Source organism: Actinomadura sp. NPDC023710 (assembly GCF_040639875.1).
Taxonomy (GTDB): Bacteria; Actinomycetota; Actinomycetes; order Streptosporangiales; family Streptosporangiaceae; genus Spirillospora; species Spirillospora citrea.
The window spans coordinates 1-111,499 of record NZ_JBFAGB010000028.1 but is presented as its reverse complement, the minus strand read 5'-3'; the positions used below and the strand labels follow the sequence as shown (position 1 = coordinate 111,499).

The following is a 111,499-nucleotide window of genomic DNA, read 5'->3' as shown; positions in this document are numbered from 1 at the left end:
CCGTCCGAACCGGTGCCGCCGGACCCGCCGGACGCCTTGCCGCTGCAGCCCGAAGCCATGCCCAGCGGCAGCGCCACGGCCAGCACGGCCGCCATGAGGCGTGCCGCGCGGGGCCTGTTGGCCGGTGCGACAGGGGTGCGCTTCATATTGGTTGCTCCTCTTGCTCGAATCGGGTGAGGGGACGGGAGGCCCGGCGCCGGGACGCGGCGGTGCGCAGCCGCGTCCACGTCCCGGTCAGGCCGCCGGGAAGGAACAGCACGACGGCGACGACGGCGGCGCCGTACAGGATCCGGGCGGCCTCGGCGGGGGAGACGCCGCCCGAGCCCGGTGCGGCGACGAGCGGCAGGTCGTCGCCGAACCGGGTGAGGAGCTGGGGCAGGACGGAGACGAACACCGCGCCCGCGACGGCCCCGGCCGCGGTGCCGAGCCCGCCGATGACGATCATGGCGAGGTAGTCCAGGGACAGGAACATGCCGAAGTAGTCGGGGACGGTCCGCCGGAACGCCAGCGCGAGCAGCGCCCCGGCGGCTCCCGCGTACATCGACGACAGCACGAACACGCCCGCCCGGTAGCGCGCCACCGGGACGCCCATCACCGCCGCCGCGACCTCGTGGTCGCGGATGGTGTTGAGGGCCCGTCCGGGCCGTCCGCGCAGGATGCCGCGCGCGATCCACACGGCCGGGATCAGCAGCACGACGGCGAGGAACCACAGCCGTTCCAGCGCGCCGAGCGGGACGGCGAACACCACCAGTTCGGGGGCGTCGTCGAAGCGGAACCCGGCGATCTCCAGCGGCGGGACGTCCCGCCCGTTGAACCCGCCGGTGACGCTCTCGGCGTTGAACAGCAGGTGCTGCCCGATGAAGATCAGCGCGAGGGACGCGATGCCGAGGTAGGTGCCGCGCAGCCGTCCGGCGATGGGACTGAACAGCCCGCCCGCGACGCCCGCGAGCAGGATCGCGCCGAGGAAAGCCAGCGGGGTCGGCAGCCCGAGCCCCGAGAGCCGCGGCCCGGAGTCGGACGCCAGGTAGACGTACCCGTACGCGCCGACCGCGAGGAAGAAGGCGTGCCCCATCGACAGCTGCCCGGTGGCGCCGGTGAGCAGGTTCAGGCCGATGGCGCCGATCGCCGCCGACATCGCGAACAGGCCCGTCTGCAGCCAGAACGCGTCCAGGTAGAACGGCATGGCCAGCAGGACGAAGGTGCCCGCGGCGGCGGCCGCGAGCCGGATCCGGAGGTCAGACACGCGACAGCTCCCTCGTCCCGAACAGCCCGGCGGGACGGACGAGCAGCACCGCGAGCATCACCAGGAACGGCGCCACGTCGCCGATGCCGCGTCCGAGGAACGCGAGCTCGCCCTGGTACCCGGTCACCAGCGACTCGGTGAGCCCGACGGCGAGACCGCCGACGAGCGCCCCCGTCGTGGAGTCCAGGCCGCCGAGGATCGCGGCCGGGAACGCCTTCATCGCGGCGAACGAGGTGGCGCGGTCCAGGCCCGGGGTGGGGAACACGGTCAGGAACAGTGCCGCCACCGCCGCGAGCGCGCCCGCGATCGCCCACGCGGCGAGCGACACGCGGCTGAGCCGGACGCCCATGAGCGCGGCCGTCTCGCCGTCCTCGGCCGCCGCCCGCATCGCCACGCCCCACGGCGTGAGGCGGAACGCCAGCAGGAACGCGGTGATCAGGACGGTCGCGGTCACGAACGCGGCGATCCGCGTCTGCGCGACGCCGATGCCCGCCACCTCGACGAACTCGTCACCCCACGGGTCGCCGAGCGACAGGACCTGCGTGCCGATCTCCCGGGTCAGCGCCGTGGTCAGCACGATGTCGACGCCGATCGTGACGATCGCCAGGACGGAGCGGTCCTCCGCCCGGGCGCGCCGCAGCACCAGCAGCTCCACCAGCGCGCCCGCGGCGGCCGCCGCGGCGATGCCCGCGCCGAGCGCCGGCAGGAACCCGATGTCGTCGTGCAGCACGGCCGTCACGTAGCCGCCCGCCAGCAGCAGGGAGGCGTGCGCGAAGTTGACCACCTCGGTGGCCTTGAAGATGATCACGAAGCCGAGGGCGATCAGCGCGTACACCGACCCCGCCGAGACCCCGTTGACCACCAGCTCGATGAACGTGCTCAAGGATTTCCCTCCGAATCGGGGGCGTCCGCGGGCGCGTGCGCGGCGCCGAGGTAGGCGCGGATCACGGCCGGGTCGCGCTGCACCGCCGCGGGCGCGCCGCCCGCGATGCGCCTGCCGAAGTCCAGGACGGTGACCTCGTCGGCCAGCCGCATGACCATCCCCATGTCGTGCTCGACCAGCAGGACCGACAGGCCGAGGTCGGCGCGTGCGCGGCGGATGACCTCCGCCATCCGCCGCCGCTCCGCGCCGTTCATCCCGGCCACCGGCTCGTCCAGGAGCAGCAGCCGGGGCTCCATCGCGAGCGCCCGGGCCAGCTCGACCCGCTTGCGCACGCCGTAGGACAGCGGCCCGACGGGCGCGGCCAGGTGCTCGCCGACGCCGACGAACGCGGCGATGTCGCGGACCCGGGCCCGGTGCCGCGCGTCCTCCCCGCGCGCCCACGGCATCCGCAGTCCCGCCGAGGCGAACCCGGCCCGGGTGAGGCGGTGCCGCCCGAGCATGAGGTTGTCCTCGACGGACAGGTGCCGCGACAGCGCGATGTTCTGGAACGTCCGGGCGACGCCGAGGGCCGCGATCCGGTGCGGCGGCAGGGCGGTGAGCTCCGCCCCGCCGAACCGCACGCTTCCCTCGCTCGCCCGGTAGACGCCCGACAGGACGTTGAAGCACGTCGACTTGCCCGCGCCGTTCGGTCCGATGATCGCGTGGACGCTGCCGGGCGCGACGGTGAAGCCCACCCCGTCCAGCGCGGTCAGCCCCGCGAACCGCACCGTGAGCCCGCTGACGCGCAGCTCGCCGGCCTCCGTCCCGTCCCCGCTCATCCGGCGGACCACCGCTCCAGCGAGGGCCCGTCCCCGGTCTGCGGGGCCTCGGCGTCCTCGCCGCCGACGCCGAGGTAGCGGCGCCTGACCTCGTCGCTCGCCGCCAGCTCGGCCGACGGGCCGTGCAGCGTCACCGCGCCGACCTCCAGCACGTGCGCGGACGACGACAGCTCCAGCGCCAGCGCCGCGTTCTGCTCGATCAGCAGGATCGCCGTGCCCTGCAGGTTGATCTCCCGGACGGTCTCGGCGATGCGCTCGGCCATCAGCGGCGCGAGTCCGAGCGTCGGCTCGTCCAGCAGCAGGACGGCCGGGCATGCCATCAGCGCCCGCCCGATCGCGAGCATCTGCTGCTCGCCGCCCGACAGCAGTCCGGCGCGCTGGCGCGCCCGCTCCGCCAGCAGCGGGAACAGCGTGAGCACCCGCGCGCGGGCCTTCGCGGCGTCGGACCGGCTCGGCGCGCCGAGCGCGCCCGCCCGCAGGTTCTCCTCGACGCTGAGCCGGCCGAACACCCGGCGGCCCTCGGGGACCTGCACCACCCCGGCCGCCACGACGGTGGCCGGGTGCAGGCCGACCAGGGGCCGCGCGCCGAGCTTCACCGTGCCCGCGTCGACCGCGCCGCGGTGGAACGGCAGCGTGCCCGAGATCGCGCGGAGCAGGGTCGTCTTGCCGGCCCCGTTCGCGCCGAGGACGGCCGTGACCGATCCCGCCGGGACGTCCAGCGAGACCTCGCGCAGGGCCCGCACCGCCCGCCCGTAGCTCACCGACAGCCCACGGACCGCGAGGGTCCCGTTCGCCATGCGCCCCTCCAGAAGTTCGTGTGACCGGCACCCCAGCACGGGGCCCCGACCTGCGTCCACGGGCCGGGGGCAAGACGGGGCGGGGGTCCAATCGAACGTCGTTCGGGTTGTGCGGGGAGCACAGTGCGGGCCGATTCGGGTCGACGTTCGACCTTCTGGGGGTTCGAGTGCGTATGACCGGTCATGAGGCTGACGGCATGGAACCGTTCGCGGCGGCCCGCCGCCCTCGCCGGCGCGCTCGCGCTGGCCGCCGCGCTCACGGGTGCCTGCGAGTTCGACCCCGCCGCGGCGGGTTCCGGCGCCCGCCCCGCGGCGCAGGGCACCCGTATCGCGTCCCGCGCGCCCGCCCCGCGGCAGAGCGCCCCGGCCAGGTTCGACGAGCGCGAGTTCCGGGAGGACGTCCGGACCGCCGAGGCGCTCACCGACGACTTCTGGCGGCGGCACTGGGACCGCCTGTTCACGGGGGAGTACAGCTCACCGCGGGTCGTCGGCCTCTACGACGGCCGCGACCCGGCCTCGGCGCCGGTGTGCGGCCGCGAGCGGTTCGAACCCGACAACGCGGCCTACTGCCCGTCAGGGGACTTCGTCGCCTGGGACGCCCACCTGATGCGCTCGGGGTACGCGCGCGGCGACGCGTGGGTCTACCTGGTGATCTCGCACGAGTGGGGCCACGCGGTCCAGAACCGGCTCCGGCGCGGCCTGGTGTCGCCCGCCGCGGAGCTGCAGGCCGACTGCCTCGCGGGAGCCGCCCTCTACGGCTCGTCCGACGACGGCACGCTGCGGTTCGAGGACGGCGACGAGCAGGAGCTGGTGGACGCCTTCAAGGTCATCGGCGACCGGGCGCCCTGGACCAGGCCCGGCGACCACGGCTCGGCCGTCCAGCGGCTGCGCAGCTTCTCGCGCGGCGGCGAGAACGGCGTGCGGGCCTGCTTCACCTGAGGTGGCGCTCCACCGACTCGACCTTGGCGTCGAGGGCGCCGGTCACGCCGGGCCGGATGTCGGCCTTGACGACGAGGCTCACCCGCGGCGCCCGTGCCGCGACCGCGTCGGTGGCGGCCTTCACCACGGCCATCACCTCGTCCCACTCGCCCTCGATCGTGGTGAACATGGCGTCGGTCCGGTTGGGCAGGCCGCTCGCCCGCACCACCCGGACCGCCTCGGCGACGATCTCGCCGACCTCCTCGCCCGCGCCGAGCGGGGTGACCGAGAACGCGACGAGCATCGCGCACCTCCGAACCTAGGGTTGGACGACCTGCCGTACCACGATCTCATCCAGCCGCCGCTCGACGACCACCCCCACCGGCCAGTCGCGCACGAGGCAGCGCAGCAGGGCCGCCTCGTGCTCGGCGAAGGAGGGGTCGCAGCCCTGCTGTTCGAGGCTGGAGCGGATGGCCAGGACGTAGTCGGCGTCGGTGAAGCCCGGGACGTCGCGGACCATCGCCGTGGTCGTGGCGCGATGGGAGTTGAGCCCGGCGAAGGAGCGGCCGCATCCGCAGCCGCCGTCCGGGTCGTCGCGGTCGCGGGCGCACACCGTCCCGATGTGGACCAGTTCGCCTTCGACGCACCAGTCGAAGTCGTTGCCGCGGAATCCCTGGCTGGAGTTGGTGGCGGTGAGAAGTTTCAAGGCCATGCCCCCTCGGCTCGTGGACGCCGGACCACCGTACGACGAGGGTCTGACGTAACGTCGGGAACATGAGCGAAGACGACGACGTCCTGCTGCACCGCGACGGCCCGTTCACCACGATCACCATGAACCGGCCGCGCCGCCGCAACGCGCTCTCCCGCGACTTCCTCCTCCGGCTCACCGAGGCGTTCCGGGAGGTGGGGAAGAGCGACGCCCGCGGGGTGGTCCTCGCCGCCGGCGGACCGGTCTTCTCCGCCGGGCACGACTTCGCCGACATGGCCGGCGCGTCCCACGCCGACGTCCGCGACCTGCTGCGGGTCTGCACGGACCTGATGGGGAAGATCCAGTCGATCCCGCAGGTGGTGGTGGCCCGCGTGCACGGCCTCGCGACCGCCGCCGGCTGCCAGCTCGTGGCGAGCTGCGACCTGGCAGTCGCCGCGGAGAGCGCGGGCTTCGCCGCGCCCGGCGGCAGGGGCGGCTGGTTCTGCCACACGCCCCTGGTGGCCATATCCCACAACGTCGGCCGCAAGCGCGCCGCCGAGATGGCCCTCACCGGCGAGGTCGTCGACGCGGCCACGGCCGCCGAGTGGGGGCTGATCAACTACGCGGTCCCCGACGACGAGCTCGACAAGGCCGTCCTCGACCTCCTGCAGCGCGCCACCCAGGGCAGCCCGCGCAGCAAGGCGCTCGGCAAGCAGGCCATGTACGCCCAGTTCGACCGCCCCGAGCAGGACGCCTACGCCTATGCGATCGAGGTGATGGCCGCCTCCAGCCAGACTCCGGAGGCGCAGGAGGGCATGGCGGCGTTCCTGGAGAAGCGCCGCCCGGAGTGGCCCGCCTAGGGCCCGCTGAAAGGGGCCTGGCCCGCTCCGGGAACGGTGCGTCGCTGTGCGTAGGGCGGGCGGGACTCGAACCCGCGACCGGGAGATTATGAGTCTCCTGCTCTGACCAGCTGAGCTACCGCCCCGAGGCGTCTCCCCGCACCGGCCGGGGCGTCGCCGGGTGCAATCCTAGCGGCGGGCGTTTCCCGAGGGCCACCGCGAACACCGATGTCCTGGTCGCGATGTCCTACCTGAGGGGGTGGGATGTCATACCTGGTACCGAGTGACGGGCCCTGGTACCCGTCGGTAGGGTCCCGCGTATGTCCAGACGCATCCTCGCTCTCGTGCCCGTCCTGCTCGCGCTGGTCTTCGCCGGCGCCTGCGACGGCGGGTCCGGCGGGCCCGCGAAGAAGGCCGACTTCGACGCCGCGCAGACCCTCCGGCAGGCCGCGCAGGCCATGGGGGGCCTGAAGAGCGTCGCGTTCACCCTGGAGTCGGAGGGCAGGACCCCGGTCATGGTGAAGGGCGGCGACATGAAGCTGCTCCGCAGCGGCGACGCCGAGGGGACGCTGGCGGTGGAGCAGCAGGGTCAGAAGGTCGAGATGAAGGTCGTCGCGGTCGGGGACAGCATCTACCTGGACGCCGGGACGGGCGGCTGGCGCAAGCTGCCGAAGGGCCTGGCGGCGAGCGTGTACGACCCGTCGGCGGTCCTGGACCCGCAGCGGGGGATCGCGAAGCTCCTGACGTCGGCGGGGGAGCCGTCGCCCGAGGCGGTGGAGAAGGTGGACGGCAAGGAGGCCTACCGTGTGGCCGCGAAGCTGCCCAAGGACCAGGTCGCCGGTCTGATCCCCGGCATCGACGAGGACATGGACGGCCAGATCTGGGTGAGCAGGGCCGACCACCGGCTGCTGAAGGTGCGGGGGGCGTTCCCGAAGAAGCAGGGCGCGGTGACGATCGAGTTCACCGAGTTCGACGCCCCGTACAAGATCAGCGCGCCGCGGTGAGCGGCCGTCGCCGGGTCGCGATCGGCACCGGCGGTGCGGTGGTGCTGCTGGCCGCGTTGGACGCCTACGTCGTGACGACGATCCTGGTGCCGGTGGTCAAGGACCTCGGGATCCCGGTGAACCGGCTGGAGCGGGTGACGCCCGTCCTGACGGGGTTCCTGCTGGGGTACGTGGCGGCGATGCCGCTGCTCGGGCAGCTGTCGGACCGGTTCGGGCGGCGGCCGGTGCTGCAGGCGTGCCTGGTGTTCTTCGCGGCCGGGTCGGTGGTGACGGCACTGGCGCACGACGTCCCGGTGCTGACGGGGGGCCGGGTCGTGCAGGGCGTCGCGGGCGGCGCGCTGCTGCCGGTGACGATGGCGCTGGCCGGCGACCTCTGGGAGGAGCGGCAGCGCCCGGTCGTGCTCGGCGCGGTGGGGGCGGCGCAGGAGCTGGGAAGCGTGCTGGGCCCGCTGTACGGGGCGGGGATCGCGGCGGCGCTCGACTGGCGGGCGATCTTCTGGATCAACCTGCCGCTGGTGGCGGTGGCGATGGCGGCCGTGCAGGTCGCGGTGCCGGGCGGGCGCCCGTCCGGGCCGCGGCCGGGCGTGGACGTCGTGGGCGGCCTGCTGCTGGCCCTCGGGCTCGGCCTGCTGGTCGCCGCCGTCTACAACCCCGAGCCGCAGGAGGCGGCCCTGCCGCCGTGGGGCCTGCCGGCGCTGGGCGCGGGCGCCGCCGTCCTGGCGGTGTTCGTGCTGTGGGAGATCAGGTCCAGGACGCGGTTGCTCGACCTGTCGGGCGTGCGGCGGGGGCCGCTGCTGGCGACCCTCGGCGTGAGCCTGCTGTCGGGCGCGGCGCTGATGGTGACGCTCGTGGACGTCGTGCTGGTCGCGCAGACCGTCCTGCACAAGGACGTGACCGACGGCGCGCTGCTGCTGACGCGGTTCCTCGTGGCCCTGCCCGTCGCGGCGGTGGCCGGCGGCCTGGTGGCGCGGCGGGTGGGGGAGCGCTGGCCGATGGCCGTGGGGATGGCCGTCTCCGCCGGTGGCTACCTGCTCATCGCCGGCTGGCCGGCCGACCTGGCGGGCGCGTCGTACGGCCCGCTGCCGAGGATGGACGTCGACCTCGTCGTGACGGGCCTCGGCCTCGGCCTGGTGATCGCACCGGTGTCGTCGGCGGTGCTCTCGTTCGTCCCGGCCGCGCGGCACGGCGTCGCGTCCGCGGCCGTGGTCGTCGCGCGGATGATGGGGATGCTGCTCGGCATCTCCGCGCTCACCGCGTGGGGTTTCCACCGGTTCCACGCCCTCACGGCCGATCTGAAGCCGCCCCTGCCGTTCCTGATGTCCAAGCAGGAGTTCGCGGCCCAGATGAAGATCTACAACGCGGCCCTCCAGGACGCGTTGCGGACCGAATACCGCGAGATTTTCTGGATCACCGCGGGGATGTGCCTGCTCGGGGCGCTGCTCGCCCTGGCCGCCGGGACGCGGCGGGACGCCCCTCCCGGCGCCCCGGCCGACGGCCGGATTCGGGCGTCGGCCCGGCATATCGGCCCGGAAACCGGAGATGATTCGGCCACCGGGGATGTGCCGATCAACGAGCTCGGGAATATCCTGGGAAAAGATGGCTAAAGGCCTCTTGCCGGGAGGGCACTCCCCGGGGAGGTGAACGCAGATGCGCAGGTCCGGCATCGGCCGAGGAGGCACGCCGCTCACCAGGCTGCGCCGACGCCTCGGCTTGGAGCGCAGCGAGCTGCGCCGCCGGGTGGACCGCGTCCAGCGGCGGATCGCCCTGGGGCTCCTCCTGCTGCTGCTCGGCGCCGCCGCGCCGCTCGCCGCCTGGACCGCGTCCTGGTCCTACTCCGCGGGGACGCGTGCGGAGAACGCGGAGCGGGCGGACCGCCGCCAGGTCGTCGCCACGGTCACCTCGACCGGCGGCCTGGGCTCCTCCGGCGACCGCTACATCCACGAGACGGTCCAGGCCACCTGGCCGGGCGCGGACGGCAGGCCCCACGCCGGATCGCTGCCGGCCTGGAAGAACGCCAAGGTCGGCGCGCACCGGACGATCTGGGTGGACCGGCGGAGCGAACCGTCCGTCCGGCCCCGCCCGCACAGCCGCACCGTCACCGACGCCGCGTACGCGGCCGGCGCCACCGTGCTCGGCTGCGCCCTGCCCGTCCTGATGGCCTACGCCGTCGTCCGGCGCCGCTGCGACCGGTACCGCGACGAGATGTGGGAGGCCGACTGGGCGCGCCTGGACGCCGCCGGCCACAACCCCCGCTCCTGAGCCCTTCTACGGCACCCCTCACACGGCCTACGGCACCCCTCACACGACCTACGGCACCGCTCACACGGCCTACGGCACGAGGAGGGCGCGGGCCGTCTGGACGAGGGCCGCGTTGTCGGCCGCGGGGGCGCCGTCGGGGAGTTCGAGGGTGTCCTCCAGCCCGATGCGGACGTCGAGGTTCAGCCTGACGGCGAGCCGCAGCACCGGCCACGCGCCGCCGTCCTCGCCGTGCAGCAGGATCGGGCGCGACAGGCGCGTGCCGAGGTCGTGCAGCAGCTCCTTGGCCGTGTCGGTCGCGGTCTCCGCGTCGGTGTCGGTGACCTCCGCGAGGATCCGCAGCACATGGTGGGCGTGCGGCCAGCCGAGGAACCGCGCCGCCGCGTCGCTGCCGGAGAAGATCCCCGCCTCGATCGCGACGCCGCGTTCGAACAGCGCCTCGGCGACCAGTTCGGCGCCCTCCTCGTGGAAGTTCACCGAGGCGTGGTCGGGCAGGACGGTCCAGGAGCGCACCAGCGCGGCACGCTCGACCGGGTCGGGCGCGGCCCAGGCGCCGGTGGTCACCCCGACGGGGACCGACGGGGTGGCGGCGCGGACGGCGGCGACGGTCTCGGCGACGCGGGACGCCTCCAGGGTGTCGGCGCCCGCGTCGTCCTTGGGATGCAGATGGACGTCCTGCGCGCCCACGTCGGCCGCGGCGCGGACCGCCGCGGCGATCTCCTCCGGGGACGTCGGAACGCCCTCGGTCCGGCTTCCGTTGGGGCAGACCTGGAGCATGATCCCGATCATCTCAGGTCCGGATCAGGGCGTGATGACGCAGGGTCCCCCGCCGCACACGTCCACGACGGCCCCGGTGGTGAGGAAGGCCGCCTTCTGCCTGCGCGCGTCGGCGTTGTTGCGGGGGTCCGAGTGCGGATCGCGCCCCTCGGTGGGAGGCGTGTTGGTGAGCGGCGGGACGGGCGAGCCGCTGTCCCAGACGACCATGGCTGAGCCCTCGTAGGACGAGCCGAACGTCGGAATGCCCCAATAGGGCGCCTTGTCCGGGCTGCGGCCCGGGGTGACGGTCGGCGCGTGGACGCGGGCGCCGATCGTGCGCGCCTGGACCTCGGCGGCGACCGGGGCGACCTGGTGGTCGCCGAACGCCACGTGCATCAGCACGCGGTGCTTCGGCGTGTTCGGCAGCGGGTCGTCGGTCATGTGCCAGGCGTAGCCGTCGGCCTCGCCCCGGTCCCACAGCATCTGGAGCAGAGCGAGGCCGATCTGCTGGTCGAGCCTGTCCGGGTAGAACAGGTCGAGGACCTTCGCGTACTGCGGGAAGTCGGCGCTGCGGTTGAGCAGCGTGCTGTAGTTCATCGCCGGGACGCCGAGGACGGCGCGGCGGACGTCGGGGGAGACCGCGGTGAGCGCGCCGCCCATGATGCCGCCCTGACTGTTGCCGTCGTAGGTGAGCTCCGCCCCGGCGTCGATCAGGGGCGCGCCCGCGTCGTTCTGGAACGCCTTGTTCCCCGCGAACCCGCGGGTCATCGCGCGGCCGAGGAAGGTGAAGTTCACGAGGCTCTGCTGGAGGCGGTCGGCGACCGTCCGGAAGCGGGTGAGGTCGGCGAGCGCGGAGACGACGTTCGGGACGTCCTCGTCCGCCATCCCGATCCACTTGGTCGCGCAGAACACGAAGCCGTGCTCGGCGGCCATCGCCTTGACGTTGCCCGCGTCGACCTCTCCCTCGCTGCCGAGCAGGCCGTGCCCGTAGAGGGCGGGGCGCGCGGGCCGGGTGAGCGCCGAGCGCGGGATCTCGCACTGGAACGGGACGGCCTGGGAGTTGCCCGGCAGTTGCGAGGGCATGCCGTCCGCGCCGCGGTGCAGGGCCGATCCGGGCAGCCCGCCGTACTGGTCGAGGTAGCTCGGCGCCCAGACGACCCCCTTCACCTCGCGGGCGATCTTGTCGTCCACGTCGTCGGCCACCTGCGTGACCAGGAAGGAGGGGGATCGGTCGCCGAGACCGCGCAGCGCGTCGTCGCGCATGCGGAGCACGGGCCCGGTGAGGCTCTGCCGGCTCGCGACGGTGAAGTCCCAGGCGAGGTACAGCCCGTTCCGGCCCACGCCGCCGGCCTGGAGCGCGGCGAGGACCCGCCTGCCGTCCCGCTGCCGCGCCGCGAGCGGGTCGCCCGCCGGCAGGTCCGGACCGAGGATCTTGGTGAACGCGGCGTTCGGCCCGATCGGGTCGCCGGACGCGTCGCGCAGGTCGCGCAGCGCGACGGCGTAGCGGTGGCCCTCGCGGAAGTTGCGGGCCGGGCGGATGATCAGCGCCCGGCGGTCGGCGGGGGCGTTCGCGTCCAGTTCCGCCCAGTACGGCCAGCGCTCGCCGGTCGCGGTGTCGACGATGACGATCGGGGCGTCGTCGCGCAGCGACGCGCCGACGTCGGTGACGGGCGCGATGCCGGTGCGGGCCAGGTCGAGGCCGGGGACGCGGCTGAGCAGCATCGATCCGGGGGAGAAGCCGTCGGCGCGGTTCCACTCGCCCGGCGACACGGGCACGCCGAGCGAGTTCTTCAGCGTCGTCCGCAGGTGGACGCGGCGGCCGGTGGGCGTGCCGCCGTCGGCGACCGTGTACCAGTCGTTCGGGAACGGCAGCAGGCACGCGGCGGGGTCGATCGGGTCGCAGCCGTCGCCGGCCTGCGCCGCCGCCGGCGGCACGGCGGCCGGGCCGCTCAGCAGCGCGAGGGACGCGGCGAGCGCCGCGCATGCCGACAGGGTGCGCTGGGGGAGACGCAACGTCCACCTCCGGAAGAGCCGCGGCGTTAGCGGGATCTTGGTCTCAGCGCACGCTCAGGTCAATGGGTGTCCAGAAGTGGTCAGACCGCTTATCGGTCGAGGCGGGGCCGTGGGAGCGCAGGACGACGGGCGCGCCCAGCGCGGCCTCGATCGTCTCCACCGGGCGGCCGAGCGGGGCGTACACGGGGCGCGCCGTCAGGAGGCGGCGGGTGAGGGCGGCCTGGCGGTCCAGGTCGGGCGGCCCCGTCTCCAGGCGCCCGACCCGTTCGCCGTCCATCTCGTAGGAGTGGCAGACACGCAGGTCTGGACGTGCCCCTGCTACGTCCAGGTGCGTGACCGCCAGGCCGTCCACGCCGCCCGTCACCTCCAGCGCGTACCGGAGCGCCACGGCGTCGAGGTGGCCGACGCGGAACGCGCCCTGCCAGCGTCCCGTGCCGTTGTGCCGGTCCGGGAGGTCCGCGGTCAGCGCCGGGTCCTCGGTGACGAACGGGCCGGGGCCGTGCCGCGTCGCGTACGCGCGCAGCACCCCGAGTCGCGTCGCGGACGCGCCCGCCTCGGCCAGCAGCGTCTCGGCGTTGGCGAACGTCGTCGTCGACCACGTCGTGTACGGGTGGAAGCCGTGCCACTCGTCCAGCAGGACCCCCTGGGCGCCCTCGAACACCACGTTCCCGGTGCGGAGCAGAGCGGGCAGGTGGCCGGGGCCGACGATCCGCACCCGCTCGGCGAACGCGGTGAAGGCCTCGGCGCACGCGCCGGCGTCCGGGACGTCCTCGCCGCCGGGGAACGCCGCCCGGTACCAGTCGCGGACGGCGGCGAGGCGGCGCCGCAGCCGGGCGGGCGACAGGCAGTCGCCCGCCCGCGGCGCGTCGTCGTGCGCCATGGCGTAGGACGCGGTCTCGCCGATGCCCATGCCGCACGACCCGTGCCGGGCCGCGCCGCGCGCCGACTCCCGCGCGCGGTTGGCGGCCCGGTGGTAGGGCGTCGTGAGCAGGGCCTCCCCGTCGACGGTGAGCCGGCCGAGCGGGTCGGGGACTCCGAGCGCCCTCAGGTGCTCGGCCTCGGCCGCGAGCGCCAGCGGGTCGACGAGCATGAAGCGCGACAGGTGCGTCCGGACTCCCGGCGTGAACGTGCCCGAGCCGAACTGGGCGAACGTGTGGTGCCGCCCGTCCGGCGCGACGACGTTGTGCGCGGCCTGCGCGCCGCCGTTGAACCGCACGACCGCCGTGACCTTGTTACCCGTGGGGGGCCGGCTCCCCGCGCGGAGCGCGGCGGTGCGGCAGAGGTGGTCGACGACCGTGCCCTTGCCCGCGTCCCCGAAGCCGAGGTCGACGACGATCACGTGGCCCATGGCTCAGAGCCGGGTCGTCGCGGTCGGGCCGGAGGCGTCCAGGCCGGGCGGCGTCGAGGAGACCGCGACGGGCGCGCGGGCCGCGTCCAGCCGGGCGAGCGCGCGCGACACCGAGGCACCGGCGTCCGAGCCCGCCTCCGCCAGGTGCTCCAGCCCTTCGCCGAGGTCGATGGCGTCCTCGGCGAGCCCGACCGTCAGCGCGATCGTCTCGCAGACCGCGTCCAGGTCGTCCAGGTAGAGCACGTTCTGGCCGAGCAGCCCCTGCCAGAAGTCCTTCAGCTCGCGGTTGCCGGCGTGGTAGGCGCCCTCCGGGATGATGAAGTACACGTCGTACCGGCGCTGCAGTTCGCGGACGAGCTCCGCGATCGGGACGTCCTCGTCCGGCTCGCCGCCGATCACCGCGGCGATCTCGCGGCGCTTCGCCTTCGGGTAGGCCAGTTCGTCCCCGATCATGAACAGGTAGCCGCGCTTGCCCCGCTTGTCGAAGCAGTCGATCGAGGTGTGCCGCGCCATGAAGTACATGGCCAGCTCGTAGGACTCGCGCATCTGGCCGCCGCCCCCGCCTTCGAGAAGGATCTTGCCGAGGTCGTCGTCCATCCGGTTGTCGGCCTCGAACTGCCCGACCTGCAGCGGCGCCCGGTCGCAGGTCGCGTCGCCGACCGCGCCGAACAGGATGTGCGGGTGCTCGACGTACCCCTTGCGCAGCAGCAGCCCGAGCAGGTCGGGGAGCTTCGCCTGCAGCGTCCGCGGCACGGTCCCCATCGAGCCGGTCACGTCGAACAGCACGCCGATCGCGAGCGACTCGGGGTGGTCGGCGGAGTCCCGGCTCTCCCGGGCGGTCACGCCGCGCGGGTCCAGGTCGGAGTGGACGGCGGTGGCGCCGCCGTCGGAGTAGGCGAACGCGCTGGCGCCGGTGGACGCGCGGTAGCTCGCGTGCGCGGCGTAGACGTCGGTGGACCAGTTTCCGCTTCCCATGATCTCTCTCCTTCAGCGGGTGGCGGGCATGTGGAAGGGGCGGAAGCGGCGCGGGCCGTAGAGCCGCTCCAGCAGCTCGTCGAACTCGGCCAGCAGCCGCCAGGCGTCGGCGGGGCGCCGGTTCTGCGCCGGCAGCGTGCAGCCGCGCGCGAACGAGCGCATCGCCTTCGGGGCCTTGTCGCCCATCAGGTCGGTGATGCACCGGGTGGCCATGAAGATGTCGGTCGCCGGGCTCGCCGGCCGCCGTCCCGGCACCTCGGGCGGGTACCAGCCGGCGTACCGGTCGACCATCGCCGGGACGCGCCCTGAGGGGTCGGTGTGCGCGTAGCAGCCGGGGACGGAGTAGCACCAGTCGACTAGGACCAGGCCGTGCTCCTCCGGGTGGATCATCACGTGGTCGGGGAGCACCGCGCCGTGCAGGACGCCCGCGCGGTGCGCGAAGCCGAGGCCGGCCAGCAGCCGACGCCACATCCAGGCCGCGTCGCGCGGGTCGACCCCGTCCGGATGGGCGCGCTTGACCGCCGCGAGGCTGTGGAAGCCGTCGAGCGCGGCGACCACGTTGACCTGCCGCTGCGTCCCGGTCGCTGCGTCCCGGTGCCGGAACGACTCGACGAGCCGCGGCACGTACGGCAGGAACCGGGCGTCGCCGTCCTTCGGAAGCTGGCGGAGCGCCACCGCCTCTCGTTCGAGCAGGTCGCCGTCCGCCGGGTCGCGCGGCATCTTCAGCAGCACCTCGCGGCCCGGCTCCGGGCGCGCCGCGTACAGCACCGCGAGGTCGCCGCCGATCGGGTCGCCCTCCAGCCGGTACGCATGGCGGCGCGTGGTGATCATCGTTTCGTCGCCGCGGTGGCGGGCGCGCCAGAGCGAGGTCAGCTTGACGAACGCCTCCCGGGTCCGGCCGCCGCCCGCGTCGGGGTGGACGAGCCGGGCCAGCCGCCGGTAGCGCCGCACCGCCTCCGCCTCGTCGTCGCCGAACAGGTCGGCGGGAACGCGGGCCCGGTCGAGCTGAGCCAGCGCCTCGTCCAGTTCCGCCGTGGTCATCTGATCTCCTCCTCCCGGCTCGGCCGCAGCAAGGCCGGATGCAGGAGCCTGGCGTCGCCGGCGCGGTAGAGCCGGGGGCGCGGGCCGCCGCGCCGTCCGCCGCGGTCGGACGTCGCGCCGGTGCTCTCCACGAACCCCGGGACGGACAAGACCTTGCGGTGGAAGTTGCCGGCGTGCAGTTCCTCGCCCCACACCGCCTCGTACACCGAGCGGAGCTCGGGGATGGTGAACTCGCCGCCGCAGAACGCCGCGGCGAGCGGGGTGTACTCCAGCTTCCCGCGGGCCCGCTCCAGCCCGTCCGACAGGATCCGCGCGTGGTCGAACGCCAGCCGGCGGGTGGTGCCGGGCCGCTGGTCCCCGGACTCCGCCAGGCCCAGCGCGTCCACCGGCGCCCACGCGGCGTCGGCCGCGTCGCCGCCCGCCTCCGGGTCCGGCAGCTCGGGCGCGAACGCCAGGTAGGCGACGGAGATGACGCGCATCCGCGGGTCGCGGCCGGGGGAGCCGTAGGTGCCGAGCTGCTCCAGGTGGACGCGGCCGAGCGCGCCGCCCTTGGCGCTGAGCCCGGTCTCCTCGGCCAGTTCCCGGACGGCCGCGTCGGGCAGGTCCTCGGCGTCGGTGCCCTGGAGCGGGCCGCCCGCCTGGACGAACCCGCCGGGCAGTGCCCACATCCCCTCGTAGGGGGCGTTCCCCCGCCGCACCAGCAGGACGTGGAGGGCGCCGTCGCGGATGGTGAGCGCGACCACGTCCACCGTCACGGCGACAGGGTCGTAGTCGCGCGGGTCGTAGTTCGCGAGGAACTCGCTCTCGTCGCGCCTCGGCTCCGGGGTCATCCGCCCGCCTCCCGTCGATCTCCGTCTGAGTAAATCTCAAGGTGAGTTCATCTCGATATGAGAAGAACATAACCGAGACCCGGGGGCGCTGTCCAGTGCGTACCTCCGGAGACGAGCGAGGGCGCCGCCCCGTGAGGGGGGCGACGCCCTGGGTCGTTCAGCGGGCCCGGGTTCGGCAGGCCCGGCGTTCGGCGGAACTTTACAAAACGGAAGTTCTGCGGTGCGGCCTCAGCGGCGGTGCCGGCCGCCGTGCGGGGGTTCCTGGTGCTCCCCGCTCTGGCCGCGTCCGCCCCGCGGGCCGTACGGGTCCGGGACGCCCGGGTCGAGCGCGTACGGATCGTCGGCCTGGCCGGAGGGGTACCGCTCCGGGGCGCGCTCTCCGGAACGGGGATCGCGGGCGAACTGGCCGCCCGGCTGCCGTCCGGTCGAGTACCGGCCGGTCGGGTAGGAGCTCTCGGGCGCGCCGGAGTGCCGCTCGGCCGGCCGGCTCCCCGTCCCGTACGGCCCGGGGGAGGAGTAGGCGTCCCGCGGGCCGGGCGGCGGGGCCATGCCGGGCGGCGGGGCCATGCCGGGCGGCGGGGCCATGCCGGGCGGGGGAGCGGGGGCGAGCCGCGCGGTGACGGGGCGTTCGGGCGGCGCGTCCAGCAGGAGCTTCATCTGGCTCTTGCGGCGCCCGTAGACCAGGTACAGGACGAGCCCGACCGCCATCCAGACGGCGAAGTACCCCCAGGTCTGGACGTTCAGGTTCAGCATCAGCCAGCCCACCGCGACGATCGTCAGCAGGACGACCAGCGGTGCCGCGGGCATCCGGAAGGGCCGGTGCAGGTCGGGCCGGGAGCGGCGCAGTGCCAGCACCGCCGCCGCGACGAACAGGAACGCGAACAGGCTGCCGATCACGACGAGCTGCTCCAGCGTGAGCACGTCGACCGTCTGCGACATGACCACCGCCGCGCCGCCGGCGACGAGCGTGGCGCGGGACGGCACCTTGTAGCGGCTCATCGCGGCCAGGGGGCGCGGGAGCAGGCCGTCGCGCGAGATGGAGAACACCACCCGGGTCAGGCTGATCATCAGCACCAGGATCACGGTGGTCAGCGCGAGCATCGCGCCCACGTCGACGATCTTGCCCATCGCGCCGGCGCCGACCGAGTCGAAGGCCGCGGCGAGCAGGAGCTTGTCGGGGTTCAGCGTGGCGATGCCGTCCATCCCCATCATGCCGACCAGCGCGAACGCCACGGCCGCGTACAGCACGATCGCGATGACCAGGGCGGTGAGGATTCCGCGCGGGACCTTGCGGGGCGCGTCGTCGGTCTCCTCCGAGGCCGTCGCGATCAGGTCGAACCCGATGTAGGCGAAGGCGATCGCGGGCGCCGCCGCGAGCATGCCCCAGGTCCCGAACACGTGCGGGGTGCCGCCGCCGACCGCGCCGAGCACGGCGTCCAGCACCGTCTTCTCGCCCGCGGGCGCGGGCTGGGAGGGCGGCAGGAAGGGAGTGAGGTTGCCGGGGTGGAAGAACTTCAGCGCGGTCGCGATCACGAGCCCGATCACGATGACCTTGGCCAGCACCATGAACCACAGCGACTTCAGGCTCATCCGGCTGCCGCCGGCGAGCATCAGGACGACCAGCAGCAGGATGCCGAGCGCGAACACGTCCGGTCCCTTCTGCTGGCCGATCAGGTCGCCGAGCCCGCTCGGGATCGGCACCCCGAAGTCGTGCAGCGCCTGCGTCGCGTAGAGGGACCAGACCCGGGCGAGCACCGACGCGGCCAGCAGCAGTTCCATGATCAGGGCCCAGCCGACGACCCACGCCCAGACCTCGCCGAACGCGACGTAGGCGAAGGAGTAGGCGCTGCCCGCGACCGGGATGATCGAGGAGAGCTCGGCGAAGGCGAGCGCCGCCAGCACGCACACGCCGCCCGCGATGAGGAACGACACGAGCACGCCGGGCCCCGCCGTGGAGGACGCCTGCTCGCCGGCGATCTTGAAGATGCCGGATCCGATCATGACGCCGAGTCCGAGCACGACGAGATCGCGGGTCCGGTAGACCACGCGGAGCCGATGCCGGCCGCCATAGAGCCTGCCGGTCGCCTGCTCGACCGGCAGCCGGCGGAACATGTTGTTGCGCATGCGCATGTCCAAGGTCATAGGTGGTCCCCCAGGCCTGAACCCGCGCCGCTGATCGCGAGGTGACGGCTTGCTGAAGTCCCTAAGAATTCACCAGGTATGAGCAAAATAGCAACGTTTTGTGGGTGATTAGTGCGGTCAGGCGGTTGTCGGATCCTGCCAAGCGCCGCAGGTCGGCGACGTGTCGCAGCGGCTCACTCACGCTCGGCACAGGGAGGCCGAATCCCTTTCCGGTGGAGCGTTCCGAGCGAATACGCCTCATTTCCAATGAAGAAAGCGCTTAATGATCTTTGTGTCGTTCGGGCCCGCCGGGACCGGGCGCGACCGGGGTCGGCCGGTGCGGACGCTGGCGCGGGTTGAAGATCGGTGACAACGTAGGGGCGCCGCGTTCGTCTGGAGGTCCGGTGTTGCGCTCCTCGTCGCCCTCGCAAGCGTCCCCGTCCCGCCCGCCGGCGCCGCCGGGGCGATCGCGCAACCGGCGCCGCACGGCCGCCGTGGCCGCGCTGACGGTCGCCGCGTCCCTCACCGTCCCCGCCGCCGCGGGCGCCGCGCCCGTCACGGGGCCCGCGCCGGGGCACCCGGCCCCGCCGGCCAAGCAGGCGGTCGCGACCGGATTCGGCGGCGCGGTCTCCACCGTCGACCCGGACGCCAGCCGGACGGCCCTGGAGGTCCTCAGGCGCGGTGGCAACGCGATGGACGCGGCGGTCGCGTCGGCCGCGACGCTCGGGGTCACCGAGCCGTACGTGTCGGCCATCGGCGGCGGCGGCTACATCACCTACTACAACGCCAGGACGCGCCGCGTCTACGCGCTCGACGGCCGCGAGTTCGCGCCGGAGCGGATGCGCCAGGACTCCTTCGTCGACCCGGCGACGGGCAGGCCGCTGCCGTTCGACCAGGCCGTCACAAGCGGCCTGGGCGTCGGCGTGCCCGGCACCCTCGCCCAGTGGGACCTCGCGCTACGCCGCTTCGGCAGCCGCGACCTCGGCACCCTGCTGCGCCCGGCGATCGGCGTCGCGGACCGGGGCTTCGTCGTCGACCAGGAGTTCCACGACCAGACCGCGGTGAACGAGGCGCGCTTCCGCGACATCGTCCCGACCCGCGAGCTGTTCCTGCCCGGCGGGAAGGTGCCCGAGGTCGGCTCGGTGTTCCGCAACCCCGACCTCGCCGGCACCTACCGGGAGCTGGCGAGGCGCGGCACGGACTGGTTCTACGAGGGCGGGCTCGGCAAGGAGATCGTCAAGACGGTCGCCAGGCCGCCGGTGGACCCGAAGGCGACCCGCGTCGTCCGCCCCGGCCTCATGGAGCGCTCCGACCTCGACGCCTACCGGGCGGTGCCGCGCAAGCCCACCCACGTCCCCTACCGGGGGACGGACGTGTACGGCATGCCGCCGTCGTCGTCCGGCGGCTCCACGGTCGGGGAGGCGCTCAACATCCTCGGCAACTTCCGGCTCGACCCGCGCGACCCGGTCACGGCCCTGCACTACTACCTGGAGGCGTCCAAGCTCGCCTACGCCGACCGCGGCCGCTACGTCGGCGACGCCGACAAGGTGGACGTGCCGCTGGAGGAGCTGCTGTCCTCCGGGTTCGCCCGCGAGCGCGCCTGCCAGATCAGGCCGGACCAGGCCGCCCCCGCGCCGGTCGCCCCCGGCTCGCCCGACGGCCGCTACGAGCCGTGCGTCCCACCGGGCACCCAGACCAGGGCGCTGGCGTTCGAGGGCCCGCAGACCACCCACCTCGTCGTCGCCGACAAGTGGGGCGACGTCGTGTCCTACACGCTGTCGATCGAGCAGTTCGGCGGCAGCGGCATCACCGTGCCGGGGCGCGGGTTCCTGCTGAACAACGAGCTGACCGACTTCTCCTTCCAGCCCCCGGCGCCCGGCCAGGCGCCCGACCCGAACCTGCCCGGCCCGCACAAGCGGCCGCGCAGCAGCATGGCCCCGACCCTGGTGCTCAAGGACGGGCGCCCGCGGCTCGCGGTCGGCACGCCCGGCGGCTCGACGATCATCACCACCGTGCTGCAGATCCTGCTGAACCGCATCGACCTCGGCATGGACCTGCCCGCCGCGCTCGCCGCGCCGCGCGCCACCCAGCGCAACACCCCGCAGGTCTTCGCCGAGCAGGCGTTCATCGACCGGTACGGTCGCGACCTCGCCGCCCGCGGCCACCGGCTGGAGCCGTTCCCCGGCCCGCCGCAGGGCGTGATCGGCGCCGCGACCGGGCTGGAGTTCCTGAGGCCCGGGCTCGTCCAGGCCGTCGCCGAACCGACCCGGCGGGGCGGCGGCAGCGCGCTCGTCGTCCGTCCGGCCCGTTGACACTTGCCTACCCCGGGGCGTGCCCGGACGGCGAGCGGGAAGGAGTCGTGCCATGGCGCACTCATACGTGCAGGTGACGACCGCGACCGACTCACGCGCCGAGGCCGCCGAGCTGGCCCGCTCGGCGGTCGCCGAGCGGCTCGTGGCCTGCGCGCAGCTGGTGGGCCCGATCGCCAGCACCTACTGGTGGGAGGGCGAGATCGAGTCGGCGGAGGAGTGGATGGTGCTGTTCAAGACCTCCGCCGACCGGTTCGACGAGCTGGCCTCCCTGATCACCGAGGGGCACTCCTACGACACCCCGGAGATCATCGCGACCCCCGTGGTGGCGGGCAGCATGGACTACCTCGCCTGGATCACCGAGCAGACCGAGCCCGAGGAGCAGGACGAGGCGATCGCGGAGGACGACCGGGATTGATCGTGTGACGGCCGTCATGGCAGGGTAAGCCTTCGATTACGCGGCGCGGGCGGCGCGCCCGGCCGCGGCGGCGGAAGGCGGTCGAGGTGCACGAGGCGAGCGAGGAGAGGGTGGACCACGGGCTGTTCGGACCCGGCTCGGTGACCTGGCACGTCATGGGCGAGCCCGTGCTGGTCGTCGGCGGGATCCGGGCGCTGCTGCTCCAGGCGCTGCACCCGCGCACGATGTGGGGGACCGCGCAGAACTCCGAGCTCATGGACCCCTCCGCGGCCTGGTCGCGGCTCGTCCGGACGGTCGAGTTCGTCCGCGTCCGCACCTACGGCACTCACGAGGAGGTCGAGCGGGTGGGCCGCCGCGTCCGCCGGCTGCACTCCAAGCTGACCGGCCTCGACATGCGCACCGGCGAGACGTTCCCCGTCGACGACCCCGGGAACCTGCTGTGGGTCCACATGGGCGAGGTCGACTCCTACCTGGACGTGGCCCGCCGCGCCGGGGTGCCGCTGACCGCCCGCGACGCCGACGCGTTCGTGGACGAGCAGCGCCGCGCCGCCGCGGTCGTCGGCCTCGACCCGGCGGACGTGCCGGCCACCGTCGCGGAGATGCGGGACTACTACGCCGGCATGCGGCGGCAGATCTGGGCGTGCCGGGAGGCGCGCGAAGGGCTGCGCCGCATGTTCAGCCCGGCCGTGCCGCGGCCGCTGCTGCCACTCAAGATCGCTGCGCCCGGCATCGGGGTGCTGGTCGTGTCGACGCTGCCGCGCTGGGCCCGCCGCATGTACGGGCTGCCGGGGCTGCCGACCTCGGACCTGGCCGCCACGGTGACGCTGAAGGGCCTCTACCGCACCACGCAGGTCGTCCCGGAGCGGTTCCGGTACTCGCCGGACGCCCGGCGGGCCAGGCGCCTCACGCGCGAGCACGAGACGGGCCTGTCCACCTGGTCGATAGCCTCCTGAGCCTCACCCCATCGGGGGAGCGTCCGGCACGGTGTCGCGTTCGTGGGCGCCGTGCCGCGGGAGCAGCAGCGCGGGCAGGATCAGCACGGCGGTGAGGACGAGCGCGATCCAGAACGTGTGCGCGAACGCGTCGGCCAGCTTGGGCGCGAGCTGCTCGCGGACCCGTTCGGGGATCTGCCCCACGCCGCCCCCGGCGCCGCCCCCGCCGCCCGCCGCCCGCGGGAGGCGGTCACTGATCTGGCGGGACAGGACCACGGCGAGCAGCGCCGTGCCGACCGACCCGCCGAGCTGGACGATGATGTTCAGCGTGCTGCTGGCGCGCGACACCACCGCCCGGCTCAGCGTCGTCAGCGCCGCCGACATGGTGGGCATCATGGTGCAGCCGAGCCCGAGGCCCCGCACGTAGAGGGCGCCGCCGAGCAGCCAGTAGGAGGTGTCCGCCCCGACCGTCGCGAACGGGATGGTGCCGAGCACCAGGACGACGATGCCGACCGGGACGATCCGCCCGGCGCCGAGCTTGTCGGTGACCACCCCGGCGAGCGGCATCGCGGTCGCGGCGCCGAGGCCCTGCGGGGCGAGCAGCAGCCCGGCCGCGAACGCCCCCTCGCCGCGGGCGGTCTGGTAGTACAGCGGGATCAGCAGCATCGAGCCCATCAGCGCGATGCCGACGAAGAACACGGCGACGGCGGCGGTCGCGAACGTCCGGTCGGCGAACAGCCGCACGTCGATCAGCGCCCGTCCGCGGCGCCGCAGGCTGTGCAGCGCGAACAGCGCGATCAGGACCACCCCGCCGACCAGCCAGGCGATCGTGGCCGGGCGGCCGAAGCCGCCGTTGCTGCTCGCCGTGGACAGGCCGTAGATGAGCAGGACGAACCCGGGCGGCAGCAGGAGCAGCCCGCGCAGGTCGATCCGGGGGGCCGTGTGCTCCCCCTGGGCGTGCGGCACCTTCCACCACGCGAGCGCGAAGGCGAGCGCGCCGACGGGCAGGTTCACGAAGAAGATCCAGCGCCAGTCGACGTCCTGGACCAGCCAGCCCCCGAGGACGGGGCCGAGCACCGGCCCGAGCAGCATCGGGACGCCGACGATGCTCATGATCCGGCCCATCCGGCGCGGCCCGGCCGCCATCGTCAGGATGGCCATGCCGGTCGGCATCAGCATGCCGCCGCCGAGCCCCTGCACCACCCGGAAGACGATCAGCGACTCGATGTTCCAGGCCGCGCCCGACAGGGCCGACCCGAGGACGAAGAGCACGATCGAGGTCATCCACACCCGGCGCCCGCCGAACCGGTCGACGGCCCAGCCGGTGAGCGGGATGACGGTGCCCATCGCCAGCATGTAGCCGGTGATGACCCACTGGATCGTCGACAGGCCGGTGTCGAAGTCGCGGCCGAGCGTCTCCAGCGCGACGTTGACGATCGTGGTGTCGAGGATCGCCATGAGGGTGCCCGACACGATGACCAGGCCGAGGACGATCGTCTGCCGGTCGAGCCGTTCGCCGCCCCCCGCGCCCGCGGGCGGCGCCACTCTCGTGGCCGGGCTTTCGCTCATGGTCGGCCCCCTCGCGTCGAGTCCCGGTCGTGCCGCGTCCCGGCGGCCAAGGCGGGAAACGCCTTGAAGTTCAACGTTTTGCAGTGCATCACGAAATGTGTTGAACTTCAAGATATGTCCGAGGAAGGGATCGGTGCCGCCGCGTCGGTCGACGCCGACCTGGAGACGATGATCCAGCTCCTGGGCCGGTTGGTCCGCGGTCTGAAGGGCGGGCGAGAGGACGCCGAGGAGCTCATCGGCGAGGTGCGGGCCGCGGGGCTCGGCCCCCGGCACGTCCCGGCGCTGATGCAGCTCGTCCTGCACGGCCCGGTGCCGGTCGGCGTGCTCGCCGGGCACATGTCGCTGAGCCCGGCCACGGTGAGCCAGCTGGTCGGGGAGCTGGAGCGGGGCGGCTTCGTCGAGCGGCGCCCGGACGAGCGGGACCGCCGGCGGATGATCATCAGCCTGAGCGAGCGGCACCGCGAGGTGACCGAGCGGTTCGCCTGGCGGCGGCTGCGGCCGCTGCGGGTCACGCTGGAGACGCTCACCCCCGAGGAGCGGGCGCGGTTCCTGCACGGGTGGCGCGTCCTCGTCGAGACCATGGAGCGCGCGGAGCCGGAGGCCTCGCGGGAGCGCGGCCCCGAGAGCGGCTGCCCGGGCGGGTGACTCAGCCGCGGCGCATGAGCCGCCCGACGGCCGCCATCAGCTCGGTCGACATCGCCTCGCCCTTGCCCTCCTCGGCGCCCTCGGCCACGCAGTGCCGGACGTGGCCGTCCAGCAGGCCGAGCGCCACCTTGTCCAGCGCCGCCTGGATCGCGCTGATCTGCGTGAGGATGTCGATGCAGTAGCGGTCCTCCTCGACCATCCGGTCGATGCCGCGCACCTGGCCCTCGATGCGGGCGAGCCGCGTCTGCAGCTGGTCCTTCGTGGCCGTGTATCCGCGGGTGGGGGTCTCGCTGGTCGCCATCTCCGTCCTCGCAATCCGTCGGGGGCGCTCGCCCGGGTACCCCTGGGGGACATCCCCCAACAGGTACCTTATGCGGTGGACGGCCTCAGGGTGCGGGCACGTTCCACGCGCTGACGACCGGCCGGTCGTGCTCGGAGCCCAGCGCCGACACGGTCCCGGTGTCCAGCGCGAACAGCCGCCCCCGCGCGGGCTCCAGGCCCAGCCACCGCGCCGTCAGCACCCGCAGGACGTGGCCGTGCGCGACCAGCGCGACGTCGCCGCCGGCGAGCAGCGGCCGCGCCCGCGCGAGGACCGCGTCCGCCCGCTCGCCGACCTGCTCGACGGTCTCGCCCGGATGGGCGGCGTCGCCCGGGACGACCCCGTCGTCCCACAGGAACCAGCCCGGCCGCTCCTCGCGGATCGCCCGGGTGCTGACGCCCTCGTAGCCGCCGTAGTCCCACTCCCACAGGTCGGGGTCGATCTCGTCCGTCCGCAGCCCGGCGAGTTCGGCCGTCCGCCGCGCCCGCTCCGCGGGGCTGACCAGCGTCCGCGCGAAGGTCCGCCCGTCCAGCGCGCCGCGCAGCGCGCGGGCCTGCTCCTCGCCCCTCGGGGTCAGCGGCAGGTCCGTCCGCCCGGTGTGCCGCCGCGCCCGGCTCCACTCGGTCTCCCCGTGCCGCACCAGGATCAGTTCACCCATGCCCCGCTGTCTACCCGGCGGACCGCCCTCGAAGAACCCCGGAACGGGTGACAGGACGGGGGAGGCCGTCAGCCGAGGATCGAGGTGAGGGGCGTGCGGGGGAGGCCGTGGGCCTCGGCGACGTGGTCGTAGACGAGCGCGCCGGCGTGGGCGTTGAGGCCGCGGGCGAGGGCGGCGTCGGCGTGCAGGGCCTGCCGCCAGCCCTTGTCGGCGATCTGGACGGCGTAGGGGAGCGTCACGCCGGTCAGGGCGTAGGTGGAGGTGTTGGGAACCGAGCCGGGCATGTTCGCGACGCAGTAGAACGTCGAGCCGTGCACCCGGTAGGTGGGGTCGGCGTGCGTGGTGGGCCGGGAGTCCTCGAAGCAGCCGCCCTGGTCGATGGCGATGTCCACCAGCACCGAACCGGTCTTCATCCGGGCCACCAGCTCGTTGGAGATCAGCTTGGGCGCCCGCGCGCCGGGGATGAGCACGGCGCCGATGACGAGGTCGGCGGCGAGGGCCTCCTGCTCGACCGTGTACGCGCTGGACACCAGCGTCCGCAGGCGGCCCTGGTAGACGGCGTCGATCTCGCGCAGCCGGTCCACGTCGACGTCCAGCACGGTGACGTCCGCGCCCATGCCGACGGCGATCTGCGCGGCGTTGAGGCCGGACACGCCGCCGCCGATGACGACGACCTTGGCGGGCGCGACGCCGGGCACGCCTCCGGGCAGGACGCCGCGGCCCCCGTTGAACGACATCAGGTTGTAGGCGCCGACCTGCGGCGCGAGCCGTCCGGCGACCTCGGACATGGGGGCGAGCAGCGGCAGGGAGCGGTCCGGGAGCTGGACGGTCTCGTAGGCGATCGCGGTGACGCCGGCCGCCAGGAGTGCGTCGGTGCACTCGCGGGACGCGGCCAGGTGCAGGTAGGTGAACAGGATCTGGCCCTGGCGCATCCGGTGGTACTCGGGCGCGACCGGCTCCTTCACCTTGAGGATCAGCTCGCCCTCGGCCCAGACCTCGTCCGGGCCGTCGAGGAGCTTGGCGCCCGCGGCGGCGAAGTCGTCGTCGGGGATCGCCGAGCCGGTCCCGGCGCCGCGCTCGACGAACACCTCGTGGCCGTGCCGGGTGAGCTCGTGCGCCCCCGCCGGGGTGATCGCCACCCGGTATTCGTGGTTCTTGACCTCGCGTGGGACACCGATCTTCACCGGGAGCTCCTCCGTCAACGCTGACCAGGACGTACGCCTCCAGCGTGCGGGGCGGGGACGAGGCCCGGCTATGCGCACTGTGCCAAGGCATCGGCCCTTTCGATGACACAGTGTAAAGAGCGCCTCAAGGCCGCCCGGGGAGCGCGGCCGTTGGAGCGGTCCGGGCTACGGGGGGCCCGGGGGGAGCCATTCGTCGGCGATCGCGACCGTCAACTGCTCCAGCAGCGGGCCCGCGCGGCGGACGCGGCGCTCGTCGTCCGGCTCGATGTCGGCCAGCGCGTACGCCGCCTGGATCCGGGCCTTGCGCAGCTGCTCGCCGGTGAGGCTCCGGCGGCCGGCCACCGCGACGACCGGCGCGCCCGCGCGCGCGGCGGCGCGGGCGACGTGCACCGGCGCGCTGCCGCGCAGCGACCGGGTGTCCAGGACGCCCTCCCCGGTGACGACCAGGCGCGCCCCGCGCGCCTTCGCGGCGAAGCCCAGCAGGTCGAGCATCAGGGCCGGGCCGGGCTCGATCGTCGCGCCGAGGAAGGTGAACGCGGCGAACCCGACGCCGCCCGCCGTCCCGGCGCCGGGCAGGTCGCGGGCCGCCTTGCGGGCCGCCGCCTCGGCCAGGTCGGCCCAGCGGCGCAGGCCCGCGTCCAGCAGCCGCACCTCGTCGCGGTTCGCGCCGCGGCGCGGTCCGTCCACCGCGGCGGCGCCGGTGCGGCCGAGCAGCGGCCCGGCCGAGTCGCCCGCCACCACCACCTCGATGCCCGACATGTCGGGCAGGCCGCGCAGGTCGAGGGCGTGCAGCGAGCGCAGCGCCGCGCCGCCGGGCGGCAGGTCCTTGCCGAGCGCGTCCAGCAGCCGCCCGCCGAGCCCCTGGACGAGGCCCGCGCCGCCGTCGGTGCACGCGCCGCCGCCGAGGCCGAGGACGATCCGCCGCGCGCCGAGCCGGACGGCGTGCGCGAGCAGCTGCCCCGTCCCGACGCTGGAGGCGGTGAGCGGGCGCGGCCTGCCGCCGGGCAGCCGCCGCAGCCCGGACGCCTCCGCCAGCTCGACCACCGCGCTGTCGCCGTTCAGCGCCAGCCGCGCCGTCACCGGACGGCCGGTCGGCCCGCACACCTCGACCTCGACGCGCCGCCACCCGGCCGCCACGGCGGCCTCGACGGTGCCGTCGCCGCCGTCGGCCACGGGCAGCTCCACCAGCGCGACGCCGGGGCGTGCGCGGCGCAGCCCGGCGGCGAGATGCCGCGCGGCCCGCGCCGCGGTCAGCGCTCCCGGGAACCTGTCAGGCGCCAGCAGGACGTGACCTGGCGGGGACGGGTGGGAGGGAGAGTCCGGGGACGCCACAGCCACGCCTTTCACGCCGGGGGGTAAGGCCCTACCTTCTGCTTACGTCATGCCGGCACTATTTGACACCCGCAACCGCCTCCGAGACCTACAAACGGGCGAGTTCTGTCGCGGAGTGGTCACCGTGCGTCCGTGTTTCCCCGGGGTCGCCCGCGCGCGGGCGGTCGTGCGGGCTCAGGCGACGCCGAGCCACTCCTCGATGGGGTGGATGGCGAAGAAGGCCACGAACAGGGCCGCCACGATCCAGAGGGCGGGGGAGATCTCGCGCAGCTTCCCGCGGCTGGCCTTGATGACCACGTAGCCGACGATGCCCATGCCCAGGCCGGTGGTGATCGAGAAGGTGAACGGCATCAGCACGATGGTGAGGAACGCCGGGATCGTGATCTCCAGGTCGGTCCAGTCGATCTTGGCGACCTGGGTCATCATCAGCGCGCCGACCACGACCAGCGCGGGCGCCGCGGCCTGTGCGGGGACGGTCGCCGCCAGCGGGGTGAGGAACAGCGTCACCGCGAACAGCGCGCCCGTGGCGATGTTGGCCAGGCCCGTGCGGGCGCCCTCGCCGACGCCCGCCGCCGACTCGACGAACACCGTGTTCGCCGAGGAGCTGGTGAGGCCGCCGAACGCGGCGGACAGCCCGTCCACCGACAGGATCCGGCCGAGCCGCGGAACCTCGCCCTTCTCGCTCACCAGGCCCGCCTCGTCGCTGATCCCGAGGATCGTGCCCATCGCGTCGAAGAACCCCGACAGCACCAGCGTGAACAGGACGACCAGCGCGGTGATGACCCCGGCCCGGCCGAACCCGCCGAACAGGGAGATCTCCCCGAACAGCCCGAAGTCCGGGGCGGCGAACAGCTTGTCGGGCATGTCCGGGGTGACCACCCCCCAGCCGCCCTGCTTGACGGAGGCGTTCTCCTGGATGACCACGGCCCCGACCGTCCCGGCGACGATGCTGATCAGGATCGCGCCGGGCACCCGCCGCACGTAAAGGACGATCATCAGCAGCAGGGTCGCCGCGAACACCAGCGTGGGCCACGTCTCCAGCCGCCCGCCGGTGCCGAGGGACAGCGGCGGGCTGGTGGCGCTGGAGGTGACGAACCCGGAGTCGTAGAGGCCGACCAGCGCGATGAACGCGCCGATCCCGACCGCGATCGCGTGCTTGAGCGCCAGCGGGATCGAGTTCATGATCCGCTCGCGGACGCCGGTGACCGCCAGCAGCACGATGACCGCGCCCTCGATCACCACGAGGCCCATCGCCTGCGGCCAGGTCATCACCGGTGCGGCCTGGAAGGCCACGACCGCGTTGATGCCGAGGCCCGCGGCGAGCGCCAGCGGCGCGTTCCCGACCAGGCCCATGATCACGGTGGTGACCGCGGCGGACAGCGCCGTCATCGTGGTGAGCTGAGGGATCGACAGGGTCGCCCCGGTGACGTCCTTCGCCCCGCCGAGGATGAGCGGGTTCAGCAGGATGATGTAGGCCATCGCGAAGAACGTGGTCACGCCGCCGCGCAGCTCGCGCGGGACGGTGGTGCCGCGTGCGGTGAGTTCGAACAGCCGCTCCAGCGGCCCGCGCCCGCTCGCCGGTGGTGAATCGTCGGCCGGTCCGGCCGTGGTCTTGGACATGACGGGCGCTCCGCTTTCAGCAGCATGGTGTTCGGAAACGGCGTGCACAGGGTAACCGTCCGGGACCCCGGAGAGGTCCGCGGGATCCGCGGAGGGGAGTTGCCGGGACGTGATTCCCGGCCTTCGCAGCGTGACGGGGGCGATGCGTCACCTATAGCCTGCCCTGGTGCGAATGCGAGACTCCGCCGGGGTGACGGCCCTGGACTCCTACGCGTGGCTGCTGGCGTCCGTCCCGGAGCGGACGCGGTCGTCGTTCCGCGCGCGGATGCTCGGCCCCCTGGAGGAGTACGACACCACCAGGCAGGCCGATCTCGTGCACACGCTGGAGGTCTTCCTGTCCTGCTCGGGTTCCTGGAACCGCACCGCGACGCGGCTGCACGTCCATGTGAACACGCTTCGGTACCGAATCCGGCGAATCGAGGACCTCACCGGCCGGGATCTCGGCAGACTTGAAGACCGAGTCGATTTCTTCCTCGCCCTGCGCGCGGCGAGCACCTTGTAGGCGGTGGTCACACGATGGATCGCGAGACACTGGGGCAGCGGATTCGCGCTCTGCGGATCCGGCAGGGCGTGAGCCAGGCGCAGCTCGCCTTCCCCGAGCTGTCCGACAGCTACATCTCGCTGATCGAGAGCGACAAGCGGGTGCCGGCCCCGAGCGTCGTCGACCTGCTGGCGGCGAAGCTGAACTGCTCGGCGACCTACCTCGTCAGCGGCGTCAGCGAGGACGTCGTGGACGAGCTGCGCGTCACCCTCGACTACGCCGAGATCGCGCTCAGCAACGGCGCGGCGGCCGAGGCGCGGGCCCGGTTCGCCGAGGTGCTCGCGAGCGCCGACGCGGTCGCGCTGCCCGAGATGCTGCACCAGGCCCGCTGGGGCCACGCGCTCGCGCTGGAGGCCGCGGGCGAGCTGGAGGAGGCGATCGCCGAGCTGACGGCGCTGACCGAGCAGGCGTCCGCCGAGGCCGACCTCGACCACTGGGCCAAGGTGCACGTCGCGCTGAGCCGCTGCCTTCGCGAGCGCGGCGACATCAGCGCGGGCGTGGAGGCCGCCGAGACCGCGCTGCGGCACCTCGTCGCCACCGGCGCCGACTCCACCGACGCCGCCGTGGACCTCGGCGCGGCGCTGCTGTCGGCGTTCATCGAGCGCGGCGACCTCGTCCGGGCCCGCCAGCTGGCCGCCCAGCTCGTCGAGCGGGCCGAGCGGATCGGCAGCCCCCGCGCCCGCATGGTCGCCTACTGGGAGGCCGCCTACGTCGCGGAGATCCGCGGCGAGTACGACGACGGCGTCGCGCTCGCCGAGCGGGCCCTGATGCTGGCCGGCGACGGCGAGGACCCCCGCAACCTCAACCGGCTCCGCGTCATCTACGCCGGCCTGCTGCTGCGGGCCAAGCCCGACCAGGCCGCCCGCGCCCGCGAGCTGCTCGCCCGGGTGCGCGGCGAGATCAGCGCCAGCTCCTCCGGCGAGATCGACGTGGCCTGGTGCCTGACGGAGCTGGCCCGCGCCGAGACCGCGCTCGGCCGTCCCGCCGAGGCGGTGGCGCTCGCCGAGGAGGCTCTGGACCTGCTCGGGGACGCCCCTCGCCGCGCCACCGCCGGTGCCCTGACCGTGCTCGGCGAGGCGTCGGTGCGGCTCGGCCGGCACGACCACGCGGTCGAGGTGCTGACCCGGGCCGCGACCTGCCTGGAGGAGATGGAGTCCTCCCGGGAGGCCGCCCAGGCGTGGTTCGACCTCGCCGAGGTGCTGGCCGGGACGGGGACCTCCGACGGGCCCCGCATGGCCGCCTACCGCCGCGCCCTGACCTGCGTGGGGGTCTGATCGGACCGTTCCGGCCGAACCGTTCCGCGCTCCGCCGCGTCCATGAATAATGCTGCGATCGGCGTGAGATGGGGGAGTTGTTCGTGTTCGGTGTTGTTCGACCCTGCCGCCATGTTCTGTGCGGGTCCCTGTTCAAGGACTGGATGGCCCACCTGTGCGGGCTGTGCCTGACGCTGCGGGCCGAGCACGGCCAGGCCGCGCGGCTCGTCACCAACTACGACGGCCTGCTGGTGTCGGTGCTGGTGGAGGCGCAGGCGCCGGAGCTGTCGCCGCGCCGCAAGGCCGGGCCGTGCGCCCTGCGCGGGATGAAGACCGCCGAGGTCGTCACCGCGCGGGCGCAGGGCGCGCAGCTCGCCGCGGCCGCGTCCCTGCTGCTCGCCGCCGGCAAGACCCGCGACCACGTGGCCGACGGCGACGGGCCGTACGCACGGCGGCTCGTCGCCGCCGCGGCCGGGCGGATGGCCGACCGGTGGGACGCCGCGGGCGGCCGCACGGGCGCCGCCGTCGGGTTCGACCCGGCGGCGCTGCGCGACGCGGTCGCCCGGCAGCCGCTCCTGGAAGCGGCCCCCGGCCTCGGGCTCCTCGACCTGACCGAGCCCACCGAGACCGCCGTCGCCGCGGTGTTCGCGCACACGGCCGTCCTCGCGGGCAGGGAGGGCAACGCCGAGACGCTCGCCGAGGCGGGCCGCTTCTTCGGGCGCCTCGCCCACCTCATCGACGCCGTCGAGGACCTCGCCGAGGACGAGGCGGCGGGCGCGTACAACCCGCTCCTCGCCACCGGGACCACCCTCGACGAGGCGCGCCGGCACGCCGACGGCGCGCTCCACGGGCTGCGGCTCGCGCTCGCCGAACTGGAGATGGAGAGGCCGCGCCTCGTCCGGGCCCTGCTGGAACGCGAGGCGGGCCGCTCGGTCGAGAGCGCCTTCGCCGCCCCCGCGAACCTGGCCAGGCGGGGGCCCAGGCCCCCGCGCCCCGGCTGGCCGATCCCGTGCTTCACCGGGACGCTGGTCTGCGTCAGCTGCGGGATCTTCCAGCCCGAGTGGAGCGATCACCACGGGGACTCGTGCGGCGACCGCTGCTGGTGCACCCGGCACGCCGACGGCTGCGACGGCTGCGACGGAGGCTGCGGCGACTGCTCCGGCTGCTGCGACTGCTGTGATTGCTGCGACTCGTGCGACTGCTGCGACTGCGACTGCGGGTGCAACTGACCGGCGGCGTTTCTCCCGGTTCGCGCCCTCGCGCGACCCGGGACGTGTCATGGTGGCGGGCTCAGTAGGGTAGACGGAGCCCTTCGACTCACCTAGAGAACCCGGCCCTCCATGAACATGCTCAAGTCCCGCCGGCCCCTGCGCCGCCTCGCTCTGATCGCCGCAGCCGCGCTCGCCTTCGGCGCCGCCACCGCGCCGCCCGCGATGGCGCACACGAAGCTGGTCGGCAGCACGCCCGAGAAGGGCAAGGCGGCGGACGCGGTCACCGAGGTCACGCTGGTCTTCAGCGACAAGATCAGCGTGGCGAAGGTCGTCGTCAGCGACGGGAAGAAGAAGGAGTTCCAGGCGGGCGCGGCCGAGCGCGCCGGGACCAAGGTCACGCAGAAGCTGTCCGGCCCGCTGCCCGCCGGCTCCTACACGGTCGCCTACCGGGTCGTCGGCGAGGACGGGCACCCGATCGAGGGCGACGACCTGGCGTTCAGCGTGACCGGGAACGGCGCCCCGCCGGCCGCCTCGTCCGCCCCCTCCGCCGGCGGGGTCGGCGCCGAGGAGCAGACGGGCCCGGCCGCCAACACCGACGAGCAGCCGCTCAAGGCCGACCAGCAGCAGACCGCGGCCGAGGAGGACTCCGGCTCCGGGATGCTCCTGTGGGTGCTGATCATCGCGGGCCTGCTCGTCGGCGTCGGCATCGGGGTGGTCATCGTGTTCCGCGCCAAGCGCAAGCACCCGGCGGCATCCGGCGGTGAGTAGGGGGAGCCTGGCCGTCTGGTGGGCGGGGGCGGCCGCCCTGGCCGCGTGCGCCGCCCTGCTGGTGGCCGGGCTCGTCCTCGGTGGCTCGGTCACCGAGAAGGTCATCCCCGGCCTCGGCGACGCGGGCGCCCTCACCCGGTGGGGGCTGCCGGTCTCCCGGGCGGCGATGGACCTGCTCTCCGCGCTGACCGTCGGCGCCCTGCTCGCCGCGGCCGCGTTCCTTCCCGTCGAGGGCGGGCGCGCCGCGCCGCGGTTGTCCGGGGACGCCGTCGGCTACCTGAACGCCGCCTCCTGGATCGCTGCGGCCTGGGCCGCCGCCGCGGCGGCCACGCTGGTGTTCACCGTCGCGGACGTGCTCGGCCAGCCGGTCGGCGACGTCCTCACCGGCAGCGAGCTGAGCAGTTATGTCGGCTCGCTGCCGCAGGGCACCGCCCTCATGATCGTGGTGCTGCTCGCCGTCGTGGTGGCGCTGCTGGCCCGCACCACCACCACGCCCGCCGCCGCGTTCGGGCTGCTCGCCCTGGCCGGGATCGCGCTGCTGCCCGCGCCGCTCACCGGGCACTCGGCCTCGGCCGCCAACCACTCCACCGCGACGACCGGCGTCGCCCTGCACGTCGCCGCGGTCGCCCCGTGGGTCGGCGGGCTCGCCGTCGTCTGCGCCCACGCGCTGCTGCGCCGCGACCGGCTGCCGCTCGTGGCGGAGCGGTTCAGCCGGATGGCCGCGTGGTGCTACGTCACCGTCGGCGCCAGCGGCCTGGTGAACGTGATCGCCCGGCTGCCGGACCCGCGGGAGATGGTCGAGACCGACTACGGGCGGCTCGCGCTCGGCAAGATCATCGCATTCTGCCTGCTCGGCTGGTTCGGCTGGTGGCACCGGACCCGGACGCTGCCCGCGGTGGCGGACGGCAGGCCGGGGATGTTCGCCCGGTTCGCGTCCGTCGAGGCCGCCGTGATGGGCGCCACCATGGGCCTGGCCGTCGCGCTGGCCCGGACCGCGCCGCCCGCGCCGGCCGAGCCGGAGTCCGCGGTCGAGTCGCTGCTCGGCTACGCCATGCCCCCGCAGGTCACCCCGGTGCGGCTGCTGACGCTGGGGCAGTTCGACCTGTTCTTCGCCGCCCTCGTCGTCGTCCTCGGCGGGCTCTACCTCGCCGCCGTCGTCCGGCTGCGGCGGCGCGGCGACTCCTGGTCCTGGGGGCGCACCGCGTCCTGGCTCATCGGGCTCCTGACGATCGTGGCCGTCACCCAGACCGGCGTCGCCAGGTACGCGCCGATCCTGTTCAGCGTGCACATGGCGCAGCACATGGTGCTGAACATGCTGACGCCGATCTTCCTGGTCGTCGGCGCGCCGGTGACGCTGGCGCTGCGGGCGCTCAAGCCCGCCCGCGTGCGCGGCGACCGCGGCCCGCGCGAGTGGCTCACCGCGGTGCTGCACAGCCGGTACCTCGCGGTCATCGCCCATCCCGCGGTCGCCACGCTCATCTTCGTGGTGAGCACGTTCGTCCTGTACTTCACGCCGCTGTTCGAGACCGCGATGCGCAACCATCTCGGCCACATCGCGATGACCGTCCACTTCCTGGCCAGCGGCTCCCTTTTCTTCTGGGTGCTGCTCGGCGTCGACCCGGCGCCGCGCAAGCTGCCCTATCCGGCCCGCCTCCTGCTGCTGTTCGTCACGATGCCGTTCCACGCTTTCTTCGGCATCGCCCTGATGAACATGAGCCAGGCGCTCGCGCGCGGCTGGTACACCGCGGTCGACCCACCGTGGGGCACCACGATCCTGCACGACCAGCACACCGGCGGCGCCATCGCGTGGGGCTTCGGCGAGGTGCCGACGTTCATCGTCCTGATCGTGCTGGCCTTCCAGTGGTACTTCCACGACCAGCGGCAGGCGCGGCGCATGGACCGCAAGGCCGACCGGGCCGCGAAGGCCGGGGGGCGCCCCGAGGACGACGAGCTCGCCGCCTACAACGCGCGCCTGGCCAGGCTCGCCGAGCGCGACCGCGCCGCCGGGGAGCGCGCGGCCGGGGAGAAGGACAAGGCGTGAGCGCGCTCTCCCCCGCGCGGGGGAGTGGGCGCGCCACCGGTTCTGTCAGGATCGGAACGTGCTCCGCGTGCTCCGCCCGCTGATCGAGCGGACGACCTGGCGGCGCTGGTCCCACCTCGTCGTGGGCGGCGCGCTGCTGATGCCGTACTGGTTCCTCGCGATCAGCCTGATCCCGCTGCTGCCGGTCGGCAACGACCTCGTCAAGGCCGTGCTGATGCTGGTCGTCATGCCGGCCGTGGCGACGTTCGTGACCGGGCTCGTGCCGACGGTGCGGCTGCTGGAGAGCTCGCTGGCCAAGGAACTGCTCCGGGGCCCCGCGACCGCGCTCGCGCCCGGCTCGGCGGGCTCCTGGGAGAGCCGCGGCCGCGCCGCGGCGTGGTTCACGCTGCACCTCGGCACGGGCGTGGTGGTCAGCGGGCTGAGCCTGGCCCTCCCCCCGGCCGCCGTCGTGATGCTCCTCGCGCCGGTGGTGAGCTGGGACACCCGGTTCCTGGAGTCCTGGGGCTGGCAGGACGCCTGGCACCAGTGGCCCGCGCCGCTGATCGGGCTGGCGGCGCTGGCCCTGCTGCTCGCGGTGATCGTGGGGGCCGGCGCCCTGCTGGCCCGGCTGGCGCCGGTCCTCCTCGGGCCGTCCGCCGCCGAGCGGCTGGACGGGATGCGGGCCGAGGCCGTCAGGCTCGCCGAGCGCAACCGGCTGGCGAGGGAGCTGCACGACTCGGTGGGGCACGCGCTCAGCGTGGTGACCCTGCAGGCGGGAGCGGCCGGGCGGGTGCTGGGCAGCGACCCGGAGTTCGCCCGCGAGGCGCTCGCCGCGATCGAGGACTCGGCCCGCGCCGCGCTGGAGGACCTCGACCACGTGCTCGGGCTGCTGCGCGACGACCGGTCCCGCCCGGCCCCGCAGGCCACGCTGAAGGATCTCGGACGGCTGCTGGAGCAGACGCGGATCGCCGGGGTCGCGCTGGACGCCGAGGTGGACCCGGAGGTGGAGCACGTCCCGGCGGCGGTGTCGCGGGAGGCGTACCGGATCGTCCAGGAGGGCCTGACGAACGCCCTCCGGCACGCGGGGAAGGTGCCGGTGCGGCTGCGGCTCGGCACCGACGGGGAGCGGCTGGAGGTCGAGATGACCAATCCGCTCGGCACGACCCGCGGCGAGGGCGCCGGCCATGGCGGCGGCCGCGGCCTCGGCGGGGTCCGCGAGCGCGTCACCGTGCTGCGCGGCGAGATGAGCGCCGGGGCCGACGGCGACCGCTGGCGTTTCCGCGTCTCGCTGCCGCTAAGGTCCGGGTCATGACGATCAAGGTTCTGCTGGTCGACGACGAGCGTCTGATCCGGGCGGGCCTCGCCGCCATCATCGACGCCGAGGACGACCTGGAGGTCGTCGGTGAGGCGTCCGACGGCACGGAGGTGCCGGGCGAGGTGCGGCGGCTGCGCCCCGACGTCGTGCTGATGGACGTGCGGATGCCGCGGCTCGACGGCATCCAGGCGACCCGCCACCTCCTCGCCACCGTCCCGGAGCCGCCGCGGATCATCGTCGTCACCACGTTCGAGAACGACGAGTACGTCTACGACGCGCTGAAGGCGGGCGCCAACGGCTTCCTGCTCAAGCGGACGCGGCCGGAGGAGATCCTGCAGGCGATCCGGATGGTCGCGCACGGCGACAGCCTGCTGTTCCCGGCGGCGATCCGGGAGCTGGCCGGGCGGCACGGCTCGTCCGGCGCCGGGGGCGCCGCCTGGCACGGCCGGCTCACCGAGCGGGAGGGGGACGTGCTGCGGCTGATGGCCAAGGGCCACTCGAACGCGGAGATCGCCGGTGAGCTCTTCGTGAGCCCGCAGACCGTGAAGACGCACGTCGGGAACATCCTCGCCAAGATGCAGGCCCGGGACCGGACCCAGGCGGTGATCTTCGCCTACGAGACGGCCTTCATCACGCCGGGGTGAGGTGGCAGGGTGACCGCATGAGGAACTTCCGCTTCGGGTTCAACGTCTTCGACATCGTCTCCCGCGACGATTTCGCCGAGCGGTGCCGGCGCGGCGAGCGGTACGGCTACGACGTCGCGCTCGTGCCCGACCACCTCGGCTCCCCGGCCCCCTTCCCGACCATGGTCGCCGCCGCGGACGCGACCGAGCGGCTGCGCGTCGGCGCCCTGGTGCTGAACGCCGGTTTCTGGAACGCCCACCTCCTCGCCCGCGAGGTCGCCACCGCCGACCGGCTCACCGGCGGGCGGGTCGAGCTCGGGCTCGGCGCCGGGCACATGAAGTGGGAGTTCGACGCGGCCGGGATCCCGTGGGAGCCGTTCGGCGCCCGCGTGGAGCAGATGACCGGGCTGGTCGAGGAGCTGGGCGGGCTGTTCGGCGGGGACGGCTACGAGCGGCACCGGCCGGTGGCCGAGTTCTTCGGGCTGGCCGAGCTGGCGCCCGTCCAACGCGCCGGGTTCGGCGGGTCGGGGCCGCCGCTGCTCGTCGGCGGCACCGGCGACACGGTCCTTCGGGCGGCGGCCCGTCACGCCGACATCGTGGGGATCGCGGGGGCCTACCAGATGAAGGGCGAGCCGCCGGGGACCTTCCGGCTGGGCACCGCCGAGGAGGCCGGCGAGCGGGTCCGGTTCGCCCGCGAGCACGCCGGCGACCGCGCGGAGCAGATCGAGTGGAACGTGCTCGTCCAGCACGTGCAGGTGACCTCCGACCGGCGCGCCGAGGCCGGGCGGATGCGCGCCGAGCGACTCCCCTACATGACGGTCGAGGAGATCCTGGACACCCCGTTCGTCCTGCTCGGGACGGAGGCGCAGATCGCCGAGCAGATCCGGGAGCGCCGCGAGCGGTACGGGTTCTCCTACGTCACGGTGCACTCGCCGTTCATGGACGTCCTCGGCCCGGTGATCGAGCGGGTCTGACGCGTCCCGGCGGCGGGGCGAGGCGGCGGGCGGGGGTCCCGTCCCGCAAATCGGACAGGGCTTACACCTCATTTACCTACAGCTCGCTAGAAAAGAGACAGAAAGGATAAAGCGCGACGATCGGGGGATCATGGACGCTGTCACCCTGTCCGGGCTGCGCAAGCCGAGGCCCTACCCCGCGGTGTCGGTGCTGATGCCGACGCACCGCTCCGCCCGGGACGGCCGGCAGGACCGCATCCGGCTGCGGAACCTGCTGGCGGAGGTGCGGCGCCGGCTCCACGACGACCCGAGGGTCGCGCCCGACGCCGCCGACCACATCGTCCGGGGGCTGGAGCGCGCCGCGGACGAGGTCGACCCGCGGCACGGCTCCGACGCGCTGGTGCTGTTCGCCGCCCCGCACGGCGAGCGCCACGCGTTCACGATCGGCCAGCCCGTGGACGAGCGGGTGGTCGTGGACACCGGGTTCGCCACCCGCGACCTTGTGGCCGCCTTCACCCGCATGCCGCGCTACTGGCTGCTGTCCCTGTCGGACCACCGGACGCGGCTGTGGAGCGGCCTCGGCGCGGAGCTGACCGAGCACGCCCGCGGCGGCTTCCCCGTCGAGCCCGAGCCGATCGACGAGGCCGGGGCCGGACGGCAGGCGCGGCGGGCTGCGCAGGGCGGCGAGGGAGAGTGGCGCCGCCAGGCCATGCGGGACGTGGTGGCCGCCCTCGAACGCGTCCTCGCGCGGGACCGGCGCCCGCTGATCGTCGCCGGGGTCACCCGGCACCAGGCGGTCTTCGACGAGGTCGCCGGGCCGCACGTCACCGTGGCCGGACGCGTCGACGGCAGCTTCGAGGGCGCCTCGCCGAGCGCGCTCATCGAGGCCGCACGGCCCGCGCTCGCCGCCTACGAGGACCTCCGCGAGGTCGGCGTGCTGTCGGAACTGGAGGCGGCGCGCAGCATCCAGCGGTACGCGGGCGGGCTGTGCGAGGTGACGGAACTGGTCGAAGAGGGGCGCGGCGAGCACCTGGTCGTCGAGCGCGGCTACTACGCGCCCGCGGTGCGGACCGAGGACGAGCTGATCCCGGTGGAGGGCGGGCCCGGCGTGCTCAAGGGCGCGGACGTCGTCGACGACGTCGTGGACCACGTGATCGAGACGGCGCTGGAGTACGGGGGCGAGGTCACGTTCGTCTCGGACGGCTTCCTCATCGACCACGACCGGATCGCGCTGGTGACGCGCTACTGACCCGCGCGCGGGCAGGACGGTGCGTGCCAGCTCACCCAGGACGACGCCCAGAACCGTCCCGCGTGCGGCCGCCAGCCCGCCGGATGCGCGGGCCAGGACGCCTCGGGCGGCGTCCCGTCCGGGAGGGGCACGACGACCGTGCACACGCCCGGGGCGGGCGGCCGTCCGGCGCGGACGTCGAAGGCGCCGAGGCGCGTCCACCACACGGGGTACATCAGCGCGGTCCTGACCGCCCAGCCGAGCGAGGCGTCCGCGACGACCCCGCCCGAGGCCGGGCCGGGCAGCGGGGGCCCGGCCGGGACGCGCCGCGCGTGCGGCCCCAGCGCGAACGTCAGCGCCGCGAGGTTCACCCCGGCGAGCGCGACGGCCGTCAAGGCCGTCCTGTCCAGCCTGGACAGCACGAGCAGGCCGCCGAGCAGGGCGAGCGCCGCGAGTGCGGCCTCGTGCAGGTGCAGCGCGCCCCGGTCGGCGGTCAGGAACGTGACCTCGGGGAAGTCGAAACCGATGAAGGCGTGGGTGCGGAGCCGCTCGCCCGCGTAGGCGGTGACCCACAGCGCGGCTCCCTCCAGCAGGAGCGCGCCCGCCGCCGCCAGGCGGATCGCCGGGCCCGTGGCGAGGCGCGCGAGCGCCGTGGCCCCGGCGAGGGCGTAGACCAGCGCCACGCACGCCAGGTAGCGGCCGTACGCGAAGTTGCCCACCCGGTGCTCGTCCGGCAGCGCGGCCGAGGAGGCGTAGGCGATGCCGCAGGTCGTGGCGAGCAGCACGCCCGCCATGAGCCTGTCCGCCGCAGGCGTCCGCCGCCGCGCGAGGGCCGCCGCGACCGCCACCAGCCCGGCCCCCGCCAGCCCCCAGGTGGAGACGATCAGGTACCAGAGCTGCCCCGCCGCGCCCGACAGCGCCCACTCCTGTCCCGGGAGCGTGGTCATACGGGACGTGAGGATCCCGGTGAGGTCCCGCGCGCCGCGCGGATACAGTTCGGCGCGGACGTGCGCGTTCAGCGCCGCGCCCGCCGCGTACCCGGCGACCGCGACCGCGCCCCCGGCCAGCGCGGCGCGGATCCTCCGGCGTCCGGGCAGGGCCGTGCCCAGCAGGGCGGCGGCATGGACGGCGAGGAGGACCGACCCTCGCGTGTGCACGGTCGCGGTGCAGGCCGCGACCAGGCTCGCGAGGGCGGCGTCCCCTGCCCGGCCGTTCCGGACGCATCGGTCCAGCGCCAGCAGCCACGCCAGGACGAGCGTCGGCAGGACGGCGTCGGCGAGCGCGAAGGCGCCGAAGAACGTCGTCGCGGGCAGCAGCGCCGCCGCGAACGCCAGCGGCAGGGCGGACCGGCGGGCCGGTCCGAAGCGGCGCGCCGCCGCATACCCGAGGGGGAACAGCGCCGCGCCCAGGACCGCGTTGATCGCCATCACGGTCGTGTAGACCGTCGCGGGGTCGTGGGAGAACCAGAAGGCCGGGGCGAGCAGGAGCGGGTAACCGCCCTGGTAGAAGGTGTTGCCGGACAGGTCGCCGCCCGGCCCGCCCGCCAGCAGGCGGGCGGCGAGCAGGTAGCCGGTCTCGTCCGGGTTCGCGGCCGGGGCCGTCCGCGCCCAGGCGAACCAGAGCCGGACGGCCGCCTGCGCGAGCATGCCGGCCGCGAGCAGCCACGGCAGGGCGCGCGGCCGGGAGGGGCCCGGCGGGGCGGGCGGCGCCGGACGGCGGGGCGGGAGCAGCGCGAGCGACATGGGCCCCACCGTTCCGGCGGCCTGTCATGGTCTCGTGCCGGAGATGTCCGGATCTTGTGACACAACCCGATGGATGATCGAGGTCGGCCGATAATGACCGGGTGGCGAGCATTCTGTTCATCGAGGATGATCCGTCCGCCCGGGCGGCGCTGGAGCTGGCGCTGACCCGCCAGGGGCACGGGGTGACGTCCCGGGCCACGGGCGAGGACGGACTGGAGGCGCTGCGGGCGCGCCGCCCCGAGATCGCGATCCTGGACGTGATGCTGCCCGGCATCGACGGCATCGAGGTGTGCCGCCGCATCCGCCGGGAGGACCCGCTGCCGGTCATCCTGCTGACCGCGCGGGGCGACGACCTCGACATCGTCCTCGGCCTGGAGGCGGGCGCCGACGACTACGTGGTGAAGCCCGTCGAGCCCCGCGTCCTGGACGCCCGGATCCGCGCGGTCCTGCGCCGCGCCGACCAGACCCGCCTCGACCGGTCCGTCTACGGCGACCTCGTCATCGACCGGACCTCGCTGAAGGTCACCAAGGGCGGCGCCGACCTGCGCCTCACCCCGACCGAGCTGCGGCTCCTGCTGGAACTGGCGCGCCGCCCCGGCCAGGCCCTCACCCGCCGCCACCTGCTGGCGCAGGTCTGGGAGCACGACTATCCCGGCGACTCGCGGCTGGTCGACGCGTGCGTCCAGCGCGTCCGGGCGAAGATCGAGGACGAGCCCGCCGAGCCCCGGCTGATCGAGACCGTCCGCGGCTTCGGCTACCGGTTCGCGGCCCCGTGATCGGGCTGCGGGGGCGGCTCGCGGCGGCGTTCACCGCGGTCGCGCTGCTGGCCGCGCTCCTCGCGTCCGGCATCTCCTACGTCCTGCTCCGGCGCGTGATGCTGCAGCGCGCCCAGGACGCCGTGCTGACCGATGTCCGCAACGCCCTGGCCCGCCAGATCCCGCCCAGGCTGCCGCCCGACGTCACGGTCCTCGTCGCCGCCCAGTTGAGCGACACGCTGGGTTCGGCTCCCGGGCGGAAGGTGGCGGCGGTGCCGATGCCGCTGGACGGCAGCGCCGCGCTACCGGCTCTGGACTCGCTGGACGTGCCGGTCACCGCCGAGTTCGCGCGGCGCGCGCGGCAGGGCCTGGTGTTCCGGCGTGTCGTCCGGCACGGCCGGCCGTACCTGCTCGTCGGCGGCCGCGTCACCGGCTACGAGACGACGACGGACGAGCCATGGCGCACGACGCCCCCGATGGTGTTCGTGTCCGCGAGCCTGAGCCGGGAGGCCTCCGACCTGGCCCTGTTCACGCGCACGCTGCTGGTCGCGGACGCCGCCGCGCTGGTGTCGGCCCTCGGGCTGGCGCTGCTGGCGACCCGCGGCGTCCTGCGCCCGGTGCGCCGCCTCGGCGCCGCCGCGCGGGCCCTCGGCGCGGGGGACTTCGGGACGCGCGTGGACGTGCGGGGCCGCGACGAGATGGCCGACCTCGCCCGCACCTTCAACCGCACGGCCGAGGCGCTGGAGCGGACGGTGACGGAGCTGCGCGCGATGGAGGCCGCGTCGCGCCGGTTCGTCGCCGACGTCTCCCACGAGCTGCGCACACCGCTGACCTCCATGATCGCCGTCACCGACGTGCTGGCCGAGGATGCCGGTCCGGGCGGGGACGGCGCGGCGGCGCTCGTCGCGGGCGAGACGCGGCGGCTCGGGCGGCTGGTCGAGCACCTGATCGAGATCAGCCGGTTCGACGCCGGCGCCGCCGCGCTCGTCGCGGACGAGGTGAACCTGGCCGACGCCGTCACCGCCACGCTGGCCGCGCGCGGGTGGCGGGACGAGGTGACCGTGGCCGGTCCGGCGGACCTGGACGTGCGGCTGGACCCGCGGCGGTTCGACGTCATCATCGCCAACCTGGTGGGCAACGCGCTCAAGCACGGCCGCCCGCCCGTGGCGCTGAGCTTCGCCCGGGTGGAGCGCGGCGGCGTCGCGGGGGTGGAGGTCGTGGTCGCCGACCGGGGCCCCGGACTGCCCGACGATCTGGTCGCCGTGGTGTTCGACCGGTTCGTCAAGGCCGAGGCCGCCCGCTCGCGGAGCGAGGGCAGCGGCCTCGGGCTGTCGATCGCCAGGGAGAACGCCCTCCTGCACGGGGGAGGGTTGGAGGCCGGCAACGGACCGGACGGCGGTGCGGTGTTCACGCTCTGGCTGCCCGGGCCCTTCCCCGACGGAGGTGAGGCCCCGTGAGGCGGCGGCTCGCGTGGTGCGGAGCGGCGGCCGTGCTGGTCGCGGCGGCCGTCCTCCTGGTGGCCCTGGCGGCCAGGTTCCCGACCGGGCCCGGCATCCGGCCGACCGGGATCATCAGCGCGGGAGACCCGCCGCTCGCGGCGGGCGACGCCGAGACCATCACCGTCTACCTGGTCCAGGACGGGCGGCTGGTCCCGGTCGTGCGCCCGGGGCTCCCCGGCCACCCGTACCTTGCCCTCAGCCAGCTCGGGGTCCCGCTCACGTCCCAGGAAGTGCGCAAGGGGCTCGCCACCGAGATTCCGGGCCCGGACGGCGTCAGCGCGGGGAAGGAGGGGCCGCAGGGCACGGTGGTCGTCGACGTGGTCGGCGAGGCCGACGGGACGAGGCCCGCCAGGCATTGGTCGCGCCTGGCCAGGGGACAGGTCGCGTGCACGGCGCAGGCCATCCCCGGGGTCAGCCGGGTCGTGCTCACCGGTGTCTTCAACGAGGAGAAGTCGGCCTGGGCGGTCGTGCGCTGCCGGGACTTTGACGATCTGATCCGCTGAGAGGGAACGGATCAGCCCCTGGCCAGCCACTGGGCGGTGATGTCGCCGAGCACGGAGCGGACGGCGAGGATCGCGATGCCGAGGATCAGGACCGGCATCACCACCCACCGCTCCACCTTGCCGTCCGTCCGCGGGACGACGGGGGCCTCGATCCGCCACGGCAGCGGCCAGAACACCGGACAGCCCCGCGGCGTCAGGCAGTCGCCGACGACGTGGGCCAGGCAGCCGAGTGTCACCGCGAACCCGACGAAGCTCATATCGATCTTGTGCATGAGCCAGACGGCGATCAGGGCCAGCGCGCAGTCCGCCAGCGCCGACTGCGGCTCCTTGCCCTCGAAGTCCAGCCCGATGCCGCGCAGCCCGAGCCCCACGATCATGAACAGGCAGGCCCACCAGCCCCAGATGTAGTGGGTGGCGAGGGTGTCCATCGCCCAGCCGATGCCGACCGCGAACAGGATCGAGTGGGTCGCGTGCCGGTGCCCGCCCGACAGCTTCCCGATCCACTTGCACATGTGGTTCGTGATCGGCCCGAAGGTGTTGGCGATCCGGCCGTTGTGGTGGTCGATGTCCGGCAGGATCGCGGCGCCGGCGCACACCACGGCGCCCGCCATGATCTGCTCCGGCGACAGCGCCACGGCGTGCTCGCCGAGCAGCCGCTCCTGCCCGATGACCGGGACGGCGCCCAGCCATGCCAGCGCGCCGCTCAGGGCATGCGTCTTGCCCATCATGTGCCGTTCCCCCGCTTCCAGCGCGTACGCCGCCCGTCTCAGGGCGGGACTCTAATCCGCTCCTGATCGTTTTCGGCGAAGACGCGCCGAACGGGGCGTCACGTCCTTTTGATGCCCGGAGGCTTCCGCCGGTTCCGCCCGGAACACAGTGCTTTCCGCGCTTCCCGCGCGCCCGGGGCGGGTCAGGCGGACCGGCGGCGGGTCAGCGCCGCCTCCCGGGCCGCGACGGGACGAGCCGCCAGGCGCCGGACTCCTCGCCCGGCTCGTAGGGGGAGTCCAGGCGCTTCGCGACGACGCCGGGCAGCCCCTGGTCGCGTGCCGCCTCCAGGACGGCGCCGCCGTCGCCGGGGTACCAGGGGGCCGTCTGCCACCGCGGGCCCGACAGGCCGAGGTCGTCGAGCCGCTCCCGCCGCTCCCGGTAGGGGACGTCCAGCAGCGGGTGCCCGTCCAGATGCGGCACGTCGTAGATCATGTAGGTCTCGCGGCCGTCCAGGACGGCCAGCTCCCCGTCCAGCAGCGCGGGCCGGACGCCGAGCTGCGCCCCGAGCCGGGAGCCGAGCCCGCCGGGACCGTCCACGGCGCGGCCCCGCGCGTCGGTGAACCGGGTCCGGCCGCCCTCGACGTAGGCGGCCAGCCGCTTGCCGCCCCACGCGAACTCGAACCCCCAGGCCCGCGGATCGCGCGGCAGGCGGGCGCGCTCCTGCGGCCGCATCGGGCGCAGCGACTCCGGCAGCGGCTCGGCGTCCGGATCCGCGGGCGGGTCCATGCGGTGGATCATCCAGTTCCTGCCGCGCGTCCTGAACAGCACATAGCGGCCGGACACGCGGGAGCCGTGGATGACGACCTTCACCTCGCGCTCGGACCACTTCTCGGTCTCGTAGGTCCCGCGGTCCCAGATGGTCATCTTCCCGGCGCCGTACTCGCCGCGCGGGATCTCGCCCTCGAAGGTGGCGTACTCCAGCGGGTGGTCCTCGGTGTGCACCGCCAGGTGGTTGGTGTCAGGGCTCCACGGCAGGCCCTTCGGCACGGCCCACGAGACGAGCACGCCGTCGCGTTCGAGCCGCAGATCCCAGTGCAGGCTGGTCGCGTGGTGCTCCTGGACGACGAACGTGTCGTCGTCCCCGCGCGGCAGAGCCTCGTCGCCGCGCGGCGGCGCCTCGCTCCCGGGAACGGGCTCCGGCGTCCGCCCGGGGTCCCGCCTGCCCCGGTACTCGGCGAGCCGGTCGCCCTCGCGGGCCGGGGGGCCGGCGTGCTTCTCGGGTTTCTTCGGGGTCACGCCCGCTGCATACCCGCGCTCAGCGGATGAAGACGGCGTAGTCGGCCAGATCGCCGGTGAGGGAGGGCGGGAGCCCCGCCACCGCGGACAGCTCCTCGGCCGACACGAACCCGCCCGTCTCGGCCCGGACCCGCTCGATCGTGGCCGCCAGCTCCGCGGTGATGCCGGGCAGCAGCGTCAGCGCCTGCGCGGGCGCGTGGTTGACGTCGACCAGCCCGCCGTCGTTGTACTGGCGCGGCAGGTCGGGCCGTCCGATGCGCAGCTCCTTGGCGAGCCCCGGGTCGGACGCGGCCAGCACCCGCGCCTTCTCCCGCAGCAGCCGCTGCCGCTTGACCCGCTCCACCACGGCCTCGTTGTCCACGCCCGACAGCCCGTGCGGGTCGAACACCCGCCGCCGGATCAGGAAGGCGTGCCCGCAGCCCACCACCGCCAGGACGGACATCAGCATGCCGGCGATCCGCACGGTGCCCTGCTCCTCGTCGGTGCCGGAGAGCAGGGACAGCATCAGCACGAACACCCCGGCGTACGCGGCCGTCGACACCAGCAGGTGCAGGCTCCGCCGCCACAGCAGCGCGGCGGCGAACGTGAGGGGGGTGGCGAAGCCGAGGGTCAGGAACGGCAGCGCCGCCCACGTCACGCTCAGCGCGGCCCGCCCCGGCGGCATGCTGTCGGAGGGAACCCTCGGCTCGTACGGCGCTGGGGCGTTCATCTCTAGAGAGTCTCCCGGGCCGGATGTGGGCGAATCGGACTCTAGACCGAGGGATGGGTCACGGCAGGGTGAGGATTTCGTGGCCGTCCTCGGTGACCAGCAGCGTGTGCTCGAACTGCGCCGTGCGCCTGCGGTCCTTGGTCACGACCGTCCAGCCGTCGGCCCACATGTCGTACTCGTGGGTGCCGAGGGTCAGCATCGGCTCGACCGTGAACGTCATGCCCGGCTCGATGATCGTCGTGGCGGCCGGGTCGTCGTAGTGGGGGACGACGAGGCCGGAGTGGAACGTCGTGCCGATCCCGTGCCCGGTGAAGTCGCGCACCACGCCGTACCCGAACCGCTTGGCGTAGGACTCGATGACCCGCCCGATCACGTTCAGCGCCCGGCCGGGCTTGACCGCCCGGATGCCGCGCATCGTCGCCTCGCGGGTGCGCTCCACCAGCAGGCGCGACTCCTCGTCCACGTCCCCGCACAGGAACGTCGCGTCGGTGTCGCCGTGCACGCCGTCGATGTAGGCGGTGATGTCGACGTTGATGATGTCGCCGTCGCGCAGGACCGTGTCGTCCGGGATGCCGTGGCAGATCACCTCGTTGATCGAGGTGCACAGCGACTTGGGGAACCCGCGGTAGCCGAGCGTGGAGGGGTAGGCGCCGTGGTCGAGCATGAACTCGTGCCCGACGGCGTCCAGTTCGTCGGTGGTGATCCCGGGCCGGACGTGCTTGCCGACCTCCTCCAGCGCCTGCGCGGCGATCCTCCCGGCGACCCGCATCCGCTCGATGGTCTCGGGCGACTTGACGTCCTGCTCGCCCGTCCGCGGCCGCTTCTTCCCCACGTACTCCGGGCGCGGAATGTTCGAGGGAACCTTGCGCAGGGGGGAGACGCGTCCGGGTCGGAGCAACTGGGTCGTCATAGTGATGGAGTGTAGTCAGCGCGATCCTGGCAACAATCCCGTGCCAGCGCATGATCGAGAGGAGCGCCGATGGCCGGTGACGACGGTGACTGGTGGTTCTGCCTGAAGCACATGAAGCCCGAGCACGGGGCCGGCTGCCCCGGCAAGGACCGGATGGGCCCCTACACGACCGAGGGCGAGGCCGCGGACGCGATGGCCATCGCCCGCGAGCGCAACGAGGCGTGGCGCAGGCAGAACGAGGACTGACTAGTCGAGGACCGGGCCGGAGACGGCGTCGAGGAGGCGGGCGAGGCGGCGCCGGAGCCCGCGCGGGCTTCGCGCCGGCTCCCCGCCCGCGGCCGCGCTGACGAGGTGCTGCGCCCCGTCGAACGACATGAGGGCCTGGTCGGGCGGGACGGTCAGCGCCTCGTGGGCGAGGCCGCGCAGCTCGCGGTCGCCGCCCTCCAGCGCGAGGACGGTCGCCCCGGTGCGGCGCGCGTCGTCCACCCGCTCCAGCAGCGGGACGGGCGCCCCCTCCTCGGCGACGACGAACAGCGTCTCGCCGCGCCGGGCCGCCTCCAGCCGCTCCAGCCCGATCCGCAGGTGCGCGGGCACGTCGGCCGGCGGCTCCCAGCGCACCAGGGTGGGCGCGAGGCCCGGGGCGCCGCCGAGCCGGCTCTCGTCGTCGAGGTGCGCCGCCAGATGCCACGGGTCGCCGGCAGGCGTGCCGACCAGCAGGAGCCCGCCCGGGGTGCGGGACGTGACGCGCAGCGCCCGGCCGAACTCCTCGGTCCGCTCCAGCCAGCCCGTCGCCGACAGGACCTCGCGCAACATCGAAATCTGCTCGGCGTCCACGGGCACCATGGTGCCTCACCCCGCGTCCCGGGCAGGGCCCTTTCGGTGATGCGGCAGCCCGGCGCCGGGCCCTCCGAGACCCGCCTGGCAGACTCGGCCGCATGACTGAGCAGCAGCAGAAGACGCCGTACGACCTTCCCGACGCGAGCGATCTGACCATCGGCATCCTGGGCGGGACGGGGGACCAGGGCAAGGGCCTCGCGCGCCGGTTCGCCCTGGCCGGGCACCGGGTGACGATCGGGTCGCGCAAGGCCGAGCGCGCCCGGGCCGCCGCCGACGAGCTCGGCGCGGACCTGCCCGTGTCCGGCGCGGAGAACCCGGTCGCGGCCGGGGAGTCCGACGTCGTGGTCGTGGCGGTGCCGTGGGACGGGCACAAGGCCACGCTGGAGTCGCTGCGCGCCGAGCTGGCCGGCAAGATCGTCGTGGACTGCGTGAACCCCCTCGGCTTCGAGAAGGGCAAGGGCGCGTTCGCGCTGCCGGTCGAGGAGGGCAGCGCCGCCGAGCAGGCCGCCGCCGTCCTCCCCGACAGCCGGGTCGTGGCCGCCTTCCACCACGTGTCGGCCAGGTTGCTGCTCGACCCCGAGGTGGACGAGATGGAGCTGGACGTCCTGGTCCTCGGCAACGACCGGGAGGCCACCGACCTCGTCCAGGCCCTCGCCGGGCGGATACCCGGCATGCGCGGCGTCTACGGCGGGCGGCTGCACAACGCCCACCAGATCGAGGCGTTCACCGCGAACCTCATCTCCATGAACCGCCGCTACAAGGCCCACGCCGGTCTGCGCATCACGGACGTCTGACCGCCCTCCCGGACGGGCCGTCCCGGTACGGTGCCAGGATGGATCGTCCGGACGCGGCGCGACGGCCGCTCGTCCTGCTGCCGTCGGCCAGGACCGGGCCGCTGCGCGCGGTGGCGAAGCGGGTCGGGCTGGCCTTCGTCCTGCTGCTCTTGGTGGTGGCCGTCGTCTACCTCGACCGCGGCGGGTACCGCGACACCGGCGACGGGCGGCTGTCGCTGCTGGACGCCTTCTACTACGCCTCGGTGACCATGTCCACGACCGGGTACGGCGACATCACCCCGGTCGGGGACGGCGCGAGGCTCGTCAACATCGTGTTCATCACGCCCGTCCGGGTGCTGTTCCTCATCGTCCTCGTGGGCACCACCCTTGAGGTGCTGGCGGAACGCACCCGCGACGACTGGCGAACGTCCCGCTGGAGGGCACGCGTGCGCGACCACATCGTGGTGGCGGGTTACGGCACGAAGGGCCGCAGCGCCGTCAGGACCCTGCTGAGCACCGGCGTGCCGCCCGAGTCGATCGTGGTCGTGGACCCCGACCCGCGGGTGGTGGCCGAGGCCGCCGAGGCCGGGTTCGCGGGCGTCGTCGGGGACGCGACCCGCAGCTCGGTGCTGAGGCAGGCCTCGGTCCAGCGGGCCCGCGAGATCGTGGTGGCGAGCGCCCGCGACGACACCGCGGTGCTGATCACGCTGACCGCCCGGCAGCTCAACCCGCACGCCGGCATCCAGGCGGCGGTGCGCGAGTCGGAGAACGTCCCGCTGCTGCGCCAGTCCGGCGCCGACCACGTGGTGACCTCGTCGGAGGCGGCGGGGCGGCTGCTCGGGGTCTCCACCACGCAGCCGAGCGTCGGCGAGGTCATCGAGGACCTGCTGGAGCAGGGGAGCGGCCTCGACCTGGTGGAGCGCGAGGTCCATCCGGACGAGGTCGGCGGCCCCCTCGGCGCGGTCCGCGCCCCGGCGCTGGCGGTCGTGCGTGACGGGCGGCTGCTGCCGTTCGACGCCGCCGGCTGCGCGGTCCTCGAACCGGGAGACCGGCTGATCGTGGCGCGGTCCTCCTCCCGGCGCCGCGGTCCCTCCGGGCCGGAGGAGCAGGACGGGCGGGACGGGCAGGACGGGGCCGGGCCGCCGGACGGTGCCCGCGAGGGCGATCACTGACCGGACGGGGAGCGGTTTCGGCCTGCGGCGCGTCCTAGTCCTGACATACCATCGCAGTGGCGACAGGCAGGGTGGAGATGAGAGAGAACCGGTCGGCAGATCCGTGGAGCGCGTTCCTGGCCCCTTCCGGGCGGAGCGGCGGGGTCCGGCCGCCCGGCGCGGCGCCCGCCGGTGAACCCGGCCTCACCGCCGGGTACGACGAACCCGGCGCGGAGGACGCGTGTCGCCGCGTGCTTGCGCAGTTGCGGGCGGCGAACGGCCCGCTGTCGCTGGAGCAGATTCACCACGCGACCCGGCTCGGGCTGCTGGAGGTCGCCGACGCCGTCGACACGTTGCGCGAGCGCGGCCTCGTCGCGGTGGAGCGGGAGATCGACGAGGTCGTCCGGCTGACCGGGGAGTGACCGCGGCCCGATGATCGGATACGTCGTCGCCGTCTCGCTGAGCTGCCTGGTCGGCATCGCCGAGCTGGTCAGCCGCTACCGGGACCGGCCCACCACGCTGGTCCGGGTGCCGAGCACCTGGGCGTACGTGCTGATCAACGGGGGAGCGGGCGCGGGCTCGCTGCTGCTCCTGCACACCTTCGACTGGCGGTTCGGCGTCCAGTCGACGCACGTCGCCGACGCGACGCAGGTGCTCGTGGCGAGCCTCGGCTCGATGATGGTGTTCCGCAGCGCGGTGTTCACCGTCCGGGTCGGCGACGAGGACGTCGCCGTCGGGCCGAGCACGCTGCTGACCTCGCTGCTGGCCGCCGCCGACCGGGGCGTCGACCGGATGCAGGCCAAGACCCGCGCGCACGAGGCGGGCGAGATCATGCGGGGCGTCTCGTTCGCCAAGTCTCGGCTCGCGCTGCCGACGTACTGCCTCGGCCTGCTGCAGAACGTGTCCGCCGAGGACCAGGCCGACCTGCGCACGGCCGTGGACGCGCTCGCCGGCAGCGAGATGACCGACGGCCAGATGGCCCTCAACCTGGGGCTGCTGCTGATGAACGTCGCCGGTCCCGACGTGCTGCGCTCCGCCGTGGACACGCTCCGCGACGAGATCACGGCGGACGGCGCGGCCCTGCGCCGCCTCCCGGGGCCGCGTGACGGCCAGGACCACGAGAACGGCCGGCCCGGTGCCGGGGCACGGCCCGAACGGGTCCGCTCCGACCCCGACCAGTAGCGAGGGTCGCCCGGCCGTCCCGGCCGCGTGACACGGCCGGAGACCACACACGGCCGCGCCGGGGGCGGCGCGGCCGTGCGGGGGTGGGCCTGGTTCGGCGCTGAGGCCCGTGCCCGCTAGTGGTAGGTGTGCTCCGGGGCCGGGTAGACGCCGCCGACGACCTCGTCGGCGTAGGCGCGGGCCGCCTCGCCGAGCAGGGTGTTCATGTCGGCGAACTTCTTGACGAACTTCGCGGTGTGCGGGGTGAGCCCGGCCATGTCCTGCCAGACGAGGACCTGCGCGTCGGTCTGGTTGCCGCCGCCGATGCCGATCGTCGGGATGGACAGGGACGCCGTGACGCGGGCGGCGAGGTCCTCGGGCACGCATTCGAGGACGACGGAGAACGCGCCCGCCGCCTCCAGGGCCTTGGCGTCGGCCATCAGCTCGTCGCCGTCCTGGCCGCGGCCCTGCACCCGGTAGCCGCCGAAGACGTTCACCGACTGCGGGGTGAGGCCGAGGTGGCCCATCACCGGGATGCCGGCCGCGACCATCGCCTCGGCCTGCGGGATGATCCGGCGGCCGCCCTCCAGCTTGATCGCGTGGGCGCCGGTCTCCTTGAGGAACCGGGTGGCGGCCGTCAGCGCCTCGGTGACGCCGGTCTGGTAGGAGCCGAACGGCAGGTCGGCGACGACCATGGCGCGCTTGGAGCCGCGGACGACGGCCGCGGTGAGCGGGATCAGGTCGTCCACGGTGACGGGAATGGTCGAGTCGTAGCCGTAGACCACCATCGCGGCGGAGTCGCCGACGAGCAGCACGGGGATGCCGGCCTCGTCGAAGATCCGCGCGGTGAGCGCGTCGTAGGCCGTGAGCATCGGCCACTTCTCGTGCCGCTGTTTCGCCGCGGCGATGTCGCGTACGGTCACCCTGCGCCCGCTCGTACCGCCGTAGAGTGCGGTCGGCTGTGCCGGGGGTGCGACAGAAGAAGACATGCAGAACCTCCGCTGGTCTTGAGGCGCCACTGTGGCGTACCCAGACGAAACCGATGGTGCCACCTGGCCAACGATTCGGATACCCCTCCCCATTCCAGAATTTCTCCGCCGGGCCGGGAACAGATTCCGAAACGATACCGTTGCGTATCGACATGGACCCCCAGACGATCCAGCGCCGCCGGTGGTACATCCTCGGCGTCCTGACCATGAGCCTGCTGGTGGTGGTGCTCGACAACACCATCCTCAACGTCGCGCTCAAGACCATCGCCGACCCGGACAAGGGCCTCGGCGCCACCCAGAGCCAGCTCGAATGGGCGATCAACTCCTACACGCTGGTCTTCGCGGGCCTGCTGTTCACCTTCGGGGTGATCGGCGACCGGATCGGCCGCAAGCGCGTGCTCGTCGGCGGCATGGCGGTGTTCGCCGTCGCCTCGCTGGTGTCGGCGTACGCGCAGTCGCCCGAGCAGCTCATCTACGCCCGCGCCCTGATGGGCCTCGGCGGCGCCGCGGTCATGCCGCAGACGCTGTCGATCATCACCAACGTCTTCGAACCGCACGAGCGCGCCCGCGCCATCGGCATCTGGGCCGGCGCCGTCGGCCTCGGCGTCGCCATCGGCCCGCTCACCGGCGGCCTGCTGCTCGCCCACTTCTGGTGGGGCTCGGTCTTCCTCATCAACGTGCCGGTCATCGCGGTCGGCGTCACGCTGATGGCCTTCCTCGTCCCCGAGTCGCGCAACCCCGCCCCCGGCCGGCTCGACCCGGTCGGCGTGGTGCTGTCGGTCATCGGGCTGGTCGTCCTGTCGTACGGGATCATCCAGGGCGGCGAGAGGGGCGACTGGCTGGAGCTCTCCGTGCTCGGGCCGATCCTCGCCGGCGCCGCCGTCCTCGCCCTGTTCGTGTGGCACGAGGCCCGCACCGTCTCACCGGCGTTCGACGTCAGGCTGTTCAAGGACGCGCGCATGTCGGCCGCCGTCGCGTCCATCGCGCTGTGCTTCTTCGCCGCCACCGGCGTGTTCTTCTTCGCCAACTTCTACATGCAGTCGGTGCGCGGTCTTACGCCGCTGCAGTCCGGCGCCATGGTGCTCCCGTTCGCGGTCGCGCAACTCGCCTTCGCCCCGCGCAGCGCCGCCATGGTGCGCCGCTTCGGCGCCAAGGCGGTCTGCACGATCGGGCTGCTGCTGGTCAGCGTCGCGCTGGCGAGCTACCAGTTCGTCGGCGTCCACACCTCCCTGTGGATCCTCGGCGCGATCTTCTTCGTGCAGGGCGCCGGGATGGCCAACGTGATGCCGCCCGCGACCGAGTCGGTCATGTCGGCGCTGCCCCGCGAGAAGGCCGGCGCCGGATCGGCCATCAACAACACCGCCCGCCAGGTCTCGGTCGCGATGGGCGTGGCCGTGCTCGGCTCGGTCGTCGCCTCGGTCTACCGCGGAGACCTGCGCGACGAGCTCGCCGCGCTGCCCGCCGGCGCGCGGCAGGCCGCCGCCGAGTCGATCGAGGGCGCGCACGCCGTCGCCGCCCAGATGGGCCCCGCCGGGCAGGGCCTCGTCGGCCCCGCCGACGCCGCCTTCGTGCACGCCATGCACGCCGCGTCCGTCGCCGCGGCCGTGATCTCCTTCCTCGGCGCCCTGGTCGTCCTGAAGTGGATGCCGGGACGCGTCGCGGCGCCGCCCGCGCAGGCGCCCGCCGAGCGGCGGCCGGAGAAGGCCCCCGTGTGACGGGGCCGGTGTGGCAGGGTGAGGGGATCATGACCGAGACCGAGCGGCGGCAGGCGGGGCGGCCTCGCAGCGAGCGCGCCGGCAAGGCCATCGTCGAGGCCACCCTGGACCTGCTGGCCGAGGAGTCGGGGGTGGCGGGCGTCTCCATCGAGGCGGTCGCCGCCCGCGCCGGCGTCGGCAAGACGACGATCTACCGGCGCTGGCCCAGCAAGGAGGCGCTGATCGTGCACGCGCTCGGCGCCGTGAAGGAGCCGCTGCCCGAGCCGTCCGGCGCGTCCGCCCGCGAGGACCTCACCGTGATCGCGCGGCGGCTCGCGGGCGACCGGCACCGCCGGTACTCGCGGTGCTTCTGGAACGTCGTCGGCGGCGCGGAGAAGCACCCCGAGCTGTACGCCCGCTACCGGCAGGAGGTCATCGAGCCGCGGCGCGACGTCATCCGCAGGGTGATCCGGCGCGGGGTCGACTCCGGGGAGCTGCGCCCCGATCTCGACGTGGAGGTCGCGATGTCGCTGCTGCTCGGCTCGCTGACCGCCAAGCGGCCGCAGGAGACGTTCCCCGAGGGGTACGCCGAGGCGGTCGTCGACACCCTCCTCAGGGGCATCGAGAGCGACCGGGAGACCCGTCCAGAGGCGGACATCGGGCGGTTTTCGGCGCGGTAAGCGCGATCTTCTCCCCCTACCGCGGAGTCATGCCCCATACTGTCGCTGGGTAGTGCTGAGACGACCGGCTGTCTGGAGCGCGTCAGGTGAGATCCGTCATGGCGCCGCGAGGCGATGCGCCAGCCACCGATTCGGCGTCCCGGACCCTTGTCCTGGGCATCGACGGTGCTCGGCACATCGTGCAGTGCGGCCCCAACGCCAAGGCCGTCCTCGGCCGTGCCCCCGAGGAGCTGATCGGCCGCCCCGCCACCGACCTGGTCGGCGACGAGGCGAAGGCCGAGCTGGAGACGCTCCTGGAGGCCAACGGCGGCGGGCAGGAGCGCAACGGCGTGATGGGCGTGCTGCGCGGCGACGGCGGCGCCCCCGCCGACGCCCTCCTCACCGTGCAGCCGATGCTCGGCGGCAGCGCGGGCGCGGCGCCCGCCGCGCTGCTGTTCATCCGGGTGGAGCTGCCGCCGAGCGAGCGCTACCAGGACCCGGCCCTCATGCGGCGCGCCCTGATGGACGACCCGCTCACCCGGTTCGGCGCGACGCTCGACCTCGACCAGTCCGCCCGCGGCCTCGTCGACGTCGTCGTCCCGCACTTCTGCAACGTCGCGTCGGTGCTGGTGCTGGAGAGCCTGGTCGCCGCCGACGAGGTGCACGCCGAGTCCGGCTCGGCGGTGCTGCGCCGCATCGCGGTCACCTCCGACGACGGCAACCCGGCCTGGACGTCCACGTTCCCCGTCGGCGAGGTGCTCGTCTTCCCGGAGGGCACCCCGTACCGGCAGGTGATGGAGACCGCCCGGCCCGTCCACCTGCCGCACATCGCGGTGGACGCCGCGAGCGAGATCGGCCGGCTCTGGCGGCGCGGCCCGGCGGGCGAGCTGCTGTCCAACGTGTCGATGGTGCTGCTGCCGATGATCGCCCGCGACACGCTGCTCGGCTTCATCGCCTGCACCCGCATCCCCGGTTTCCGCAAGTTCGACGCCTACGACGTCGAGATCGGCATGGAGTTCGCCGCCCGCGCCGCCATCGTCATCGACAACGCCCGGCGCTACAGCCGCGAGCGGGCCACCGCGCTCGCGCTGCAGCGCAGCCTGCTGCCGATGCGGCTGTCCGCGCCCTCCTCGGTCGAGGTCCGGCACCGCTACCTGCCGGGCAGCAAGCTCGTCGAGGTCGGCGGCGACTGGTACGAGTCGATCGCGCTGCCCGGCGCCCGCGTCGCCCTGATCGTCGGGGACGTCGCCGGGCACGGCGTCCGCGCCGCCGTCACCATGGGGCGGCTGCGCACCGCCCTGCACACGCTCGCGAACCTGGAGCTCCCGCCCGCCGACGCGCTGCACGTCATGCACGAGCTGATGATCGAGCTGGGCGAGCAGGAGCCGCACTTCGCCACCTGCGTCTACGCGGTGTACGACGCGACCACCGGCACCATCGAGATCGCCTCCGCCGGGCACCTGCCGCCGCTGCTGGCGAGCCCGACCGGCGACAACGAGTACCTGGAGGTCCCGCCCGCCCCGCCGCTCGGCGTCTCGGGCGGCTCGGCCATCGAGAGCCGCGAGTTCGCCGTCGAGGACGGCAGCCTCTTCGTCATCTACACCGACGGCCTGGTCGAGAACCGGGGCCGCGACATCGACGACGGCCTCGCCCGCCTCCAGAAGATCTTCGGGCGCGACTCGGTCGACCGCTCCATGGAGGACCTCGCCAAGACCACCCTCGCGGGCGTCTACGCCGACCAGCACCGCGACGACATCGCCGTCCTGATCGCCCGGCTGCGCCGCCTCCCCCCGGACCGCTACTCCTCCTGGACGCTGCCCGCCGACCCGGCCGCCGTCCGCCGCGCCCGCGGCCTCGTCAGCACCCGCCTGGCGGAGTGGGACCTGGAGGACCTCGACTACACCACCGAACTGCTGGCGTCCGAGCTCATCACCAACGCGCTCCGCTACGCGCACGGCCCGATCGAGCTGCGCCTCCTGCTGGAGCGCACCCTCGTCCTGGAGGTCCTGGACCGCTCCGCCGCCCTGCCGCGCCTGCGCCGCGCCGAGGACGACGACGAGAACGGCCGCGGCCTCCTGGTCGTCAGCCAGCTCGCCCACCGCTGGGGCAGCCGCCGCACCGCAGCGGGCAAGGTGGTCTGGTGCGAGCAGATCGTCCCCGGCGTCGACCCCGACGCGTCGGAACAGGTCCCCGCCTGGCCCGAAGAGGCCTGGCCCGGCGAACTCCACCACCGCGAGTAGAGGTGTCCACCCAGGGGGTCGCCCCCCTGGGCTAACTCAGCTTTTCCCGCCAGCGGTTGGTGATGGGGAGTCGGCGGTCGCGGCCGAAGTTCTTGGGCGTGATCTTGGGGCCGGGCGGGTACTGGCGGCGCTTGTACTCGGCGATGTCGACGAGGCGGATGGCGCGTTCGACCAGGGCCGGGTCGTGGCCGGCCTTGACGAGGGCGTCGCGGCCCATGTCGCGCTCGACGTAGTCGGTCAGGATCGGGTCCAGGACCGCGTAGTCGGGGAGGGTGTCGCGGTCGCGCTGGTCGGGGCGCAGCTCGGCGGACGGCTCCTTGACGATGATGGCCTCCGGGATGGGCTCGTGCGCGAAGGGGTGCAGGAGCGGTGAGTCCTTGCCCGCCTGCGCGTTGCGCCAGCGGGCGAGGTCCCAGACGGTGAGCTTGAAGACGTCCTTGATGGGGCCGAAGCCGCCCGCGGAGTCTCCGTAGAGGGTGGAGTAGCCGGTCGCCAGCTCGCTCTTGTTGCCGCCGGTGAGGACGAGGTGGCCGTCCTCGTTGGACAGGGCCATCCACACGTTGGCCCGGATGCGGGCCTGGAGGTTCTCGGCGGCGAGGCCGTGCAGGTCGAGCTGCTCCTCGAACGCCTCGACCATGCCGGCGATGGGGACGATGCGCGAATGGACGCCCTGCCGCTTGACGAGCTCCTCGGCGTCCACGACGGAGCCCTCCGAGGAGTAGCGGCTCGGCAGCAGGACGGCGTGCACGTGCTCCGGGCCGATGGCGTCGGAGGCGATGGTGGCGACGAGCGCCGAGTCGATGCCGCCGGACAGGCCGAGCACGACGGAGCGGAAGCCGTTCTTGCGGACGTAGTCGCGGGTGCCGAGGACGAGCGCCGCGTACACCTCGGCGAGGTCCTCCAGGGGGCGCGCGACCGTCCGCGGCTCCGCGGGGTAGGCGGGCAGCGGGTCGGCCGACAGGACGTGCCGGTCGATGGTGATCGTGGTGCCGTCCTGGGCGTCGACGCGGACGGGGCCCGCCTCGGCGGCCGGGCCGGCGGCCGGCAGGTCGAGGTCGGTGACGAGGAGGTGCTCGACGAACTGGGGGGCGCGGGACAGGGGCGAGCCGTCCGGGCCGACGATGACCGAGTCGCCGTCGAAGACGAGCTCGTCCTGGCCGCCGACCATGTTGACGTAGGCGAGCGCGCAGCCGGCCTCGCGTGCGCGGCCGGCGCACAGGTCGAGGCGGGCGTCGTCCTTGTCGCGCTCGTAGGGGGAGGCGTTGATCACCAGCAGCAGCCCGGCGCCCGAGGCGCTCGTGACGCTGACCGGGCCGCCGTCCTGCCAGAGGTCCTCGCAGATGGCGGTGGCGACGTCCACGCCGTGCAGCCGGACGACCGGCAGCCGGTCGCCGCGCGCGAAGATCCGGTACTCGTCGAACACGCCGTAGTTGGGCAGGTGGTGCTTGGCGGAGCGGACGAGCACCTCACCGCGGTGCAGCCACGCGGCGGCGTTCAGCGGCAGGCCGCCGGGCCGGCTGGGGCGGGCCCCGCCGGCCGGCGGGCGGTCGAGGTAGCCGGTGACGACGGGCAGGTCGCCGAGCCCTTCGTCGGCGAGCCGGCGGGCGAGGTGCTGGAGGGCGTCGCGGGACGCCTCCACGAAGGACGCGCGCAGCGCGAGGTCCTCCACGGGGTAGCCGGTCAGCATCATCTCCGGGAATGCGACGAGGTGCGCGCCCGCCTCGGCGGCGCGGCGCGTCCACGTCAGAATCTGGTCGGCGTTGCCGTCGAGGTCGCCGACGGTCGAGTTCACCTGCGCGAGCGCGAGCCTGAGTTGTGCCACGGTCCAAGCGTAGAACGCCGGACCCGGTTTCGTCACTTTGACGAGAAGTGGACGCCGAGCACGGCGTCCCGCCGGCGCCGGATCGCGGGGGCGAGCGCGAGCTGCGCCGCGGCGGCGGCCAGGGCGAGAGCCGCGCAGGTCAGCCACAGTGCGGGCGCCCCGCCGGCGCCGAGCAGCTGGGTGCCGCCGAGGGGCGCCAGCAGGAAGCCGCCCGACCACGCCATCCCGTACAGGCCGCCGTACCGGCCGCGCAGGCCGGCGGGCGCGAGGTCGGCGACCACGGCCTGCAGGACGGACGCGGCGATGATCTCCCCGAGCGTCCACACCAGGATCGTCGCGGTGTAGGCGGGCACGGACGAGGCGAGTGAGGTGAGCCCGTAGCCGACCCCGACCAGCGCGAAGCCCGCCGCCAGCACCAGGCTGTGGTCGCGCCGTGCCAGCCACGCGTTCACCAGCGGCTGGACGATGATGATCAGCAAGCCGTTCGCCGCGATCGCCAGGCCGTAGGACCGCGGGCCGAGCCCGTCCTCCTTCATGGCGAGCGGCATCGTCGTCATGCCCTGCATGAGCACGAACGTGTAGAAGAGGGTGACCAGGACGTAGCCGACCATGACCCGGTCGCGCAGCACGCGGCCGAACCCGCCCGTCCGCTCGGCGCGGGCGTCGCGGGTCCGCGTCTCCGGGATCGCCCGCCACACGAGCAGGCCGAACGCCGCGCAGGTGAGGGCGTCGATCCAGAACAGCCACAGGAAGCCCTGCTGCGCGAGCGTCCCGCCGAGCACCATGGCGACCGCCCAGCCGAGGTTGATCGCCCAGAACAGCAGCCCGAACGCGCGGGGGCGGTCGGCCGGGGAGATGATGTCGGCCACCATCGCCTGCGCGGCGGGCCGGTACATGTCCAGGAGCAGGCCGAGCACCAGCGCGGCCGCGAGGATCGCGGCGAGCCCCTGGGCGTAGCCGAGCGCGAGCATGGCCGCGCCGGTGCCGACGGTCGCGAGCGTCAGCGTCGCTCGGCGGCCGATGCGGTCGGCGAGCATGCCGCCCGCGAGCTGCCCGGCGAGCGAGCCCGCGCCCAGCACGGCCATCGTCACGCCCGCCTGGGTCAGCGACAGCCCGCGCATGGTCGTCAGGTAGAGGCCGAGGAACGGCTCGACCATGGTCCCGAGGCGGTTGAGCAGGGTCCCCGCCCACAGCACCCAGAAGGGCCGGGGGAAGCCGCCGACCCTGGGCCCGAGGAACGCCGCGAACCTGCCGGGAGCGGGCCCGACAGGGGTCTCTTCCAGAGTGCTCACTCGCACGATGGTGGGGGCGCCGCGCGCTCCGAGACATTCATTTAGCCTGGGCTAAATGATCGAGTTCGTGCTGGCGCCGGACGACGTGGCGCGGGTCCGGTTCGCGTTCTCGCCGCTGTGGGAGATGGTGCGCAGCCTGCGGGTGCTCGCCGACCCGTCCGGCCACGCGCTCCACCTGCCGTGGGTCCGCACGGTCCGGCCCCGCCTGCGCGGTCTCGGCTTCGAGCCGCTGCTGGACGTCGTCCTGCCCGCCGGGTACATCCCGGACTTCCTCACCCCGCCGCCGCGCACGCCGCTGCCCGACCTCGGCGCGGAGCTCGCGACCGTCCGCGCCACCCCGCCCGAGGTCGTCGCCGCCGAGCTCAGCTGGACCGCGCCCGGAGCCCGGCCCCGATCCGCCCGCCGCGCCATGGCCACCGACCCCGAAGGCACCCTGGAAAGGCTGGCCGACCTGCTCGAACGGTACTGGGAGGTGGCCGTGGAGCCGTTCTGGCCGCGCATCCGCGACCTCCTGGAGGGGGAGGTCCTGCGCCGCAGCGGCGCCCTCGCCGCCGAGGGCGCCGAGGGCGTGTTCGGCGACCTGCACGAGGCGGTCTCCTGGCGCGCCGGGACGCTTACCGTCGACCGCCACTGGGACTTCCGCGGCGAGCTCGCCGGGCGCGGGATCCTGCTCGTCCCGAGCGCGTACGTGTGGCCGAACGTGTCGGTGATGGTGCCGCCCTACCAGCCGATGCTCAGCTACCCGCCGCGCGGCGTGGCGACGCTATGGGAGACCGGGCCGCCGGACGAGCCTCGCGCCGGGGCCCTGGCCGCGCTGATGGGACGCCGCCGCGCCGAGCTGCTCACGGCGCTCGCCACGCCGGCGTCCACCACCGACCTGGCCAGGCGGGCGGGCGTGACCGCGGGGGCCGTCAGCCAGCATCTGGGCGTCCTGCGCGCCTGCGGCCTCGTCACCGGGCACCGCATGGGCCGCCGCGTGCTGTACGTCCGCACGCCGGCCGGGGACGCCCTTGCCGGCGCTCAGCGCAGCGACGCGAGCGCGTCCAGGCGCGACGGCCCGGGGGAGGCGCCCGGTCCGTAGCGGCCGGACTCGGCGAGCCAGTCCATGTGCGCGCGGGGCGTGTCCAGCAGGACCTTGACGACCTGCGCGGCGGCGGCGCGCTGCGCGACCGTCAGGTCCAGCCGGTCGAGCATCTCCGGCAGCCGGCGCGCCGCCGCCCACGCCTCCTCCAGCCGGTCGGCGATCCGGTCGGCGACCCTGTGGGCCGCCCGCGCCTCGTCCAGCCCGTGCGCCCTGGCGAGGACGGCGGGCAGATCGTGCACGTCGCCGCGCGCGGCCTCCAGGTCGTGCGAGGCGAGATCGTTGGCCCAGGCCACCACGTCGGCGACGCCGTCGGCGAGGGTCTTCCAGCGTGGCGTGCGCAGCAGCCGCGCCGGCAGTTCGACTCCGAGGACGGCCTCGACCAGGTCGAACAGGAAGGGCCCGCACGCGCGGCGGCGCAGCGCCGGGTACTCCTGCTCGGTCGGGACGTGGCTGATCCGCCGGTTGACGGCCTCCTCGGCGCAGCCGTCGCGGTGCGCCTCCAGGTGCAGCATGAACCGGCGGCGCCAGTCGCGGCTCATGTCCTTGGACGTGGCCTGCCACAGCTCCACCAGCGCCGCCTCCAGCGGCCGGGCGCCGGGCCGGGCGTGGCCGCGCCGCATCGCGCGCAGCAGGTCGTCGTACAGGGCGTGCACGGCGCTGCCGCTGTCGGCGAGCGGCGGGTGGTCCAGCGTGTCGTCCAGCGCGAGCGTCCAGGTCAGCCAGCGGGCGAACAGGTCCACGGCGGCCAGGTCGGCGGACGGCAGGACGCGGGCGGCCAGCCGTTCGCAGCGCGCCCGGCCGAGCGGGGAGGTGTCCGGATCTCCGAGCACCAGCCCGCGGCCGCGTGCCCAGGCCTCCACCTGCGCGCACAGCTGCCACGACTCCGGGTGCATGGCCGACGGTGTGGCCAGCGCGGTCACCCGGTCGGTCATCGAGAGAAGGAGTGAGATGTCCACGACGTGATCCACGCTAACGATCACCGTGCCGGGCGACCATGATCGCCACGTCAATTTCCGGGAAACGGATATCCGGGGACGGTCATGGGCGAGTCAGCCGCCCGCCCCTGCCCACGGCGGGAGGGACGTGCGATAGTGCGGTGATCGGAAGCCAGCACGATCAGGAGGAAACGTGTCGAGACGGACGACACTCCGGGCCTTCGGCGCGGGGCTCGCGGCCCTGGCGCTGACAGCGTCGGCGTGCGGCGGGGACAAGGGCGCGACGGTGCAGGGCGTGAAGCTCATCGAGAAGGGCGCGCTCACCTCGTGCACGCACCTGCCCTACCCGCCCTTCCAGTCGGAGGACAAGAAGTCGGGCAAGGTCGTGGGCTTCGACGTCGAGCTCATCGACCTCGTCGCCAAGCGGCTCGGCGTCACCCAGAAGATCGTCGACACCCCGTTCGAGACGATGAAGACGGGCTCGGCGCTGAACGCCGGCAAGTGCGACATCCAGATGGGCGGCATGACGATCAAGCCCGACCGGGTGAAGTTCATGGACGTCTCCACCCCCTACTTCGACGCCACGCAGTCGCTGATGGCCAAGAAGGGCAGCGGGATCACCACGCTCGACGACGTCAAGGCCAAGAAGCTCAAGCTCGGCTCGCAGGCGAGCACGACCGGCGAGGACTTCGTCAAGGGCAAGGGCTTCGACCCGCGCTCGTTCGACAACTCCAACGCCGAGCTGGACGGCCTGCGCACCGGCCAGGTGGACGTGATCGTGCAGGACGACCCGGTCGTGAAGGGCTGGCTGAAGGACCCGGCGAACGCCGGCTTCGAGATCGCCGCGAACCTGAACACCGGTGAGCAGTACGGGTTCTGGATGCGCAAGGGGCACAACCCCGAACTGGTGAAGATGACCGACCAGGTGATCGCGCAGGCGAAGTCGGACGGCTCCTACAAGCGGATCTACGAGAAGTGGATCGGTCCAATGCCGCCCAGCGCCGGCGGCGGCTCGTGACCGCGGAACCGGCCGGGGTGGCGGCGCCGGGCGGGCTGACCCGCCGGCGCCGCCGGCAGCTCTCCCTCGGCGGCCAGTACGGGATCTTCGCCGTCGTCGTGGTGCTGGTGCTGGGGCTCGCCGACTGGGGCACCCTGCGGCTCAACTTCGCCAACTGGGACGTCGCCAAGAGCCTGTTCCCCGACATCATCACGGTCGGGCTGCGCAACACCGCCGTCTACACCGCGGTCGGGTTCGGGATCGGCCTCGGCGGCGGGCTGGTCGTCGCGCTGATGCGGCTGTCGTCGGTGCCCCCGTACCGGTGGTTCGCCACCGGCTACATCGAGATCTTCCGCGGCCTGCCGCTCCTGCTGATCTTCATTTTCGTGGGCGTCGGCGTGCCGCTGGCCTTCCCGGGCACCAACATCCCCGGCGGCGCCGCCGGGCAGGCGGGCCTGGCCCTCGGCCTCGCCGCCACCGCCTACATGGCCGAGACGATCCGGGCCGGGATCGAGGCCGTCCCGAAGGGGCAGCTGGAGGCGGCGCGGTCGCTCGGCATGTCGCACACCCGCGCGATGCGCTCGATCGTCATCCCGCAGGCGTTCCGGATCATCATCCCGCCGCTGACCAACGAGCTGGTGCTGCTCTGCAAGGACTCCTCGCTGGTGCTGTTCCTCGGCATCACGCTCGAACAGCGGGAGCTCACGAAGTTCGGCCGCGACCTCGCGGGCGAGCAGGGCAACACCACCCCGATCATCGTGGCGGGGATCTGCTATCTGCTCATCACGATCCCGCTGAGCCTGCTGGCCCGGCGGCTGGAGGCGCGGCAGCGCAGGGGGCGGCGATGACGAGCCTCGTCAAGGACACCGGGGGCCCGGCGGCGGGCCCGGCGGCCATCGAGATCAGCGGCCTGTACAAGTCGTTCGGGGCGAACGAGGTGCTGCGCGGGATCGACTTCCACGTCGGGGCGGGTGAGGTCGTCTGCGTGATCGGCCCGTCCGGGTCGGGCAAGTCGACGCTGCTGCGCTGCGTCAACCTGCTGGAGGAGCCCTCCGCCGGGACGGTCCGCGTCGCCGGCGCGGACGTCACCGGTCCCGAGGTCGACATCGACGCCGTCCGCCGCCGGATCGGCATGGTCTTCCAGGCGTTCAACCTCTTCCCGCACCTGACCGCGCTCGGCAACGTCATGATCGCCCAGCGGAAGGTGCTGAAGCGGGGGAGGGCGGAGGCCGAGCGGATCGCCCGGGAGAACCTGGAGCGGGTCGGGCTGGCCGACAAGGTCGACGCCTACCCGGCGCAGCTGTCGGGCGGCCAGCAGCAGCGCGTGGCCATCGCCCGCGCGCTCGCGATGGGCCCGGAGGTGATGCTGTTCGACGAGCCGACGTCCGCGCTGGACCCCGAGCTGGTCGGGGACGTCCTCGGCGTCATGCGCGGCCTCGCCGAGGCCGGGATGACGATGCTCGTCGTCACCCACGAGATGAGCTTCGCCCGGGAGGTGGCCGACCGGGTGGTGTTCATGGACGGCGGCGTGGTCGTGGAGGAGGGCCCGCCCGCCCAGGTGATCGGCGAGCCCGCGCACGAGCGGACCAGGACCTTCCTTTCGCGCGTCCTCGACCCGGCGGCGGCGCGGATCGAGGACGGTCCGCGGTCGGATATGTTCCGATCACCGGCCCCGGACGCGTAACGTCGCGGTAACAGCGTCCGGGCATACTGCAGATACAGCCGGACCGGCTCCACACGGCCGGCATGCCGGACCCGCGTCGTCGACAACGCAGTCTCGCCGACAGGGCAGTACCGAGGGAGAGGGCATTGGACCGTCAGCAGGAGTTCGTGCTCCGCACGCTGGAGGAGCGCGACATCCGCTTCATCCGGCTGTGGTTCACCGACGTGCTCGGGTTCCTGAAGTCGGTGGCCGTCGCCCCCGCCGAACTGGAGGGCGCCTTCGGCGAGGGCATCGGCTTCGACGGCTCGGCGATCGAGGGCTTCGCCCGGGTCTACGAGGCCGACATGATCGCCAAACCGGACCCGTCCACCTTCCAGGTGCTGCCCTGGCGGTCGGAGTCCCCGGGCGTCGGCCGCATGTTCTGCGACATCCTCATGCCGGACGGGACGCCGAGCTTCGCCGACCCCCGCTACGTCCTCAAACGCTCCCTGGCGCGGGCCGCTGACCTCGGGTTCACTTTCTACACCCACCCCGAGATCGAGTTCTTCCTCCTCAACGACAAGCCGGAGGACGGCCGCGAGCCCGAGCCGGCGGACGCGGGCGGCTACTTCGACCACACCCCGCACAGCGCCGCGCACGACTTCCGGCGCAACGCCATCACGATGCTGGAGGCGATGGGGATCTCGGTGGAGTACAGCCACCACGAGGGCGCCCCCGGCCAGCAGGAGATCGACCTGCGGTACGCCGACGCGCTCACCACCGCGGACAACATCATGACGTTCCGGCTGGTCATGAAGGAGGTCGCGCTGGAGCAGGGCGTGCACGCCTCCTTCATGCCGAAGCCGTACACCGAGCACCCGGGCTCGGGCATGCACACGCACATGTCGCTGTTCGAGGGCGACCGCAACGCCTTCTACGAGCCGGGCGCGGAGTTCAAGCTGTCCAAGGCGGGGCGGGCGTTCATCGCCGGGCTGCTGCGGCACTCCGCCGAGATCACCGCCGTGTGCAACCAGTGGGTCAACTCCTACAAGCGGCTGTGGGGCAACGTCGGCTCCGCGGCGGGCCTGGGGGGAGAGGCCCCGTCCTACATCTGCTGGGGGCACAACAACCGGTCCGCGCTGGTCCGCGTCCCCATGTACAAGCCGCACAAGGGCCACTCGACCCGCATCGAGTTCCGGTCGCTGGACACGGCCGCCAATCCCTATCTGGCGTTCGCCGCGATCCTCGGCGCCGGGCTCAAGGGGATCGAGGAGGGCTACGAGCTGCCGCCGGGCGCCGAGGACGACGTCTGGGCCCTCACGGTGGCCGAGCGGCGCGCCCTCGGCATCGAGCCGCTGCCGCAGAACCTGGACGAGGCCATCCGCGCGATGGAGCGCAGCGAGCTGATGGCCGACGTCCTCGGCGAGCACGTCTTCGACTTCTTCCTGCGCAACAAGCGCCAGGAGTGGGAGGACTACCGACGGCAGGTGACCGAATTCGAACGGAAGCGGCTGCTGGCCGTCCTCTGAGGGCCCGCGCCGGATTACGGTTGGTCCTGTGACCGAGTCCTGGACTTCCGACCGCCGTCCCTCGCTCGCCGGACGCCTGGCGCGGCTCGGGTTCACCCACGCGGCGCGGGCGGAGCGGCTGCTCGCGGAGGCCGAGCGGGACGGCGCCGGACCGGGCGACGGCCTGCTCGACGCCCTCGGCGGCACCGCCGACCCCGACCTCGCCCTGGACGGTCTGCTGCGCCTGCTCCCCGCCGCCGGCGGCGGGCTGCGCGCGGCGCTGGCCGCCGAACCGGGGACGCGGGAGCGGCTGACCGCGGTCCTCGGGGTGAGCGCGGCGCTCGGCGACCACCTGGCGCGGCACCCGGACCACTGGCGGGTGCTGCGCGACGGCGTCGCGGGCCCGCTCGGGAGTCCCCGCGCCGACCTGCTGTCCGCCGTGGGCGCCGACCCGGCGGCGCCGGAGCCGGTGGCGCGCGGCGAGGACGCGCTCGTCGCGCTCCGCGTCGCCTACCGCCGCCGCCTCCTGGCGCTGGCGGGACGCGACCTGATCGGCGCGGCGGACGTCGCCGAGGTCGCCGCCGAACTGGCCGACCTCGCCGCCGCCGCGCTGGAGGCCGGCCTCGCGATCGCCCGCGCCGAGGTCCCCGGGCACGAGGCGTGCCGGCTCGCCGTGATCGGCATGGGCAAGTGCGGGGGCCGCGAGCTCAACTACGTCAGCGACGTCGATGTGATCTTCGTGGCGGAAGCGCGGGAGGGACGGGACGAGGACGCCGCGCTGCGCACCGCGACCCGGCTGGCGTCGGCGATGATGCGGGCCTGCTCGGCCACGACCGAGGAGGGCGCGCTCTGGGAGGTGGACGCGGCGCTGCGCCCCGAGGGCAGGTCCGGGCCGCTCGTGCGGACGCTCGCCAGCCACCGCGCCTACTACGAGCGGTGGGCCAAGACGTGGGAGTTCCAGGCGCTGCTGAAGGCCCGTCCCGTCGCGGGCGACGCCGACCTCGGCGCCCGCTACCTCGAAACGATCACCCCGATCGTGTGGAAGGCGGCCGAGGGGGAGAGCTTCGTCGAGGACGTCCAGGACATGCGGCGCCGCGTCGAGGCGGACCTGAACCAGCGCACCGCCGACTCCGAGCGGCAGCTCAAGCTCGGGCCGGGCGGGCTGCGCGACGTGGAGTTCGCGGTGCAGCTGCTCCAGCTCGTGCACGGCCGCGCCGACGAGACGCTCCGCAGCCCGACCACGCTGGACGCCCTGGCCGACCTGTCCCGGGGCGGATACGTCGCGCGCGACGACGCGGCGGCGCTGGCGTCGGCGTACCGGTTCCTGCGGCGCGTGGAGCACCTCGTCCAGCTGCACCGGCTGCGCCGCACCCACCTCGTCCCGGACGACGAGGCCGGCCTGCGCCGCCTCGGCCGCGCGCTCGGCCTGCGCACCGACCCGGTGGGGGAGTTCACCGCGCTGTGGCGGCGGCACGCCCGGGAGGTCCGCCGCATCCACGAGAAGCTGTTCTACCGGCCGCTGCTGCGGGCCGTCGCGCGGCTGCCCGGGGAGGAGGCCCGGCTCACCCCCGAGGCGGCCCGGGTCCGGCTGGAGGCGCTCGGGTACGCTGATCCGGCGGGCGCGCTGCGGCACATCGAGGCGCTGACCGCGGGCGTGTCGCGGCGGGCCGCGATCCAGCGGACGCTGCTGCCGGTCATGCTCGGCTGGTTCGCCGACGCGCCCGACCCCGACGCGGGCCTGCTCGGGTTCCGGCAGGTCAGCGACGCCCTCGGCACCACGCCCTGGTACCTGCGGCTGCTGCGCGACGAGGTCACCGTCGCCGAGCGGATGGCCTGGGTGCTCGGCTCCAGCCGCTACGCCACCGACCTGCTGCTGCGCGCCCCCGAGGCGGTCGCCCTGCTGGGCAGCGACACGGGCCTGGCGCCGCGCCCGTACGAGGCGCTGCGCGCGGAGGCGCTCGCCGCCGTCCGCCGCCACAAGGAGGGGACCGGCGGGAAGCCCGGGGAGGAGGGGCGGGCGGGCGCCCGCCCCGCCGAGGAGGCGGCCGGGGTGGTGCGGGCGCTGCGGCGCCGCGAGCTGTTCCGCGTGGCCGTCGCCGACCTGCTCGGCCTCGTGGACGTCCGGGAGGTGGGGGAGGCCCTCACCGGCATCTCCACCGTCACCGTCGAGGCCGCGCTCCAGCTCGCCGTCAACAAGATCGAGATGGAGTCGCGCGGGCCGCTGCCGACCCGGATGGCGGTCGTCGCGATGGGCCGGTTCGGCGGGCACGAGCTCGGCTACGGCAGCGACGCCGACGTGATGTTCGTCCACGACCCGCTGCCCGGCGCGGACGAGGGCGCCGCCGGGCGGGCCGCGTACGCCGTCGCCGAGGAGCTGCGCCGCCTCCTCGCCCTGCCCGCCCCCGACCCGCCGCTGGTGATCGACCCGAACCTGCGCCCGGAGGGGCGGCAGGGGCCGCTCGTGCGCACGATCGCGTCCTACGCCGCCTACTACGCGCGCTGGTCGGAGCCCTGGGAGGCGCAGGCGCTGCTGCGCGCCGACCCGATGATCGGCGACCCGGGGCTGTGCGAGCGGTTCCGCGCGCTGATCGACCCCGTCCGCTGGCCGGAGGACGGCATCGACGAGGACGCCGTCCGGCAGATCCGGCGGCTGAAGGCGCGGATGGAGTCCGAGCGGCTCCCGCGCGGCGTCGAGCGGCGCCTGCACACCAAGCTCGGGCCGGGCGGGCTCGCGGACGTGGAGTGGGTCGCGCAGCTGCTCCAGCTGCGCTACGCCCACGAGGTCCCGGCGCTGCGCACCACCCGCACGCTGGACGCGCTGGACGCCGCGGTCGAGGCCCGCCTCCTGGACGCCGAGGACGCCGAGACCCTGGCCGAGGCGTGGTGCATGGCCACCAGGGTCCGGGGCTCGCTCATGCTGGTGCGGGGCCGCGCGTCCGACCTGCTGCCGACCGACCACCACCGCGAGCGCAGCTCCGTCGCCCGCGTCCTCGGCTACCCCGGGACGGGCGACCTTCTGGAGGACTACCGCCGGCACGCCCGCCGTGCCCGCCTCGTCGTGGACCGCGTCTTCTACGGAGCCGAGTGAGCCCCGGAGCCGCCCGTGCGCCGTCCGGTCCGCTGGTGGAACCGGTGCATGACGCGGGCCCTGGCGATGAGGAGCGGTGCGGGGCAGCGCGTGTAGAGGATCCACGAGGCCCACAGCGCGCCGCCGATGACCGCCATGCCCGCCACCGCGTCCAGCACGTAGTGGTTGGCGGTGGACAGGATCACGATCACGGTGGTCGCGGGGTAGAGCACGCCGAGGAGCTTGGCCCACCTCTGCGACGCCAGCCTGACCAGCACCAGCCCGCACCACAGGGACCATCCGGCGTGCATGGACGGCATGGCCGCGTACTGGTTGGTCAGGCTCCCGGACGCGTCGCTGGCGTACAGGCCGAGCGAGTGCAGCGCGGTCACCGGGTCGACGAAGCCCTCGCTGTGCAGGAACCTCGGCGGCGCCAGCGGGTACAGCCAGAAGCCGATCAGCGCCACACCGGTGGCGATCATGATGGAGGTGCGGAGCCACCGGTAGTGCTGCGGCCGGTAGCGGTACAGCCAGACCACGGTGGCGAGCGTCACGATGAAGTGCATCGTGGCGTAGAAGACGTTCGCGGTCCGCGCCAGCCACGGCACGGTCAGCAGCGTCTGGTTGAGGTGCAGCTCGACGTCCAGCCCCAGAAAGCGCTCGGCGCGCAGGATCTCGTCGGCGTGCGCGAACGCCGGCCCGGTGCCGTCCTGAACCAGGACGATCCGCGTCAGCGTATAGCCGGTGTAGAACAGGACGACCAGCAGGAGCTCGCGCCAGACGGGCGGCGCGGTGATGACCCGACGCCGCATTCCGGTGGCGCCGGCCTCGCTTCTGCGGGCCGCTGGGGGGGCGGATTGAGCCATGCTACCTATCTTTGCCGCCGGGGCCCTGAATGAGATCACCGCGACGAATGGTCTTCATCTCAGACCTGAGTAGTACGACCCTGACGCGGTATCCGGACTTTCGGGGGAGGACCTCAGGGACACCGGGGGATCCCGGCGCCGCCCGCCCCTCGCGCGGAGCCCGTTGAGCCGATCAGGAGTCGGCATCGAGGGCCATGGGTAGGTCCCGGTCGCTTCAGGCGATGCGATCGGAGGGACGAATGGCCAGGTATCGGGGGATATCAGGCGCGGTGCCCGCGGGTGCCGCGACCCTGGCCGCCTTAACGCTCGTCTCCCTCTCCGGGGGGACGGGCCACGCGCGCACGTCGCCCCGTGCGGCGACGGGCACCGCACCCGCGGCGGGCGATACCCCGCGCGCGGCGACCGACACCTCGCCCGTGGCGGCTCCCCGGTTGTCATGGGGGCGCTGCACCGGCCTGCCGGCCCCGCCGCCCGGGAGCAAACCGCCCCGCGGGCTGCGCTGCGCGGCGCTCCCGGTGCCGCTCGACCACGCCCGGCCCTCCGGCGAGAAGATCGAACTCGCCCTGGTCAAGGTGCCGGCGACCGACCCGCGCCGGCGCATCGGCTCGCTGGTGTTCAACTTCGGCGGCCCCGGCGGGGAGGGCGTCGACACGCTCGCGCAGGCCGCGGGCCAGTACGCCGGCCTGCGCGCCCGTTACGACCTGATCGGCCTCGACCCCCGCGGCGTCGGCCGGAGCAACCCGGTGGCCTGCGTGGGCGACCGCCGCATGGACGCGATCGCCGCCATGGACGACAGCCCCGACACCGCCGCCGAGGAGCAGGCGTACACGGCCGGCCGCGCCGACTACGTCCGCCAGTGCGAGGCCCGGTCGGGGCGGCTGCTGCCGCACGTCGGCACCGCCGACGCCGCCCGCGACCTCGACACGGTCCGCGCCGCCGTCGGCGACGAGCGGCTGCACTACTTCGGCATCTCCTACGGCACCTGGCTCGGCGCCAGCTACGCGCACCAGTTCCCCGCCAGGGTGGGGCGGGCCGTCCTGGACGGGGCCGTCGACACCAGGCTCGGCCGCGTGGACCTGGCCCTCCAGCAGGCGGCCGCGTTCCAGCGCGCCCTCGGCGGGTTCGGCGCCGCCTGCGCGCGGCTCGGGAAGAAGGGATGCCCTCTCGGGACCGACGGCCCGTCCGTCGTGGCGTCCATCGGGCGCTTCCTGGCCGGGCTCGACCAGAGCCCGCTCCGCACCTCGTCCGGTCGCAGGCTCACCCAGAGCCTCGGCACCGCCGGCGTCGCCGCCGCGCTCTACTCCCGGGACGCCTGGCCGTACCTCGCGCAGGGCCTGGTCGACGCGGTGAAGCGCCGCGACGGGTCGCTGCTGCTGATGCTCGCCGACGTCCAGAACGGTCGGCGCCAGGACGGCACCTACAGCAACCTCTCCGCCGCCAACACCGCCATCACCTGCGCCGACGGCGCCGACCGGCCCGGCGCGACCGACGTGCGGCGGCTGCTGCCGCGGTTCCGCGAGGCCTCGCCGATCTTCGGGACGTCGCTGGCGTGGGGCCTGCTGCAGTGCACGGGCTGGCCGGTGAAGGGCGACGCCGCCGCGCGCGAGGTGTCCGCGCCGTCCGCCGCGCCGATCCTCGTCGTCGGCAACACCGGCGACCCCGCCACCCCGTACGCGTGGGCGTCCGCGCTGACGGACGCTCTCGGCGGGCGGGCCACCCTCCTCACGCTCAAGGGGGAGGGGCACGGCTCCTACGACACCGGCGACTCCTGCGTCCGCGAGGCCGTGCACGCCTACCTCCTGCGCGGCACGGTGCCCGCCCGGGGGGCGACCTGCGGCTAGGGAGCGGTCTCCGGCGACCCGGCCGACGCTGGGTGCCGCCGCGCCCGCGCCCCCGTCACACGATCTGCTCGACCTTCATCGGCTCCCGCAGGGCGCTGCCGACGGTGCAGTACTTCTCGTGGACGCGCCCGGCGACGGCCTTCAGGACGTCCTCGGCCTCGGCGTCCCCCTCGGGCAGCTCGACGTCGTAGGTGACCGTGATCGTGCCGAGCGCGCTCGTCGCGACCTTGTCGGCCTGGACGGTCGCGGCGAGCCGCGCCATCCGGTGCCCCCGCTTGGCGGTCAGCGGCTCGACGGTGACCAGCTCGCAGCCGCCGAGCGCCGCCAGCAGCAGCTCGACCGGCGTGAAGGCGCCCTCGGTGTCCCCGTCCCCGATCGCGACCGCCGCGCCCCGGCCGTTGACGGCCCGGAAGCCGTCCTCGGTGCGCTCCACCCTGACCTCCGCCATGACATCCCCTTCGATCGGCTGGTCTCCGCCCGCGTGAACGCCGACGCCTCCCGCAATCTTCCCTACGTCCCGAGCCTCTCCTGCTCCTGCGCCACGATCTGCCGGGCGAGGTCGCGCTCGGAGATGTCGACCGCGTCGGGAGTCTGCTCCGCCAGGTCGCTGCGCCGCGCGTACTCGTCGAAGAGCATGGTCTTGACGTGCAGGATCTCCAGCATCCGCTCGTCCACGCTGCGGGGCGTCAGCAGCCGGTGCGCCTGGACGGTCCGCACCTGCCCCATCCGGTGCGCCCGCGCGATCGCCTGCGTCTCCATGGTCGGCTTCACCTGCGGCTCGCAGAGGATCACCACCGACGCCGCCTGCAGGTTCAGCCCGACCCCGCCGGCCTGGATCTGCGCGAGCAGCACGGCGTGCCCCGGCTCGGCGGTGAACGCGTCCACGATCTCCTGCCGCCGCGCCGGCGGCGTCTCGCCCGAGATCGGCCCGCGGGCCCGCGGCCCGAGGGCCTCCCCGACGGCGGCCAGCACGTCCCGGAAGTAGGAGAACACCACGACCTTCAGGTCGTTCTCGGCGGCCTCGACCACCAGCTCCTTGAGCCGGTCGAGCTTGGCCGACCTCTTCGGAACGGCGTAGGCCGCCCGGCGCATCGCCATGAAGTTCCCCGCCGCCACGGCCCTGCGGTAGGCGGCCGCGTCCGCCCGGCTGAACTCCTCCAGCTCGTCCACGTGCACGACCTCGGGCAGCTCGACGAGCACGTCCCGCTGGTTGCGCCGCAGGTACACCGGCGCGACGGCCGACCGGAACGCCCGCGCCCCCATCGCCGCGTCGTGCGGGCGGACCCGTTCGGCCACATCGGGCCGCAGGTGGGCCACGAGGCTCCGGAACTCCTCGACCCGGTTCTCCATCGGCGTCCCGGTCAGGAACAGCACGTTCTCGGTCCTGCGGCACCACTGCGCGACGGCGCGGGCGCGGCGCGTCTCGTGGTTCTTGGCGTAGTGGGCCTCGTCCACCACGAACATGCCGATCTCCACGTCCTCCGGGACGTTCAGGGAGTGCAGCGTGGCGAGCGTCGTCACGGCGATGCCGCCGTCGCCGGCCCACTTGCGCAGCGCCGCCGCGCGCCCGGACCCGTGCAGCGGGTGCGCGGCGATCGCGCTGCGGGTCTCGATCTCCCGGACCCAGTTGATCAGCACGCTCGCCGGGCAGGCCACCAGGAAGTGCGTCGCGCCCCGCGCCCGCAGATGCGCCATCGCCGCGATCGCCTGGACCGTCTTCCCGAGCCCCATCTCGTCGCCCAGGATCACCCGCTTCTGGACGAGCGCGAACCGGGCCCCGAACGCCTGGTACCCGCGCAGCGACACCCGCCGGAACCCGTCGTCGAGCGGCTGGGCCTTGACCCGCGCCGCGAGGTCGCCCGGCAGGAACCCCTCGGCGGCCTCGCGCTCCGGGTCCGCCGCCGCGAGCTCGGCCAGGAGGGTCTGGTAGTCGGCCGCCCGCAGCTCGAAGTCGATCCACGCCTCGTCCGCCGACACGTGCGGGCGCAGCAGGTCCACCGACGCCTGGGAGACCAGCAGCCGGGTGCCGCGCGCCTCCTCGGCGGCGAGGGCCTCCGCCAGCTCGCCGACCGCCTCCCGTGCCCGCTCGCGCCGCGCCGGCGGCGTGAGGAGCCTGCGCCACCACGACCCGGCCGGCCGCGCGTCCTGCACCAGCGGCCCGATGCGCTCGTCCACCTCGTCGGCGACCGCGCGCGCACGCGGCAGCTCCGGTCCCGCGTTCACCAGCCGGTGCAGCGCGACGACGGCGGGCGTCATCGCCTCGTCCCGCCGGTCGACGTCGATCCGCACCGTCGTCGAGCCCTCCGCCGCCTCCGCCAGGCTCCCGGCCGCCGCGTGGAGCTGCTGCGCCGTCTGGGGCCCGATCCCGGGAAGCAGCTGGAGCTTGTACGGGGTCGAGTCCAGCACGTCCACGACGCTGGTGAACCCGGCCTCCTCCAGCGGCCCGAGCCGGAGCCGCCCGTCGGTGACGTCCTTCAGCCGGGCCAGGGGGATCGACTTCAGCTGCTCCCGCGCCGCCTCGGCCCGCAGCGGAGCCACCGCCGCGTGCACGTCGGCCAGCGCCCGCCGATGGTCGGCGACCAGGTCCCGCGCGGCCTCCAGCAGCGAGTACCCGCCCCTCAGGACGTCCTTGGCCTCATACGCCATCCCGACCCCTAACCCGCGCGCTCGGCCCACATGATGCCAGCCGCGCACCGGTGCGCCGACCGCCTCGGCCCGGCGGCCGTCCGACAGGAGCCGATCTCTCACGACCCCCCACCGTAGGCCGCCCCACCGACACCTCCGGCAGTGCTCCGAGACCGGGAGTCGGTGGCGGGCCGTCGGCTTCGCCGGACGGTCTTCTGCGACCCGGCTCAGCCGGGCCGTCAGTGCAGTTCTGGTTTCACGTCCACAAAGGAGAATTTCGCATGGCTAACACCACTCCCGCGCAGCCGGCAGGGGGGTCCACTCCGGACCCGCGCCGGTCGTACGCGGCAGGCGAGCAGGAGTACCAGCGCGAGAAGATCGCGGAGCTCGACCAGGCCGTCGCGAGCGGCGAGGTGGACCCGGCCGACCTGCCGGAGTCGCCGCCGCCGCTGTCCTGGACCTGACCGGCTGATCAGCTGATTGGCTGATCGCCTGAGCCACGAGAGGCGGCCCCCTGGGCCGCCTCTCGTTTTCTTTCGATCCCTCCACAGTGGGCGATCAGCCGCACCGGAGAAAACGCGGCCTTGCGGGTGTCCATGACATGCGAGGGCACCGCGCCTAGCCTTAGGAGGTGCGAGGCTTCCGGGAGAAGGGCAGGGCCCGATGTCCGACGAAACCCTCGAAACCGTGGGAACGCGCCTGGCCAGGGCACGTAAAAGACGTGGCCTGACACAGATCGGGCTGGCGCAGCGGTCGGTTTACAGCCGCGGCCACATCGCCCAGGTGGAGACCGGGAAAAAGGTGGCGACACCGGCGTTCGTGTCTGCGGCCGCCGCCGCTTTGGGCGTCGACCCCTCCGAGCTCTACGGGCAGCCCTATCGGGTATCCGGACACGATGACGCTGTCCATTCGGTCATCCCTGAACTTCGCCGCACACTCGCCTACGTGGATGTCGGTCCCGAAGTCGAGGGCTCACCGCGCGCCGTGGAGGTGCTCGCCGCTGAGGTCGCGACCATGCGGCGTCTCATGGTCCGAGCAAAGCTGACCAAGATCGGGGCGCGGCTCCCCGCCGTCGTCGAGGAACTCGCCTACTGGGCGCACGACAGCGATGACCCCCAAGTCTGGGCACTGTTGAGCAGGGCTCTGCGGGACGGCGTGAGTCTGGCCCGGCGCCTCGGGTACGGCGGCGACGCGCTGGCGCTGCTGGCACCCGCATCGACTGCGGCGACTCGCGCGCAGGACCCGCACCTTCCCTCGCTCATCACTCTCGCGCAGGCTCTTGTCCTGATGGCCCAAGACCAGTACCGGCCCGCCTTGACGCTGCTCGACCGGGCCGCGGCGAGTGTCCGGCCGGACCGGTCGGATGCGGGCGAGGTCGCAGGGGCGATCGAGCTACGGTCCGCGATAGTCGCGGCCCGTGCCGCTCGCGGCGGGGACGGCGGGCAGGCGTGGGAGTACTTCGGGCGGGCGGCCGAGCGTGCCAGGCGCGGCGGGTGTGGTGCGCCCGTTCACGGGCTGGAGTTCACGGCGGCGAACGTGGCGATCCACGGGGCCGCGGTCGCCGTCGAGCTCGGCGACATGGACGAGGCGGCCCGCCGGGACCAGCGCATCGGCGACGAGACGCTCGCGGGCCTGCCCCCGGAACGGCGCGCGCACCATGAGATCGACATGTCTCGGGTCATGACCGAGATCGGCGACCTCGCCAGGGCCGAGAAGCGCCTCGCGTTCGCAGACCGGATCGCCCCACAGATGATCACCTTCCACCCGACCGCGCGGTCAGTGGTGTCCCACCTGGTCGACGCGCGCCGCACCCTGCCAGAGCCCTTGCGCCGCATTCACGCACGAATGACCACTTAATCTGCCGGGCTCGGTGCCGCAACCCGCGCCTGGTTCCAACTTGGAACATTGGGAATCCGGAGTGACTCCATGGTGTGACGCATGACTCACTCAGGATCACCGGCCGCCGAAGATCGCGAGGGGCACCTTGCCGCGTTACGAGCGGAGTTTCCCGGCTGGGACATCGGGCCGAGCGACATGCCGTCCCTGCCGTATCGCGCCGTCCGGGCGGGCGGCGGCGAGAAGGCGATCGTCCTGGTCTCGGGCTCGTACGACGGGCTGTGGGGGCTGCTGTCCAGGCAGGACGAGGCCGACTGCGAGCGAGCCCTCCTCGCGCTGGGCAAGGCGCTTGAGGAACGCGGCGCCAAGGTCGTCCAGCACGGCGTCAGCCTCGTCACAAGGACGCGGACGGGGATCGCGCGGTCGGTCGGCGCAGGCAGGGGCCGGTTCGTCTGGGACTCCGGGAACGGCCTCGGCTCCCTCGCCGCCGTGGACGAGGTCGCCCTGAAGATCACGCGACTCCTCGGCCTGGAGCTCCACCCGCAGCTCGGGGCGCTCGCCCGCCGCATGGGCGTGCGCGGCTACAAGGTCGACATCGGCGCCCCCGAGATCACCGTGACGACCGCGGGCGGCGGCACGCCCCGCGCCGTGCGGATCACGTGTGAGCCCCGACCGAAGGACGACGACCGCGACTGGTTCTGGACGCACTGGGGCGACCCGCTCGCCCAGGCCGGCGACATCACCGGCGCGGAAGTTGCGATCGTCGGACTGCTGGCCCGCTCATGAGCCGGGACCGGCGGTGCGCGCGTCACCGGTGTCGACTCCATGCGGGGTGTGAACTCGTGCAGCCGTGGCCGCCGAGCCCGCTGCTCCTCGCCGTCCCGCGGCCGACCGCCGCGCTCGTCCACGCCGACCGGTCCGGGACCTGCGCGTCTGGCCCGCCACCGGTAGGGCACGGCCGCGGCGCGGAACCGGTCAGGAGGGACTTTGGTCCTCGTCGGCGAGGCGGACGATGTGCGGGATGCCGACCGGGTTGCTGATCCAGTGGGCGTCCATGCCGGCGGGGAACGGCTCCAGCTCGTCCTGGACGGCGACACCGTGCGCGGCCAGGTGCCTGGCCGCGCCGTCGACGTCGTCGGTGAACAGTTCCAGCCACAGGTCGGCCCGCGCGTAGTTGTCGACGCGGTCGAACCACAGCGTCACCGGGCCGAGTTGCACCGAGGCGCACTGGTCCACGACGCCCGGGCTGCTCTCGTCGGTGACCTCCATGCCCAGGACGTCGCGGTAGAAGGCGACGGTGCGCTCGAACTGTGCCTTGGGCAGCTTCATGGCGATGTTGTGGCCGCCGCGGAATGTCGGACTCATTCTTCGTTCTCCCTGTTGCGTTCGAGATGGTCGCGGAGTGCGCTCAGGTGGCCGTCCCAGTCGCGTGCCAGCGCGGCGAGGAACGACTGGGCCACGGCCACCGGTCCGGTCTGCAGCCGATAGCGGATCCGGCGCCGCTCCCCGGCCTCCGCTTGGACCAGCCCGGCATCGGACAGCAGGCCGAGGTGCTTGGCGATCGCCTGGCGCGAGATGGGGAGCCGGGCGGCGAGGTCGGTCGCGGTCGCCGGGCCGCGCGCGGCGAGCTCGGCGAGGATGGCGCGCCGGGTCGGGTCGGCCAGCGCGGTGAAGACCGCCTGGGCGACGGGTTCGGCCTGGTCAGGGTGCGGCATCGAGGTACCCGGCCAGCTCGGCCAGCTCCGTCCGCCACCCGTCGACGTTGCTCTCGTAGGCGCCGGCCAGTTGGTCCGGCAGCTGGGCGAAGCCGCTCTCCACGACCGTCACCCGGGTGCCCGTGCCGGTCGGCTCCAACGTGAACTCCACGTAGGTGCGCCGCGGATCGCCCGCCGGCAGCCCTTCGATCGCCCACGTGTAGGCGAACCGGCGGGGCGGCTCGACGACCTGGAGCCAGAGGGTGAACTCGCCCTGGTCGTCCCACCGCACCCGGACCTCCCCACCGGGCCGCAGGTCGTCGACCTCCGCATGGGAGCCGAACCAGCCGCCGAGCCCTTCGGCGGTGGTCAGCGCCGCCCACACCTGCGCGGGCGGGTGGGCGAGTTCGAGCGTCCGCTCGATGCGATCCGGGACGGGCACGGCACCCCCTATAGCAACTGATCGGTTGCTATCCAAGCTATCACAACCGACAGGTTGCGATACCTCCCGACGCCAGACCGCGCAGGCCGCTGACCAGGCGGCCCGGCGGACCGCCACCGCGGATCGCGCCGCAGCACGATCGTTCTCGGCGGCGCCGGTCGTCGTCAGTCGTGGGGGATTGAGGTGGTGCAGGCGCGAGCAGCCCCTGCCCTGGACCGAGAACTCCTGGGCGCCCTCGTGGCGGCGGACGGCGGGGACACGCGCTGTGCGGATCACCTACGAGGCGCGGCCCACCGGCAGCGACCCCGACCGGTTCTGGGCGCCTGGGCTGACCCGATCGCCGGGCCATGGGCATCACCGGCGTGGAGGTCGGGCTCGTGGGGCTGTTGACGGCCCGGCCATGAGCCGGAACCGGGCCGAGGCGCGCTGACGGATCGCCACGTCAGCGCGCCTCTGCGGCCTAGATGTCGTAGTAGAGCTCGAACTCGTGGGGGTGGGGACGCAGGCGGATGGGGTCGATCTCGAACTCGTTCTTCATCGTGACGTAGGTCTCGATGAGGTCCGGAGTGAAGACGCCGCCTTCCAGCAGGTAGTCGTGGTCGGTCTCCAGGGCGGCGAGGACCTCGGGGAGGCTGCCGGGGACCTGCGGGATGGCGCGGGCTTCCTCGGGCGGCAGCTCGTAGAGGTCCTTGTCGACCGGCTCCGCGGGCTCGATCTTGTTCTTGATGCCGTCCAGGCCGGCCATCAGCATGGCGGAGAAGGCCAGGTAGGGGTTGCAGGCCGGGTCCGGTACGCGGAACTCGATGCGCTTGGCCTTCGGGTTCGAGCCGGTGATGGGGACGCGGATGCAGGCCGAGCGGTTGCGCTGGGAGTAGACCAGGTTGACCGGGGCCTCGTAGCCGGGGACGAGACGGTGGTAGCTGTTCACCGTGGGGTTGCTGAAGGCCAGCAGGGAGGCGGCGTGCTTGAGCAGGCCGCCGATGTAGTAGCGGGCGTTGTCGGACAGGCCCGCGTAGCCGACCTCGTCGTAGAAGAGGGGCGAGCCGTCCTTCCAGAGGGACTGGTGGCAGTGCATGCCCGACCCGTTGTCACCGAAGATGGGCTTCGGCATGAACGTGACGGTCTTGCCCGCGGCGCGCGCGACGTTCTTCACGATGTACTTGTAGAGCATCAGGTTGTCGGCCGTCTTCAGCAGCGTGTCGAAGCGGAAGTCGATCTCGGCCTGGCCGGCGGTGCCGACCTCGTGGTGCTGCATCTCGACGTGGATGCCCGAATCGATGAGCTGGGCCACCATCTCCGAGCGCAGGTCGGTGTAGTGGTCCATCGGCGGGACGGGGAAGTAGCCGCCCTTGTAGGGGGGCTTGGCGCCGAGGTTGCCGCCGGGCTCCTCGCGGCCGGTGTTCCAGGCGCCCTCGACGGAGTCGAGGTAGTAGTAGCCGGCGTTCTGCTTGGTCTCGAAGCGGACGTCGTCGAAGATGTAGAACTCGGCTTCGGGGCCGAAGTAGCAGGTGTCGGCGATGCCGGTGCCGCGCAGGTACTCCTGGGCCTTGCGCGCGATGTTGCGCGGGTCGCGGCTGTAGGGCTCGCCCGTCAGCGGGTCGTGCACGAAGAAGTTCAGGATCAGCGTCTTGTGCTGCCGGAACGGGTCCACGACGGCGGTGCTCGGGTCCGGCAGCAGGAGCATGTCGGACTCGTGGATCTCCTGGAAACCGCGGACCGACGACCCGTCGAACATCAGCCCGTCGGTGAAGACGCTCTCGCCGAAGCTCTCGACGGGGAACGTGAAGTGCTGCATCTTGCCAGGCAGGTCCACGAACCGGCAGTCGACGAATCTCACACCTTCGTTCCTGATGTAACTCAGGACCTCTTCGGCGCTGCTGAACATCCAGCCTCCTCAGGGCGGTTCTCGGCTTCCACGACGTTATGTCCGCGCCGTTTCCCGACCATGTCTCGTGTGTTTCCGCTGTGTTACGGGTCACATCGGGCCTCCCCTCCGGAGCCGCGTCCGAACCTCCGGAAGGACGGGATAGCGTAGGGACATGAGCGGTGGTAAGGCGGCCGGGCCGCGGTGGACGCAGACGTGGCTCGGCGGGGCGCGCTCGGCCGGGGCGGACCTCGGCGAGCCCGGGAAGCGGATCGGCCTGCCCGCGAGCGGCAGCGGCTCCGTCGCGCCCTACGGCCGCAGGCTCCTCGCCCTGTTCGTCGACTGGGGCCTGTCGATGCTGGTGGCGAGCCTGCTCGCGCGCTCGTTCGGGTGGGAGCCCGCCGAGCGCAGCACGTGGACGCTGCTCATCTTCGGCCTGCAGGCGTGGGTGCTCACCGCGTTCCTCGGCACGACGATCGGCAAGCGGTTGTGCGGCATCCGGGTCGTCCGGCTGGACGGCCGGCCCGTCGGCCTCGGCTGGGGTCTCGCCAGGACGCTGCTCCTGCTCCTGGTCGTTCCCGCGCTGATCTGGGATCGCGACTACCGGGGCATGCACGACCGGGCCGGCAACACGGTCGTCGTCACCCATTAGCCGGAGCGGAAAGCCGGCCGAAAACGAGAAAGCGCCCCCGAGGGGGCGCTTTTCCATGGGACGTCAGCGCAGTTTGGGCTTCGGGCCCTTCGGCATCTTGGCGCCTCTGGGCATCGGGCCCTTCGGCATCTGCATCGACCGGGGGAGCGCCTGGAGCCGGTCGTTCAGCTCGGCGACCTGCCCCTTGGTGAGGTTGCGGGGGAGCTTCATCAGGTGGCGCTGAAGCTTGTCGACCGGGACCTGGCCCTCGTCGTCGCCGACCTGCACGTCATAGATCGGCACCTGCTGGGCGGCGCGGGAGATGCGCTTCTTCTCCGCGCCGAGCAGCGGGCCGACGCGGCTGCGCGGGCCCTCCGAGACGAGCACCACGCCGGGGCGCCCCACCGCGCGGTGCACCATGTCGAGGTTGCGGTTGCCGCTGACCGCCTCGGTCACCGACCAGTTGCCCCGCATGTTCTTCAGGATCGCGGCGGCGGCGCCGGGCTGCCCGGCGATCACCTTGTACTGCGCGCGCTGCGCCAGCTGCCCGAAGACGATCATGCCGACGGCGAACGCGGCGAGGATGCCCAGCGGGATGAAGAACCACAGCTGGCCGATGAGCAGCCCGATGAGGATGACGACGACCAGCGCCCCGATCGCGGAGGCGAACACGATCGGCAGGGCCTTCGGGTCGGCCTGGCGGAGCACCTGGGCGACCATGCGGATCTGCTTGAGGCGCCCTGGACTCTCCTGGGCCCCGTCCGTGGGCTTTTTCGACATGCGTCCAAGGATAGTCCGGTCGGGCCGCCGTCCCGACAGCCGGTCGTCAGCCGCGCGCGGAGACGGCCTGCTTGTAGAGGCGGCCGGCGCGGTAGCTGGAGCGCACCAGCGGCCCGGACATCACGCCCGCGAAGCCGATCTCCTCGGCCTCGGCCGACAGCTCCACGAACTCCTCGGGCCTGACCCACCGCTCCACCGGGTGGTGGCGGGGGCTCGGCCGCAGGTACTGGGTGATCGTGATGAGCTCGCAGCCCGCCTCGTGCAGGTCGCGCAGCGCCTGCGAGACCTCCTCGCGGGTCTCGCCCATGCCGAGGATCAGGTTCGACTTGGTGACCAGGCCGTCCTCGCGCGCCCGGGTGATGACCTCCAGGGAGCGCTCGTAGCGGAACCCGGGCCGGATCCGCTTGAAGATCCGCGGCACGGTCTCCACGTTGTGCGCGAGCACCTCCGGCCGGGACGAGAACACCTCGGCGAGCTGCTCCGGGACGGCGTTGAAGTCGGGGATCAGCAGTTCGACGCCGCAGCCGGGGACCGCCGCGTGGATCTGCCTGACGGTCTCGGCGTACAGCCAGGCGCCGCCGTCCTCCAGGTCGTCGCGGGCGACGCCGGTGATGGTCGCGTACTTCAGCCCCATCGTGGCGACGGACTCGGCGACGCGGCGCGGCTCGTCCCGGTCCAGCGCGGCGGGCCTGCCGGTGTCGATCTGGCAGAAGTCGCAACGCCGGGTGCACTGGTCGCCGCCGATGAGGAACGTGGCCTCGCGGTCCTCCCAGCATTCGAAGATGTTGGGACAGCCGGCCTCCTGGCACACCGTGTGCAGGCCCTCGGACTTCACCAGGCCGGTGAGCTCGCGGTACTGCGGGCCCATCCGCATCCGGGTCTTGATCCACTCGGGCTTGCGCTCGATCGGGGTCTGGCTGTTGCGCGCCTCGACGCGCAGGAGCTTGCGTCCCTCAGGTGTCACCGTCGTCACGCGTCCCAGCGTACGTCCCGATCAGCGGTACCGGCACACCGGCGGCCCCGCCGGCGGGAGCAGCATCGAAGCCGTATCGGACCGATCTCGAACGTATGACGGTACTCCGCCGGTGCAGCCGATTCGCGTGTTTCGGCCATCTTCATCAAGGGATCTCTCTAGGGTGACTCCCTGTCGTCACGCAACAGCTCAGCAGGAGGACCACCGTGGGTCTGGCAATGTCGTACCTCAGGGTGCCGCCCGTGCTGGAGGGAGAGCCCGACCCCGGCCGGATCGCGCGCCACGTCTTCGGCGACGCGAACTGGCGGCGGCGCGGCGCGGCCGCGATGTTCGAGCTCGGCTGGGCGTGGCAGGCGATGCACTACCTCGTCACCGGCGACCCGTGGGAGGGCCGCCAGCCCGAGGCCGACGTCGTGTGCGGCGGCAGGCTGCTCACCGAGGACGGCGCCGACGAGCTCGGCATGGACGTCATCTACCTCGCCCCCGAGCGGGTCAAGCCCGCCGCCGACCACCTGGCCGCGACGCCGTTCGCCGGGATCGCCGGGCGCTACGACCCGGCCGCGATGGTGCGGGCCGGCGTCCAGGACGCCGGGCGGCTGGACGACGCCGCGCGCGAGCGGGTCTTCCAGCCCGCCTACGCGGGACTGGCCGAGTTCTTCCGGCTCGCCGCCACCGACGGCCAGGCCGTCTACAAGGTGATGGCCTGACCGACGATCCCGAGCTGCGCCGTGGTGCGGTGGAACGTCTCCGCCGCGCCCAGCGCCGCCGCAAGACGCCGTTCGACCAGCGGGACGATCTCGGCGACCGTCACCTCCCGGCCCAGCTCGCGGCTCAGGTTGGTCGACCCGACGTCGCGGATCCCGCAGGCGACGATCTTGTCGAACCAGCCCATGTCGTTGTCGCAGTTGAGCATGAAGCCGTGCATCGCGACGCCGCGCGCCACCCGGATCCCGATCGAGCCGATCTTGCGGTCCGGGGTCCCGCGGACCCACAGCCCGCTGCGGCCCTCCACGGTCGCCGTCTCCAGCCCGAGCTCGGCGCAGACGTCCATCATCATCCGCTCCAGCAGCCGGACGTAGCCGACGACGTCCGGCGGGTCGGGCAGCCGGACGATCGGGTAGCCGGTGAGCTGCCCGGGGCCGTGCCAGGTGATCTTCCCGCCGCGGTCGACGTCCACGACCGGGGCGCCGGGGTCGCCGAACGGGCGGTCGAGCGCCTCCGTCCGCTTGCCCGCCGTGTAGACGGGCCGGTGCTCCAGCAGGAGGACGGTGTCGGGGATCGCGTCGTCCGCCCGCAGCGCGTGGGTGCGCTTCTGCAGCTCCCACCCGTCCTCGTAGGGGACGGCCGCCTCGCCGAACCCCGCGTGCACCACCACCAGCTCGCGTACGTCCACATCGCTCACACGGGCCAGCTTATGTCGTGATCGCCCAGACCGCTCCTCAGAAGGCGGCGAGCAGCCGGGGCTCCAGCCGGTACTCCTTGGCCGTCCCCGGCCCGTCCGGCTCGATCCTGTAGGCGCCGGCGTCCCGCCGGTAGGAGACGGCCTGCACGAACTCGGTGCCGACGTAGTGCAGGCCCACCGCCTCGTCGGCCGCGTACCCGCCCGGCAGGGTCCCCTCGCCGACGAGCTGCTGGAGCAGCGGGCGCCGCTGCGGGTCGCTGTCGTAGTGGACGCCGCACGAGTACGGCAGGAAGCCGAGGCCGTCGGTCAGCGGCCGCAGCTGCGGCCCGAACGAGTCGGTGTTGCCGCCGGAGTGCCAGCACAGCGCGCCCGCGCTCTGCCCGGACAGCACGACGCCCTCCTGCCACGCCTCACGCATGATCTCGTCGAGGCCGTGCAGCCGCCACAGCGCCAGCAGGTTCGCGACGCTGCCACCCGACACGTAGAGCAGGTCCTGGCCGAGAAGGTGCGCCCGGACGTCCGCGACGTTCGGCATCGGGAACAGCGCGAGATGGCTGACCTCGGCGTCCATCGAGGAGAACGCCGCGTAGGAGCGCGCGATGTAGTCGGCGCCGTCGCCGACGGCGGTCGTCAGGAAGCACACCCGGGGGCGGTCCTGGCCGGTCAGGTCGAACGCGTAGCGCAGCAGCGGGCTCGCGGCGAGCCCCTCCCGGCCGTCCGGTACGAACGTGCCCCCGCCGATCGCGAGGATGTGCGGCTGTCCGTCGGTGCTCATGCATCCCCCTCGTAGGCCGTCCCGTCTGAATGTCACCGTATGACTACCGAAGGGGATCGGCCGGGACTTTGACGATTCTTGGGGCTCAGAGGACGGCGGCGACCGCCGACCCGACGTCCTCGTGCGCGAACCGGAACCCGGCGTCCAGCAGCCGGCGCGGCAGGACCCGCTGGCTGACCAGCGGCCCCTCGTCGGCGAAGCCGCCGAGCGCGGCGCGCAGCGCGAACTTCGGGACCGACAGCCGCGCCGGACGGTGCAGGGCGCGGCCGACCGCCTTGGTGTAGGCGTCGTTGGTCACCGGGTTCGGGGCGGTCAGGTTGACCGGTCCGGCGATCTCGGTGTCGATGAGGAACCGCAGGGCCGCGACCTCGTCGGGGAGGGAGATCCAGCTCGTCCACTGCCGGCCGTCGCCGAGATCGCCGCCGACGCCGAACCTGAACAGCGGGAGGGTGCGCCCGAGGACGCCCCCCTCGCGGGCCAGCACGACGCCCGTCCGCGGGTGCACGACCCGGACCCCGGCCTCGCGCGCGGGCGCGGCCGCGGCCTCCCAGTCGCGGACGAGGCCGGCGAGGAAGCCCTCACCGGCGGGAGAGTCCTCGTCGACCTCCCGGTCGCCGGTGTCGCCGTAGTAGCCGATCGCCGACCCGCAGACCAGCACGCGGGGCCGGGGCGAGGCCGCCGCGATCGCCTCGGCGAGCGTACGGGTGCCGACCAGGCGGCTGTCGCGGATCTTCTGCTTGTACGCCTTCGTCCACGGCCGGTCGCCGACCCCGGCGCCCGCCAGGTGCACGACGGCGTCGGCGCGCTCCAGCGACTCCTTGTCGACGCAGCCGTCGGCGGGCGACCAGCGCGCCTCGTCGGGGCGGGACGGCTCCCTGCGCACCAGCCGGACGACGTCGTGGCCGTCCCCCCGAAGCGACTGCACCAGCGCCGAGCCGATGAGGCCCGACGAGCCCGTGACGGTGACCCTCATACCCCCAGCGTAGAGGGGCGGCGCCGCCGGACACCGGACTCTCCGGCGGGTCCCGCGTTTCCCCGGACGCGCGGGACCCCGCCGGCCCTTGCGGGCGCGGCGGGGTCCGGCGGGCGTGCGGAAGGGGTCAGAGGCCGAGCTCGGCCTCGAAGTTGCCCTCCTCCAGGCGGTGCTTGACCGTGGCGAGGAAGCGGGCCGCGTCCGCGCCGTCGATCAGGCGGTGGTCGTAGGTCAGCGCGAGGTAGACCATCGACCGGACCGCGATGACCTCGCCCAGCTCCGGGTCGTCGATGACGGCCGGGCGCTTGACGACGGCGCCGGTGCCGAGCATGCCGACCTGCGGCTGGTTGAGGATCGGGGTGTCGAACAGGGCGCCGCGGCTGCCGGTGTTGGTCAGCGTGAACGTGCCGCCGGCCAGCTCGTCCGGGCTCACCTTGTTGGTGCGGGTGCGCTCGGCGATGTCGGCGATCCGCTGCGCGAGGCCGCCCAGGTTGAGCTGGCCCGCGTTGTGCACGACCGGGACCATCAGGCCGCGCTCGGGCACGTCCACCGCGATGGAGAGGTTCTCCACCTCGTGGTAGGTGACCTCGTTGGTCTCGCCGTTGATGACCGCGTTCAGCTTCGGGTGCGCCTTGAGGGCCTCGACCGTCGCCAGCGCGAAGAACGGCATGAACGACAGCTTGACGCCCTCGCGGGCCTGGAAGTCGGCCTTGGCCTGCTCCCGCAGCCGCGCGATCTTGGTGATGTCCACCTCGACCACGGTGGTGAGCTGCGCGGACACCTGCAGCGACTCGACCATGCGGCGGGCGATCGTCTGCCGCATGCGCGACATCTTCTCGGTCCGGCCGCGCAGCGCCATCTGCTCGGCGGGGGCGCCGGCGGGCGCCGGGGCGGCGTGCCGTCCGGCGGGGGCCGGCGCCTGGGACGGGGCAGGCGCGGGGGCGGGGGGCGCGGCCTGCTGCTGGGCGGCCTGCTGCTGGGCGGCGCGGGCCGCCTCCAGGACGTCCTGCTTGCGGATGCGGCCGCCGACGCCGGTGCCCTTGACCGTGCCGAGGTCCACGCCGTGCTCGGCCGCGAGCTTGCGCACCAGCGGCGTGACGTACGGGCCCTCGCCCGGCTCCGCCTTCTGCTGGGCGGGCTGCTGGGCGGCCGGGGCCGGCGCGGGCGGCTGCTGCTGCTGGGCCTGCGGCTGCGGTGCCGGGGCGGGCGCCGGGGACGGCGGGGCCGCGGGCTGCTGCTGCGCCGGCGGCGGCCACGCGGCGGGCGGCGGGGCCTGCTGCGCCTGGGGCTGCTGCGGAGCCTCCTGCTGCTGCGGGGCCTCCTGCCGGGGCTCCGCCTCCTGCTCCTCGGCGGCCGGGGCGCCGCCGCCGGACGGCGCCTCGCCCTCGTCGCCGATGACGGCCAGTTCGGCGCCGACCTCGACGGTCTCGTCCTCGGCGACGGTGATGCTGGTGAGGATGCCCGAGGCGGGGGAGGGGATCTCGGTGTCGACCTTGTCGGTGGACACCTCCAGGAGCGGCTCGTCGGTCTCGACGCGCTCGCCCTCCTTCTTGAGCCAGCGGGTGACGGTGCCCTCGGTGACGCTCTCGCCGAGCTGGGGCATGGTGACGGAGACCGGCATGTCTCAGCGACTCCTTCGGAATACTTGTGCGGCTTCTCAGCCGTGCACGTGCAGTGGTTTGCCGGCGAGGGCGAGATGCGCCTCGCCGACCGCCTCGGACTGGGTCGGGTGGGGGTGGATCAGCTGGGCGACCTCGCCGGGCAGGGCCTCCCAGTTGTAGATGAGCTGCCCCTCCGCGATGAGCTCGCCGACGCGTGCGCCGACCATGTGGAGGCCGAGGACGGGGCCGTCCACGGCCGCGATCACCTTGACCTCGCCCTGCGTCCCCAGGATCTTGCTCTTGGGGTTGCCGGCCAGGTCGTAGGTGACCTCCTTGATCTCGTACCCGCGCTCACGGGCCACGGCGGACGTGATGCCGACCGAGGCCACCTCGGGGTCGGAGTAGGTGATGCGAGGGACGCCGTCGTAGTCGATCGGCGGCGGGGCGAGCCCGCTCAGCCGCTCGGCGACGAGGATGCCCTCGGCGAAGCCCACGTGGGCCAGCTGGGGGGTCGGGACGAGGTCGCCGACCGCGGAGATGGTGGGGACGCTCGTCCGGCAGTACTCGTCGACCTTGACGAACCCGCGCTCGGTCTCGACGCCGGCCTCGGCCAGGCCGATGCCGTCGGAGACCGGTCCGCGGCCCACCGCCACGAGCAGCAGCTCCGCGTCGATGGTCTTGCCGTCCTCCAGGGTGACGGAGACGCCGCCCTGCGTCGTCTTGGCGGTCTGGAACCGGGTGCCGAGCTCGAACTTGATGCCGCGCTTGCGGAAGGCGCGCTCCAGCCGCTTGGAGCTGGTCTCCTCCTCCAGCGGGAGCAGGTGCGGCAGCGCCTCCACGATCGTGACCTCGGCGCCGAACGAGCGCCACACGCTGGCGAACTCGACGCCGATGACGCCGCCTCCGAGGATGACGACCGAGCCGGGGACGTGCTCCAGCCGCAGCGCGTGGTCGCTGGAGATGACGCGCTCGCCGTCGATGTCCAGGCCGGGCAGCGACTTGGGCGCCGACCCGGTGCCGAGCACGATGTGCCCGGCCTCGATGCGGCGGGTGCCCTCGGCGGTGTCGACCTCGACCGTGGTGGGGCCGGCCAGCCGCCCGGTGCCGTGCACGACCTCGATGCCCCGGGACTTGATCAGCCCCGTGAGGCCCTTGACGGTCGTCGAGACGACCTTGTCCTTGTAGGCGTTCACCCCGGCGACGTCGATGCCCTCGAAGGTGGCCTTCACGCCGAACTTCGCCGCCTCGCGCGATTGGTCCGCCACCTCGGCCGCGTGCAGCAGCGCCTTGGTGGGGATGCAGCCGCGGTTGAGGCACGTCCCGCCGAGCGCCTCGTCCCGCTCGATGAGCGCGACCGACCTGCCGAGCTCGGCGGCGCGCAGCGCGCACGCGTATCCGCCGCTGCCGGCACCCAGGACGACGATGTCGAAGGGGCCGTTGTCTGCCACTGGACGCTCCCTTTCCCCGGTTGTGGCGCCGCGTGGATCGCGGCGACCTGAGCGGGGCGGGGCGCACCGGCAGCCCGGGCCCCCACCGCCACAAGAAAAACCTATTCTGTTCTCCGCCCGCTCACAGCGGGCGGGGCCCCTGCGGAATTCCCGTGGCCCCCTACAGGACGCCCGCGGCGACGTCTTCGGCGAGCTGGACCAGTGTGCGCGCCGCGGCGCCGGTGCCGCCCTTCGGCGTGTACCCGTACGGCTCGCCCTTGTGGAAGGCGGGGCCCGCGATGTCCAGGTGCGCCCACTTGACGCCGTCCGGCACGAACTCCTTGAGGAACGTCCCGGCGACCAGCATGCCGCCCCAGCGCTCGCCGCTGATGTTGGCGATGTCGGCGACCGCGGAGTCGAGGCCCTTGCGCAGCTCCGGGGGCAGCGGCATGCCCCAGGAGGGCTCGCCCGCGCGCTCGGCCGCCGCGACGACCTTCTCGCGCACGCCGTCGTCGTTGGCCATGACGCCGGTGGTCCGGGTGCCGAGGGCGACGAGCTGCGCGCCGGTCAGGGTGGCGACGTCCACGATGAGGTCGGGGGAGTCCTCGCCCGCGCGGACGAGGGCGTCGGCCAGGACGAGCCGGCCCTCGGCGTCGGTGTTGAGGACCTCCACGGTCGTGCCGCCGTAGATGCGCAGCACGTCGGACGGGCGCTGCGCGGTGCCGCTCGGCATGTTCTCGGCGAGGGCGAGGTAGCCGACGACGTTGACCGCGGGGCGCAGCTCGGCGATGGCGGCGAGCGCGCCGAGCACCGCGGCCGCGCCGCCCATGTCGGACTTCATCCAGTCCATCGCGTCGGTCGGCTTGAGGGACAGGCCGCCGGAGTCGAACGTGATGCCCTTGCCGACGAGGGCGAGCGTCTTGGACGCCTCCGGGTGGGTGTAGGCGAGCCGGACGAGCCGCGGCGGGTTCACCGACCCCTGCCCGACGCCCGCGATGCCGCCGTACCCGCCCTCGACGAGGGCCTTCTCGTCCAGTATCTCGATGGCGAGGCCGGTCTCGGCGGCGACCCGCTCGGCCTCGCCGGCGAAGTCCTCGGGGGACAGGTGGGACGGCGGAGTGTTCACCAGGTCGCGGACGAGCGTGACCGACGCGGCGAGGGTGCGGGCGCGCCCGAGGGCGGCCTCCTCGGACACGGGCGCGACCAGGCGGATCTCCTCGACGGGGCCCTTGCGGCCGTTGCCGGTGCGGAAGGTGTCGAAGGAGTACGCGCCGAGCAGCGCGCCCAGCGCGACGGCCTCGACGTCCTCGGCGCCGGCGGCGGGGAGCGCGACGGCGACCCGGGCGGTGCCCGCGAGGGAGCGCACGGCGGCGCCGGCGGCACGGCGCAGATCTTCGGCGGAGGGGTCCTCGCCCAGCCCGGCGGCCACGATGACCTTGGCGGGGACGGCGCCGAGCGACGGCAGCCTGGTCACCTCACCGGCCTTGCCGGTGGCGCCGAGCGCGCCCAGGGCGTCGGTGAGCCTGTCGTCCATCGCGCGGTCGAGGGCTTGCGCGCCGTCGGCCGGTGCGGCACCCGCCTCGGCGGGGACGACGCCGATCACTATCGCGTCGACGTCGAGGCCGGTCAGGTCTGCGCTGTCAAGGCTGATGCTCGTCACGTAGCCCGATGTTAGTCCTCCTGGTGACCGGTTTCGTCCTTTTGGATCAAGCATTGCCCGCCCGGGGCGCTCCCGGGCCCGGGCGGCGGCGCGGCCCGGCGGATCCTCGCCGCGGCCGCCGCGCCCTCAGGGCAGCGCCGCGAACGCGATCAGGGCGGCCGTCGCGGCGACCTCGACGAGGGCGCCGAACACGTCGCCGGTCACCCCGCCGAGGCGGCGCACGGCACGGCGGAGCGTCAACTGGGCGGCGGCCAGCCCGGCGGCCACCGCCGCCGCACCGTGCAGGGCGCCGCCGGGGCCGCCGACGGCCAGGCCCGCGGCCGTCGCGGCCGCCAGGACGGCGGCCGTGGCGGCGAGCGCGGCGCGTGTCGGCACGGTGCCCGCCACCAGTGCCCCGAGGCCGCCGGGACGCGCGGACGGCACGCCCGTGCGGCAGGCCCACGCGAGCGCCAGCCGGCCGGTGACCGACGCGACGAGCGCGGCGAGGGCGGGATGCGGGGCCGACGCCAGGGCGGCCACCTGGATCAGCAGCGTCAGCAGGAGGGTGACGACGCCGAACGGGCCGATGTCGGACCGCTTCATGATCGCCAGTGCCTCGGCGGCGGGACGCCCGCTGCCGAGGCCGTCGGCGAGGTCGGCGAGACCGTCCAGATGCAGGGCGCGGGTGACCGCCGCCGCGGCGGCGACCGCGAGCGCCGCCGCGAGGAGGCCGGACAGGCCGAGCGGACCGCCCGCCAGCAGGACCAGCGCGGCGGCCCCGCCCGGGATCAGGCCTGCGGCGGGTGCGAGCAGCATCGCCGAGCGCGCGGCGTCCCGGTCGACCCGGCCCGTGCCCAGCGGGACGACGGTGAGCAGCGTGACCGCCAGCCGCAGGCCGGCGGTCATCGGAGATCCATGACGGTCACCGGAGCTCCATGACGCGGCCCGCGACGACCAGCGCCGCCTCCTCGGACTCGGCCGCGAGCCGCTGGTTGGCCCGGCCGAGGACGTCCCGGAACGCGCGCCCGGACACCGTCGTCGGCACCAGGGACAGGCCGACCTCGTCGCTCACCGCGACGACCCGCGCCGCCGTGCCCCGCCAGGCCGCGACGAGGGCGTCCACCAGCGGCTCCACCCGGGACGGCTCCTCCCAGGCGTCCGTCTCGGACATCGCGGCCGCGAGCCAGGTGCCGATGCCGTCCACCAGCACCGGGCCGGTCGCCGACGCGAGCGCGCCGGCGAGCTCGGTCGTCTCCGCGGTGCGCCACCACGCCGGACGGCGCAGCCGGTGCGCGGCGACGCGGTCGGCCCATTCGGGGTCGTCGTCCCGGACGGGGCCGGTCGCGATGTAGAGGACGTCCGAGCAGGCGGCCAGGCGCAACTCCGCCTCGGCCGACTTGCCCGACCGGCTTCCGCCGAGGAGCAGCGTCCGGAACGGGCCGTGCTCGGAGCGGTTCCAGTAGGCCATGCGCCGCTCCAGCTCGGACGGCGAGGACAAGCGGTGGTCGAGGTGAACGGCCATGACCCGCGTCCGCGGCGTCACGGCCCCGGTGTGGCGCAGGTATCCCAGATGGTCCGGCGATCCGGCCAGGTCCAGCAGCACGGCCTCGTACTCGACGCCCTCGGACGGCTCCGGCCTGGCCCCCGGGCCCGCCGCCACCAGCGCGCGCCCTCCGCCGGGCGCGAGGACCTCATAACCGCCGGGCACGTCCGTCCGCGGCAGGTCCTCCAGCGCGACGCCGTCGACGGCGGCGGTGAACGGCTCGTGCCGGACGCCGACCGCGCGCAGCCGGCCGCACGACGCGCACCGGCATCCCGGCGCCGGCCAGCCCTGTGCGGCGGCGACGCCGCGAAGCTCGATGTCCATCCCGCCGCGAACTCTACGGTTACCCTCGGCTGGAAGGATCACGACGCCCCTTCTGGAGGAGTTTCCGGTGGGTACCCCCCCGAACGCGCCCTGGCCCCCGCAACCGGGCCAGGGCGGGCAGCAACCGCCCTACGGCCCACCCCCCGGTCCGCCGGGCGGGCCCGCGCCGGGACCGCCCCCGGGCCCCGGATGGCGGCCGGGGCCGCCTCCGCCGCCCGGCATGCCCGCCGCGCCCCCGCCCGGGCGCCGCGGCGGCGGCCTGGTGATCGCGCTGGTCGGGGCGGGACTCGTCCTGGTGCTGGCGGTGGCGGCCGTCTTCGTCCTCCTCGTCCGCGGCGGCGACGACGGAGGAGGCGACGGCGACGTGGGCCCGATGAGGGTCGGCAAGATCGCCGGCGGCGCGGAGGCCACGCCCCTCGCGGACGGGAGCCTCGCCATGGCCCGGCCGGGCGTCACGGCGCCGGTCGTCGACATCTACGAGGACTTCGCCTGCCCGCCCTGCGGTGCCTTCGACCGCAAGCACGACCCGATGCTCAAGCAACTGGCCGTCGAAGGGCGCGCCAAGGTCGTCTTCCACCCGATGCTGATCTTCGGTGAGGCCACGCAGCCGGCCCATGACAACTCGCTGCGGGCCGCGGCGGCGCTGCGCTGCGTCACCGACGGCGCCCACTGGCTGTCCTACCAGGACGCCCTCTACGCCCATCAGCCCGCGAACGAGAACGCCACCGGCTACGTGACCCAGGACCTGCTCTCCTATGCGGAGCCGCTGGGGCTCACGAGCGACGAGTTCACGTCGTGCGTGAAGGGGCAGCGCCACGCCGGCAGCGTGAAGACCGTCAGCCAGGGCTACATCTCGTCCGGGATCCAGGGGACGCCGAGCGTGCGGGTCAACGGGCGGACGCTCAGCCAGTCCGACACCGAGAGCCCCGACGCGCTGCGCCGCGCCATAGAGGCCGCCGCCTGACCGGCTAGTCTCACCGCGACGAGGGAGGTCGAGGGCGATGGCGTGGAGCTGGCGGCTGGAGAAGGCCGACGGGCGGACGATCGGCATGTCGGAGGAGACCTTCTCCACCCAGGCGGACGCGGAGAGCTGGCTGGGGGAGAACTGGCGGGGGCTGCGCGCCGAGGAGGTCGACAAGGTGACCCTGCTGGACGGCGACAGCGTCGTGTACGGGATGAGCCTGCACGATCCGGAGTGACCGGCGGGAAGGACGACGAGGGCCGCGAAGCGTCGTGCTCCGCGGCCCCCGGTGTCTCGCCGGGCTCAGGGGCGCCTGCGGGGGCTGACGGTCTTGGCCGGGTCGCGGATGACGGTCCCGCCGAGGATCTCGTCGATCCGCTTCATCACGTCGGCCTCCAGCTTCACCCCGGCCGCCCGCACGTTGTCGGCGACCTGCTCGGGGCGGGACGCGCCCACGATCGCCGCCGAGACGTTCGGGTTCTGCAGCGTCCAGGCGATCGCGAGCTGCGCCATCGACAGGCCGAGGTCGTCCGCGACCGGCCGCAGGTTCTGCACGCGGGTCAGCAGGTCGTCGTCCAGGTAGCGCTTGATCATGTCGGCGCCGCCCTTGTCGTCGGTGGCGCGCGACCCCTCCGGCAGCGGCTGCCCCGGCTTGTACTTGCCGGTCAGGACGCCCTGCGCGATCGGCGACCAGACGATCTGGCCGACGCCCTCGCGCTCGCAGAGCGGGACGACCTCCTCCTCGATGACCCGCCACAGCATCGAGTACTGCGGCTGGCTGGAGACGATCCGGTCGAAGCCCATCTCGTCGGCGATCTTCAGGGCGCGCTCGATCTCCTCGGCCCGCCACTCCGACACCCCGACGTAGAGGACCTTGCCCTGCCGGACGAGGTCGTCGAAGGTCCGGAGGGTCTCCTCCAGCGGGGTCTCGTAGTCGAACCGGTGGGCCTGGTACAGGTCCACGTAGTCGGTCCCGAGGCGGCGCAGGGAGCCGTGGATCGACTCGAAGACGTGCTTGCGGGACAGGCCCCGGTCGTTCACCCCGGGACCCGTCGGCCAGTAGACCTTGGTGAAGATCTCCAGCCCCTCGCGGCGCTGCCCCTTCAGCGCCCGCCCGAGGACCTCCTCGGCGCGCGTGCCGGCGTACACGTCGGCGGTGTCGAAGGTGGTCACGCCCTCGTCGAGGGCCGCCCGCACGCAGGCGCGCGCCGCGTCCTCCTCGACCTGCGAGCCGTGGGTGAGCCAGTTGCCGTACGCGATCTCGCTGATCTTCAGGCCGCTCCGGCCAAGGTTTCGGAACTCCATGGGCCCGACCCTAGCCCCGCGCCGATCGTGCGAGGCGCGGCGGACGTTCCCGCCGGCCGCGCTCCCCGGACCGGTCCCTCAGGCCCTGGTCCTTGTCATACCTTGTCCTTCTCGCCGAGGCGCACCCGCGGGTTCGGGATCCGCAGCCGGCGGATCTGCATCGCGCGCATCGCGGCGTACATGCCGACGCCCTTGGCGTCCTCGCCGGGGTAGCGCTCGACGGCCAGCCGCTTGATGCCGCGGCTCAGCAGGAAGCCCTCCGCGAACACCACCACGAGCAGCAGCGGCGGCGCGAACAGGACCAGCAGCCGGGCCGCCGGGATCGGCAGCAGGCTGAGCAGCACGATCGCGAACATCGCGTACATCAGGTAGGAGCCGACCGTGCGCCGCGAGTCGACGTAGTCGCGGGCCATCCGGCGCACGGGGCCCCTGTCCCGCTTGAGCAGGTGCTTCTCGTCGCCCTTGGCCATGCCCGCGCGCGCCTTGGCGCGATCGGTGGCCTGCCGTTCCCGCACCTTCTTGTAGGCCTCCTTGCGGGTCGCCGGCGCCGTGATCGGCTGTCGGCGGCGCTTCTCGGCCTCGCTGCGCTTGGGCGTGGGACGGCCCTTGCCGTCGGGCTTTACTACCTGAGGAGGATCCGGCGGGGCCTCCGGGGTACGACGCTTGAACACAGGGATCAGCCTACCGGCTGCGAACATCGTGGCTGCCTCGCGCGTTAACGCGTAGGGTGATAAGAACCCCAGCAGTGGTCATTGAGCCCAGTTCACGACTGAGGCGACAGCACGAAGGGACCGGCGCCGCGCGATGAGCGTGATGAAGCGAATGTCGATGATCTTCAAGTCCAAGGCGAACAAGGCCCTGGACCGGATGGAAGACCCTCGGGAGACCCTCGATTACTCCTACCAGCGCCAGCTGGAGATGCTGCAGAAGGTCCGTCGCGGGGTCGCCGACGTCGCCACCTCGCGCAAGCGTCTCGAGTTGCAGATCAACCAGCTCGAACAGCAGCAGAGCAAGCTGACCGACCAGGGCAAGAAGGCGCTGCAGGTGGGCCGCGAGGATCTCGCCCGCGAGGCGCTGACCCGCCGCTCCGGCCTGGAGAGCCAGCTGGGGGACCTGCGCGGGCAGTACCAGCAGTTGCAGGGCGAGGAGGAGAAGCTCACGCTCGCCTCCCAGCGCCTGCAGGCCAAGGTCGACTCCTTCCGCACCCGCAAGGAGACGATCAAGGCGACCTACACGGCCGCCGAGGCGCAGACCAAGATCAACGAAGCGTTCTCCGGCATCTCCGAGGAGATGGGCGACGTCGGCCTGGCGATCCAGCGCGCCGAGGAGAAGACCGACACGATGAAGGCCCGCGCCGGCGCGATCGACGAGCTGCTGGCCTCCGGCGCCCTGGAGGACTTCTCCGGTCCCAAGGACGACATCCAGGCCGAGCTCGACCGGATGGGCTCCGGCCCCGGCGTCGACATGGAGCTGGAACGTCTCAAGGCCGAACTCGGCCAGGGCCCCGCCCCCAAGGAGCTGAACCAGGGCTCGCCGACCGCCCAGCCGCACCAGCAGCAGGACACCCCCCAGCAGGCCCCGTGGCCGCAGAACCCCGGGGGTGCCCAGTGATCGTCCGCCTGATGGGCGAGGGCCAGCTGGACGTGGCCGAGGAGGACCTTTCCTCGCTCAACACCCTCGACGCCGAGCTGGAGTCGGCGATCGAGTCGGGCGACGAGTCCGCGTTCCGCACCGCGCTGCACGCCCTGCTGGACAACGTCCGCAAGGTGGGCAGGCCGCTGGCGGCGGACAGCCTGGAGCCGTCCGAGCTCATCCTGCCCCCGGCGGACGCGCACATCGACGAGGTGCGCTCCATGCTGGGGGACGAGGGCCTCATCCCGGACTGACCGGCGGGGGCTCGGGCCGCCACCGGGACGACTCCGCGCGGGTCCGGTCGCGTTATGGACATCCAGGCACAAAACCCGCGCCTTGTGCGTTCGTACAAGTGAAGAGGAGCAAGAACTGGGGGGTGGCTGGATGGCCAGGACGCGTTACGCCTCCGACCGGGGGCTGACATCGCGGATGCTCGTGACGATGTTCCTGCTGGGGCTGGTCTACGTCGTCTTCGTGGGGGCCTTCTTCGTCTTCGTGCCGAAGTGGGCCGGCGTCGCGCTGGTCTTCGCGGTGCTGTTCCTCGTCGCCCAGTACTTCTTCTCCGACCGGATGACGCTGTTCGCCATGCACGGCCGGGTCGTCTCCCCTCAGGAGGCGCCCGAGCTGCACGGTGTCATCGACCGCATCTGCGCGATGTCGGACGCCCCGAAGCCGCGGGTCGCGATCGCCGACACCGACGTCCCGAACGCGTTCGCCACCGGCCGCAACCAGAAGAAGGCCGTCGTCTGCGTCACCACCGGCCTCCTGCGCCGGCTCGACCCGGTCGAGCTGGAGGGCGTGCTCGCGCACGAGATGGCGCACGTCGCGCACAAGGACGTCGCGGTCATGACGATCGCCTCGTTCCTGGGCATCCTCGCCGGCCTGATCACCCGGTTCGGGCTCCAGTGGGGCCTGTGGGGCGGGTTCGGGCGACGCAGCAACGACCAGAACACCGGGCTGATCCTGCTCGCCGTCGTCGCGGCCAGCGCGCTCGCCTACGCGGTCAGCTTCCTGCTCACCCGGGCGCTGTCGCGCTACCGCGAGCTGTCGGCCGACCGCGCCGCCGCTCTGCTGACCGGCCGCCCCTCCGCCCTGGCCAGCGCGCTGACGAAGGTCAGCGGCGAGATCGCGCGGATCCCGACCAACGACCTGCGCTCCTCGCAGGCGTTCAACGCGTTCTTCTTCACCCCGGCGCTCGGCCGGGGCTTCAGCGTCTCCTCGCTGTTCTCCACCCACCCGTCGCTGGACCGGAGGCTCGCGCAGCTGTCGAAGATCTCCGAGCAGCTCAGCAGGGGAGTGTGATCCGTGGGGTTCCTGGACACCCTGCTCGGCCGGTCCAAGCCGGCCAAGCCCGACCTCGACCAGATCTTCGGGCTGTCGACCGCGGCGGTCACCCTGGAGGCGGCGACCGGGTTCACCCCGACCGGGCTCGGCTCGGTGTGCTTCCGCGCGGCCGAGGGCGGCGCGTTCGCGCGGCTCCAGGCCGACGTCCAGGAACTGCTGGACGCCGACGAGGGGCCCAGGGTCCAGATCAGCAACGACGACTACGGCTACACGTGGCTGCTCGCCGAGCAGCGGCCCGACCAGCTGCCCGACCTCGTCACCGACCTGCACGCGGTGAACGCGACGCTGGAGGCGGGCGGGTTCGGCCCGCACCTGCTGTGCTCCCTGGTCGGTTTCCAGGGGCCCGACGGCCGCCGCCTGGCGCTCGTCTACCTCTACAAGCGCGGAACCTTCTACCCCTTCGCGCCGCTCCCCGGAGCCGCGTCGCACTCCGATGGCCACGCCTCGCCGTCGCCTCAGCGAGACAACGCGCTTGAGCTCCAGGTGCGCGGCGCGATCGGCGCGGACCTGCGGTTCGAGCAGGACCTCGGCCGGTGGTTCCCCGTCTGGGGCGCCCCCGGCCTGTGATCCCGCCTGCCCGCCCGCGCCCGGTCAGGGCAGGGCGAGCATCTGGTCGAGGGCGACCCGGGCGTGGTGCGCGGTCTCCTCGTCCACCTCGATGACGTTCTCGACCTTCCCGGCGGCCAGCGACTCCAGCGACAGCACCAGGTGCGGCAGGTCGATCCGGTTCATCGTCGAGCAGTAGCAGACGGCCTTGTCGAGGAACATGACGTTCTTGTCCGGGTGCGCGTTCGCCAGCCGCCGCACGAGGTTCAGTTCCGTCCCCACGGCCCAGGACGATCCGGGCTCGGCGGCCTCGATCGCCTTGATGATGTACTCGGTCGAGCCGATCAGGTCGGCGGCCGTGACGACCTCGTGCCGGCACTCCGGGTGGACGAGGACGTTCACCCCCGGCACCCGCGCGCGGACGTCGTCCACCGACTCCTTGGTGAACCGGCCGTGCACCGAGCAGTGCCCCCGCCAGAGGATCATCTTGGCGTCCCGCAGCTGCCCCTGCGTGAGGCCGCCCTCGCGGCGGTGCGGGCTGTAGACGACGCAGTCGTCCAGCGACAGGCCCATCTCCAGGACCGCCGTGTTGCGGCCGAGGTGCTGGTCGGGCAGGAACAGGACCTTCTTGCCCTTGCCGTAGGCCCAGTCGAGGGCGCGCCTCGCGTTGGACGAGGTGCACACCACCCCGCCGTGCCGCCCGACGAAGCCCTTGATGTCGGCCGAGGAGTTCATGTAGGTGACGGGGACGACGTCGTCCGCGATCCCGGCGTCCTCCAGGACGTCCCAGCACTCCTCGACCTGGTCGAAGGTCGCCATGTCGGCCATCGAGCAGCCGGCGCCGAGGTCGGGCAGGATCACCTGCTGGTGGGCGGCGGTCAGGATGTCGGCCGACTCGGCCATGAAGTGGACGCCGCAGAACACGATGTAGGGCGCCTCGGGGCGGGCCGCGGCACGCTGGGCCAGCTTGAACGAGTCGCCGGTCACGTCCGCGAACTGGATGACCTCGTCGCGCTGGTAGTGGTGGCCGAGCACGAACACGCGGTCGCCGAGCGCCGCCTTGGCGGCGCGGGCCCGCTCGACGAGGGCGGGGTCGGACGCCGCCGGCAGGTCGCCGGGGCAGTCCACGCCGCGTTCGCTCGCGGGGTCGGCGCCGCTGCCGAGCAGCAGCAGCGGTAGGTCGCGCACTGGGGTGGTCACGGCGGTCTCCCTTCGCGACGGGACTTATCGTCGCTTTGACGACTAATGATGGCACAGACGACGGGGGGTTGGCGGTGTGACGTAGACCGCACCCGCACGGGGCGTGAACACCGCCGAGAAGCGGAATGGCCATGTAGCGAGGTACGTTGTCCTACGGGAAGAGGCATGAGACGTCTTCGAGGACAAGCGACAGTCCGCCGCTAGCGCGGCGCAGCGAGACCCGGGAGCTGAACACATGACGGTTTCAGGCGAGACCACGCAGGAGACCACGCAGCAGGGCGTCGTCCTCACCGACGCCGCCGCCGAGAAGGCCAAGGGCCTGCTTGAGCAGGAGGGCCGCGATGACCTTGCGCTGCGTGTCGCCGTGCAGCCGGGCGGCTGCTCCGGCCTGATCTACCAGCTCTTCTTCGACGAGCGGGAGATGGACGGAGACCAGATCCAGGAGTTCGACGGCCTGTCGGTGCGCGTCGACCGGATGAGCGCGCCCTACCTCACGGGCGCCACCATCGACTTCGTCGACTCGATCGAGAAGCAGGGCTTCACGATCGACAACCCGAACGCGTCGGGTTCCTGCGCCTGCGGCGACTCCTTCAACTGACGCGCGCCGGGCGCGCCGACACCGGTCGAGCGTAAGGCCCAGGAGGGGCGGTCAGGGCCATGGGTCCGGACCGCCCCTCAAGGCTGCCCTGGGGCGATGACGCGACGAACTGTCGTGAGGCGGCGATGTGTGGTGCGATGGTGAGTACCCTGACGGGTTCGAACAGCCGGTGAAACAGCCGGACGACCACGACGAGGAGAGCGACGCCGTGCGCATCGCCGTGACCGGTTCCATTGCGACCGACCATCTGATGACCTTCCCTGGAAGGTTCACCGACCAGCTCCTGCCCGACCAGCTCGACCGGGTGTCGTTGTCCTTCCTGGTGGACGAGCTGGATATCCGCCGCGGCGGCATCGCCGCCAACATCTGCTTCGGCATGGGCAGCCTCGGCAAGGAGTCCATCCTCGTCGGGTCCGTCGGCAACGACTTCGCCGACTACCGCTCCTGGCTCGAACGGCACACGGTCGACACCGCCTCGGTGCACGTGTCCGAGATCCACCACACCGCGCGGTTCCTGTGCACCACCGACCAGGACCAGAACCAGATCGCCACGTTCTACGCCGGCGCGATGAGCGAGGCCCGCTCCATCGAACTGCGGCCCGTGGCCGACCGCGTCGGCGGCCTCGACCTCGTCGTCGTGAGCCCGAACGACCCCGAGGCGATGCTGCGGCACACCGACGAGTGCCGCGGCCGCGGCGTCCCGTTCGCCGCCGACCCCTCCCAGCAGCTCGCCCGGATGGACGGCGCCGACGTCCGCCGCCTCATCGACGGCGCCGCCTACCTGTTCAGCAACGAGTACGAGAAGGCCCTGGCCGAGGAGAAGACGGGCTGGTCGGGGGAGGAGATCCTGTCCCGCGTCGGCGTCCGCGTCACCACCCTCGGCGCCAAGGGCGTCGTCATCGACCGCAAGGGCGAGGAGGGCGTGCACGTCCCCTGCGTCCAGGTCGACTCCGTCGTCGACCCGACCGGCGTCGGCGACGCGTTCCGCGCCGGCTTCCTGTCGGCGACCGCCTGGGACCTGCCGCTCGAACGCGCAGCCCAGGTCGGAAACGCCATCGCCGCGCACGCCCTCGAAGCCGCCGGGCCGCAGGAGTACACCCTCGGCCGCCGCGCGTTCCTCGACCGCTTCGCGGCCGCCTACGGCGCCGACGCCGCGGCCGACATCGAGCCCCACGTCGCCTGCCCGACCCCGTAGGCACGCTCGCCCCCGCAAGCCCGCCCGTGACACGGGCACACGGAGAAGGCCGCGCCGGACCGGCGCGGCCTTCCCTTTTTCCGGCTTCTCGCGCGCCTAGTACGTGCGGCGGATGTGGAAGCCCCAGCCGCCCTGCTGGAGGGTCTCCTCGCGGACGAAGTCCTGGGACTTCATGCGGCACCAGGCGGGGACGTCGGTGCGGGCGGCGGCGTCGTCGGCGAGGACGGCGACGACCTGCCCGACCGGGACCTCCCGGATCCGCTCGGCCAGCATGATGATCGGGATGGGGCACTTGCGGCCGAGCGCGTCGATGACGAGCACGGGCGGCGGGCCCGCCTGCTCCGCGGGGGGCGGCGCCGCGTCCACGGGCGGTGTGCCGGTCCTGGCGCGGCCTCGGAACCTCATGGGCGCGACCGCCTCCCTGTCTCGAAGGTGTTCATCGTCGTCCGGCGGAGACGGGCGACGGCGTCGGGGAGCGCGGCGAGGAAGCGGCCGACGGCCTCCGAACCGACGCCTCGCGGCAGCGATACCCGCACGTTCCCATGCGTAATCACTCCCATCGCCTCCAGCACATGGCTCGGACGCAGCGTATCCGCCGTGCAGGAGCTGCCGGAGGAAACGGCGAAACCCAGCCGGTCGAGTTCGGTCAGCAGCGCCTCGCCCTCCACGTACAGGCACGAGAACGTCACCAGGTGGGGGAGCCGGCGCACCGGGTCGCCGATCACCTCGACGTCGGGGACGCTCCGCGGTACCTCCGTCCGGATGCGGTCCACCAGAGCGGAGACGCGCGGCGCGTCCGCGGCCATGTCGGCGCGGTAGGCCACCAGCGCGGCCGCGGCCGCCGCGATGGCGGGGACGTTCTCGAACCCGGGGACGCGGCGCGCCTCGCGCTCGTCGTCCGGCAGCGGCGAGCGCCACCGGGTGCCCTTGCGGACGGCGAGCACGCCGACGCCGGCGGGGCCGCCCCACTTGTGGGCGCTGCCGGCGAGGAAGGACCACCCGCCGGGGACGTCGGCCCGCCCGAGGGACTGCGCCGCGTCGACGAACAGCGGCACGCCGGCCGCGCGGCAGGCCCGCGCGACCTCCTCGACGGGCTGGAGGGTGCCGACCTCGTGGTTGGCCGACTGCAGGCAGGCCAGCGCGGTGTCGGGGCGCAGCGCCGCGGCGAACTCCGCGGCGTCGACACGCCCGGTCCGGTCGACGCCGACGAGGGTGACCTCGCCGCCGTCGCGCTCGTGCAGCTCGGCGGCGTGCAGGACGCTGGAGTGCTCGACGGCGCTCGCCACCAGGTGCCGCCCGGTGCGCCGGCGCGCCTGGAGCCCCCCGAGGACCGCCAGGTGCACCGCCTGGGTGCCCGAGGACGTGAACGACACCTCGTCGGCACGGGCGCCCAGGACGCCGGCGACACGCGCGCGTGCCCGGTCGAGCACCAGCCGGGTGCCGCGGGCCGCCCCGTACAGGCGGGCGGGATCGGCCCAGGCCGCGTCCAGCGCCTCCAGCAGGGCGGCCCGCGCCGCCGGGTGCGGCGGCTCGGTCGACGCGGCGTCGAAATAGCCGTCCGGAGTGCTCGGTCCTGCCACGTGAGAACAGTAACCGGGCACCCGATCGGGGGTTCGCGCGACCCTCGCGCTAGGGTGTCCACCACACGTGTAAACACCGATCTCTCCGCCCGGCCGACCGGGCTTTCATCCGTGGGGAAGGCATTCCGTGAGTCCGACCCGCTCTAGGGAGCGGCGTACGCCTGTGCGCAGTCGCCGCGCATTGAAAAGCGCCGGCGCGCTAGGGTTGCTGGCGCTCTCCGCCACCGCGTGCAGCGGCAGCCGTCTGGGCATGCCCGAGCCGATCAGCGTCCAGGGCGAGCGCATGCTGAAGCTCTGGCAGGGCTCCTGGATCGCGGCGTTCGCGGTCGGGGCCGTGGTCTGGGGCCTGATCATCTGGGCGGTGCTGTTCCACCGCAAGCGCTCCAACGACCTGCCGCCGCAGGTCCGCTACAACATGCCGATCGAGATCCTCTACACGGCGGTCCCGTTCGTCATCATCGCGGTCCTGTTCTACTTCACCGCGAGGGACGAGAACTTCGTCGAGAAGACCACCAAGGATCCCGCGGTGGTCGTCGACGTGGTCGGGTTCCAGTGGAGCTGGCAGTTCGACTACAAGGAGAAGGACGCCACGGGCAAGGAGAAGACGGTCGCCTCCGTCGTCGGCCAGCCCGTCGCCCCGAACGGGCCCGCTCCCGCCAAGCCGGTGATGACGATCCCCTCGGGCAAGACGGTGCGGGTGCGGCTGCACGCCAACGACGTCATCCACTCGTTCTGGGTGCCGGCACTGATCTACAAGAAGGACGTCATGCCGGGCTACACCAACGAGTTCGAGTTCACGGCGAACAAGCTCGGCACCTATGAGGGCCGCTGCGCCGAGCTCTGCGGCGTCGACCACAGCCGGATGCTGTTCCAGCTCAAGGTCGTGACGCCGGAGCAGTACCAGAAGTTCATCGCCGATTCGAAGCAAGCACTGGCCGCGGGAGGTGTCAAGTGACCGCGACGAGTCACGCACCGAGCGCGCCGATCGCCGCGCCGCGGACGAGCAAGGGGCGCATCATCGCCTCCTGGATGTCGTCCACCGACCACAAGGTGATCGGCTACCTCTACCTGATCACCTCGTTCGTGATGTTCCTGTTCGGCGGCGTGCTCGCGCTGCTGATCCGGATGGAGCTGTTCGAGCCGGGTCTGCAGTTCGTCAGCAACGAGCAGTACAACCAGCTGTTCACCATGCACGGCACGATCATGCTGCTGATGTTCGCGACGCCGCTGTTCGCGGGCTTCACCAACGTCATCATGCCGCTGCAGATCGGCGCGCCCGACGTGGCGTTCCCCCGGCTGAACATGCTGGCGTACTGGCTGTTCCTGTTCGGCAGCCTGATCGTCATCGCGGGCTTCCTGACCCCGGGCGGCGCGGCCAGCTTCGGCTGGTTCGCCTACGCCCCGCTGTCGGACGCGGTCCGCTCGCCGGGCGTCGGCGGCGACATGTGGGTGATGGGCCTGGCGATGTCGGGCTTCGGCACCATCATGGGCGCGGTCAACTTCATCACCACGATCCTGTGCATGCGCGCGCCGGGCATGACGATGTTCCGGATGCCGATCTTCACCTGGAACGCGCTGCTGACCTCGATCCTCGTCCTGCTGGCGTTCCCGGTCCTCGCCGCCGCGCTGCTGGCGCTGGAGGCCGACCGCAAGCTCGGCGCGCACATCTTCGACGCCGCGCACGGCGGGGCGCTGCTGTGGCAGCACCTGTTCTGGTTCTTCGGCCACCCGGAGGTCTACATCATCGCCTTGCCGTTCTTCGGCATCGTGACCGAGATCCTCCCGGTGTTCAGCCGCAAGCCCGTCTTCGGCTACATCGGCCTGGTCTTCGCGACCATCACCATCGCGGGCCTGTCCATCACCGTGTGGGCGCACCACATGTTCGTCACCGGCCAGGTGCTGCTGCCGTTCTTCTCCTTCATGACGTTCCTCATCGCCGTTCCCACGGGGGTGAAGTTCTTCAACTGGGTGGGGACCATCTGGCGAGGGCAGTTGACGTTCGAGTCGCCGATGCTGTGGTCGCTGGGCTTCCTCGTGACCTTCCTGTTCGGCGGGCTCACCGGCGTCATCCTGGCGTCGCCGCCGATGGACTTCCAGCTGTCGGACTCCTACTTCGTCGTGGCGCACTTCCACTACGTCGTGTTCGGCACCGTGGTGTTCGCGATGTTCGCCGGCTTCTACTTCTGGTGGCCGAAGTGGACCGGCAAGATGCTGAACGACACCCTCGGCAAGATCCACTTCTGGCTGCTGTTCATCGGCTTCCACGGCACGTTCCTGCTCCAGCACTGGCTGGGCGCCGCGGGCATGCCGCGCCGGTACGCGGACTACCCGAGCGAGTTCCACGGGCTGAACGAGATCTCCAGCATCTTCTCGTTCGTGCTCGGCGCGTCGATGCTGCCGTTCTTCTACAACCTCTACATCACGTGGAAGCGGGGCACGCGCGTCGAGGTCGACGACCCGTGGGGCTACTCCAACTCGCTGGAGTGGGCGACGTCCTGCCCGCCGCCGCGGCACAACTTCAACTCGATCCCGAAGATCCGTTCCGAGCGGCCGGCGTTCGACCTGCACCACCCGCACGTGGGTGCCAAGGGCGAGCTGGCCGGGGCGAAGGGGGAGTAGCCGATGCGCGTCCAGGCGTTCATGTTCTACGGGTGCGCGGTCTTCTTCCTCGCCACCGACGTCGTGTACTGGCTCTGGTCCAACGACTGGACGGGCACGACGGCGCTCGCGCTCGCGGTCGGCCTCGCCGGGCTCATCGGCTTCTACATCCACTTCACGGTGCGGCGCCTTGAGCGCGCCAACGCGGGGCCGCTGTACGAGGACGACCCGGAAGGCGAGATCGCGGACGCGGCGGGCGAGCTGGGGTTCTTCAGCCCGCACAGCTGGTGGCCGCTGTTCGTCGCGCTGTCGGCCACGGCCGTGGCGCTCGGCGTCGTGTTCGGCTGGTGGCTGGTGATCCTCGGTGCCGCCGCCGCGATCCTCACGTCGGTCGGTCTGGTGTTCGAGTACTATCGGGGTCATTTCGCCCACTGATCAGTAAAAGAACCCCATCGGGGGCCGGTGTCCGCTTTTTTGCGGGTACCGGCCCTTTCACACACTGGGTGCCGTTCCAGCGACCGGGCTGGGCAGCGGCCTGAGCCCAGTGGAGCGACCGGGGGGGTCCACATGCGGGTGAGCGGCTCAAGACCGGGTGGCCGAGGGCGGTGTGCCGCAGTGCTGGTCGGCGGCGGCGTGCTCGTCGGGGCCGGCGTGGTGGCGTGTTCCGGAGGCGGCGCGCCGGACGGCGGGGACGCGGTGAAGCTGGAGGTGTCGCCGGGCGGGGGCGGCGGGAAGCTGCGGCCGGACAGCCCCATCGCCGTCGAGGCACGGCAGGGCACGATCGAGAACGTGACGGTGGCGACGAAGGACGGCTTGGTCGAGGGGGACCTGAACGCCGACAAGACGCAGTGGCGGTCCCGGTGGACGCTGAAGCCGGGCACGGCGTACACGGTCGACGCCACCGCCCTCGGCCAGGACGGCCGGACCCGCACGGTCCGCAGCGGCTTCTCCACGGCCGAGGTGAAGAAGACCAACGACGTCACGATCGAGGCGCCGTTCCACAAGGAGACCGTCGGCGTCGGCATCCCGATCATCGTGCACTTCGCCCGTGCGGTGAAGGACCGGGCGGCCGTCGAGCGGGCCCTGGAGGTCACGGCCGACAAGACCGTCGAGGGCGCCTGGAGCTGGTTCGGCAGTCAGGAAGTGGTCTTCCGGACGAAGAGCTTCTGGCCGGCCCAGACGAAGGTGTCGTTCCAGGCGCACCTGAGCGGTGTGCGCACCGGGCAGGGCGTGTACGGCGGTAAGGACTACGGCGTCGACTTCAAGGTCGGCGACTCGCATGTCGCCACGGCCGGCGAGGACAGCCACAAGATGGTCGTGAAGGTCAACGGCAAGAAGGCCCGCACGATCCCGACGAGCATGGGGCGCGGCGGGGAGCGCAAGTACACCACCACCAACGGGGTCCACCTCGCCATGGGCAAGGAGGACCCGACCGTCATGACGTCGGACTGGGACGGCTGCGGACCCGGCTGCGCCGGGTACTACAGCCTGACCGTCTACAAGTCGGTGCGGATCTCCGACAGCGGCGAGTACGTCCACAGCGCGCCGTGGTCGGTGGGCTCCCAGGGGAGCGAGAACGTCAGCCACGGCTGCATCAACGTCAGCCCGTCCAACGCCAAGTGGTTCTACAACCTCGCCCAGCGAGGCGACCCCATCACGGTGACCGGCAGCGACCGGCAGCTGGAGGCGGAGAACGGCTGGGGGTACTGGCAGGTGAAGTGGCAGAACTGGGTGAAGGGCAGCGCGCTGAAGCGGTCGGTCACGACGGCTCCGCACGTGGACGCGGCGACCCTGTCGGCACAGCGGGGCGCCAAGCCCAAGGCGCCGGAGAAGCAGCGGGCCGAGGGCAACTGAGCGGCGGCTAGCGAAGGGGCGGCGGGGCCTGGACGTGGTGCAGGCGCGCCCAGTCGCGGGCCATGGCGATCCTGTCGGGCCCCGCGGGGTGCGTGAGCCACAGCAGGTACTCCGCGGTGTCGGGGTTCAGGTCGGAGATGTTGCGCACGGACAGCGCGTGCTGCATCGACACGAACGTCGACGGGTCGCGGGTGAGGTCCAGCGCGTGCGCGTCGGCGCGAGCCTCGATGCGGCGGCTCACGAGGTTCTGGACGGGGGCGGCGAGCGTCGTCCCGGCCGTCACGAGCGCGAGGAGGAGCGCTACGGACCTCGGATCGGCCGCCCCGCCGCCGCGGCGCGCGTCCGGTCCCGTCCCGCCGGAGCCGGGCACGCCGGGATCGAGCCCGGCGCGCCGCAGCAGGCGCGGGGACGTCATCAGCAGGTACAGCAGGCACAGGGCCCCGGCCACACCGAGCGCGCCCACGAGCGTGCCCCACAGCACGTCGTCGCGTTTGGCGTGGCCGAGCTCGTGCCCGACGATGGACTCGACCTGGGCGGGCGGCGACTTCAGCAGCGTGTCGTAGAGCACGATGCGGCGCGTGGAGCCGAACCCGGAGACGTAGGCGTTCAGCGACGTCGTCCTGCGGGACGCGTCCGCGACGAGGACGTCCTCGACGGGCACGCCGTCCCGCCGGGCCATCGCCAGCAGGTCGCTGCGCAGCGGCCCGGCCGGCAGCGAGTGGAACCTGTTGAACACCGGCTCCACGGCGAGCGGGTAGACGAACGAGGCGAAGACGACGAGGACGAACCCGCCCACGGCGGCGCCGGTCCACCAGTAGCGCGGGAAGCGGCGGGTGAGGGCGTAGAGCAGCAGCAGGGCGATCGTGTAGATGACCCACGTGACGGCGAGGGACTTCGCCTGGTCGACGAGCCACGCGGGCCAGCTCTGCGTGGACAGCCCGTACCGGCGCAGCACGGACTCGCTCCAGATGTCGAACGGCAGCCCGGCGACGCGCAGGAGCGTGGTCACGGCGAGGACGGCGAGGATGATGCGCAACGGCCAGCGGCGGAGGCGCTCCGGGGGGTGTGGGGGGTCGTCCCCCCTCGGGAGGGATGGCCGGCGGCGAAGGCGCTCCGGGGGGTGTGGGGGGTCGTCCCCCCTCGGGGGGGACGGCCGGCGGCGGAGGCGGTTCGGGGGGTGTGGGGGGTCGTCCTCCGTCGAAAGGATCGGCCTGCGTCTGGGCTTGGCGGTGGCCCAGCCGATGAAACGGGCGCCCAGCGGCGTGAAGCCCAGCACCAGGATCAGGGCGAGGCCGACGAGGAGCCCGGTGTAGGCGGGCGGGTTGACGGCCGAGTCGAACGCCCGGGAACGGGCGATCTCGGCGGGGGTGAAGTCCAGCGCGGGGTCGGGTGTCACGCGCCCGCCGGGGACGTGTCCGGGCAGCGGGTTCCACGGTGTGGTCCTGGCGAGGACGGCCGCGACCCCGGCGAAGAGCACGGCGGCGGTGACGGCGGCGGCGATCCGGGGCCGCCGCGCGGGGGCGGCGCCGGGAGCCCCCGCGGCGGCGCGCTCGGCGCGGTCCTCGTCGGTCTCCGCCTCGCTCATGCGAGCTCCTCCTTCACGTAGTCGCGCCAGAGTGCGGTGAAGCGCTCCCGCGTGAGGCCGAGCACGTCGCGCAGGGCCGTGGCCTCCGGGGCGCGCCCCGCGGCCCGGTAGAGCCGAACCAGCGCCGCCTCACCGTACCGGTCGGCGACCATCCGGCAGGCGAGCCAGGCCTCCTGGTAGGCCTGGGAGAGGCGGGGGGAGCCGCCGGCGAAGGCGCCGGCGGCGGGCAGCGCGGACGGCGTGCGCCCGGCGGAGACCTCGCGGCGCAGCTCGCCGGCCGCCGACCGGGTGCTGATCTTGACGTGCCGGTAGCCGACGTAGTCCGCGAAGCCCTCGATCAGCCACAGCGGCGTGCGCCGGTCGCGTGCGCCGCCGGTGGCGACGTGGGTCAGCTCGTGGGCGAGGACGACGTCGCGGCCGAGTTCGTTGAGGCGGCCGAAGGTACCGGGGGAGACGATGACGCGGTCCTCACCGCGGCCGCCCCCGGCGGCCGGGGCCACGGTGGCGAGCGCGGCGATCTGGCCGAGGCTCTGCCCGGGGCCTGCGAGCGCGGAGGCGAGGGTCGCGTCGGCGGGGACGAGCGCGACGACCCGCTGCGCCCACCCCTTGCCGACCACGGACGTGACGCCCGGGACGGCCGCGTCCAGCCGCCTGGCGATGCCGTCGAGGCCGGCGCCGTCCCCGATGACGAGGCCGGCGCGGCCCCTGACCACCGTCAGGGGGCCGCAGTCCCAGATGTCGGTGTCGTCGGCGAGGCCGCGGGACGTCCCGTCGCCGACGATCGTCCACGTCCCGGCGCGCGGGGCCAGGGTGAGGTAGCGGGTGCGGGCCACGTCGCTCCGGTCGAAGCCGCGCAGCCGGTAGCGCACCTCGACGCGGACGACGGCGGTCCCGCCGTCCACGGCCTCGGTCGTGACGATGCGCTCCCGCCAGCCTTCCAGGGGGAGCTTCCGGAGGTTCCCGTACACGCGGGACTGGGCGTCCTGGAAGGCGGCGGGGGCGTCGCCCACCGTGGCGAGGAACGCCATGCGGTCGCCGTCGCGGACGGCGCGGGCGCGGTTGGTGAGAACGGCGGCGGCCGTGTCCGGGCTGAAGGTCCCGGCGGCCCGGGAGGTGGGGCCGCCGGGCGCGCCGGCGCCCGCCGCCCCGCCGCCGGAGCGCGCGCCCGCCAGGCCGGCGCCGCCGGCGAGGAGGACGCCGATCCCGCCCGCGCCGAGGGCGAGGACCCTGCGCCGCGTCACGGGGGCGTCCTGCCCGGGGCCTTCCTCCATGGGCGCGATCCTATGCAGGGCGCGGGACGGGGGGCGCCGTCACGACCGGTAGTCCGGGTAGCCGTAGCCGACGACGACGTCTGTGGAACGTTCCCTTACGCGGACGGCGTTGTCGGTGTTGCCCTCGACGGTCTCGATCGTGCCGTCGTCGACCTTCTTGATCACCATGCCGACGTGCTGGATGTCGTCGACGGACTCGCCGCCGTCCCACGCGAAGAAGACGATCGCGCCGGGCCTCGGCTCGGTGCCCCAGCGGCCGTGCTCCTGGAACCAGCGGGCGTGGGCGACCGTCCAGGCGTCGCTGCCGATCTGGTCGGTGAAGCCGATCTGCTCGCCCACCCAGGAGACGAACATGTCGCACCAGTTCGCGTCCCCGTAGCCGCCGAGGGAGCCGCCGTCGCGCGCGAGCGTCTCCTGCGCGCGGGACGTGGCCATGTACCACTCCTGGAACTTGGTCTCGCCGCCGCCGTCCTCCTCGACGCCCACCTGCGAGCGGGCGAGCCTGATGGCCTGCGCGGCGGTGGGCCGTGACTTCGCGGCGGCCTTCGCGGAGGTCGTCGCCTGCGGCCGCTCGGGCCGGTCCTTCTTCTTCGCCGGGGCCTTCGGGCCGGTGGTCTCGGGCTCGTCCTCGGACGAGCGCCGGGACGTGAGCCTGGACGGGTCGCCGTGCGCCGTCAGGCCCGGGGCCAGGTCGGCCGCGGCGGCGGGCCGGGCCGGGGCGGAACCGAACGGCAGGACCGACGCCTGGGCGGTGGCCGCGGCGGTGCCGATCACGGCGGCGCCGACGACCACGCCGCCGGTCGTCCGCCACGTGAGGGACAGGGAGTTCGGCTTGCGGTGCCTGCCGGGGGTCTTCTTGCAGTGCGAGCGTGGCACGGGGGGATCTCCTCGACTTCCATGCCGCCTACCGGGTTAGCTGACGGGTTCGGGCGTGGAAGCCGCCCTACGGCCCGTGAAGGCAGGCCGCTTCACCCCAAAAAGGACGCAGTGGGTCCCCGGTTCCACGACGGCCGCGCATGCAGGGCACGGCGGTCCGCGGACTCGGCGGTGACGTGCCCGGGGGCGGGCACGCCGGTTCGGATGGGGAATCTCGGCGGGCGCGGACGCCCGCGGAGTGCAGGGGGTGGGGGCGTGGCCGCTCGGACGGAGAAGGCGTGGGGCGACCGTTGCCCGGCAATGGCGGCCGGTAAGCG

107 protein-coding genes, 1 tRNA gene, 1 pseudogene and 1 riboswitch (1 of these 110 cut by a window edge) are annotated in these 111,499 nt (G+C 73.4%); of the genes and pseudogenes, 53 read left to right on the top strand and 56 right to left on the bottom strand.

Annotation, left to right across the window (positions count from 1 at the left end; translation table 11 throughout):
* The 5 genes in view from AB0H37_RS29350 to AB0H37_RS29330 are tightly spaced (at most 52 nt apart) and all read right to left on the bottom strand, a layout consistent with a single transcriptional unit that may run on beyond the window.
* On the bottom strand, positions 1-146 hold the 5' end (the start) of the coding sequence (locus AB0H37_RS29350; RefSeq protein ID WP_360616417.1) for an ABC transporter substrate-binding protein. 1,150 nt of this gene lie to the left of the window's left edge; the window shows 146 of its 1,296 coding nt (coding positions 1-146); the start codon lies at positions 144-146; its stop codon lies off the left edge, out of view.
* Positions 143-1,183 carry a branched-chain amino acid ABC transporter permease gene (locus tag AB0H37_RS29345; protein WP_360616438.1) on the bottom strand — a complete coding sequence of 347 codons (1,041 nt, stop codon included), beginning with the start codon at positions 1,181-1,183 and terminating at the stop codon, positions 143-145. Before AB0H37_RS29345 ends, AB0H37_RS29350 begins: the two co-directional genes overlap by 4 nt.
* A 52-nt stretch (positions 1,184-1,235) precedes the next feature.
* On the bottom strand, positions 1,236-2,126 hold the full coding sequence (locus AB0H37_RS29340; RefSeq protein WP_360616416.1) for a branched-chain amino acid ABC transporter permease: 891 nt from the start codon (positions 2,124-2,126) through the stop codon (positions 1,236-1,238).
* The gene (locus AB0H37_RS29335) at positions 2,123-2,944 is read right to left on the bottom strand and encodes an ABC transporter ATP-binding protein (protein ID WP_179833647.1); all 822 of its coding nucleotides are present in this window, start codon (positions 2,942-2,944) and stop codon (positions 2,123-2,125) included. The genes AB0H37_RS29340 and AB0H37_RS29335 overlap by 4 nt, the downstream gene beginning before the upstream one ends.
* On the bottom strand, positions 2,941-3,741 hold the full coding sequence (locus AB0H37_RS29330; protein ID WP_179833648.1) for an ABC transporter ATP-binding protein: 801 nt from the start codon (positions 3,739-3,741) through the stop codon (positions 2,941-2,943). Before AB0H37_RS29330 ends, AB0H37_RS29335 begins: the two co-directional genes overlap by 4 nt.
* Before the next feature lie 183 nt (positions 3,742-3,924).
* On the opposite strand from AB0H37_RS29330, the gene AB0H37_RS29325 reads away from it, so the two are divergent.
* Entirely contained in the window at positions 3,925-4,680 is a 756-nt protein-coding gene (locus AB0H37_RS29325) for a neutral zinc metallopeptidase (protein ID WP_179833649.1), read from the top strand.
* Here AB0H37_RS29325 and AB0H37_RS29320 read toward each other — a convergent pair.
* Positions 4,673-4,963: an MTH1187 family thiamine-binding protein gene (locus AB0H37_RS29320; RefSeq protein ID WP_179833650.1), complete on the bottom strand. Its 291-nt coding sequence runs from the start codon at positions 4,961-4,963 to the stop codon at positions 4,673-4,675. The genes AB0H37_RS29325 and AB0H37_RS29320 overlap by 8 nt on opposite strands.
* Before the next feature lie 15 nt (positions 4,964-4,978).
* Positions 4,979-5,371: a hypothetical protein gene (locus AB0H37_RS29315; RefSeq protein WP_179833651.1), complete on the bottom strand. Its 393-nt coding sequence runs from the start codon at positions 5,369-5,371 to the stop codon at positions 4,979-4,981.
* A 62-nt stretch (positions 5,372-5,433) separates the two neighbouring features.
* On the opposite strand from AB0H37_RS29315, the gene AB0H37_RS29310 reads away from it, so the two are divergent.
* Positions 5,434-6,207: an enoyl-CoA hydratase-related protein gene (locus tag AB0H37_RS29310; RefSeq protein WP_360616415.1), complete on the top strand. Its 774-nt coding sequence runs from the start codon at positions 5,434-5,436 to the stop codon at positions 6,205-6,207.
* Positions 6,208-6,258: 51 nt separating this feature from the next.
* On the opposite strand, the gene AB0H37_RS29305 is transcribed toward AB0H37_RS29310, so the two are convergent.
* A tRNA-Ile gene (locus AB0H37_RS29305) sits at positions 6,259-6,332 on the bottom strand.
* 174 nt (positions 6,333-6,506) lie between these two features.
* On the opposite strand from AB0H37_RS29305, the gene AB0H37_RS29300 reads away from it, so the two are divergent.
* The 3 genes from AB0H37_RS29300 to AB0H37_RS29290 are packed head-to-tail and all read left to right on the top strand — an operon-like array spanning position 6,507 to position 9,449.
* Positions 6,507-7,190 (top strand): LppX_LprAFG lipoprotein, encoded by a 684-nt coding sequence (locus tag AB0H37_RS29300; protein WP_360616414.1) that lies wholly within the window; start codon positions 6,507-6,509, stop codon positions 7,188-7,190.
* On the top strand, positions 7,187-8,794 hold the full coding sequence (locus tag AB0H37_RS29295) for an MFS transporter (protein ID WP_360616413.1): 1,608 nt from the start codon (positions 7,187-7,189) through the stop codon (positions 8,792-8,794). Before AB0H37_RS29300 ends, AB0H37_RS29295 begins: the two co-directional genes overlap by 4 nt.
* A gap of 43 nt (positions 8,795-8,837) precedes the next feature.
* On the top strand, positions 8,838-9,449 hold the full coding sequence (locus AB0H37_RS29290; protein ID WP_360616412.1) for a hypothetical protein: 612 nt from the start codon (positions 8,838-8,840) through the stop codon (positions 9,447-9,449).
* A 69-nt stretch (positions 9,450-9,518) separates the two neighbouring features.
* On the opposite strand, the gene AB0H37_RS29285 is transcribed toward AB0H37_RS29290, so the two are convergent.
* The 7 genes from AB0H37_RS29285 to AB0H37_RS29255 form a co-directional block, all read right to left on the bottom strand.
* On the bottom strand, positions 9,519-10,235 hold the full coding sequence (locus AB0H37_RS29285; RefSeq protein ID WP_329093497.1) for a 3-keto-5-aminohexanoate cleavage protein: 717 nt from the start codon (positions 10,233-10,235) through the stop codon (positions 9,519-9,521).
* 12 nt (positions 10,236-10,247) lie between these two features.
* On the bottom strand, positions 10,248-12,215 hold the full coding sequence (locus AB0H37_RS29280; protein ID WP_360616411.1) for a hypothetical protein: 1,968 nt from the start codon (positions 12,213-12,215) through the stop codon (positions 10,248-10,250).
* 43 nt (positions 12,216-12,258) lie between these two features.
* Positions 12,259-13,563, bottom strand: coding sequence for an adenylosuccinate synthetase (locus tag AB0H37_RS29275; RefSeq protein ID WP_360616410.1), 1,305 nt, complete (start codon positions 13,561-13,563; stop codon positions 12,259-12,261).
* Between the two features lie 3 nt (positions 13,564-13,566).
* Positions 13,567-14,538, bottom strand: coding sequence for a hypothetical protein (locus AB0H37_RS29270; RefSeq protein WP_360616409.1), 972 nt, complete (start codon positions 14,536-14,538; stop codon positions 13,567-13,569).
* Positions 14,539-14,550: 12 nt separating this feature from the next.
* Entirely contained in the window at positions 14,551-15,579 is a 1,029-nt protein-coding gene (locus AB0H37_RS29265; protein ID WP_360616408.1) for a molecular chaperone DnaJ, read from the bottom strand.
* On the bottom strand, positions 15,576-16,409 hold the full coding sequence (locus tag AB0H37_RS29260; RefSeq protein WP_179833659.1) for an NUDIX hydrolase: 834 nt from the start codon (positions 16,407-16,409) through the stop codon (positions 15,576-15,578). The genes AB0H37_RS29265 and AB0H37_RS29260 overlap by 4 nt, the downstream gene beginning before the upstream one ends.
* Before the next feature lie 228 nt (positions 16,410-16,637).
* Positions 16,638-18,551, bottom strand: a complete 1,914-nt coding sequence (locus AB0H37_RS29255) for an amino acid permease (protein WP_360616407.1) — start codon at positions 18,549-18,551, stop codon at positions 16,638-16,640.
* Positions 18,552-18,934: 383 nt separating this feature from the next.
* Here AB0H37_RS29255 and ggt point away from each other — a divergent pair, with 383 nt between their 5' ends.
* The 3 genes from ggt (at position 18,935) to AB0H37_RS29240 (ending at position 22,210) form a co-directional block, all read left to right on the top strand.
* Positions 18,935-20,842: a gamma-glutamyltransferase gene (ggt, locus tag AB0H37_RS29250; protein ID WP_360616406.1), complete on the top strand. Its 1,908-nt coding sequence runs from the start codon at positions 18,935-18,937 to the stop codon at positions 20,840-20,842.
* Between the two features lie 52 nt (positions 20,843-20,894).
* A complete protein-coding gene (cutA, locus tag AB0H37_RS29245; protein WP_179833660.1) occupies positions 20,895-21,257 on the top strand; it encodes a divalent-cation tolerance protein CutA in 363 nt (120 codons plus the stop codon).
* A gap of 86 nt (positions 21,258-21,343) precedes the next feature.
* Positions 21,344-22,210, top strand: coding sequence for an oxygenase MpaB family protein (locus AB0H37_RS29240; RefSeq protein WP_360616405.1), 867 nt, complete (start codon positions 21,344-21,346; stop codon positions 22,208-22,210).
* A gap of 3 nt (positions 22,211-22,213) precedes the next feature.
* Here AB0H37_RS29240 and AB0H37_RS29235 read toward each other — a convergent pair whose 3' ends face one another.
* A complete protein-coding gene (locus AB0H37_RS29235; protein ID WP_360616404.1) occupies positions 22,214-23,758 on the bottom strand; it encodes an MDR family MFS transporter in 1,545 nt (514 codons plus the stop codon).
* A 114-nt stretch (positions 23,759-23,872) separates the two neighbouring features.
* Here AB0H37_RS29235 and AB0H37_RS29230 point away from each other — a divergent pair, with 114 nt between their 5' ends.
* Complete coding sequence (locus tag AB0H37_RS29230; protein ID WP_329093480.1) at positions 23,873-24,403, top strand: MarR family transcriptional regulator; 531 nt, start codon at positions 23,873-23,875, stop codon at positions 24,401-24,403.
* A gap of 1 nt (position 24,404) precedes the next feature.
* Here the strand turns inward: AB0H37_RS29230 and AB0H37_RS29225 are convergent, their stop codons facing one another.
* The 5 genes from AB0H37_RS29225 to AB0H37_RS29205 form a co-directional block, all read right to left on the bottom strand.
* Positions 24,405-24,704 (bottom strand): metal-sensitive transcriptional regulator, encoded by a 300-nt coding sequence (locus tag AB0H37_RS29225; protein WP_179833662.1) that lies wholly within the window; start codon positions 24,702-24,704, stop codon positions 24,405-24,407.
* An 85-nt stretch (positions 24,705-24,789) separates the two neighbouring features.
* Entirely contained in the window at positions 24,790-25,380 is a 591-nt protein-coding gene (locus AB0H37_RS29220) for a histidine phosphatase family protein (protein WP_329093478.1), read from the bottom strand.
* A gap of 68 nt (positions 25,381-25,448) precedes the next feature.
* The gene (gene ald / locus AB0H37_RS29215; protein ID WP_179833664.1) at positions 25,449-26,564 is read right to left on the bottom strand and encodes an alanine dehydrogenase; all 1,116 of its coding nucleotides are present in this window, start codon (positions 26,562-26,564) and stop codon (positions 25,449-25,451) included.
* Positions 26,565-26,729: 165 nt separating this feature from the next.
* Positions 26,730-27,896, bottom strand: coding sequence for a glycerate kinase (locus AB0H37_RS29210; protein WP_360616403.1), 1,167 nt, complete (start codon positions 27,894-27,896; stop codon positions 26,730-26,732).
* 174 nt (positions 27,897-28,070) lie between these two features.
* Positions 28,071-29,516 (bottom strand): NCS2 family permease, encoded by a 1,446-nt coding sequence (locus AB0H37_RS29205; RefSeq protein WP_329093474.1) that lies wholly within the window; start codon positions 29,514-29,516, stop codon positions 28,071-28,073.
* Between the two features lie 199 nt (positions 29,517-29,715).
* On the opposite strand from AB0H37_RS29205, the pseudogene AB0H37_RS29200 reads away from it, so the two are divergent.
* From AB0H37_RS29200 to AB0H37_RS29160, 9 genes and pseudogenes are all read left to right on the top strand, one after another.
* A pseudogene (locus tag AB0H37_RS29200) lies at positions 29,716-30,018 on the top strand (helix-turn-helix domain-containing protein); the annotation flags it as partial.
* A 14-nt stretch (positions 30,019-30,032) separates the two neighbouring features.
* Complete coding sequence (locus AB0H37_RS29195) at positions 30,033-31,331, top strand: tetratricopeptide repeat protein (RefSeq protein ID WP_360616402.1); 1,299 nt, start codon at positions 30,033-30,035, stop codon at positions 31,329-31,331.
* An 83-nt stretch (positions 31,332-31,414) separates the two neighbouring features.
* A complete protein-coding gene (locus tag AB0H37_RS29190; protein WP_360616401.1) occupies positions 31,415-32,539 on the top strand; it encodes a DUF5685 family protein in 1,125 nt (374 codons plus the stop codon).
* 111 nt (positions 32,540-32,650) lie between these two features.
* Positions 32,651-33,289, top strand: a complete 639-nt coding sequence (locus AB0H37_RS29185) for a copper resistance protein CopC (protein ID WP_329093470.1) — start codon at positions 32,651-32,653, stop codon at positions 33,287-33,289.
* Positions 33,282-35,330, top strand: a complete 2,049-nt coding sequence (locus AB0H37_RS29180) for a cytochrome c oxidase assembly protein (protein ID WP_329093469.1) — start codon at positions 33,282-33,284, stop codon at positions 35,328-35,330. The genes AB0H37_RS29185 and AB0H37_RS29180 overlap by 8 nt, the downstream gene beginning before the upstream one ends.
* A gap of 58 nt (positions 35,331-35,388) precedes the next feature.
* Positions 35,389-36,621 (top strand): histidine kinase, encoded by a 1,233-nt coding sequence (locus tag AB0H37_RS29175; protein WP_360616400.1) that lies wholly within the window; start codon positions 35,389-35,391, stop codon positions 36,619-36,621.
* Positions 36,618-37,268: a response regulator transcription factor gene (locus AB0H37_RS29170; RefSeq protein WP_179833670.1), complete on the top strand. Its 651-nt coding sequence runs from the start codon at positions 36,618-36,620 to the stop codon at positions 37,266-37,268. The genes AB0H37_RS29175 and AB0H37_RS29170 overlap by 4 nt, the downstream gene beginning before the upstream one ends.
* A 17-nt stretch (positions 37,269-37,285) precedes the next feature.
* A complete protein-coding gene (locus tag AB0H37_RS29165) occupies positions 37,286-38,221 on the top strand; it encodes an LLM class F420-dependent oxidoreductase (RefSeq protein WP_329093467.1) in 936 nt (311 codons plus the stop codon).
* 130 nt (positions 38,222-38,351) lie between these two features.
* On the top strand, positions 38,352-39,449 hold the full coding sequence (locus tag AB0H37_RS29160) for a hypothetical protein (RefSeq protein WP_360616399.1): 1,098 nt from the start codon (positions 38,352-38,354) through the stop codon (positions 39,447-39,449).
* Here AB0H37_RS29160 and AB0H37_RS29155 read toward each other — a convergent pair.
* The gene (locus AB0H37_RS29155) at positions 39,443-41,170 is read right to left on the bottom strand and encodes a hypothetical protein (RefSeq protein ID WP_360616398.1); all 1,728 of its coding nucleotides are present in this window, start codon (positions 41,168-41,170) and stop codon (positions 39,443-39,445) included. The genes AB0H37_RS29160 and AB0H37_RS29155 overlap by 7 nt on opposite strands.
* A gap of 101 nt (positions 41,171-41,271) precedes the next feature.
* On the opposite strand from AB0H37_RS29155, the gene AB0H37_RS29150 reads away from it, so the two are divergent.
* The 3 genes from AB0H37_RS29150 to AB0H37_RS29140 are packed head-to-tail and all read left to right on the top strand — an operon-like array spanning position 41,272 to position 43,927.
* Entirely contained in the window at positions 41,272-41,946 is a 675-nt protein-coding gene (locus AB0H37_RS29150) for a response regulator transcription factor (RefSeq protein ID WP_179833674.1), read from the top strand.
* Positions 41,943-43,382 (top strand): HAMP domain-containing sensor histidine kinase, encoded by a 1,440-nt coding sequence (locus AB0H37_RS29145; RefSeq protein ID WP_329093462.1) that lies wholly within the window; start codon positions 41,943-41,945, stop codon positions 43,380-43,382. Before AB0H37_RS29150 ends, AB0H37_RS29145 begins: the two co-directional genes overlap by 4 nt.
* Complete coding sequence (locus AB0H37_RS29140; protein WP_179833676.1) at positions 43,379-43,927, top strand: hypothetical protein; 549 nt, start codon at positions 43,379-43,381, stop codon at positions 43,925-43,927. The genes AB0H37_RS29145 and AB0H37_RS29140 overlap by 4 nt, the downstream gene beginning before the upstream one ends.
* An 11-nt stretch (positions 43,928-43,938) precedes the next feature.
* Here the strand turns inward: AB0H37_RS29140 and AB0H37_RS29135 are convergent, their stop codons facing one another.
* The 4 genes from AB0H37_RS29135 to map form a co-directional block, all read right to left on the bottom strand.
* Complete coding sequence (locus tag AB0H37_RS29135; protein WP_329093460.1) at positions 43,939-44,655, bottom strand: metal-dependent hydrolase; 717 nt, start codon at positions 44,653-44,655, stop codon at positions 43,939-43,941.
* Between the two features lie 202 nt (positions 44,656-44,857).
* Entirely contained in the window at positions 44,858-45,931 is a 1,074-nt protein-coding gene (locus tag AB0H37_RS29130; RefSeq protein ID WP_360616397.1) for a DNA polymerase ligase N-terminal domain-containing protein, read from the bottom strand.
* Positions 45,932-45,950: 19 nt separating this feature from the next.
* The gene (locus AB0H37_RS29125; protein ID WP_179833679.1) at positions 45,951-46,640 is read right to left on the bottom strand and encodes a helix-hairpin-helix domain-containing protein; all 690 of its coding nucleotides are present in this window, start codon (positions 46,638-46,640) and stop codon (positions 45,951-45,953) included.
* A 58-nt stretch (positions 46,641-46,698) separates the two neighbouring features.
* Positions 46,699-47,550, bottom strand: a complete 852-nt coding sequence (gene map, locus AB0H37_RS29120; protein WP_329093455.1) for a type I methionyl aminopeptidase — start codon at positions 47,548-47,550, stop codon at positions 46,699-46,701.
* Positions 47,551-47,619: 69 nt separating this feature from the next.
* Here map and AB0H37_RS29115 point away from each other — a divergent pair, with 69 nt between their 5' ends.
* Positions 47,620-47,796, top strand: coding sequence for a hypothetical protein (locus AB0H37_RS29115; RefSeq protein ID WP_179833681.1), 177 nt, complete (start codon positions 47,620-47,622; stop codon positions 47,794-47,796).
* Here the strand turns inward: AB0H37_RS29115 and AB0H37_RS29110 are convergent, their stop codons facing one another.
* Positions 47,797-48,393: a hypothetical protein gene (locus AB0H37_RS29110; protein ID WP_179833682.1), complete on the bottom strand. Its 597-nt coding sequence runs from the start codon at positions 48,391-48,393 to the stop codon at positions 47,797-47,799.
* A 92-nt stretch (positions 48,394-48,485) separates the two neighbouring features.
* Here AB0H37_RS29110 and npdG point away from each other — a divergent pair, with 92 nt between their 5' ends.
* From npdG to AB0H37_RS29090, 4 genes are all read left to right on the top strand, one after another.
* On the top strand, positions 48,486-49,181 hold the full coding sequence (npdG, locus tag AB0H37_RS29105; RefSeq protein ID WP_329093452.1) for an NADPH-dependent F420 reductase: 696 nt from the start codon (positions 48,486-48,488) through the stop codon (positions 49,179-49,181).
* A gap of 38 nt (positions 49,182-49,219) precedes the next feature.
* Entirely contained in the window at positions 49,220-50,332 is a 1,113-nt protein-coding gene (locus tag AB0H37_RS29100; protein WP_329093450.1) for an NAD-binding protein, read from the top strand.
* 77 nt (positions 50,333-50,409) lie between these two features.
* On the top strand, positions 50,410-50,733 hold the full coding sequence (locus AB0H37_RS29095; protein ID WP_360616396.1) for a hypothetical protein: 324 nt from the start codon (positions 50,410-50,412) through the stop codon (positions 50,731-50,733).
* Positions 50,734-50,743: 10 nt separating this feature from the next.
* Positions 50,744-51,493: a hypothetical protein gene (locus AB0H37_RS29090; RefSeq protein ID WP_329093448.1), complete on the top strand. Its 750-nt coding sequence runs from the start codon at positions 50,744-50,746 to the stop codon at positions 51,491-51,493.
* Between the two features lie 116 nt (positions 51,494-51,609).
* On the opposite strand, the gene panB is transcribed toward AB0H37_RS29090, so the two are convergent.
* A complete protein-coding gene (gene panB, locus AB0H37_RS29085) occupies positions 51,610-52,461 on the bottom strand; it encodes a 3-methyl-2-oxobutanoate hydroxymethyltransferase (RefSeq protein WP_179833686.1) in 852 nt (283 codons plus the stop codon).
* Between the two features lie 152 nt (positions 52,462-52,613).
* Here panB and AB0H37_RS29080 point away from each other — a divergent pair, with 152 nt between their 5' ends.
* From AB0H37_RS29080 to AB0H37_RS29070, 3 genes are all read left to right on the top strand, one after another.
* Positions 52,614-54,176 (top strand): MFS transporter, encoded by a 1,563-nt coding sequence (locus AB0H37_RS29080; protein ID WP_179833687.1) that lies wholly within the window; start codon positions 52,614-52,616, stop codon positions 54,174-54,176.
* 29 nt (positions 54,177-54,205) lie between these two features.
* Positions 54,206-54,835: a TetR/AcrR family transcriptional regulator gene (locus AB0H37_RS29075; RefSeq protein ID WP_179833688.1), complete on the top strand. Its 630-nt coding sequence runs from the start codon at positions 54,206-54,208 to the stop codon at positions 54,833-54,835.
* A gap of 98 nt (positions 54,836-54,933) precedes the next feature.
* Entirely contained in the window at positions 54,934-57,054 is a 2,121-nt protein-coding gene (locus AB0H37_RS29070; RefSeq protein WP_329093442.1) for a SpoIIE family protein phosphatase, read from the top strand.
* 31 nt (positions 57,055-57,085) lie between these two features.
* On the opposite strand, the gene AB0H37_RS29065 is transcribed toward AB0H37_RS29070, so the two are convergent.
* Positions 57,086-58,876: an NAD+ synthase gene (locus AB0H37_RS29065; RefSeq protein WP_360616395.1), complete on the bottom strand. Its 1,791-nt coding sequence runs from the start codon at positions 58,874-58,876 to the stop codon at positions 57,086-57,088.
* 32 nt (positions 58,877-58,908) lie between these two features.
* Positions 58,909-60,168: an MFS transporter gene (locus tag AB0H37_RS29060; protein ID WP_329093438.1), complete on the bottom strand. Its 1,260-nt coding sequence runs from the start codon at positions 60,166-60,168 to the stop codon at positions 58,909-58,911.
* Positions 60,169-60,223: 55 nt separating this feature from the next.
* Between AB0H37_RS29060 and AB0H37_RS29055 the strand changes: the two genes are divergently transcribed.
* Positions 60,224-61,249: a DUF5937 family protein gene (locus AB0H37_RS29055; RefSeq protein WP_329093435.1), complete on the top strand. Its 1,026-nt coding sequence runs from the start codon at positions 60,224-60,226 to the stop codon at positions 61,247-61,249.
* On the opposite strand, the gene AB0H37_RS29050 is transcribed toward AB0H37_RS29055, so the two are convergent.
* Positions 61,189-62,208, bottom strand: coding sequence for a terpene synthase family protein (locus AB0H37_RS29050; RefSeq protein ID WP_329093433.1), 1,020 nt, complete (start codon positions 62,206-62,208; stop codon positions 61,189-61,191). The two genes, AB0H37_RS29055 and AB0H37_RS29050, sit on opposite strands and share 61 nt — an antisense overlap.
* A 172-nt stretch (positions 62,209-62,380) precedes the next feature.
* Here AB0H37_RS29050 and AB0H37_RS29045 point away from each other — a divergent pair, with 172 nt between their 5' ends.
* The 5 genes from AB0H37_RS29045 to AB0H37_RS29025 all read left to right on the top strand — a co-directional run bounded on the left by AB0H37_RS29045 (position 62,381) and on the right by AB0H37_RS29025 (position 69,422).
* Positions 62,381-63,205: an ABC transporter substrate-binding protein gene (locus tag AB0H37_RS29045; protein ID WP_179833693.1), complete on the top strand. Its 825-nt coding sequence runs from the start codon at positions 62,381-62,383 to the stop codon at positions 63,203-63,205.
* Entirely contained in the window at positions 63,163-64,032 is an 870-nt protein-coding gene (locus AB0H37_RS29040; protein WP_179833694.1) for an amino acid ABC transporter permease, read from the top strand. The genes AB0H37_RS29045 and AB0H37_RS29040 overlap by 43 nt, the downstream gene beginning before the upstream one ends.
* Positions 64,029-64,868 (top strand): amino acid ABC transporter ATP-binding protein, encoded by an 840-nt coding sequence (locus tag AB0H37_RS29035; protein WP_329093430.1) that lies wholly within the window; start codon positions 64,029-64,031, stop codon positions 64,866-64,868. The genes AB0H37_RS29040 and AB0H37_RS29035 overlap by 4 nt, the downstream gene beginning before the upstream one ends.
* A 125-nt stretch (positions 64,869-64,993) precedes the next feature.
* Positions 64,994-66,355, top strand: a complete 1,362-nt coding sequence (locus AB0H37_RS29030) for a glutamine synthetase family protein (RefSeq protein ID WP_179833696.1) — start codon at positions 64,994-64,996, stop codon at positions 66,353-66,355.
* 28 nt (positions 66,356-66,383) lie between these two features.
* Positions 66,384-69,422 carry a bifunctional [glutamine synthetase] adenylyltransferase/[glutamine synthetase]-adenylyl-L-tyrosine phosphorylase gene (locus tag AB0H37_RS29025; protein ID WP_179833697.1) on the top strand — a complete coding sequence of 1,013 codons (3,039 nt, stop codon included), beginning with the start codon at positions 66,384-66,386 and terminating at the stop codon, positions 69,420-69,422.
* Here the strand turns inward: AB0H37_RS29025 and AB0H37_RS29020 are convergent.
* Complete coding sequence (locus tag AB0H37_RS29020; RefSeq protein WP_329093427.1) at positions 69,407-70,267, bottom strand: phosphatase PAP2 family protein; 861 nt, start codon at positions 70,265-70,267, stop codon at positions 69,407-69,409. The two genes, AB0H37_RS29025 and AB0H37_RS29020, sit on opposite strands and share 16 nt — an antisense overlap.
* A gap of 269 nt (positions 70,268-70,536) precedes the next feature.
* On the opposite strand from AB0H37_RS29020, the gene AB0H37_RS29015 reads away from it, so the two are divergent.
* Positions 70,537-72,108: an alpha/beta hydrolase gene (locus AB0H37_RS29015; protein ID WP_360616394.1), complete on the top strand. Its 1,572-nt coding sequence runs from the start codon at positions 70,537-70,539 to the stop codon at positions 72,106-72,108.
* Between the two features lie 55 nt (positions 72,109-72,163).
* Here AB0H37_RS29015 and AB0H37_RS29010 read toward each other — a convergent pair whose 3' ends face one another.
* Complete coding sequence (locus AB0H37_RS29010; protein ID WP_179833699.1) at positions 72,164-72,556, bottom strand: OsmC family protein; 393 nt, start codon at positions 72,554-72,556, stop codon at positions 72,164-72,166.
* A gap of 62 nt (positions 72,557-72,618) precedes the next feature.
* Positions 72,619-74,856, bottom strand: a complete 2,238-nt coding sequence (locus AB0H37_RS29005) for a DEAD/DEAH box helicase (protein ID WP_360616393.1) — start codon at positions 74,854-74,856, stop codon at positions 72,619-72,621.
* A gap of 158 nt (positions 74,857-75,014) precedes the next feature.
* Between AB0H37_RS29005 and AB0H37_RS29000 the strand changes: the two genes are divergently transcribed.
* The 3 genes from AB0H37_RS29000 to AB0H37_RS28990 all read left to right on the top strand — a co-directional run bounded on the left by AB0H37_RS29000 (position 75,015) and on the right by AB0H37_RS28990 (position 77,355).
* Positions 75,015-75,197, top strand: coding sequence for a hypothetical protein (locus AB0H37_RS29000; protein WP_360616392.1), 183 nt, complete (start codon positions 75,015-75,017; stop codon positions 75,195-75,197).
* Between the two features lie 199 nt (positions 75,198-75,396).
* On the top strand, positions 75,397-76,590 hold the full coding sequence (locus AB0H37_RS28995; RefSeq protein ID WP_360616391.1) for a helix-turn-helix transcriptional regulator: 1,194 nt from the start codon (positions 75,397-75,399) through the stop codon (positions 76,588-76,590).
* Between the two features lie 81 nt (positions 76,591-76,671).
* Positions 76,672-77,355, top strand: coding sequence for a hypothetical protein (locus tag AB0H37_RS28990; protein ID WP_360616390.1), 684 nt, complete (start codon positions 76,672-76,674; stop codon positions 77,353-77,355).
* Positions 77,356-77,544: 189 nt separating this feature from the next.
* On the opposite strand, the gene AB0H37_RS28985 is transcribed toward AB0H37_RS28990, so the two are convergent.
* The 4 genes from AB0H37_RS28985 to glnA all read right to left on the bottom strand — a co-directional run bounded on the left by AB0H37_RS28985 (position 77,545) and on the right by glnA (position 80,590).
* Positions 77,545-77,934, bottom strand: a complete 390-nt coding sequence (locus AB0H37_RS28985; protein ID WP_179833704.1) for a VOC family protein — start codon at positions 77,932-77,934, stop codon at positions 77,545-77,547.
* On the bottom strand, positions 77,931-78,284 hold the full coding sequence (locus AB0H37_RS28980) for a metalloregulator ArsR/SmtB family transcription factor (RefSeq protein WP_329093413.1): 354 nt from the start codon (positions 78,282-78,284) through the stop codon (positions 77,931-77,933). The genes AB0H37_RS28985 and AB0H37_RS28980 overlap by 4 nt, the downstream gene beginning before the upstream one ends.
* Complete coding sequence (locus tag AB0H37_RS28975; protein WP_360616389.1) at positions 78,271-78,705, bottom strand: SRPBCC domain-containing protein; 435 nt, start codon at positions 78,703-78,705, stop codon at positions 78,271-78,273. The genes AB0H37_RS28980 and AB0H37_RS28975 overlap by 14 nt, the downstream gene beginning before the upstream one ends.
* A gap of 460 nt (positions 78,706-79,165) precedes the next feature.
* Positions 79,166-80,590 (bottom strand): type I glutamate--ammonia ligase, encoded by a 1,425-nt coding sequence (glnA, locus tag AB0H37_RS28970; protein WP_179833707.1) that lies wholly within the window; start codon positions 80,588-80,590, stop codon positions 79,166-79,168.
* Positions 80,591-80,744: 154 nt separating this feature from the next.
* On the opposite strand from glnA, the gene AB0H37_RS28965 reads away from it, so the two are divergent.
* The gene (locus AB0H37_RS28965; protein WP_360616388.1) at positions 80,745-81,221 is read left to right on the top strand and encodes an RDD family protein; all 477 of its coding nucleotides are present in this window, start codon (positions 80,745-80,747) and stop codon (positions 81,219-81,221) included.
* A 63-nt stretch (positions 81,222-81,284) separates the two neighbouring features.
* Here AB0H37_RS28965 and AB0H37_RS28960 read toward each other — a convergent pair whose 3' ends face one another.
* Both AB0H37_RS28960 and lipA read right to left on the bottom strand, forming a co-directional pair.
* The gene (locus AB0H37_RS28960) at positions 81,285-81,980 is read right to left on the bottom strand and encodes a DUF4191 domain-containing protein (protein WP_179833709.1); all 696 of its coding nucleotides are present in this window, start codon (positions 81,978-81,980) and stop codon (positions 81,285-81,287) included.
* 46 nt (positions 81,981-82,026) lie between these two features.
* Positions 82,027-82,953, bottom strand: a complete 927-nt coding sequence (lipA, locus tag AB0H37_RS28955; protein ID WP_179833710.1) for a lipoyl synthase — start codon at positions 82,951-82,953, stop codon at positions 82,027-82,029.
* A gap of 206 nt (positions 82,954-83,159) precedes the next feature.
* On the opposite strand from lipA, the gene AB0H37_RS28950 reads away from it, so the two are divergent.
* The gene (locus tag AB0H37_RS28950; protein WP_329093406.1) at positions 83,160-83,660 is read left to right on the top strand and encodes a DUF1877 family protein; all 501 of its coding nucleotides are present in this window, start codon (positions 83,160-83,162) and stop codon (positions 83,658-83,660) included.
* Here AB0H37_RS28950 and lipB read toward each other — a convergent pair.
* The 8 genes from lipB to AB0H37_RS28910 form a co-directional block, all read right to left on the bottom strand.
* Positions 83,642-84,355 carry a lipoyl(octanoyl) transferase LipB gene (gene lipB, locus AB0H37_RS28945; protein ID WP_229809893.1) on the bottom strand — a complete coding sequence of 238 codons (714 nt, stop codon included), beginning with the start codon at positions 84,353-84,355 and terminating at the stop codon, positions 83,642-83,644. The two genes, AB0H37_RS28950 and lipB, sit on opposite strands and share 19 nt — an antisense overlap.
* 37 nt (positions 84,356-84,392) lie before the next feature.
* Positions 84,393-85,130 carry a peptidase E gene (locus tag AB0H37_RS28940; RefSeq protein WP_179833712.1) on the bottom strand — a complete coding sequence of 246 codons (738 nt, stop codon included), beginning with the start codon at positions 85,128-85,130 and terminating at the stop codon, positions 84,393-84,395.
* An 85-nt stretch (positions 85,131-85,215) separates the two neighbouring features.
* Positions 85,216-86,103 carry a TIGR01777 family oxidoreductase gene (locus AB0H37_RS28935; protein ID WP_179833713.1) on the bottom strand — a complete coding sequence of 296 codons (888 nt, stop codon included), beginning with the start codon at positions 86,101-86,103 and terminating at the stop codon, positions 85,216-85,218.
* Positions 86,104-86,230: 127 nt separating this feature from the next.
* Entirely contained in the window at positions 86,231-87,724 is a 1,494-nt protein-coding gene (sucB, locus tag AB0H37_RS28930; RefSeq protein WP_360616387.1) for a 2-oxoglutarate dehydrogenase, E2 component, dihydrolipoamide succinyltransferase, read from the bottom strand.
* A gap of 36 nt (positions 87,725-87,760) precedes the next feature.
* Complete coding sequence (gene lpdA, locus AB0H37_RS28925; RefSeq protein ID WP_329093401.1) at positions 87,761-89,152, bottom strand: dihydrolipoyl dehydrogenase; 1,392 nt, start codon at positions 89,150-89,152, stop codon at positions 87,761-87,763.
* Between the two features lie 160 nt (positions 89,153-89,312).
* Entirely contained in the window at positions 89,313-90,845 is a 1,533-nt protein-coding gene (locus AB0H37_RS28920; protein ID WP_360616386.1) for a leucyl aminopeptidase, read from the bottom strand.
* Between the two features lie 72 nt (positions 90,846-90,917).
* Positions 90,918-91,676 (bottom strand): adenosylcobinamide-GDP ribazoletransferase, encoded by a 759-nt coding sequence (locus tag AB0H37_RS28915; protein WP_360616385.1) that lies wholly within the window; start codon positions 91,674-91,676, stop codon positions 90,918-90,920.
* Positions 91,677-91,692: 16 nt separating this feature from the next.
* Complete coding sequence (locus AB0H37_RS28910; RefSeq protein WP_360616384.1) at positions 91,693-92,637, bottom strand: bifunctional adenosylcobinamide kinase/adenosylcobinamide-phosphate guanylyltransferase; 945 nt, start codon at positions 92,635-92,637, stop codon at positions 91,693-91,695.
* A gap of 67 nt (positions 92,638-92,704) precedes the next feature.
* Between AB0H37_RS28910 and AB0H37_RS28905 the strand changes: the two genes are divergently transcribed.
* Both AB0H37_RS28905 and AB0H37_RS28900 read left to right on the top strand, forming a co-directional pair.
* The gene (locus tag AB0H37_RS28905; RefSeq protein WP_360616383.1) at positions 92,705-93,601 is read left to right on the top strand and encodes a thioredoxin domain-containing protein; all 897 of its coding nucleotides are present in this window, start codon (positions 92,705-92,707) and stop codon (positions 93,599-93,601) included.
* 37 nt (positions 93,602-93,638) lie between these two features.
* Positions 93,639-93,836 carry a hypothetical protein gene (locus AB0H37_RS28900; RefSeq protein ID WP_179833720.1) on the top strand — a complete coding sequence of 66 codons (198 nt, stop codon included), beginning with the start codon at positions 93,639-93,641 and terminating at the stop codon, positions 93,834-93,836.
* 65 nt (positions 93,837-93,901) lie between these two features.
* Here the strand turns inward: AB0H37_RS28900 and AB0H37_RS28895 are convergent, their stop codons facing one another.
* Together AB0H37_RS28895 and AB0H37_RS28890 are read right to left on the bottom strand one after the other, a co-directional pair.
* Complete coding sequence (locus AB0H37_RS28895; RefSeq protein ID WP_360616382.1) at positions 93,902-94,903, bottom strand: aldo/keto reductase family protein; 1,002 nt, start codon at positions 94,901-94,903, stop codon at positions 93,902-93,904.
* A 95-nt stretch (positions 94,904-94,998) separates the two neighbouring features.
* On the bottom strand, positions 94,999-95,574 hold the full coding sequence (locus tag AB0H37_RS28890; RefSeq protein ID WP_229809894.1) for a DUF3043 domain-containing protein: 576 nt from the start codon (positions 95,572-95,574) through the stop codon (positions 94,999-95,001).
* Between the two features lie 133 nt (positions 95,575-95,707).
* Between AB0H37_RS28890 and AB0H37_RS28885 the strand changes: the two genes are divergently transcribed.
* From AB0H37_RS28885 to AB0H37_RS28870, 4 genes are all read left to right on the top strand, one after another.
* On the top strand, positions 95,708-96,514 hold the full coding sequence (locus tag AB0H37_RS28885) for a PspA/IM30 family protein (protein ID WP_221492988.1): 807 nt from the start codon (positions 95,708-95,710) through the stop codon (positions 96,512-96,514).
* Entirely contained in the window at positions 96,511-96,789 is a 279-nt protein-coding gene (locus AB0H37_RS28880) for a hypothetical protein (protein ID WP_179833723.1), read from the top strand. Before AB0H37_RS28885 ends, AB0H37_RS28880 begins: the two co-directional genes overlap by 4 nt.
* A 130-nt stretch (positions 96,790-96,919) precedes the next feature.
* A complete protein-coding gene (gene htpX / locus AB0H37_RS28875) occupies positions 96,920-97,837 on the top strand; it encodes a zinc metalloprotease HtpX (RefSeq protein WP_179833724.1) in 918 nt (305 codons plus the stop codon).
* 3 nt (positions 97,838-97,840) lie between these two features.
* On the top strand, positions 97,841-98,446 hold the full coding sequence (locus AB0H37_RS28870; RefSeq protein WP_329093388.1) for a hypothetical protein: 606 nt from the start codon (positions 97,841-97,843) through the stop codon (positions 98,444-98,446).
* A 24-nt stretch (positions 98,447-98,470) separates the two neighbouring features.
* On the opposite strand, the gene nadA is transcribed toward AB0H37_RS28870, so the two are convergent.
* Positions 98,471-99,625: a quinolinate synthase NadA gene (gene nadA / locus AB0H37_RS28865; RefSeq protein ID WP_329093386.1), complete on the bottom strand. Its 1,155-nt coding sequence runs from the start codon at positions 99,623-99,625 to the stop codon at positions 98,471-98,473.
* Positions 99,626-99,860: 235 nt separating this feature from the next.
* Here nadA and AB0H37_RS28860 point away from each other — a divergent pair, with 235 nt between their 5' ends.
* Together AB0H37_RS28860 and AB0H37_RS28855 are read left to right on the top strand one after the other, a co-directional pair.
* A complete protein-coding gene (locus tag AB0H37_RS28860) occupies positions 99,861-100,223 on the top strand; it encodes an iron-sulfur cluster assembly accessory protein (RefSeq protein ID WP_329093384.1) in 363 nt (120 codons plus the stop codon).
* Positions 100,224-100,431: 208 nt separating this feature from the next.
* A complete protein-coding gene (locus AB0H37_RS28855; RefSeq protein WP_329098333.1) occupies positions 100,432-101,418 on the top strand; it encodes a carbohydrate kinase family protein in 987 nt (328 codons plus the stop codon).
* Between the two features lie 96 nt (positions 101,419-101,514).
* On the opposite strand, the gene AB0H37_RS28850 is transcribed toward AB0H37_RS28855, so the two are convergent.
* A complete protein-coding gene (locus AB0H37_RS28850) occupies positions 101,515-101,823 on the bottom strand; it encodes a sulfurtransferase TusA family protein (RefSeq protein ID WP_329093382.1) in 309 nt (102 codons plus the stop codon).
* On the bottom strand, positions 101,820-102,998 hold the full coding sequence (locus AB0H37_RS28845) for an aminotransferase class V-fold PLP-dependent enzyme (RefSeq protein ID WP_329093380.1): 1,179 nt from the start codon (positions 102,996-102,998) through the stop codon (positions 101,820-101,822). The genes AB0H37_RS28850 and AB0H37_RS28845 overlap by 4 nt, the downstream gene beginning before the upstream one ends.
* Positions 102,999-103,248: 250 nt before the next feature.
* Here AB0H37_RS28845 and coxB point away from each other — a divergent pair, with 250 nt between their 5' ends.
* The 4 genes from coxB to AB0H37_RS28825 all read left to right on the top strand — a co-directional run bounded on the left by coxB (position 103,249) and on the right by AB0H37_RS28825 (position 107,450).
* Positions 103,249-103,953: a cytochrome c oxidase subunit II gene (gene coxB, locus AB0H37_RS28840; RefSeq protein WP_229809895.1), complete on the top strand. Its 705-nt coding sequence runs from the start codon at positions 103,249-103,251 to the stop codon at positions 103,951-103,953.
* Positions 103,954-104,027: 74 nt separating this feature from the next.
* A complete protein-coding gene (gene ctaD, locus AB0H37_RS28835) occupies positions 104,028-105,617 on the top strand; it encodes a cytochrome c oxidase subunit I (protein WP_218935797.1) in 1,590 nt (529 codons plus the stop codon).
* Positions 105,618-105,620: 3 nt separating this feature from the next.
* Positions 105,621-106,031 carry a cytochrome c oxidase subunit 4 gene (locus AB0H37_RS28830; RefSeq protein ID WP_179833731.1) on the top strand — a complete coding sequence of 137 codons (411 nt, stop codon included), beginning with the start codon at positions 105,621-105,623 and terminating at the stop codon, positions 106,029-106,031.
* A 180-nt stretch (positions 106,032-106,211) separates the two neighbouring features.
* Entirely contained in the window at positions 106,212-107,450 is a 1,239-nt protein-coding gene (locus tag AB0H37_RS28825) for an Ig-like domain-containing protein (RefSeq protein WP_329093378.1), read from the top strand.
* Between the two features lie 7 nt (positions 107,451-107,457).
* Here the strand turns inward: AB0H37_RS28825 and AB0H37_RS28820 are convergent, their stop codons facing one another.
* Genes AB0H37_RS28820 through AB0H37_RS28810 form a run of 3 tightly spaced genes read right to left on the bottom strand, consistent with a single transcriptional unit; the run spans position 107,458 to position 111,182 of the window.
* Positions 107,458-109,035 (bottom strand): M48 family metallopeptidase, encoded by a 1,578-nt coding sequence (locus AB0H37_RS28820; protein ID WP_360616381.1) that lies wholly within the window; start codon positions 109,033-109,035, stop codon positions 107,458-107,460.
* Positions 109,032-110,306: a hypothetical protein gene (locus AB0H37_RS28815; RefSeq protein WP_329093374.1), complete on the bottom strand. Its 1,275-nt coding sequence runs from the start codon at positions 110,304-110,306 to the stop codon at positions 109,032-109,034. Before AB0H37_RS28815 ends, AB0H37_RS28820 begins: the two co-directional genes overlap by 4 nt.
* Positions 110,307-110,345: 39 nt before the next feature.
* Entirely contained in the window at positions 110,346-111,182 is an 837-nt protein-coding gene (locus tag AB0H37_RS28810) for a CHAP domain-containing protein (protein WP_329093372.1), read from the bottom strand.
* Between the two features lie 9 nt (positions 111,183-111,191).
* Positions 111,192-111,363, bottom strand: a riboswitch (cyclic di-AMP (ydaO/yuaA leader).
* Positions 111,364-111,499: the final 136 nt, after the last annotated feature.

What these genes read in the sequence shown, in the direction of transcription:
- AB0H37_RS29345 (WP_360616438.1), bottom strand. Translation starts at nt 1,183, where the DNA reads ATGCCGTTCTACCTGGACGCGTTCTGGCTGCAGACGGGCCTGTTCGCG.
- AB0H37_RS29335 (WP_179833647.1), bottom strand. Translation starts at nt 2,944, where the DNA reads ATGAGCGGGGACGGGACGGAGGCCGGCGAGCTGCGCGTCAGCGGGCTC.
- AB0H37_RS29330 (WP_179833648.1), bottom strand. Translation starts at nt 3,741, where the DNA reads ATGGCGAACGGGACCCTCGCGGTCCGTGGGCTGTCGGTGAGCTACGGG.
- AB0H37_RS29325 (WP_179833649.1), top strand. Translation starts at nt 3,925, where the DNA reads ATGAGGCTGACGGCATGGAACCGTTCGCGGCGGCCCGCCGCCCTCGCC.
- AB0H37_RS29320 (WP_179833650.1), bottom strand. Translation starts at nt 4,963, where the DNA reads ATGCTCGTCGCGTTCTCGGTCACCCCGCTCGGCGCGGGCGAGGAGGTC.
- AB0H37_RS29315 (WP_179833651.1), bottom strand. Translation starts at nt 5,371, where the DNA reads ATGGCCTTGAAACTTCTCACCGCCACCAACTCCAGCCAGGGATTCCGC.
- AB0H37_RS29310 (WP_360616415.1), top strand. Translation starts at nt 5,434, where the DNA reads ATGAGCGAAGACGACGACGTCCTGCTGCACCGCGACGGCCCGTTCACC.
- AB0H37_RS29300 (WP_360616414.1), top strand. Translation starts at nt 6,507, where the DNA reads ATGTCCAGACGCATCCTCGCTCTCGTGCCCGTCCTGCTCGCGCTGGTC.
- AB0H37_RS29290 (WP_360616412.1), top strand. Translation starts at nt 8,838, where the DNA reads ATGCGCAGGTCCGGCATCGGCCGAGGAGGCACGCCGCTCACCAGGCTG.
- AB0H37_RS29285 (WP_329093497.1), bottom strand. Translation starts at nt 10,235, where the DNA reads ATGATCGGGATCATGCTCCAGGTCTGCCCCAACGGAAGCCGGACCGAG.
- AB0H37_RS29275 (WP_360616410.1), bottom strand. Translation starts at nt 13,563, where the DNA reads ATGGGCCACGTGATCGTCGTCGACCTCGGCTTCGGGGACGCGGGCAAG.
- AB0H37_RS29270 (WP_360616409.1), bottom strand. Translation starts at nt 14,538, where the DNA reads ATGGGAAGCGGAAACTGGTCCACCGACGTCTACGCCGCGCACGCGAGC.
- AB0H37_RS29265 (WP_360616408.1), bottom strand. Translation starts at nt 15,579, where the DNA reads ATGACCACGGCGGAACTGGACGAGGCGCTGGCTCAGCTCGACCGGGCC.
- AB0H37_RS29260 (WP_179833659.1), bottom strand. Translation starts at nt 16,409, where the DNA reads ATGACCCCGGAGCCGAGGCGCGACGAGAGCGAGTTCCTCGCGAACTAC.
- AB0H37_RS29255 (WP_360616407.1), bottom strand. Translation starts at nt 18,551, where the DNA reads ATGACCTTGGACATGCGCATGCGCAACAACATGTTCCGCCGGCTGCCG.
- cutA (WP_179833660.1), top strand. Translation starts at nt 20,895, where the DNA reads ATGGCGCACTCATACGTGCAGGTGACGACCGCGACCGACTCACGCGCC.
- AB0H37_RS29235 (WP_360616404.1), bottom strand. Translation starts at nt 23,758, where the DNA reads ATGAGCGAAAGCCCGGCCACGAGAGTGGCGCCGCCCGCGGGCGCGGGG.
- AB0H37_RS29230 (WP_329093480.1), top strand. Translation starts at nt 23,873, where the DNA reads ATGTCCGAGGAAGGGATCGGTGCCGCCGCGTCGGTCGACGCCGACCTG.
- AB0H37_RS29225 (WP_179833662.1), bottom strand. Translation starts at nt 24,704, where the DNA reads ATGGCGACCAGCGAGACCCCCACCCGCGGATACACGGCCACGAAGGAC.
- AB0H37_RS29220 (WP_329093478.1), bottom strand. Translation starts at nt 25,380, where the DNA reads ATGGGTGAACTGATCCTGGTGCGGCACGGGGAGACCGAGTGGAGCCGG.
- AB0H37_RS29205 (WP_329093474.1), bottom strand. Translation starts at nt 29,516, where the DNA reads ATGTCCAAGACCACGGCCGGACCGGCCGACGATTCACCACCGGCGAGC.
- AB0H37_RS29195 (WP_360616402.1), top strand. Translation starts at nt 30,033, where the DNA reads ATGGATCGCGAGACACTGGGGCAGCGGATTCGCGCTCTGCGGATCCGG.
- AB0H37_RS29185 (WP_329093470.1), top strand. Translation starts at nt 32,651, where the DNA reads ATGAACATGCTCAAGTCCCGCCGGCCCCTGCGCCGCCTCGCTCTGATC.
- AB0H37_RS29170 (WP_179833670.1), top strand. Translation starts at nt 36,618, where the DNA reads ATGACGATCAAGGTTCTGCTGGTCGACGACGAGCGTCTGATCCGGGCG.
- AB0H37_RS29165 (WP_329093467.1), top strand. Translation starts at nt 37,286, where the DNA reads ATGAGGAACTTCCGCTTCGGGTTCAACGTCTTCGACATCGTCTCCCGC.
- AB0H37_RS29160 (WP_360616399.1), top strand. Translation starts at nt 38,352, where the DNA reads ATGGACGCTGTCACCCTGTCCGGGCTGCGCAAGCCGAGGCCCTACCCC.
- AB0H37_RS29155 (WP_360616398.1), bottom strand. Translation starts at nt 41,170, where the DNA reads ATGTCGCTCGCGCTGCTCCCGCCCCGCCGTCCGGCGCCGCCCGCCCCG.
- AB0H37_RS29135 (WP_329093460.1), bottom strand. Translation starts at nt 44,655, where the DNA reads ATGATGGGCAAGACGCATGCCCTGAGCGGCGCGCTGGCATGGCTGGGC.
- AB0H37_RS29125 (WP_179833679.1), bottom strand. Translation starts at nt 46,640, where the DNA reads ATGAACGCCCCAGCGCCGTACGAGCCGAGGGTTCCCTCCGACAGCATG.
- map (WP_329093455.1), bottom strand. Translation starts at nt 47,550, where the DNA reads ATGACGACCCAGTTGCTCCGACCCGGACGCGTCTCCCCCCTGCGCAAG.
- AB0H37_RS29115 (WP_179833681.1), top strand. Translation starts at nt 47,620, where the DNA reads ATGGCCGGTGACGACGGTGACTGGTGGTTCTGCCTGAAGCACATGAAG.
- AB0H37_RS29110 (WP_179833682.1), bottom strand. Translation starts at nt 48,393, where the DNA reads ATGGTGCCCGTGGACGCCGAGCAGATTTCGATGTTGCGCGAGGTCCTG.
- npdG (WP_329093452.1), top strand. Translation starts at nt 48,486, where the DNA reads ATGACTGAGCAGCAGCAGAAGACGCCGTACGACCTTCCCGACGCGAGC.
- AB0H37_RS29100 (WP_329093450.1), top strand. Translation starts at nt 49,220, where the DNA reads ATGGATCGTCCGGACGCGGCGCGACGGCCGCTCGTCCTGCTGCCGTCG.
- AB0H37_RS29095 (WP_360616396.1), top strand. Translation starts at nt 50,410, where the DNA reads ATGAGAGAGAACCGGTCGGCAGATCCGTGGAGCGCGTTCCTGGCCCCT.
- AB0H37_RS29090 (WP_329093448.1), top strand. Translation starts at nt 50,744, where the DNA reads ATGATCGGATACGTCGTCGCCGTCTCGCTGAGCTGCCTGGTCGGCATC.
- panB (WP_179833686.1), bottom strand. Translation starts at nt 52,461, where the DNA reads ATGTCTTCTTCTGTCGCACCCCCGGCACAGCCGACCGCACTCTACGGC.
- AB0H37_RS29080 (WP_179833687.1), top strand. Translation starts at nt 52,614, where the DNA reads ATGGACCCCCAGACGATCCAGCGCCGCCGGTGGTACATCCTCGGCGTC.
- AB0H37_RS29075 (WP_179833688.1), top strand. Translation starts at nt 54,206, where the DNA reads ATGACCGAGACCGAGCGGCGGCAGGCGGGGCGGCCTCGCAGCGAGCGC.
- AB0H37_RS29070 (WP_329093442.1), top strand. Translation starts at nt 54,934, where the DNA reads ATGGCGCCGCGAGGCGATGCGCCAGCCACCGATTCGGCGTCCCGGACC.
- AB0H37_RS29055 (WP_329093435.1), top strand. Translation starts at nt 60,224, where the DNA reads ATGATCGAGTTCGTGCTGGCGCCGGACGACGTGGCGCGGGTCCGGTTC.
- AB0H37_RS29035 (WP_329093430.1), top strand. Translation starts at nt 64,029, where the DNA reads ATGACGAGCCTCGTCAAGGACACCGGGGGCCCGGCGGCGGGCCCGGCG.
- AB0H37_RS29020 (WP_329093427.1), bottom strand. Translation starts at nt 70,267, where the DNA reads ATGGCTCAATCCGCCCCCCCAGCGGCCCGCAGAAGCGAGGCCGGCGCC.
- AB0H37_RS29010 (WP_179833699.1), bottom strand. Translation starts at nt 72,556, where the DNA reads ATGGCGGAGGTCAGGGTGGAGCGCACCGAGGACGGCTTCCGGGCCGTC.
- AB0H37_RS29000 (WP_360616392.1), top strand. Translation starts at nt 75,015, where the DNA reads ATGGCTAACACCACTCCCGCGCAGCCGGCAGGGGGGTCCACTCCGGAC.
- AB0H37_RS28995 (WP_360616391.1), top strand. Translation starts at nt 75,397, where the DNA reads ATGTCCGACGAAACCCTCGAAACCGTGGGAACGCGCCTGGCCAGGGCA.
- AB0H37_RS28990 (WP_360616390.1), top strand. Translation starts at nt 76,672, where the DNA reads ATGACTCACTCAGGATCACCGGCCGCCGAAGATCGCGAGGGGCACCTT.
- AB0H37_RS28985 (WP_179833704.1), bottom strand. Translation starts at nt 77,934, where the DNA reads ATGAGTCCGACATTCCGCGGCGGCCACAACATCGCCATGAAGCTGCCC.
- AB0H37_RS28980 (WP_329093413.1), bottom strand. Translation starts at nt 78,284, where the DNA reads ATGCCGCACCCTGACCAGGCCGAACCCGTCGCCCAGGCGGTCTTCACC.
- glnA (WP_179833707.1), bottom strand. Translation starts at nt 80,590, where the DNA reads ATGTTCAGCAGCGCCGAAGAGGTCCTGAGTTACATCAGGAACGAAGGT.
- AB0H37_RS28965 (WP_360616388.1), top strand. Translation starts at nt 80,745, where the DNA reads ATGAGCGGTGGTAAGGCGGCCGGGCCGCGGTGGACGCAGACGTGGCTC.
- AB0H37_RS28960 (WP_179833709.1), bottom strand. Translation starts at nt 81,980, where the DNA reads ATGTCGAAAAAGCCCACGGACGGGGCCCAGGAGAGTCCAGGGCGCCTC.
- AB0H37_RS28940 (WP_179833712.1), bottom strand. Translation starts at nt 85,130, where the DNA reads ATGAGCACCGACGGACAGCCGCACATCCTCGCGATCGGCGGGGGCACG.
- AB0H37_RS28935 (WP_179833713.1), bottom strand. Translation starts at nt 86,103, where the DNA reads ATGAGGGTCACCGTCACGGGCTCGTCGGGCCTCATCGGCTCGGCGCTG.
- sucB (WP_360616387.1), bottom strand. Translation starts at nt 87,724, where the DNA reads ATGCCGGTCTCCGTCACCATGCCCCAGCTCGGCGAGAGCGTCACCGAG.
- AB0H37_RS28920 (WP_360616386.1), bottom strand. Translation starts at nt 90,845, where the DNA reads ATGCTTGATCCAAAAGGACGAAACCGGTCACCAGGAGGACTAACATCG.
- AB0H37_RS28915 (WP_360616385.1), bottom strand. Translation starts at nt 91,676, where the DNA reads ATGACCGCCGGCCTGCGGCTGGCGGTCACGCTGCTCACCGTCGTCCCG.
- AB0H37_RS28910 (WP_360616384.1), bottom strand. Translation starts at nt 92,637, where the DNA reads ATGGACATCGAGCTTCGCGGCGTCGCCGCCGCACAGGGCTGGCCGGCG.
- AB0H37_RS28900 (WP_179833720.1), top strand. Translation starts at nt 93,639, where the DNA reads ATGGCGTGGAGCTGGCGGCTGGAGAAGGCCGACGGGCGGACGATCGGC.
- AB0H37_RS28895 (WP_360616382.1), bottom strand. Translation starts at nt 94,903, where the DNA reads ATGGAGTTCCGAAACCTTGGCCGGAGCGGCCTGAAGATCAGCGAGATC.
- AB0H37_RS28885 (WP_221492988.1), top strand. Translation starts at nt 95,708, where the DNA reads ATGAGCGTGATGAAGCGAATGTCGATGATCTTCAAGTCCAAGGCGAAC.
- htpX (WP_179833724.1), top strand. Translation starts at nt 96,920, where the DNA reads ATGGCCAGGACGCGTTACGCCTCCGACCGGGGGCTGACATCGCGGATG.
- AB0H37_RS28860 (WP_329093384.1), top strand. Translation starts at nt 99,861, where the DNA reads ATGACGGTTTCAGGCGAGACCACGCAGGAGACCACGCAGCAGGGCGTC.
- AB0H37_RS28850 (WP_329093382.1), bottom strand. Translation starts at nt 101,823, where the DNA reads ATGAGGTTCCGAGGCCGCGCCAGGACCGGCACACCGCCCGTGGACGCG.
- coxB (WP_229809895.1), top strand. Translation starts at nt 103,249, where the DNA reads ATGCCCGAGCCGATCAGCGTCCAGGGCGAGCGCATGCTGAAGCTCTGG.
- ctaD (WP_218935797.1), top strand. Translation starts at nt 104,028, where the DNA reads ATGTCGTCCACCGACCACAAGGTGATCGGCTACCTCTACCTGATCACC.
- AB0H37_RS28830 (WP_179833731.1), top strand. Translation starts at nt 105,621, where the DNA reads ATGCGCGTCCAGGCGTTCATGTTCTACGGGTGCGCGGTCTTCTTCCTC.
- AB0H37_RS28820 (WP_360616381.1), bottom strand. Translation starts at nt 109,035, where the DNA reads ATGAGCGAGGCGGAGACCGACGAGGACCGCGCCGAGCGCGCCGCCGCG.
- AB0H37_RS28815 (WP_329093374.1), bottom strand. Translation starts at nt 110,306, where the DNA reads ATGGAGGAAGGCCCCGGGCAGGACGCCCCCGTGACGCGGCGCAGGGTC.